This window comes from Luteibacter sp. (assembly GCF_009912395.1).
Lineage (GTDB): Bacteria > Pseudomonadota > Gammaproteobacteria > Xanthomonadales > Rhodanobacteraceae > Luteibacter.
In genome coordinates this window covers 57,672-142,476 of record NZ_WNDO01000014.1, presented here as the reverse complement: position 1 = coordinate 142,476, position 84,805 = coordinate 57,672, and the positions used below count along the sequence as shown (strand labels likewise).

Here is an 84,805-nt window from a genome sequence, read left to right as displayed (position 1 = left end):
GAGCACCGCGCCCTGTTGGAGCAATACGCTTTGATCGCCAGCATGAGTGCCAGAGGCAACTGCTACGACAACGCAGCAATGGAGAGTTGGAACCACAGTCTGAAGGTCGAGGCCATCCATGGTGAACACCTCGCCACACGGGAGCAGGCCAAGGCTCATGTGTTTGACTACATTGAGGTTGACTACAATCGGATCCGGCTGCACTCGACCCTGGGCTACCTCAGCCCAGAGCAGTACGAGCTGGCCAATGTCGCTTAGATAGGTGTCCGTAAATCAGGGGCAAGATCACCCACCATTGTTGCCGGAGGATATCTTCATTGAGGTCAGGCACCCGAAGGGGGCAGAAAAGGGAGCGGCAGTCGATGTAATTCAAGCCTATATGTTTGAGCTCCATTCGACGCTCGGCGTCGAGTACCTTGAAGCGCCCAGGTTCACGGGAGACATGGAAGATCCGGAAGCCGACGAAATCAGCGACTTGGTTCTGCGGGCTAAAAAACTCCGCCCTTTACTTCTGGGCCAGGGCCTTCCTGCTGTGCTTCAGGAGTTCAATAGCGGGTATGGTACGAACAATTCTGAAGCTTCGCTTCTCAGCTATGTGAAGTGCATTGAGTATGTCGCGGCAACGGTCGTTCGTGAACGGCAGTACGAGGATCTTCGCAAGCGATTGCTTTCTCGTGATGCACTCAATCCAAATGCAGATTACATGGACGGTTTGCTCAATCTCTTCGAAGAGAATCGCGTCCTAACACGGGATGCGGAAGCTCTTAAGTTGTCTGTCGAGCGATGTTGTGATCCCGTCCTGATGGCATCGCACGCGCCTAAGTGCCTCAAGCTTCTCACGAAGATTTCGCCTAAGAGCAGTACTGAGGAGCGAAAGGCTGCTCTTTCTGAGTTAGCTACAGCACTGACTTCATCGAGAAATCAGCTCGCTCACGCGAAGGCGAACTACAAACCCACAGGCAAAGAGTGCCCGCCGGACCAAATTGGTGGGCTCGTTGCTTGCGCGAAGATCGCCGCCGAACAATGTGTACGTTGGTACGCGGCAAGATCGCCTGAACTTAGGAAAGCTTGATCCGACTCCTGCATAGCCGTTGAATAGCAATGGACGCGAGTGCCTCAGCTCACTCCATATTCCATGGCGCTAGATGGCGTTGCGGACGTGAGTCTGTTTCAGCTGTAGGTCGAGCGAGATCTATGCCGATAAGGAAAAATATCCGTACTTCCGTTCGTACTGGGATTTTAGTGACGGAGGCGCTCATCTAACTCGCGCGATTGGCTCGTCGCGAGGGAAGACTACGGCTTTCGGTCCAAAGGTCTTCATGTTGGGATACAGAGCAGGATACGGTCTGCCTTGGCTCAAGAATATATATATGTAAATCAATGCCTAAGTTGCATGAAGTGGGGGTTGGTGGGCATTACGAGATCGGCTTCAAAGCGCTATCGTGGCTAGGATCAGCCGCGAACCACGGCTGGCGCCCCGCCCCATCTGCTTTCCGGCCAAGCTTCCAATGTCCCTGGGGGCGAATTCACCAGGAGTACTGGGGCCGACCCTATCCCTTGGAAGCGCCAAACTTGATAGCCCGTGCACTAGACATGCTCTTCTGAAGAGTAATTACATATAAATGCATAATTTATATAGCTAATATTGGGCTACAAACTATGCGCTTTTCTATGAACTAACTTTGCTGTTCTGTCCATGCACGATGACTAGTCGGCAACAACCTTGCGCACCAGGGCATCAAACGCCGCCGACGTCTGCTCATCGGTGAAGTTACAATGCCCCTCGCCCACCGGATCGAGCACCGTGAGCCATTTGCCGCCTCCTGCGGCCTTGACCTGCTCCGGGTACACCCCATGGAATCGGGAAGGGATGGTCTGATCAAACGCATTCCACTGCATCACGAGGGGAACGGCGATGTGTCCCGTCAAACTAAGGTTGCGCTTGGCATAAGCCATCGCCTGCGGTGAGCCGCTGTAACGATGCACGTTGCGATTGAACGTGGCGTCGTCACCAAAGCCCTCGTACACCTCCTTTCGATTATCGACCGGCATGCCGCCCGCGCGCTTTTCGATTTCACGCAGCGCCATGTAGTAAAGCGCCAACGTCGGCAGCGTCTCGGGCTTTTCCTCCAGGCGTTTTGCCAGTAGGGCAGCCTCCTTGGGGTGCGCCTCCAATGCGTGGGCGATGGCCTCGGGCGAGATCGCCGGTGGGGAATCGGGTGCCGCTAGATCGGGAATGACGCCCGGTATCAAGGCATCGAATGCTACCAGAGGCGTGATGACGCCCTTGGCCAGGAAATCTGGCGTGGACACCGTCAGGCCGCAGGTGATCATCGCGCCGGTGTAGGCGTGGGGGTAGCGTTCGATGCTGGCGGCAACAACCAGCCCACCCATCGAAAAGCCATAGATATAGGTATGCGATGGCTGACCGTAGGTGCGAACGAAATGCTGGCGAAGCCGCTCGTTGTCGGCCATGGCGTCGCCTACCGCCCAGCCCTGCGACGCATACTGGCTCTGCGCAACGGCAAATCCTTTCTTGAGGAACACGTCCGTCGAATCGGCAGCCGTCATCGGCGTCGAGATAGGTGCGCCCACGGGCTGATAGCCATGCAGGAGCATGACCAGATCGCCATTCCAGTGGTCGGGGACATCGATGCGATAGAGCGCACCTTGCAACGTGCCGGCATGGACGCCGGGGTCGAGCTTGGCGGCATGAGCAGGCCATGAAGCGGCCATGCTGCATCCCAACCCGAGCAGACAGATTCCAACAAGGTTACGCCATGCTTTGAAGGTCATTTCGTCACTCCGATGGTCGAAACAAGGCGCAGGGCTACCTTTGCGGCCACGACATGGCCGCCGGCAGGCATGGCGCGATGGGGGTAGGTTTCAGGTCTTGGGCGGAGAGGCCATGGGCGAATACCGAACGGCGTTGGCCAAGGTGCCGTCCTCGTCGACCACCAACATGATGGTTTCCTCGCCGTTCTTGCGCTTGACGAGGTAGGTATCCGCTCCGAACTCGTTCACCCCGGTGAATGCGTACGACTGAACCGCTCCGATGCGGGCGAGATAGGCTTCACGCATCGTTTTTTGTTGCTGACGCTCCCAGGCGAGCCCAGGGCTCATACCCGCGCCGCCGTCGGGATCGCTGAGAAGCAGGCGCAGCGCTTTTTCGCTGCCGGGAAAAGGTTTTTGCGCCTTGATGCGAGCGACAAGTGCCTCGTTGATCCGCTGTGCGTTCGCCTCGTCGGCGCGAGGCTGATCGAGCAGGACGCGTCCGGACTGCGTAGCGATCAAGCGTATGGCACGCCCGGAAGCATCCATGACAAACCGCACAGCAAGCGTATCGTTGCCTTGCACTTCGAACTGGTCAGGGCCGGTGTTCACTAGGTGAAAAGGTTCAGGCGCGGCCATCTGTCCACTGATGGCGACGGATAGCCCACCATCCGCCCGGGTCACGCTGATAAGTGACATAGGGCTGATCTGGTAGAAGCCGGCATAACGATCCAACGCGGCCGAGCCTGCGATCGGCAGAGCCCCCAGGTGGCTCGCGTCAGGCGGAATGACTTGCGTCGCAGCAGCCGCGACGCCCACCGACAAGCCGATGCATGCCGCGAAGCGCACCCTTACCCACTTGCCCGGCTTGCGCAGCATCCGGCGGATGCGAAGCTCGAGAAACGAGACGGAATCGCTCATCGCCGGGAGCAGGGGGATATGTCTCGATTTCTGCTGACCGACATGGAGCAGCGTTTCGCAGTAGGTGGAAACGTTGCAGCCACCCCGGAGGACCCGTGCATCGCAATCCATCTCCATGGCACGACGTAGCCGGGAGAATTGCCACCACAGCACCGCGTTCCAGGGCATCAACGTCAGCAGGCCCACGGCGATGGCGATGACGAAGGGATCGCGAGCGTCGAGGTGTGAACGCTCGTGGGCCAGTGCGCATTCCTGCTGCACGCGACTCATCTGGAGGAGCCATTCGGGTACGACGATTTGCGGGCGAATCAAGCCGATGACGACCGGACCGGTGTCAGGTGCAATGCGCACGCGCTCACCGTGCAACGTGCCGCCACGCCATCCTCGCTTTTGTCGTGATACCCATACCATGCCCAGCGATAGCGCCAGCACCATGAGTGCCGATGCCGACACCCACACGTCGGCAGCCAAGGCGTCGATGTTGATGGAGCGACCGTAGGCCGAGACGTTATCGAGGTGTATTTGCGTCAGGGGTGTTCGAATCGACGTGGCGTCGCTCAGCACCAGCGATGCGACCTTCTTTTCGCCGACAGCACTAGCGGAAAACCCCATCGATGCGCAGGCCATGATGACCGGCACCGCCAGCGATCCAGGCATGGACGCGACCCACGGCCATCGTGTCGACGCTCCGCGCCACTTGGCAGCCCGCTCGGCCATGAACCCAGCCACGGCCAACGCAAAAGCCACCAACACGGTATAGAGCATCCAGGCGACCATCAGGCCTCATCCTCGCCGGAACGTTCCGCCAGAAGTCGCCGCATGCGTTCGAGCTGTTCCGGACTGAGTTTCTGTTCCGACACCATGTGCGAAAAGAGTAGCTCCGCCGATCCCTTGAACAGCTTGTCCGTCAGGTGCTGGATCGCATTTCGTCGCGCCGCCTTCTGCTTCACGCAGGGGAAATAGCGATGCCCTCGGCCCTCTTCCTGGTGCCCGACGTAACCCTTGCTTTCGAGAACACGCAATACCGTTTGCACGGTGGTGTAGGCCAGGTCGTCGCTCAGGCGCTCACGAACGTCGGCGACCAGGCACGGCCCCTGGTCCCACAGCACCTGCATGATGTCCGCTTCGCGATCGGTCAGTGAGATAGCCACGCCTCGCCCCCTTCTACTATGGGCATAGTAATTACTCGTCATTGCAGCCCAAGTCAACTATGAATGTAGTAGATGGATCTCACCTGATTGGCGGTAGCTTTCAACTCGCCCCTCCCCCAACGCAGTCGCCTCGATGAACGCCCTGAAGTTCGGGCGCCTACCCGTGCCGTTAGTCCAGATAGGATGCCTACCTATCGAATGGTAGATTCAAATCCCCACCCTAGCGATGACCCCCGATGAAACCCGCCCGCCCCGTCGTTTATGGCCTCGCTGCCCTTTCGGCCTTGGCCTTCGCCTCACACGCACTTCCTGTTCCATCATCGGCACCGGCCATCGCCAAGCTGGATATCCGACTGACCCCCACTCGCTCGGGTGATGGCACGGCCGATGGCCTGGCCGTGAGCTACGTATACACGCCCGCCCCGGGACGCACTGCCCCGCTGGTCCTGGACCTCGACACGCTCGAACCGAGCCTGGAACGCGGCACCGACGTGGTCGCAGACCTGACGGTCAGCGACGAACATGGCCCCCTCCCCATGGGAGCCGCGGTACGCCGCGAAAGCAACGGTGCGACCTATGAGGAATGGAAAGCACCCCGCCCCACGGCAGGCACGGTCAAGGTGTCCTACCGGATGCATGTCGCCAAAAACGTCGCGGCCAAGCGAGGTCCCCAGTTCGATCTACAGGCAGCCGGGGGCGGTGTATCCGGCGGCTATATCGGCTTCCTGGTGCTACCCGACACCGCGGGCGGATCGTTCGATACGCATGTCACCTGGGGCCTGAAACCCGGCGAGATGGCGGTCTCTTCGTACGGCGAAGGTGATTGCCGTGGCACCTATACCCCCGAAAAGCTGCTGGGCACGCTTTTCCTTGCCGGACCGGTGACGACCCACCGAATGTCGGGTCAACCGAATGACGGAGGCGTCACCGTCTATGCGCTGGGCATGCCGAAGGAACAACTGAAAAGCATCGGCGACTGGACCGCGCGTGCGCACGCGGCGGAGGTCAAGGCGTTCCAGCTTCACGACAAACCCTACCGCTTCATGATCCGTTCGTTCGTGGGCAGCGCCAATCCGAGCGGTCGCGCGGCGGAGAACTCGTTCATGCTTTACCTCCCCCCAGGCAAGAACCCGGGAACCGCGAACCTGCGTTTCACGGTCGCGCACGAGATGGTGCACAGCCTTGCCGCGACCATGGACGCCGACCAGGACGGCGGCGACTGGTACACGGAAGGCCTCGCCAACTATCTCTCGATGAGGGTGCCCTACGCCGCCGGCCTGTATACCCCTCAGGAGTACGCCGACGAGGTCAACTCGGAAAGCGCCGCCTACTACACCAACGCGAAGCGCTCGATCCCCAACAGCGAGATCCCGACCACCATGTGGACCGGACGCAACGCATGGATGATTCCGTACAACCGCGGCACCCTGTATCTCGCCGACCTCGATGCCAAGCTCAAGGCCCATGGATCGAAGCACACCGTGCTAACGCTCGCCAACGCCATGACCCAGCGGATCAACCACGGTGCACCGTCCACGGGGCAGACATGGGTCAAGCTGCTGACAGAGCAGGTGGGCCCCTGGGCCATCGCCGACTGGAACGACATGATGCAGGGCAAGTTGATCTACCCCGCGGTGGGTGCGTTCGGCGACTGCATGCATGCGAAGAAGCAGGACGTGCGCATCTTCGACCTCGGATTCCCCAAGCCGCTTCGACTGAATGCGGGCCAGGCAATCGCTGGCGTGGTCCACGGCTCGCCGGCGGACGTCGCCGGGTTGCGCGATGGCGATGTCATCCAGGACAGCGTGGATATCAATCCCATCGCCTCCAGCCTCGACCTGCCTGTCGTGCTGCACGTTCTTCGCGACGGCAAGCCGCACACGATCACCTTCAATCCCAGCGCGGGCACGCAGCCCGGGCTGTCGTGGACCTCGTCGTGCGTTAAATAGCCCCGTGACGCATGGGGCGTCCGACCGGATGCCCCATGCGTTGGATGTCGCCCGCTTACTGCCCGTCGCGATTGACGAAATCCACCGGCACGAAGTCGTAACCCGCGCCCTGGCGACGGATATGACCGATGCCGGGGAACGGCAGGTGAGCCGCCGCCACGGCCTGGCCGGATGTCGCGAACTGCTTGAAGTCGGCCACGCGTTTGGCCTGTGCCTTGGACTGGTCCACGTCAAAGGCGATCGTCACCTTCGGGTTCGGGAGCTGCACGGCCTCGGCGTGCACGAGGTCGCCGATGAACAGCATCGACTGGCCCTTGCTCTCCACGCGATAGAAGCTATGGCCCGGCGTGTGGCCGGGGGCCGGCACCGAGACGATACCTGGCAGGATCTGGTCAGCGCCGGTGAAGGTGTCCAGTTTGCCGGCGGCCTTCACCGGCCCGAGGCTGGCGGTGGCACTGACGAAGTAACTCTTGTCGTAGCCCGGCACGCCGTTCTGGTGCGCCGGGTCCAGGAAGAAATCGACATCCGCCTTGGCGATATGCACGGTGGCCTTCGGGAAGACCAGCGCGCCGTCGTGCACGAGGCCACCCGCATGGTCGCCATGCGCATGGGTGAGCAGGATGTCGTCGATCTGCGAGGGCTCGTAACCCGCAGCCTTCAGGCTGTCGAGCAGACGGCCGCCAGCGCCGGTGTCGATAAGCACCCGGCGCGAGCCCGTATCGACAAGAAAGGCATTGATCGAGGTTTCCGCGGGATTGCGGCGGAAGCTGCCGGCAAGGGCCTTGTCGATATCGGCTGGGCTCACTCCCTTGAGCAGTTCATGCAAGTCCAGCGGCACGGTGCCGTCGCTGAGCGCGGTGACCTCGAAGTCGCCAAGACGATAGCGAAAGACACCGATCTGGGCGGGATGGGCCGCTGCCATGGCGGGCTCGGCGCCGACCGGGCCAGGCAGCGCGAAGGTAATGGCTGTCGCGAGGAACAGGCCCGCGGTGGCTTTCAGGACAAGGGATCGTGTGCGCATGGGGCTTTCCGGGATAATGAATGCTCAGCAATCTAAGCGATCGCATCCGCGATACGTATGTCGGACTTGCCGATACGAGGGATCAGGAATTTGGATATCAAGCGATCCGACATGCCGTTGCTTATCGCACTCGACGTGTTGCTGGAGGAACGCAACGTCACGCGGGCGGCACGCCGGCTGAGCCTCAGCCAGTCCGCGCTGTCCGGCCAGCTCGCCCGTCTTCGCGAGCTGTTCGACGACCCGTTGCTGGTGCCATCGGAGACCGGGCGCGGCATGGTCCCCACGCAGCGGGCGATCGACCTGCATCCCCGCCTGGTGGAGGCGCTGTCGAAACTGCACGACGCGGTCAGCGCGACCACGCCCTTCGATCCGGCCACGTCCAAGCGCAGCTTCACCATCGCCGCGAACGATAGTGTGTTCACCATCGTCGGCCTTAACGTGATGGCGGGCCTGCTGGCTTTCGGCAATCCCGCGCTCAAGCTCGCCGTGGTTCCCATCGGCGACCCAACGCTGGTCGAGCGCATGGCGCGCTCCGAGGTGGACCTGTTCCTGGGTGACGCCAGCAAGGTGCCGGGCGCGCTCAAGAGCCGGACCTTGCTGATGGATCGCTTTCAGATGGCCCAACGCAAGCATCATCCACGCGGCATGTCGCCCGCATCGCTCGACGAGTACTGCGCGCTGCCCCATGTGATCGTGTCGCAGCACGGGCATTTCCACAGCCCCATCGACACGGCGCTGACTCAGCTGTCGCGCTCGCGGAACGTGGTGGCCGCCGTGCCCAGCTACAACCAGGTCGCCCTGGTGCTCGCGAACACCGAGTGTATCTCCACGCTACCCAGTCGCCTGCTGAGCCACTATCGCGCGTTCGTCGACGTGTTTGACCTGCCGTACGATATACCTGCGTTCCATGTCGCGATGGCGTGGCATCCGCGCGCGCAAAACGATGAAGGCCTGGCGTGGCTTCGGACGCGCTTCATCGACGCCGCGACCCACGGGTGAATCGCTTCGAACCATGTTGTATGGATCATGCATGGATACGTCGAAGGCCATGGCGATTATAAAAAGTGGCGGCTAAAAATCTCCACGATAACGCCATGCAGATAAAACGATCGTATTAACGGCGCGAGTCAAATTCCCGGTGTTTCGCACGACCGCACGCATGGTGGATTAATCTCATGCGCTCATTCATCGATTCCATGCACCGCCTGCATCGGGATACCGGGCGGATCAGTGTTTAACCCGTCATGTTTATGATCAAGCGCCCTTTATCTCGCCCCTCTTCCCGTAATGAATTTACTCTGACATAAATCCTGGCGCACGTTCGCCCGCTGCGTGGTCCATACGATCCCGAACCGATGGAAAGCCGGCCTTTCCTTCGCCTTCGCCAGCGCGCCTACCCAAGCAGCATCGCGAGCACCCCCTTCGCGGTGTCCCGTGCGCCCCTGTTCCGTAACGTACCCGCGTGCGGCGGGTTGGCGTGCTCAACCAATGCGCCAGCCGGATAAGCCGCATGCCACCACGACGCACCTATCGCAGTCACAGCGATGCCTTCAAGCGAAAAATCTGTACCGATGTACGCAACGGCAGTATCGGGCGTCGCGAGACCCTGCGTACCTATGGGTTATCGGCCAACCTGCTTCACCTGTGGTTGAAGGAATTCGACCAGGGACACTTCAGCGACAACGTATCGATCGAAAGCCAGGTCGAGGGCCAGCAACTGCGTATCGAAGAGCTGGAACGCAAGGTCCAGTGCCTGATCGCGATACTTGAACATCGAAAGACCCGCCCCTCATGACGGGCGGGTCCCGGCTGGCGCACAACTGAACGCAAAGGCCTATGCATCGCCATGGAGTTCATTTTCCAGCAAGAATTTCCAAGGCAGGCTCCGGTGGGCAGTGATCCCGGCCTCGTGCCTTGTACGGAGAGATAGACCATGCGCAACTCCACCCTGCTGCTGGCGGCGTCCCTGGGCCTCGTCCTCGCCTCTCACGCCGTCGCATCCGATCGTCCCGATCCAGGCAAGCTGACCACCCGCTGCCTGGACGCCGCGGCCAAGAAGTTCGACGTGAAGAACGACTACATCCAGTTGCAACCCATCCAGTCCGTCGATGCGGGCTATGCGATCGCCGGTACCGCGGATGCAGGCATGGACGGAAAGAAAAATTTCAGCTGCCAGTTCGACAAGAAGGGCAAGCTGGCCAATCTCGTACCCGAGAACAAGTAAGAACGGGAACGGTGGCCGCGGGCTGCGCGGCCACCGTCGTCGTTACGGGTTAGATGTCAGCGCATTGCTGGCATCGATAAACCCCGGCGTATTGGCGATAAAGGTCTTCACCGCCTCGATGTCGAAGCTTCCCCAACCGGTCGCGCTGTCCCAGCCCGCCGTCGCGTCGTACTTGCCGTTGTTGCCCGTCGTGATGTCCTGCAACGGAAGACGCTCATCCTGCGAGGAGGCGTAGGCATAGATCGCAGGGGCGGCGAATCCCAGGCGATTGCCATTGGCCGTCTGCAGGCGAGCCCAGATGCCCGCGAACAAGGGGGCCGCCAGACTCGTGCCGCCGTTGTAGTAATACCCTGAGTTATTGACTCCCGACGTCGTGCTGCTGGTCAGGTAGTAGCGCACCGGGCTCTTGTCCCAATCCGCATCGAAGGCGACATCGGGCACCTGGCGATAGGCCCCGCTACCGGTCTGCCAGGACGGCCGCGACTCGGCGCCGCTGGTGCCGCCGCCGCTGTATGGCCAGCTCGATTCTGAGGTGTAGACATTGGCGACGGAGGTATTCAGCGTCGTGCCACCGACACCCACCACATAAGGAGAGCTGGCCGGATAGCCCACCGACGGGCGGGTACGATCGCCGTAGGCGCCGTTGGCGAGCCCCTGCCCCTTTATCACGCACGGATAGGCGCCGTTGTCGCCGCTCGACGCGACGAACGTCTGGCCTTGCGCCACACCCAGCTGGAACGCCGAGTTGGCAAAGCCCGGACTGGTCGTGCCGCATTCTGACGCGCCCCAGGACATGTCGATGACCTTGGCCTCATTGTCGCTGACTGCGCGGTTGATCGCTTTGAGCAGTGCCGCGTTGGAATTGCCCGTCGGATTGTAGCGACCCGTCAGGAAGTTGTACGACGCGTTGCCGCCGCTGGTGTAGAAAATCAGCTTCTTCGGGCCACCGCTGACACCCGCGATAGCCTGGGCATCCATCGACCATTCCCCCTGGCCTGTATCGTCATTCGTGGTGCGACCGCTCGTGTTGACGACGGAGGTGGGTGTGACGGTGAAGCCCTCGTCTTGCTGGTAGCGCTTGAGATCATTGGCCGAGTTAGCCATGTCGCCCCAGCCGATGACGGCGACCGTGGTATCCGTAGCGGCCGGCGTCGATCCTGCGTGGTACACCGTCGCGAACTCATGTGGCCGGTAGCCGTGCCCGCCATTCGTCAACACCGTGTAGGCAGGCTTCAACGATCCACCATCAAGGGAATGGGTATGGATGGGGTTGACCGTATCCAGGCCCAGCACCTGATCCACCTGTGGCAGCGATTCGGGCACCTGCACATCGGAATCGTTGGCGATGCCCGCGACGCCGTTGCGGCTGAAGCGCGCGATGGTGGTACGGAACGCCTTGCGTGCCACACCCACGTTGCCATCCGCCGTCACCAGCAATCGGTTTTCGGAGATATGCACATTGGTGAAGCCTTGCTTGGCGAGGTAGTCCGCCACTTCCTGGGCCTGCTCCTGGGTAGGTGCGAACGTCGCTGCGCTCTGCTTCTTGTCGAGGAAGCGATGGAAGACGAGACTGCGTGGCCGGAACAGGTCACGGGTGTAGTTGTCCAGCGCTTCCTTGTTTCGAAGCTTCAGCGACACCACCACCGAGACGTTTTCCTTGTCCTCGGCATAGCCGTCGAAGCGCGCGTCCGCCGACGTATAGGCCTGGGTTCGCGTCGCCTTCCACGCTTGCGCGCCGCCATCCGACGCCATGGATTCCGAGGCGGCGCCCATCGTCATGGCGGCCACGAGGGTTGCGACAAGGTAGCGGCGCCTGGGCCGTCCGTTGGCAATAGAGATACGTTGCATCGCACTGTCTCCCAAAGAGGAATAGGGTGGCTCGTTCTTTTTCGAGGGACGACGTCGCCCACGGATCGCCCTATCGATGGCGATCGCGCATAACGGTTTTTATGAGTCCCATCATTCAGAACGCGACGCGGATGAAATCCCCCCACCATCGCCCCAGCGATTCGACGCGACGCATCCTCAGCGGAACGCGAGCACCTTCGACATACGATAGTTATGGATCGGCACGCCACGCAGCACGAAGTCGTTGCGCCCATCAACCCTGAAGCCATGTCCAAGGAATAGTCGGCGGGCCGCTTCGCTCGCTTCGACACGAAGCGTTCCGATGTTCGCGCTCATGGCCTGGGCTTCGAGCGCCCGATAGATGGCCGAACCGATACCCGTGCCGACATGATCGGGATGGCGATACAGATGATCGATATGGCCGTCCATACCGAGATCACCGTAGCCCACCACCTCGCCACCCTCCGTTTCCGCCACAAGGACGACGCGGTCCCTTGCCCTGGCCAGATAGACGGCAGGATCGGGGCTTCCGGGACTCCAGGCCTCGACCTGCGCCGAGGTGTAGTCACGATGCCCAGCGTCACGCACCGAGGCGTGAAACAGCGCCGCAAGCGCCCCGGCATCGCTCTCGCGAAAGGGACGGACGATCACCACGGGAGCCCAAGGCCCAGCGTCAAGCACATGTTTTAACTAACCTTTTTATCATTCATGGCATTTAAGCCGGCAACGGGGGGGCGGGAGCTGAACGCCTGCAAGGGTCTTAACGGACGGGCGGACCAAATGAGGTACAGTAAAGCCTCAAATGAGCACGAGGGCCGTCCATGACATCGTCCAGCCGCCACACCACGCTTCCGCCCAAGGACGGCCCCGCCCCCGCCGACGCGGGATCCATGACCGTCAAGGACGCCTCCGGCCGCTACACCACCCAGAAGGTGGCCGAGACCCGTCTCCTGCGCAAGAGCGACCATCGCATCGCTGAAAACAAACCCGGCATGGCGAAATTCCAGAAGCTCGTCATCGGGCCGGGCCTGGAGTTGTCCTACGTTGCGATCGCCACGCATTCGGCCAGCGAGAATTCCGACATCGTTCGTCGTGGCATCCGCGCCGATTTCGTGAAGCAGCTGGCGACCGACCTGGAAATCGATCAATCGATGCTGACCGATCACATGGGCATCGCGCGCAGCACGTTCAGCCGCAAATTGAAAAACGACGAACTGCTGTCCACCGGCGACGGCGCCATCGCGCTCGGTGTCGCGCGGATCGTCGGCGAGGTCGATCGCATCCTTCGTGAAAGCGGCGATCCCGAGCAGATGGGTGAAGATTTTCACGTCGCCGAATGGACGGGCCACTGGCTCAGGCAGCCGGTCAAGGCACTCGGCAACCGTCGTCCGCTGGATTACCTCGACAACGCCTTCGGTCAGGAAACCGTGCTGCAGTTCATCCGCCAGATGCAGTCCGGAGCCTATGCATGACGGTGCGGCTTTGGCGCATCGCGACCGAGGCCGCCGAATACAAGGCGCTCGATGCCAGCGGCACCGGCGCCAAGCTGACCGGAGGACGCTGGAACCATCGTGGCGTCGCCGTCGTCTACACCTCGCCGTCGATCGCCCTTGCCGCGCTGGAGACCATCGTCCATCTCAATGCCGGCGCACTGCCGCTCAATCGCTACCTCATCCGCATCGACGTGCCCGAGCACGTATGGGATAACCGCCTGGCGATCGACAAGGACAATGCCCCCGGCGGCTGGGATGCCGAGCCCGCCGGCCTGTCGTCGCTGGAATTCGGTGACGAATGGGTGCGTTCCGGCGTGAGTGCGCTGCTGTGCGTGCCGTCGGTGGTCATTCCGATGGAACAGAACGTGCTGATCAACCCTGCGCATCCGGACGCGTCCGACCTGTCGTTCACCAACACCGGCAAGTTCGTCTTCGACGAACGTATCCGCTAGACCAGCGCGCCTCGGATCAGCGCCACCAGCGCATCGACGGCGTCGGCCTCGCTACACCGACCGCGCACCATCGCCGCCGACAAGGCTTCCCCCGCGCCGATGATGCCCTCGCAACGACAGGCCAGTGCCGTCGCCGACACGCGGCTATGCGGTGCCAAGGCATTCGCGAACAACTGCACGTAACCGTCGAGCAGGTCGCGCAGCACGGCGTCCTTTTCCGCACTGCCGGCCAACGCGGCACCTACCGCGTGCCATTCGCCGTTCGTATCCGACGCGCACTGGAGATAGGTGGTCGCCAGCACGCCAGCCGTTTGCGCCGCGTCGCGCTCACCCGTGGCGAGCACCTGCCGCAACACGCTCACCTGCTGCTCGTCCATCGCACGGTACAGCTCGATCAGCAGGCCGGAGCGGGTGCCGAAATGCTCGTAGGTCACCGGCTTCGAGACGCCGGCGCGGATCGCCAGATGACCCAGGGTCAGCCGATCGGCGCCTTCCTCGCGAACGATGCGCAGCGCGGTGTCGAGCAACTGCTGTCGCCGCTCGGCCTTGGATAGCCGCCGTGAGGGGGCGTCCGCACCCGTATCGGTCCTGTCGTTGTTCACGTCGTCGCGCGCCATGGCCTATGCCTACCAAAGGTAGCCCAGTGTATCGCGCCCTTGTCCGGCACCGGTTGCGCATCAACCTACTTATGGTAACTTACCTTTGGTAGGTTAATCACAGGAGGTAAGCAGCATGACGACAGCACCCGTACTTTTCGTCGGCGGATCGGGCTTCGTAGGACGCGCCGCCGTGCGCTGGTTCCGCGCGCGCCACCCGGATCGCCCCATCCTCATTGGCGGCCGGAATCTTGAGGCCGCAAGCAATCTTGCCCGCGAGGTGGGCCACGCCGAAGCCATTGCCATCGATCTGGGTCGCCCCGGCCTAGGCCTTGACCGCGACATCCCCCTCGCCGCCATGCTGATGCTGGCACCCGACAACGGCCTGCACGGCATGCGCTACGCGCAGGACCACGGTGCGCCCTACCTCAACATCGGCAACGGCCTGGTGGAGATCGGACCGGAGACGATGCTGTACGCCCATCGCGCGAAGGCGGCGCCGATCGTCCTCGCCAGTCACTGGATGGCCGGTGCGGCGGTGTTCCTCGCACTGGAAGCCGCCAAGCGCTTCGATACAGTGCAGTCGGTGCGCATCGGCGTCGTGTTCGACGACCAGGATCCGGCGGGTCCGGCGGCGATGGAGGACATGCAGCGCCTGCACGAGGCGGCGCCCGCGACGCTGACATTCCAGGACGGCAAGCGCGCGTGGCTTTCTGGTGACGCCACGCAAGGCCAGGTCGAAGCCATCGATGGACGCGTGTTGGCAGCGAACGCGTTCGACCCGCTCGATGTCGCTAGCCTGTTCGCCGCCACCGGTGCACCGAACGTTCGCTTCGACCTGGCAACAGCCGAATCGTCCAGCCGTCGGCGCGGCGGCGAGGTGGCGGCCGAGTTCATTGCCGAGATCGAAGGCACCTCTGGTGGCAAGACAACGCGTGCGCGCTCGACGCTGGAATTCCTGCGCGGCCAGTCGTCGCTCACGGCGCTGGCCGTCGTGCTCGACCTCGAAGCCATCATGGGATGGAACGGTCGCGCGCCCATCGCGCCCGGGTTGTACTTGCCCGAGCTGCTCGGCGATGCTCGCTGGTTCCTCGATGAACTACGGACCTCCGGCGCGACCATCGTCGAGGGTTAACCGCGTCAATCCATCGACACGATCCTGGGGAAAGGAACGGAAACGTTTTCGCGAGTCGCCGTGACCATGAAAGCAAAACGAAAGGTAACCGTTTCTTTTTCGTTCGTGATTTCCGCACGCTTTTCCCCACTTATATTGCGAACAACGGATCGCGACAGGGCTACGGGCCACGTGTCGCGGACGTGTCCCCGCCATCAAGGAAAGTGCATCGATGAACCTATCTCGCAAGTCGCTCCTTATCGGAGCGGCCATGGTCGCGGCTTCCCTATCGCTCACCGGTTGCTATGACGCGGTATGGATGCGTACCGGCACGGACGACGCTACGCGCGACGCGGACCAGGCGCGTTGCAGGCGCCAAAGCGACGACCTTTTTCCACCCCGGATGAACCGTTACATGTCCAGGGAAGGGTATTACGAGAAAGGCGAGATAACTTGCACTGACAAAGGCAACGGCACCCAGGTCTGCAAGGAGCACGGTGGTCAATACCACGAACCCGAATTCAGCGAGCAGGACGAGAACTCGTACGCGCGTGCATCCAACTTCGTAGATTGCATGACGGATCAGGGCTACAACATGTACCGAGTGAAGCATCAGTAGGCAGGTATCGGCTCCGGGGTCGGTGGACGTTTCTGACGAATCGACGAACGCGTGAATTTACGTCCAATACATGCGCCTGCATCGGACTAGAATCGAATCGTCCGTCCTGCCCCGGAGTCGCCATGAACACGCTTACCCGTTCCCTGCTTCTACTGGCGATGGGGGCCGTCGTCGCCGGGCCCGCCTTGGCGGCCAAGGACGATCCGGCCACGCAACTGGCGGAACTGACCAAGGGTCGCGTGGCCGGCAAGCCGCAGCGCTGCATCGACCTGTCGCAGGCCTACGACAGCCAGGTGATCGACAAGACCACCATTGCCTATCGGATCGGCAGCACCTGGTACGTCAACCAGCTCAAATCCGGCGCCGACCTGCTGGATTCGCGCAACATCCTGGTCACCCACACCGTCGGCTCGCAGCTGTGCGAACTGGACAACATCCGTCTCGTGGAGCGCTACAGCGGCATCCCCAACGGTTTCGTGGTGCTAGGGCAGTTCGTGCCCTACAAGAAGCCGCCGACGCCTGATCACTGAGCTACCGTCAACGGGCGTCGATCTCGATAGCGCTCCAGCTGCGCCCATGACGCCGCGAGCACGATGAGGACGATGCCGCCGACGATCGGCAGGCGCGCATCGATGCCGATCAGGGTGCCAGCCACCGCCGTACCCGCGGAGCCGGCGGTGATCTTCAGCGCCGCCACCCAAAGGAAAACCTGACCACGGCTGCCCGGCGGCGCGTACTCCGTGCGCGCCGCGAGCGTGGCGGCGAAGAAGAAGGCGTTGACGCACCCCACCATGAAATACGCCATCGTAGAGAGCGCGAACGCACCGCTGGCGAGGATGACCAGCAGGGCGGCGACGATGCCGAAGGCGAGCCGGGGCATCAGTACATCCGGGCTTCCCGTGAGCGGACGAGTCATGACCACCGCCGAACCCGCAAGGTTGCCGATACCGTAGGCGGCGGTCAGCACCGCGGCACTGGCGGGTGGGATGTGCAGCGCGTGAGCCATCTGCACGGCAACGATGGGAAGCGCGGCCATGGCGAAGGCGACGATCACCGTCATGTAGAGCGTGCGCCGCAGACGTCCTTCCCCGCACATCAGACGGATGGTCGCCCATGCCGACGGTACCCGGGCGGGATGGCCACCGTGTTCCGGTGCGCCGTACGGCAGGCGCATCACCAGCCATGCCGACACGAAGACCGAACCGGCCAACCAAAGCGCGGCTTCGGTCGCCGAACGCCACGTCGCGATGGCCGCGACCATCGATGGACCGACCGTGCCGCCAATGCCGTACGTCGCCACGTCCCAACCTTGCGCCCTTCGTTGTCGTCGCAGGTCCGGGCCCGCGATGGTCGCCAGTCGCGTGCTGATACCGCCCGTCAGCAGGGGACCGCAACACCCGGCGACGATGAAGGTTGCCGCGATCACGCCGACAGGCACGCGGCCGTAGGCGATGACGCCGATCGACAGCGCGATGGCGTAAAGCACACAGGCGAACGCGATCACTCGGCGACCGTCATCCGCCAGATCGATGCGCCGGGCCACGAACGGGCCGAGCATATGCGGTGCCGTGAGGCACGCACCGAGGAAGCCTGCCGTCGCGCCGTCGCCGCCATGGCTGTTCACTAGCAGGACGATGGCGACGATCGCCCCGCCATCGGCCATGCGCGCCAGCGCCGCCGCGATGACATAGCGCGCCAGCCCGTAGCGCGGATCATCCGACGGCGACATCGTCAGTCCAGTTCAAGCGTATCGAGAACGGTCGCCAACTCGTCGCGCAGGTCGCCCTGGATCGCACGCAGAGGTGCCGGCAGACAGGGAGCACGCACCAGACCCAACGTTTCCGCTGCCGCGGCAACCACGCGCAGGCTGCCGCCCGCCTTGTCGAAGAGCGACCAGAGCGGCGCAAGGCGGTCGCTAAGGCGCATCGCTTCGGCGGCGTCGCCAGATTGCGCCGCCCGCGTGATGGCGAGCGCTATGCGAGGAAACAAACCACCGATCACCGAGTACCAGGCCCGACAACCGGCCAGCATGCCCCGCGCCGCGCACGCATCGCCGCTGATGCCGAGCGTAACCTCCGCGGGTATACGGCGTCGGAGATCCTCCACGCGCTGATTCGCGGCGACGGGATCGGACGGTACACCGGGAATCTTGATCGACCTCACATGGGGAAGCCGCGCGATGCGCGCGTGCAACTCGTCGCTGAAGACGAATCGCGTGGTGCCGGGGTTGTCGTAGACGCACAAGGGAACCGAGAGGTGACGCGTCACCGTCTCGAACAATCCGAACACTTCTTCGTCCGTGAGGTTCTGGTACGACACCGGGGCAAGGAGCACCGCCGAGGCACCCACCGTCTGCGCGTCCTCCGCATGGACCAGCACGTCCCGCGTGCGCGTGGCCCCGATGCCCACCATCACCGGGATGCCATCCGCATGCCCGACGGCCAGGGCCGCGACACGACGACGCTCCTCGCGAGTCAGGTAGGCGTAGCTGCCGGTCGAGCCCAACGCACCGATCGAATCCACCCGCGCGGCTACCAACCGCGCCATCAGCCGTGCGTAGGCGGCCTCGTCGACGCCGTCCGCGTCCAGGGGGCTGAGAGGGAAGGCACTGAGTCCGTCGAACATGGCGCGCTCCGAGGCCGGAAAAGGTCGCTGGTATGATTGTCTACGTCAGAATCTATATTGGCATAGGACAATGCTGGAATTCGAGGGTAGCACGGCGCAGGAGATCGCGGATAACATTCGACGGCTTATCGCCGGCGGACGGTTGCACCCCGGCGACAGCCTGCCACCGGTCCGCGACCTCGCGGCGACCCTGGGCGTGAACCGGAACACCGTCGCCGCGGCGTACCAGCGGCTGGTGAAGGCGGGCCTCGCCGAAACCCGTGGCCGCCACGGCACCGTCATCGCCACGCCGCCGCGCGCGGGCGAAGCCGAAGGGCGCTCAGGGGACACCACGCTGCACGACCTCGCGGACGGCAATCCGAATTCACGCTGGCTCCCCGACCTCCACGCGATACCGCTAAAACGCCGCAAGCCGATGGTGTACGGCGATCCCACGATGCTGCCGGAACTACGCCGCCACGCGCAGACGTGGCTCGGTCCCGACGTGCCGGCTGCCTGCGAGGTCGAGGCGACGAGCGGCGCCGTGGATGCCATCGAGCGACTGTCCGCAGCGCGTCTTGCGCCCGGCGACCGCGTCGCAGTGGAAGACCCGTGCTATCTCGGCACGATCAACGCGCTGCGGCTGGCCGGCATGCGTTCCGTCGGCATCGCGATGGACGGTGAAGGCATGCTGCCCGACGCCCTGGAAGGGGCGTTGGCATCGGGTGTGCGGGCCGTACTGCTGACGCCTCGCTCGCAGAACCCGACAGGCGCCAGCCTGACGCGTCGTCGCGCACAGGCCTTGCAGAAGACGCTTGCCCGTTATCCGGATGTCTTCGTGATGATCGACGACCACTTCGCGCTACTGTGCGAGGTGCCTTACTACTCCGTGATTCCCAAGGGCGGCAGCCACTGGGCATTGATCCGCTCGGTGTCCAAGGCGCTAGGGCCTGACTTGCGCGTTGCGATGCTGGCGTGCGATGCGGACACGGCCTCACGACTTCGCGCGCGCCTGGCGCCCGGCATCGGCTGGGTCAGTCATATCCTGCAATCCATTGCGCTGCACTGCCTGGAAAATCCACGGATACGGCAACAGGTGAGCGATGCCGGAGCCGACTACCGCAAGCGCCACGCTGCGCTACGCGATGCTTTGGAAGCCCGCGGTATCGATGCCCGCCCGGCCTGCGAAGGACTCAACCTGTGGATCCCCGTGGATCGCGACGGCAAGGACGTCGCGTTCGACCTGGCGAAGCGGGGATGGCTGGTGCGATCCAGCGAAGTCTTCGACGTGCAGGCCACGTCGCAGGCGATCCGCATCACCACCGCGGTACTCGACACCGATCTGGTAGAGCGACTCGCTGACGATATCGCACGCGTGCTGGGCGCCTGACCCTGTAGGAGCGCGCTAGCGCGCGATGGACCTTGTCGCGAGCACCCATCGCGCGCAAGCGCGCTCCTACGGGTTTTGTCAGCCTAGCGTCGGGTAATCGGTGTAGCCGTGCTCGTCGCCGCCGTAGAAGGTCTTCGGATCGCTCTCGGCGAGCGGCGCGCCAGTCTTGAGGCGTTCAACCAGATCCGGATTGCCGATGAACGGACGGCCCATGGCGATGACGTCCGCGCGACCCGCGCGCAGCGCTTCGTCCGCCATCGCGAAGTCATAGCCGTTATTGGCCATGAACGCACCCTGGAACGCGCGCTTCAACGCACCGAAATCGTAACCGGGGACGATATCGCGCGGACCGCCGGTCGCGCCTTCCACGATGTGCAGGTAAGCCGGCTTGAAGCGATTGAGCCCTTCGACGGCGTGCAGGTAGAGCGGAGCCGGATCGCTGTCCTTCGAATCGTTGACCGGTGACACGGGCGAAAGGCGCACGCCGGTACGGCTTCCGCCAATCGCATCGGATACCGCGCCCATCACCTCGAAGAGGAAGCGCGTGCGGTTTTCGATGCTGCCACCGTACTGGTCGCCGCGTTTGTTGGAACCATCGCGCAGGAACTGGTCGATGAGATAACCATGGGCGGCATGCACTTCCACGCCATCGAAGCCCGCCTTGCGCGCCATCGTCGCGGCATGGGCGAAGTCGGCGACGATCTGGCGGATCTCGTCGAGTTCGAGCGCGCGCGGCTCGACATGCGGCTGGAAGCCGCTTTCGGTGAAGGCATTGCCTTCCGGCAACACCGCCGACGGTGCTACCGGCACCACGCCGTTCGGCTGCAGCGACGGGTGCGAGATACGGCCCACATGCCAAATCTGCACCACGATGGACCCACCCTTCGCATGCACGGCATTCGTCACCTGTTTCCAGGACTCAACCTGCGCGTCGGTATAGATACCCGGCGTCCATGCGTAGCCCTTGGCGCTATCGTCAACCTGGGTCGCCTCGGTGATGATCAGTCCGGCGGACGCACGCTGTCCGTAGTAGTCGGCGGCGGAGGGACGCGGCACATCGCCCTTCAACGCGCGGCTACGCGTGAGCGGGGCCATCGCAAGACGATTTTTCAGTTCGAGGTCGCCGAGGCGGATCGGCTGGAATAGCGGGCTGGATCTACGATCTTCAGACATGAGGGGTTCCGGAAGCAGGTGATATGACGACGTGGATCACGCACATGGATGCTTTCCTGCGGGCAGGCGGCCCGACATTCAATCCCCCTGCGATGGAACCATCATCCCCTTGCGGAACTGATCCGGCGTGCAGCCAGCCTGCCGCTTGAACATCTCGATGAACGACGATGCGTTGGCATAACCCAGGTCGCGCGCGATCGCCTCGATACGCCGGCCCTTGCCAAGCAGCTCGACGCCAAGCGTGAAGCGCAGGCGCTGGCGCCATTCGCCAAAACCGATACCCAGCTCGCTCTGCGCGAGCCGCTCCAGCGTGCGGACGCTCATATGCCGGGCGTCGGCGATGTCGCGGACCGAATCCCCACGAGCGATATGCTTGCGCGCGTAGGCCATCGCGCCCGCCAGATGAGGCTCGTCGCTCGACGGTAGAAAACTGGCGACGGGCTCGCAGTTCAGTATCTGGTCGATCACCACGCGCGCCATGCGGCGATGTGCAGGTTCGTGCGGCACCGTCACGTCGAGGCGCGCGAATTCATCGAGCAGCACCTTGAGTACCTCACTGATCGACACCGCGCACGTCTGCGCAGGAAGTCGCGCGGCGATGTCGGGCGCTACGTAGGCGGAACGGTATTCAAGCGCCGTGCGATTGACGGATGCGTGCTCGACGCCCGGCGGAATCCATATGCCGTACTGAGGGGGCGAGACCATGCGCTTGCCGCCGATGGCCAGTTCCATCAGGCCCTGCGACACGTAGTTGAGCAGGCCCCACGGGTGGGTGTGAGGCTCGAAGATGCTCGGCGGCATCGTGCCGAAGCGAAAATAGATCGGACCAGGCAGCTGCCTGAACGTGGGCATCGGGCGCATGACGGCCTCGCTGTCGCAGAACCGGGAGCCATTGTCGCATTTTGTGGATGTAAGCCAAATACGTCACCACTAGACTTTGCCGGCCCTATCCCCGCCGCCGTACCCATGAGTTACATCTTCCCTCTTCTCGCAGCGCTCCTGTGGGGCGTGAACACCCTTGTGACCAAGCTGGCCTCGGGCGCCGTCGGTGCGGTCGACATCAGCCTGTTGCGCTGGTTTCTGGCCGCCGTGATCGTGGCGCCGTGGGCGCTACCCCGGCTGCGCAGGAACATCGCGGTCGTCCTGCCGAACCTCCATCGCTTCTTCACGCTGGGCCTGCTCGGTAGCGTGGTCTACCAGTGCGCCGCCTATTACGCCGCACATTTCACGTCGGCGACCAACATGGGCGTGATCCAGTCACTCATTCCGTTGATCACGTTGATGCTCTCCGCCATCCTCCTGCGCCATCGCGTCACGGGCACGGTCGTCGTCGGCGCGATCATCTCGGCGACGGGCGTCGTGCTGGTGATCTCGCATGGCGACGTCGCACGACTGACCACGCAAGGCCTGAATCGTGGCGACGCGTTGATGGTGCTGGGTGCTGCGGCGTTCGCGCTCTACAACCTGCTCATGCACAAGTGGAAGCTGAAGGTGTCGCTGGTCGAGTCGCTGTTCATGCAGGCCTCGACCGCCAGCGTGATCCTGGTGCCGTTGTGGCTGGCGTTCGGCGAGGGCGTGCATGGCACGGCCGCCTGGGGCTGCATCGCCTTCGCGGGCATCGGCGCGTCGGTGCTCGCACCCTTGTGCTGGATGGCCGGCATCTCGCGCCTTGGTGCAGCGCGCGTGGCGGGGTTCTTCAATCTCGTACCGATCGTGACGGCCGTGCTGGCAGTGTTCGCCCTGTCCGAGTCGATGTCCGCATGGACGGCCGCCGGCGGCACGCTGACCATTCTCGGCGTGATCGTCGCCGAGTACGCCGCCCGCATCACCGCGAACACGCGTACCGCCGCCGAAGCGGCGTGATGGATCAGTTGCGCCGCGAACCCGGTGCGCGGCGCAGGCGGCGAAGCAGCAGACCGGTGGCCGCGACCGGGCCGGACAACGCGTAGACGATCAGGAACGCGTACACGGAGTACGGCGAGAACCATACGGAAAGCACGACGATCAGCGCACCGACGATCACCGTCCAGAGATTCATCCGCAGCTTGAGCGACTTGCTGCTTAGATAGCGGAACGGGCTGATCATCGACGCCGCGACCACGATCAGCAGGCCGTTGAGCACGTAGTACATCGTGCGTGCGTCCCAGTCCGGCTTGCCGGTGCCGGCGATGATGACGAAGCCGATCACCAAGGCGGCCGCAGATGGCGTGTTGAGGCCCAGGAAGATCGACTTGTCCTTCTGGACGTTGAAGATCGCCAGGCGGATCACCGAGCAAGCGCAGAAGGCAATCTCCGCCGGCAGGAAGGCATGTTCGCCGATGGAGCGCAGGAAGGTGTTCGCGACCACGACCGGGGTGACACCGAAGGCCAGCGCATCGGTCAGGCTGTCGAGCTGGGTGCCCAGGTCGCTGGCGGTGCCCGTCCTGCGGGCGACGAAACCGTCGGCGCCGTCGCAGACCAGGCACACGATGAACAAGGTGCCCAGGTACGCCAGGCCGCCCGCGAGAGCGTGGGTGATGATGGCCACCGCGCAGGCCAGCGACGTCAACGTGATGGCGTTGGCGAGCGTCAGCAGGTTTTCGTACGGTGCGCGAAGCTTCAGGTGCATGGAATGGCGTTCTTTCGTCAGGGCGGCCCCGGGGCCGAGCGCATAGCATAATTGCAAATCGCCGAATGGGTTTCCGGGGTGCCCGTTTACGCTCATTCCTTCTCGAAACGCGCGATCTCGTCCAGCATCGCCTCCATACGCGTGACCGACCTGCCCGCGAAACTGTCCTCCATCCAGCGTCGCCGACCGAACCGACGCAGAAGCACATAGGCGAGGCCGACCAGCGCCAGCGATACGCCAGCGGACAGCAAGATCCAGGCGAGCACTCCCTGCGCGCCCCCCCATGTCACGCCGGCCCGGTCCATGGCGTACTGGCCCAGCATCAGCATCACCGGAATCCAGATCACGCTGCCCAGGAGGGCGAACAACGGGGCCTCGACCTTCACCCGCCATGCGCGGAGCCGGGCGATGCGCCGCTGGATGTCCAGCACCGGTGCCGCGTAGTCGATGGCGTGGACCATGCCCAGCACGCGTGCCGTGAAGATCACCGTGAGCGTGCCGAACACCTGCATGGCGATGCCGCAGGCCATCGCCTGCCAGATGCCCAGGTGGCCATGCCAGAAACCGATGCCCCACACGGCTACCGCCACGCCCAGGACCATCTGCGCCAGTTGGCCCCACACCAGGGGGCGCAGGCCGCGCCGCAGACGATCGCCCTGACGCTCCCGGAGGATCTGCCAGTTCAGGGCTTCCTGACGTTCAAGGCGGCGGTCGAGCGATTGCCATGCCAGCTTCATCTCGTCGAGTTCCATGGTCATGCTCCGGTGGTCATCTGCTCGCGCAGCGTCTGCTTGATGCGACCGATCTTGGTCGCGACATTCGTTTCGCTGATACCGAGGATCTGGGCAATTTCCGCGTAGGGACGGTCTTCCAGGTAAAGCAGGATCAGCGCGCGGTTCAACGCGTCCAGTCGTCCGATGAAGTCGTACAGGGCCACCAGCCGCTCGTCGGGCTCGGGGGCCACCTCGCCGCCGATGCGGTCGAGGTGATGAGCCTCCAGTGGCTCCCAACGCGCCTCGCCGCCGCCCGATTTGCGCAGGGTCGATATCGCCACGTTGAGCGCCACGCGGTAGAGCCAGGTGGAGAACTTCGCCCGGGACGGGTCGAAGCGGGAAAACGAGCGCCATGCCTGGAGACCGATCTCCTGGGCCAGATCGCGGCGATCCTCGGCCTGCCGGGCGTACAGCGACGCCACCTTGAGCACGATCCGCTCGTGCTCGCGCAGCAGGCTTTGGAAGCGTTGAGGGTCGGTCTGGACGGGCATCGGCGCGAATCGTTCCCCTGGGTTCGGAACATGATTCGCACGGGCCGCGAAAAAATCACAGCCCGCTTTGTGTCAGGGAGTGTCGTCCGCCTTGCGCAGGGCAGGATCACCGAGGGCGGCCAGGCCCAGCGCGGAAAGCACGGTATCGGACTGGGGGCCATGCACCCGGCCGCAGAGCGCGTCGCGGAAATGGCGTTCCAGTGGGTTGCTTCGATCCAGCCCATGGTTTCCCGACACCGACAAGGCCAGGTCGAGGGCAGTCACGGCGTTTTCGGTGACAACCATCTTCACCAGGCGGGCGTGCTGCGGCGACAGGCCTCCATCGCTGTCGGCATGCCGGGAGGCATCGTCGATCATCACGCGATTGACCGTCAGCAGGCTTTCGATTTCGCCAACCACGGACTGGATGCGCGGCACGGTGGCCAACGACGCCCCCAGGCCCGACGGCACCCTGTCGTTGAGGAAACGCAGCAGCCAGTCCCTGCCGGCCCGGGCGACGCCGTCGTAGAGCGCGGCGAGCAGCACGCCGTTCCACACCTGGATGACGGACGATTGCCGGCGCGCATCCGCACTGCCCGGCTCATGCATGGCAAGGCAGGCATCGGCGGATACGCGGACGCCGTCGAGACGGAGGGTATGGCTGGCCGATGCGCGCAGGCCGATGTGGTTCCAGGACGGATCGATGTCGATACCCTCGCTGTCCGACGGCACCAACCACAATCCCACGCGCGATCGCTCCGCCTCGTCCGTGCGCGCCAGCACGAGCCAGGTATCGACCACGCCGCTGCCCGTCGCCCAGGCCTTGATGCCGTCGATGCGCCAGCCGCCATCGTCCGTGGCACGCGCGATGGTGGCGGGCAGGCCACCGCGTGCGGCGGAACCCATATCCGGTTCCGCCTGCAAGGCGTTCAGGACGGCACCATCGACGACCGCACGGCGGGCCAATTCGGCATAGGCCACGCTGTCGGTGGACTGCAGCACCGCCAGCATCACGTAGTGCATCGCCAGCAGCAGACCGGTGGCCGATTCGCCACCGCCCACCGCACCGACGACACGGGCGGCATCGGCCAGCCCTCGACCACTGCCGCCATGTCGTATCGGCACGGTGAGCCCCAGCACACCCCGTTCGTGCAGGCGCGCGATGTTGTCCTTGGGAAAGCCGCCCTGGACATCGTGGGTCGCAGCGGTCGCCGCCAGCGAACGGCGCAGAACGGCAAGGCTCGTTTCGTCGGGATCGAACACGGATCGAACTCCTTGGGGCGTCATGATCGAGGCGTCGACCGGACACGGTCGTCCACGAGGGGACGGCCGGTGGGATCGTCGAGGAAAGGCAAGGGCAGCAACGACAACAGGCCGCAGGCGACGAGGTACCACGCCGGCGCCAGGATGCTGCCGGTCCAGCGGATCAGGCCCAGGGCGAAGAACTGCGCGAAGCCGCCGAAGACGGACACCGCCAGGCAATAGACGATGGACATGCCCGAGGCACGTATCCGCACGGGAAACAGTTCCGCGAGCAGGACGATGCAGGGCGCCGTGGTGAAGGCGACCAGCATGGCGAGGAAAGCGGCGATCGCCAGTGACAGGGGCAGGTACGCTGCCGCGCGCATCAGCACCCACGACGGATAGATCGCCGCGACGAGCACGATGCGGGATACGCCGATGACGTAGGTCCGGCCAAGCCGGTCGGAAAGATGGCCGGCGATGGGCGAGAACACAGCGGCCGATGCGGAGGCCGCCACCGAAAGCCACAACGCGTCGCCTGCCGGCAGGTGCAGGTACTTCTCCGCGTAGCTGGAGAGGTAGAACAGCACGATGTACGTCACCGCCGACGCACCGATCATCAGCACCGTCCCTTGCACCACCACCAGCCCGTAGCGGCGCAAGGTGCGCCCGAAGACCATGGCCGACGGGTCACGGGACGACCACTCCTCCGAGAGCTGTCGCCGCAGATAGATCCCGAGCGGACCGATAGCCAAACCGAACACGAAGGGCAGGCGCCAGCCCCAGGAGGCGAGCGAGGCACTGTCGAGGCTCGTGGTCAGCACCACACCGACCACGGCGGCGACAAGCGTATTGAGTGCCTGGCTCATGAACTGCCAACTGCCACGATAGCCCCGCGTCGCCGGTGCGCCCTGCTCGACCAGCCATGCCGTGGAGGCGCCGATTTCCCCACCCAGGGCGAAGCCCTGCACGAGACGCGATGCAATGATGAGCAGCGGCGCGGCGACGCCGATGCTCGCATGGGTCGGCGAGAAGGCGATGAGCGCAGAGCCGGCCATCATCAGCCACATGGTGAGGCTCATGCCCGCGCGCCGGCCGTAGCGATCCGCGTAAGCGCCCATCACCACGGCGCCGACGGGTCGCATGAAGAAACCCACGCCGAACGTCCCGATCGCGAGCAGCATCGATGTCATGCTGTCCGACGCCGGAAAGTAGAGTTTCGCGATGATCGGGGCGAAGAAGCTGTAGATGGTGAAGTCGAAGAATTCGAGTCCGTTGGCGAAACTGATCGCGACCAGCGCCTTCCTTGACCATCGCGAGTGATCGGCCACCGTCGTCATGGCTCAGCGCCCGGGGTGCATGTGGGCATTCAGTACGCCCCAAGGGCGCGTCCGCTCGATGGCCTCGACACACCCCGTCGCGCTGTTGCGACGGAAGGTCAGGCCGGGTCGATCAGCCAGCTCGCGGGCCTTGACGAGGTGACCGTCACCCAACGTGACGGGCAAGCTCGCCGTGACGTAGCAACCGGCTTCGACCACGCAGTCGTCCCCCAGAGAGATGCCGACGCCTGCGTTCGCACCGACAAGGCAACGCGCACCAATGGTTACCACCTGGCTATTGCCGCCGGAGACGCGTCCCATGAGCGATGCGCCACCACCGATGTGGCTTCCGTCCCTCAGTACCACGCCCGCGCTGACACGGCCTTCGATCATGCAGGCTCCGAGCGATCCGGCGTTGAAGCCACAGAAACCCTCCGGCGTGACCGTGGTGCCCGGAGCCAGGTGGGCGCCCAGGAGCACGCGCGTCGCATCACCGATACGGACATCCGGGAGCGAGACGTAATCCAGCATCGCCGGCAGTGAAAAGATGCTTCTCACCAGGAGGTGGTGTCCCGCCCGGAGCGCACGCAGACGCACGGCATCGAGCGACGACGATGGGCACGGACCGAGCGAAGTCCACGCCACATCGTGATAAAGCAGGCCAAGCATACCGTCGAGGTTCGGCTCACGCGGCGCGAGCAACCGCCAGCTCAGCAGGTGGAGACGGAGATAGACATCATGGAGGTCGCGCGGCGGCGCATCGATATCGATGGTGACGCGAACCACCACGCGATGGACCGATCGGATGGGATCGAACACCGCCAGGGACCGAAGCGTAGCGACGCCCTCGTCGTCGGCATCGCCGTCGGTCACGACGACGCTGGCGCATGGATGCTCCGTCGATGCGTGGCCTGCAAAGGGAAACCACGTATCCATGGGGTTTCCCAGGGCGTCCAGCGATGCGAGGCCCATCCGGGTGAACTTACGCATGCGAGCGTGCTCCGACGACGTCGTGCCTGCGCACGAATGAGGCCACGTAGAGCGCCAGGAAGACAGCGGCGACGTATCCGAACACCGGACGGAACCCGGCGTCCGTGGCGAGTACGGCACACATCAAGACGAAGAACGCCAGCACCAGCAGGTTGCCCAGGGGAAACCAGGGTGCCGCGTACACCAGCTCGCGCGCGGATACTTGGCCGGTGCGAAAACGCAGATGGGCGATGACGAACAGGCTCCATATCGCCACCACGCCCATCGCCGTGCCATTCATCAGCCAACCGAAGACCTGGCCGGGAATCGCGTAATTCAGGGCGATGGCGAGTGAGACGAACACCATGCCAAGGGCGACCGCACGCGACGGCACGCCATGCCGGTTGAGTCGGGCCACGGTCGATGGTGCATATCCTTCGCCGCCCAGCGCGCGTAACACGCGCGCCATGCCGAACAGGAAGGCATTGCACGATGACAGCAACACGACCACCAGTACCGCACTCATGGCCTGCCGCGCACCGGGAAAGCCCACGCGCTCGAAGATGACGACGATGGGACTGTCCGCCATCGGCACCTCTGTCCACGGCAGGAGCATCACGATCATGAGCGTGGTGCCCACGTAGAAGAGCAGCAGGCGACCGAGCAGGCCGCGAATCGCACGAGGAATGGCCCATTCGGGGCGAATGGTTTCCGCCGAAGCGAGACAGATCATCTCCGTGCCACCGAACGCGAACGCCGCCACGGGCAGCACGGACAGGAAGCCGCGCCAGCCAGTGGGGAAAAAGCCGCCGTGGCGCCACAGATTGGTCGGGGATGCATCGGCCAGGTTCCCCGCAGCATGATTGAACAAAAGCAGCACACCCATGACGAGGAAGATCGACAGGGCGATGATCTTCACCAGCGCCATCACGAACTCGGTCTCACCGAAGACGCGTACACGCAGGCAGTTCAGCAGCGAGAGCATGACGAGCGCGCCCAGCGCCGCCGTCCACTGCGGAACCAGGGACATCGAGGCATGCACGATCATGCCGATGGCGGTGAGTTCCGCCATGCAGACCATCGCACCGCAGATCCAGTAGGCCCATCCATGCACGAACGCCAGCCGGGACCCCAGGTGGCGTCGCGTGTAGGCGATGAAGTTGCCTTTGCCTTCGTCATTGAGCGCCATTTCGCCCAGGCAGCGGGCCACGAAGTACATCACCGCGCCAGCGATGGCGTAGGCGAGCACGAGCGAGGGTCCGCCTTGGTGGATGCCCTGGCCCACGCCCATGAAGATGCCGGAACCCAGCGCGCCCCCCAGCGCGAAGAACTCGACCTGCCGGCTGTTCAGGCCTTCGATGTCGCTTGTCATCGTCACCTCGATCCATAGGTTCGCACTGCCCGCGAATGGAGGGAATTATCTTGGGATCGAATTCCTCAGGGCATGTAGCAACCGGAACATGGACTATGGAAACGGGGTAGAGAAACCGATATCAGGCGCAATAACGTGCAAGACGCGCCGCCATCGCATCGAGGAACACACGTATCTTGGGGGACATGTGCCTGCGGGTAGGAAGCAACGCGCAGATCGATGCCTCTTCGTACCAGTCCGGCAGCAGGTGGACCAGCCGCCCCGCGGCGAGATCCTCCACCAGATCCACGCAGGACTTGAACATGATGCCCCGCCCTTCCAGGCACCAACGGTGGATGACATCGCCGTGATTTGCACGCAAGCGCGATGGCGCCACCAGTTCCACGTACTGGCCGTCCGGCCCGGTGAGCTTCCAGGGCATGCGGCCATCGAACCAGCGCAGGCAAACATGCCCCGTCAGGTCCGCAGGGATCTCCGGACGACCTTGCCTGGCAAGGTAATCCGGCGAGGCCACCAGGATCCTGCGATTGTCGACCAGTTTTTTCGCGACGTACGTGTTGTCGGGGATGCGTCCGAGGTAAATGGCCACGTCGAGTTGGCCCGAGATGGGGTCCTGCGGCCAGTCCTCCATGACCAGCTCGATCTGCAACGCGGGATGGGACGCGACCAGTTCAGCGATGACCGGCGCCACATGCATGCCGCCGAACGTGGTCGTGCAGCCCACGCGCAGGATGCCCGTCGGTTCCTCGTTGCCGCTGGACAGATACCGCTCTGCCGCATCCAGTTCCGCGAGCATGCGCTCGACGTAGGCAACCAGCGCGAGCCCTTCGTCGGTGGGGACCAGGCGCCGCGTGGTGCGGTGGATAAGGCGCTGGCCGATCCGGCGTTCGAGGGTCGCCAGCCGCTTGCTCACGACGCCCAGGCCCACGCCCAGGGCGCGTGCCGCGCCGGAAAGGCTGCTGTGGGCCAGGATCAGCTGGAACGTGCGCAGTTCGTTCAGGTCGTCGAGCATGCCCGAGACCCGGTTCACCGGGGGCATGGCATGGCTGTCCGACGGATTCTCGGGCCGCTCGTCGCGATGGATCGTCCGGCGTGCCATCGGAATGGGTCGCTCCGTCAGAAACGGGGAATTGTCCGGCTATCGCGATCACAGGAATAGCACAGGTCCGGCCTGGCGAACGGCAAGGTCACCCATCCGTTGACAACCCGGTGCCGCGATACCGCAGAATGGGGACCCGCCGATCCCCGGGATCGGACTTCCCCCTGGCGTGATTCCCCCGATGAGCACTGTGGACATCGACACGACGAACTTCCCGACGCCCTTCACGGCCCTGCCGTGTCGCCTGGTCGGTCGTTCCTGTTGTCGTCGCCACGGCTGACGCTCCACGCACGCGGCCCTTCGCCGCCCTCTCCCCGAACACACGACGCTTCCCCCGGCATGATCCGCCGGCGGTCCACCGCGTCTTCACCCTCCGTCGCAGGATGTTCCGATGGCCTACACCACCCCTTCCCCCGCCACCGCCGATGCGCCCATGAGCGCCAGTCAATGGCGCGAGGCCACGCGCTTCGACAGCACCGACATCGGCTGGATCATGATGAGCATCGGCATGGCCATCGGCGCCGGCATCGTCTTCCTGCCGGTGCAGGTCGGCCTGATGGGGATCTGGGTGTTCCTGCTGTCGGCCGTGATCGGCTATCCCGGCATGTATCTGTTCCAGCGCCTGTTCATCAACACGCTTGCGGAGTCGAAGCAAAGCCAGGACTACCCGAGCATGATCGCCGGCTACCTGGGCCGCGGCTGGGGTGTCGCGCTGGGCCTGCTCTACTTCGTGATGCTCACGATATGGATGTTCGTCTACGCCACGGCGATCACCCGCGACAGCGCCTCGTACCTGCACAGTTTCGGCTTCACGAAGGGCCTGTGGTCCGACAGCCCCTGGTACGGGCTGGCCCTGATGGTCGTGCTCGTCAGCCTCGCCTCGCGCGGCGAAAAGGTGCTGTTCCGCCTGTCCTCGCTGCTGGTGCTGACCAAGCTGCTGATCGTTGCCGCGCTCGGCTTCCTGATGATCTCGCGCTGGAACGTCGGCAACCTGGGCACACCGCCATCGCCAGGGCATCTGGTGAAGGACGCGGTGATCACCCTGCCCTTCACGCTCACCTCGATCCTGTTCATCCAGACACTCAGCCCGATGGTGATCTCCTATCGCGCCCGCGAGACGTCGATCGCCGTGGCCCGGCACAAGGCGCTGCGGGCGATGAACATCGCCTTCGGCATCCTGTTCGTCACGGTGTTCTTCTACGCGGTGTCGTTCACCCTCGCGATGGGCCACGAGGATGCCGTGAAAGCCTACGAGCAGAACGTGTCGGCACTGGCGATCAGCGCGCAGATCTTCCCGGGTAGCTGGGCCAGCGTCGTCGGCGTGGTGCTGAACATCTTCGCGGTGATGACGGCGTTCTTCGGCGTCTACCTCGGTTTCCGCGAGGCCTGCCAGGGCATGGTGGTGAACCTGCTCGGCCGCTGGATCGCACCGGAGCGCCTGCCGCGCACCCTGATCGCCCGTGGCGTGATGATCTTCGCGGTACTGCTCGCGTGGACGGCCATCGTGGGCAACCTGCCGGTGCTCTCGTTCACCTCGCTCAGCAGCCCCATCTTCGGCCTGCTGGGCTGCCTGATTCCCGCGTGGCTGGTTTACCGGGTGCCGGCGCTGTCGCGCTACCGTGGCGCCGATCTCGTGTTCATCGTGGTAATCGGCGTGTTGCTGTGCATTTCGCCGCTGCTGGCCTGGCTCTGAGGATTTTGTAGCCCAAGGTATCCGGGTGAGCGCAGGCTACACAGGGTTACATTCGGCTACGTACGCGCATCCGTCGGGGCGGTAACGTCAACACGCCCCTCATCGGAGAACGTCCATGAACCTCGTCCGCCTTGCTATCCCCGCGCTGCTCGCCCTCGTCGGCGTGCAGGCAACCGCCACCGAAGCGCCCTCCTCCGGCGTGCATCGCACCGACCTTTCGCGCAACGACCTCAGCATCCCGGGCAAGGAAGAACTGCAGGTCCGCGTCGATATCGATCCAGGCAGGATCGCGCCGAACCACCGGCATCCGGGCGAAGAGATCATCTACGTCATCGAGGGTGACATCGAATATCAGCTGCAGGGCAAGCCACCCGTGACGCTCAAGGCCGGCGACGTGCTGTTCGTACCCGCGGGCGTCGTGCACAGCGCCAGGAACGTGGGCAGCACGAATGCCGCCGAACTGGGGACGTACATCGTCGACAAGGGCAAGCCGCTGGTCGCGTTGGTGAAATGACGCCGACCATCAGGCCGTAGCGCCGACCTCTTCCTCGACGTCCTTGCGGATGTCGTCCTTCTCGGGAAAGTGGTACCACGATTCGTGCGGTGACGACTTCTTGCACGCGTGGCATGCCGTCATCGTCCAGAAGTGCCCGCATCCGGGGCAGCAACCCGCCGTCCAGAAGGTGTGCCAACTCGTGCGGCATCCGGAGCCGGGTTCGCCCGGCGCACAGATCCAACGACTCTCGGCCTTGGGCTCCCAGAGGCACAGTGGGCAATGGATATGCGGCTGATCTGTCATGTCGGGATCTTCGTGGGACCTGCGCTTGGACAGCTCAGGCATGTTACCAGCCCTGACATGAAGTGAATGCACGGTGGCGGCGACGACAGTTCGCAGGCCATCCGATAACCTGTGCTGCCGTGCTGTCAGGAATCGAACCATGGAACTGGAAATCGTCCAGGAGCCCACCGCCGAGGACCGTGCCGCCATCCTCGCTCCCCTGGTCGCCTACAACAGGCAACACGCCCCATCGGCAGAGACGCAGATGGTGGCGATCCTCATCCGGAACGATGCCGGCGAGGCTATCGGTGGCCTGTGGGGCAAGATCCTGATGGACTGGCTGTTCATCGAACTGCTCGCGGTCCCCGATTCCCTTCGTGGCCAGGGCACGGGTTCGAAACTGGTCGCGGCCGCCGAAAAACTCGCGATCGAGCGGGGATGCGTCGGCTCATGGCTGGACACCTTCGCCTTCCAGGCGCGCCCCTTTTACGAAAGGCTCGGATACACGGTATTCGGCGACATCGCCGACCATCCGCGCGGCAGCGCGCGCTACTTCCTCAGCAAGCGCTTCGAGGCATCCTGAAGCGCGACAGCGCCGCTGCGTCACAGCATCCGACGCAGCGCCTGGTGCACCTCGGGCAGCGCAGTGAAACCTTCCGCCACCATGAAGTGACCACCGCCTTTCACGACCTGGACGTCGCTGCCCAGCGATTCGGCGAGATCGTGCGAGTGCTTCGGATCGACGATGTCATCGTTGTCCGAGACGATCGACAGGATGTGCGCGGCGCGACGACGGACCGTGTCGTGCGCGATGGTGTCGGGGTGAACTCGGCCAGTTCGGGAATGTTATCCAGCGTGCAGTCGAAGCCCGATACGAGCACCAGGCCGCCGATGCGGCTGCCTGCCGGAAGGGACTGGAGATGACGCAACGTGGTCACGCAACCGAGGCTGTGACCGATGATGAAGGTGTTTTCGTCCACATGCGGGACCACGTCCTGCAAGGTCGCCGCCCAGGCCTGCGCGCGCGGCGCGTTGGACTCCGGTAGCGATACCACATCGACGCGGGCGCCTTCGACTTCAAGCGACTGGGTCAGCGTGGGAAACCAGTGGTCCGTCGGCGAGGCCATGTAGCCGTGGACGATGACGACACGCTTGTTCTCGAAGGGGCGGCTCGGCGACATGGCGAATCCTTTGACCCATGTGGGAGAAGGCGATTCTAGGACAGAACCGGTGACGAGACACGAACACCCCCGATGAAGCGTCCTGTCGCATGCGGGGCACGGACCGTCGCACCGGGTTCGACTCCCGCGAAAGCGCCGGGCGACCGCCTTGCCGGCGGAGTAGGATGCCGTCGCACCCCCGCACATGCTGAGCCCATGCCTTGAAGATTCTCCCGTCGCGACGCCATGAGGTGCCGTTCCTGCTGCCGATCCTCGCAGGGTCGCCGATCATCGCGTGCATGGCCGTCGTGGGCCTGGCGGAGCTTGGCTACGAACATGCCATCGCGGTGCGCGCCTTCCTGGTCATCGCCTTCGTGCTGTGGAGCGTTCCGCTCACGGCATTGCAGCGCGGACTATGGCGTCGCATCCCCCTGTGGGCGCTGGTACTGGTGATGCTGGCGGCCGGCTACGTCTTCTCGGTGCTCAACAATGCGGTGATCCAGCTGCTGGCGATCCATTGGGGGCGCCTGCCGAGCTTCAGCTGGTTCCGTACGCTGGCCGGCCTCGACGGCTGCTGGCTCGCCTACATCGCCTTCTGCGCCATCCACGGCATCGTCTCCCATGCGTACGAGTTGCGCGGCGCAAGGGAGCGCCTGCACGAGGCCCAGGCCCTCGCCCGCGAAGCCGAGCTTCGCGCGCTGCGCTACCAGATTAACCCCCACTTCTTGTTCAACACCCTCAACGCGATCTCCGCGCTGGTGACCGAGCGGCGCAACGACGATGCCACGCGGATGCTCGCCACCCTGGGCGACCTGCTGCGAACCACCTTGGAGGACGACCACTCGCACGAGGTGTCGTTGGCGGAAGAGCTGGCCACCACCACGCTCTACCTGGATATCGAAAAAGCGCGCCTCGGTGAGCGGCTGATACTCGACGTGCGCGCGGGCCCTGACGTGCTTCGCGCCCGGGTTCCCAGCCTGCTGATCCAGCCCCTCGTGGAGAACGCGGTGCGGCACGGCATCGCCCGCCTGCGCGAGCCGGGTCATATCGAACTGCGCGTAGCGCGCGATGGAGAAACGCTGAACATCGTCATCCGCAACGACGGCCCACCGGCGGCGGGATGCGAAGCGGAACGACCGGGCGCAATCGGGCTGAACAACGTCCGGGAGCGGCTGCTGAGGCTGTATGGCGATGCGCAGCGTGTCGAGCTGGCAATCGCCGCCAACGGCGGATGCCGTGTCGATATCGCGCTACCGTTCCGAGTCGACCATTCACCGGAGGGCGCCTGATGCGCGTGCTCGTGGTCGATGATGAACCGCTTTCCCGACGCGGCGTCCGGCTCCGGCTGGAACGCCATGACGATGTCCTGGCCATCGCGGAATGTGGCGACGGCGAGCAGGCCGTCGAGCTACTGAAGGAACAGGCCTTCGATATCGCCTTTCTCGATGTACGCATGCCTGGGCTGAGCGGTTTCGACGTGCTCGACGCCTTGCCCGCCGAGCGGCGACCGCTGCCGATCATGCTTACCGCCTACGACCAGTACGCCCTGCGTGCGTTCGAAGCCGCCGCCGTCGACTACCTGCTCAAGCCCATCGACGACGCCCGTTTCGACGAAGCACTGGGTCGTGCACGAAAACACCTGCACCCCATCGCATCGACCAGCGTGCGCGAAGGTCCGTATGCCCGCTGCTTCACGGCACGCCTCGGCCATCGCGACGTCGTGGTGCGCACATCGGACGTCGAATGGATCGAAGCCAGCGGCGATTACGTCGGCCTGCATGTCGGCGATCGGGTCCACCTCGTGCGGGAAACCATGCAGCAGATCGAGCGCGTGCTGGATCCGGCGTGCTTCATCCGCATCCATCGCTCCACCATCGTGCGCGTGGATCGCGTCGCCGAACTGGAAGCCTTGTCGAATCGCGACTGCCTCGTACGCCTGATCGACGGCACCCTCGTTCGCGCCAGCCGCTCCTATGTGGACGGGCTACGGGGCGCGCTCGGACTGTGAGGGAGGCCACCCGGGCGCCGCCAAGCGGGGTCCGGGGGTCGGGGCGCACGGCACCGGGGTGGCCTTAACTGAGCATGGCCCCGTCGTGTCGCGATTCGTTGGAGCGGGGATGGAGATCGTGTTGAGACGACCGCCCCACGCGTCAGCGTGTCGTGGGCCCAAGCCGGCGCAGTTCCACCGGCGTGAGGCCGGTCAACTGACGCAACGTGCGGGTCAGGTGGCTATGGTCGGAGAAACCGCAGCGATGGGCGATGTCCGTCACCGAGTGACCGGTGCGCAGCAACTGGCATACCGCCTGTTCGGCCTTCAGCAGGCGCATGTAATCCAGTGGCGTATAGCCGAAATGGATGGGAAAGTACCGTGCGATCGTCACCGGATGACATTCGGCGACCTCGCCGAGCACAGTCAACGGGCAGCGTTCGTTCCAGTGTTCGGCAAGGTATGTGCGCAGGCGCGCCGCCCAGTGCGTCGGTGCGTGGGTCGCCACGCGCTGGGACGACGCCAGCCACTGCGCGAGCATGGCGCGGGCGTCCCAGGGCAGGTGGTGCGTCTGGGTGCGCGACTCGCGGAACAGACGCAACAGCACGAGGTTGGCGCCCGGCGAATTCGCCAACGCGAGCGCGATATCGTCCTCGCCAAGGCCCAGGTCGCGAAGATAGCCCGGCTGCACGTCGAGGTTGATCACATGGCCCGATAACGAATCGCCATGCACGCGATACGTCTCGCAGCGGCGAAACAGGATCACCTGCCCGGGCAACGCCTGCGGCTCGTCCGAGCGATGGCCGATGCGCAGCCGGCCCGAGGCCACCAGCGTGATGCGCGTGGTCGACAGGGCGATCTTGCCCGCATACCGGGGCACTTCGAGCCAGACACGCGTAGACAGCAGGCCATCCAGCGGATGCCCTACATCGTCGCCCGCCACCGTGTCGGTCCGCTCCGAACGCAGCGCGGCCCAGTCCGGCCCGGGTTCGCAGGCAGGGTCGAAGCGGGGCGGATGGATGGACGCGGGCATGGCGCCATGATCCCGGGCGCAACCTTTCACGACAATTACCTCGGCAGCCTTCGCAGACCGCCTCTTACTTTTGCCCTGAAAGCCGCGTATAAGCGATTCATCCTTGAGCCGAACGCAACGATGAACATCACCCTCGACGAGATCCAGAACTTCATCACCGTCGTCGATACGGGCTCGATCACCAGCGCCGCGCAGCAGCTCGACCAGACGATCTCGGCCGCCAGCCGCACGCTCGGCCGACTCGAACAGAAGCTCAAGACCACCCTGCTGCGACGGACCACCCGACGCATCGAACTCACGGACGAAGGCCAGGCCTTTCTGGAGCGCGCCCGCGAGATCGTCGCCGCCGTGGAGAATGCCGAGGAGCAGATGGCCGAGCGCCGCAGTCGCCCGGCCGGCCGCCTGCGCGTCGATGCCGCCTCGCCCTTCATCCTGCACGTGGTGGTGCCGCTGGTCGCCGGTTACCGCGAGCGCTATCCCGAAGTGGAACTCGAACTGCACAGCAGCGAAGGCTTCATCGACCTTCTCGAACGGCGCACCGATGTCGCGCTGCGCATCGGTCGCCTGCGCGACTCCACGTTGCATGCGCGCCCCATCGGCAGCAGCCGCCTGCGCTGCCTGGCCAGTCCGGCCTATCTTGAAAAACACGGCACGCCACGCAAGGTGGCCGACCTGTCGCGGCATTCACTGCTTGGATTCACCGAGCTGGACATGCTCAACCAGTGGCCGTTGCTCGATGCGAAGCGCCAGCCCCTGCACATCAAGCCAACCATAGGTTCGTCCAGCGGCGAAACGCTGCGCCACCTTGCGCTGGAAGGCAACGGCATCGTCTGCCTTTCCGACTTCATGACTCGCACGGATCGCGATGCGGGCACGCTCGTGGAGGTGTTGCCGACACTGCGGCAGGATGTCCGCCAGCCGATCAATGCCGTGTACTACCGCAACACGGCCATCTCCGCGCGCATCGCGTCGTTCGTGAACTACCTGGCCGAAACGATCGGCGACAACGCCTTCGAGCACTGACGAAAGCTCGAATTGCGAGCGACGTCGCATTTCGACGTTGCCCTTGTCCCGCATTCGTCATCGGATGCGGCAAGAATGTCGGCCTCGCGAACGGGGGATCCGTCGCTTTCATGGGGAACAACACATGCTCAATCGTCATGCGCGCGCGTTCTGCGTGGTTTTCGGATTGCTTATCGGTGGTGCGGTCCATGCGTCGGATACGCAATGCCCGCAACTGTTCCAGGGCGGCTCGGCGCCCGACCTCAACGATACCTCGCTCGCCGAGCGCACCACCCCGCTGTGCTTCGATGCCTATTCGCTGCTTGCCTCCGGCGTGACCAAGGGACCGCTGTGGTCGGCCGAGCACCTCACCGCCCAGCAGATCGCCGATGCGCAGAACACCCCGCGCAAGGATGCCTTCCACGCCGAGACCGCCATTCCCGTGGCGGACCGTGCCCAGCTGACGGACTACAAGGGCAGCGGCTACGATCGCGGCCACATGACCCCGTCGGGCGACGAGCCGAACGCCACTGCCCAGCGCCAGAGCTTCTCGCTCGCCAACATGGTGCCGCAGAGCCACACGCTGAACACCGGCAAGTGGGAACGCATCGAAACGACCGTGCGCACGATGGCCACCAACGACGGCGAAGTCTTCGTCGTGACGGGCCCGGCCTTCGACGGCCCGACGCCCGACACCATCGGTGCGGACTCGGTCATCGTGCCGAACTACACCTGGAAGGCGATCTACGATCCGTCCGTCGGTGCCGGCGCCTGGCGTTGCTCGAACGTCGACGCGCCCGTCTGCACCGTGGTGACGATCAACGCGATCATCACCGAAACGGGTATCGACCCGTTCCCGGCGCTTTCCGCGACGGTGAAGTCGCGCGCCATCTCGCTGCCGCTGCCGAAGTAATCCCGGATCGTCCGGCGCGTTTCGGAACGCGCCGGACGCTTCGTATCAGGCCACTCAGGGCTGGGGCGGATCCGAATCGATGACCTGGAGCTTCGGCCCGGTCGTCGATGGTTGCACGCTTTCGTCGGTGGCCAGCAGCACCGAGCCGGGGACGAGCAACGGCAGCAGCTTCTCCATGAACTCGCGCGGCACCGCCACGCGATCGACGAGCGCCTCGTCGACCACCTTGTTGGCCTCGTCGCCGTGGCCGGGAATGCCGATCGTGATCCAGTTCGGCATGCGCAGGCCGTCGCGTTTCGGCGAATCCGGCATGTAGCCCGCCGCCACGATGAAGGCATGCGTGCCCACCAGCGGGTCGGTGACCTCGATGCGACTGCGGCCAATCTCGATGCCGTTGCGGAACACGATCACGCGACCGTCGACCACGCTCAGCAACATGGAAATGGGACCGGTCGGCGACGCCTCGGGCTGCCAGCGGAACATCTCGCCATCACCCAACGGCGACGCTTTCAGATCGGCTCCGTTGCGCGGGTCGATGGGAATCACGGCACTGGGATGCACCACGGTCACCGGTGCCGCGCCTTCCTTCGCGACCACCACGGTCATGCCCATGTTGGTGGCATCGAACAGCAGGCGCGCGAACTCCGTGGGCATGTGCACGCAACCGTGCGACTCGGGAAAGCCCGGCAGGCCACCCGCGTGCAGCGCCACGCCATCCCAGGTCAGGCGTTGCTGGTACGGCATCGGTGCGTTGTCGTACTTCTTCGAATGGTGGTCCTTGTCCTTCTGCAGAATGGTGAACACACCCGTCGGCGTCTCGTAGCCCTTCTTGCCCGTGCTGACCGTGGTCACGCCGATGAGGATGCCGTTGCGGTAGGCGTAGGCACGCTGCTCGGTAAGGCTGACGATCACCGCCATCGGACCGGGCGAGGCACCACGACCGCCCCATATCCACTCACCGGGTTTCAGCGAGGTGGGCGGGGTTTCCGCCGGACTGGATTTCTTCGCTCCCCAGAACGGCACCGCCACCGATGCGGATGCGCACAGGGCCAGCGACAGGGTGAACGCGACGAACCGTCGAACCATGGATCACTTCCTCACAGATATCCGGATGAACCTGACCGTTCAGTGCTTCCGGCGCAGTCGCGCCTCGCCACTCAGGATGCCCAGCATCGTGCCACGCACGCCGGGAAGACGTCCCATCGGCCCGAACAAGGCATCGCGACCGGGGCCTAGCCAGGCATGGTCCGACTGGAACAAGGGGGTCAGCCAGCGGCTCATGAACTGGTAGGTGCGCACGTGCGCATGACGACCACGACGATACGCGCCAAGCGCCTTGTCGATGTCGTCGTGTGCCGCCAGCGCATCGGCAAGGGCCTCGGCGTCCAGCAGCGCCATGTTGACGCCCTGCCCCAACTGCGGGCTCATCGCGTGGGCAGCGTCGCCGATGACCACCAGGTGGCCGTGATGAGGGCGACGCAGCACCACGTCGCGATAGCGCGCCTTGTGCAGCTGATCGGCGCGCTCCAGCGACGCAAGATGGGGCGCCAGCTCGGGCCACAGCGCAACCGCCTCGCGCTTCATATCGTCCAGCGCCGCGTCGTCGAAACACTCGACACGATCGCCCGGCAGGCTGAAGAAGAAGGTGACCCAGCGTCCCTCGTGCCCCGGGCGCGTACCGACCGGCAGCATGCCGATCATCGTTCGCGTGCCCGCATAGCGTTGCAGGAGGTGCTCATGGGCATGCCAGTCGTCGACCCGCAGCAGGCACCAGACGGCGCCCCAGGGATACAGGGACTCGCGACGGACCTGTCCCTTGCAATGCGGGCGCAGCACGGAATGCGCACCATCCGCGACGACGACGAGGTCGAAGGGGCCATGGACGTGGCCTTCCTCGTCGTGGAGCGAGGACGTCGCCTCGTCGTGGGCCACGATGCGAATTCCCGTGCGAACCGTCGTCGCCCCGGCGTCCGCCGAGCGCAGCAATTCGAATAGCGCGCCCCGCGTCATGCCCAGGCCGAAGCAACCCGGACGCCGGTCCGCGTAACGCATGGCCATGACCGCCCGGCCGGACGGCGTGGTGCCATGCAGTTCGTCGATACGCTGGCCCAGGGCCAGTGCCTTTTCGGCAAGCGCCAGGCGATCGAGCACCGCCAGTCCGGTCGGCTGGAGCAGGAAACCCGCCCCCACCGGCCCCAGTACCGGACTTTTCTCGAATACCGTGACCTCGTGTCCCTGTCGCCCCAGCAGGATGGCGGCAGCCTGACCCGCCGTGCCGTAGCCTACGATCCCTACTCTCATCGATTCCTCCGTGTCGACGGGATGATAGCAACGCGGCGTTTGTCGAAAACGACACCGCCCGTTCGACGTCATCAGGTAACCGACACGCCACCGAGGCCACCGCGATGACCCTGAAGCTCTATGCCCATCCTTTCTCGTCGTACTGCCAGAAGGCGCTGACGGCGATCTACGAAAACGGCACGCCGTTCGAGTGGAAGATGCTTTCGCCGGAGCACCCCGACGTTTACGCCGAGTTCGCCGAACTTTGGCCCATCCGTCGATTCCCCGTGCTGGTCGACGGCCACCGCACGGTGACCGAGGCCAGCACGATCATCGAATACCTCCAGCTCTACCATCCCGGGCCGGCGCCGATGCTGCCGGAGGATCCCCGCGCCGCCCTGGAAGTGCGCGGCATGGACCGCTTCTTCGACAACTACATCTCCACGCCCCAGCAACGAATCGTCTTCGACGCGATACGCCCGGCGCACCAGCGCGATCCTCGCGGCGTCGAGGAATGCCGACAGATGCTGGATACCGCCTACGCGTGGCTCGACCGCCACATGGACGGACGCCAATGGGCCGCCGGCGACCGCTTCAGCCTTGCCGACTGCGGCGCCGCGCCGTTCCTGTTCTACGCGGACTGGACGCATGCCATCGACCCGCGCTTCGCGCAGGTGCATGCCTATCGCCGCCGCCTGCTCGCCCGCCCCTCGTTCGCCCGCGCCGTTGACGAGGCCCGGCCCTATCGCCCGCTGTTCCCGCTCGGCGCCCCCGACCGCGACTGACCCGAAGGAGACCGACATGAGCGCCCAATCCCTTGTTCCGGCCACGGAACTGGCCGCCCGCAACACCTATCGCATGCCCAACGAGAGCACTGCGTATCGCACCGCCCGCAACGCACTGCTCGCCGAGGAAATCGAACTGCGTCGCCACATCGAACGCGTGGCCGAACTGCGACGCGCGCTTCCGCCCGGCGGCGAGGCGCAGGGCGACTACCGTTTTACCGGCGCGCACGGTGCCACGGACCTTGCCGGCCTGTTCGGTGACAAGGACACCCTGGTGACCTACAGCTGGATGTACGGCCCGCAACGCGAACGCCCCTGCCCCATGTGCACCTCATTGCTGAGCGCCTGGGACGGTGAGGCGGCGGACATCGAACGCAATGTCGCGCTTGCCGTGATCTCGCGCTCGCCCTACGAGCGGATGCAGGCCTTCGCTCGCGAACGGGGCTGGCATCACCTGAAGCTCTACGGCGACACCCACGGAACCTTCAGCCGCGACTACCACGCCATCGCCAAGGACGGCAGCGACATCTCCGCGTTCAACGTCTTCACCCGGCGCGACGGCGTCATCCGCCTGTTCTGGGCCGGCGAGATGGGCGACGAGACCTCGGACCCGGGCCAGGATCCACGCGGCGCACCCGACCTGATGCCCCTGTGGACCGTGCTCGACTGCACGCCGGAAGGCCGCAAACCCACCTGGTATCCCAGCCTGGACTACAAGGACTGAGCAGAAGTCCAGCCTGGACAGAAAGTCTTGCGGCGACCATGATCGCCGGATGACCGATTTCCTCGCCGCCTTCGTTCCCGTCGCCGACGCCATCGCGGCGGTGCTCAAGCCACATGCCGAGGTTGTCATCCACGACCTCGGCACCGGCCGCATCCGGCATATCGCGAATCGGTTGTCGCGGCGCTCGCCCGGCGACGATTCGCTCAACGATATCGGCGACGTCACCGCACTGGACGACGCGGTGATCGGTCCGTACCCGAAGACCAACGCCGATGGACGCCCGATGAAATCGGTGACCGCCGTGCTACGCGACGGTCGCCGCAAGCCCGTGGGCATGCTCTGCATCAACATCGACGTGAGCATGTTCGAGGCGATGCATGCGTTATCGAAGGACTTCCTGCGATTCGCCGAGACCGCGCCGCGCCCCGCCGTACTGTTCCGCGAGGACTGGCGCGAGGAGATCAACGATCTCGTCGCGGCCTTCCTCGGCGAACAGGGCAGCAGCCTGGCCGCGCTGGACATCGCCCAGCGCGAATCGCTGGTGGCGCAGCTGGACGAACGCGGCCTGTTCGACATCCGGCACGCGGCGAACTACATCGCGCGCGTGCTTGGCGTATCGCGAGCGACGCTCTACAAGTCGCTGAAACGGGTGAGAGACCCCGCCCTGTAGGAGCGCGCTTGCGCGCGATCCTGCGAATGCGGGCCAGATTGCCGCTGCCGCGGATCGCGCGCAAGCGCGCTCCTACAAGGTTAGGCGGCGTCTTCCAGGACGAAATAGGCCATCTCGCGGCGCAGGATCTCCGCGCTCTCGCGCATTGCGCGGCTGGCAGCCGCCGCCTGCTCCACCATCGCCGCGTTTTCGCGCGTGGTCTCGTCGATACCGCGGATCGCCCCATTCACCCGAGCGATGCCGTCGTTCTGCCCACGCGTCGCCTCCATCACCGAGGAGACCAGCGTCGCGAGCGAGGTCACGCGCTCGCCGATACCCGTAAGCACCGCGCCGGCGCGATCCACCGAGGTCACGCCCGCCTGCACCGCCTCGTCGCTGGCGCCGATCAGGCCACGAATGTCACGCGCCGCCGTGGCGCTACGCTGCGACAGTTCGCGCACTTCCGATGCAACGACCGCGAAGCCACGCCCGTGTTCGCCCGCGCGCGCCGCTTCCACCGCGGCATTGAGCGCCAGCAGGTTGGTCTGGAAAGCGATCTGGTCGACCAGGTCGAGCACCTCGGTCATGCGCTCGGTACTACGCTGGATCTCCCGCATATTGCCGATCGCATCCATTGCCACGCGATGGCCTTCATCGGTCATCTCGCGCGCCTCGTGCACGGCGGAATGCGCGGCATTGGCGTGACCGAGGCCACCCGCGACCGCGCGGGCCATGTCTTCCATCGAGGCCGAGGTGTGCCGCAGGTGCTGGGCCTGGGTGCGCGTGCGGTCGTTCAGCGCATCGTTGCCGTGCGCGATGCCGCTGGCAGCATGGGCCACGTCGTCGGCACGATCGCGCACCTGGGTCACGACGTTGCCCAGCTGCGCGTCCATCTCGGCCAGCGACGCGAGCAGGCTGCCGATCTCATCCTCGCGGCCGATCTCGATGCGCGAACCGAGCGTGCCGCGCGCGATGGCCGCCGCCACCTCGGTGGCCTGGCGCAGGCGTTTGCCCAGCGAGCGGATGATGGCGATATCCATCGCGCTGGCGATGATGAGCGCGATGGCGAGCAGCACGGCGGATACCGCCGCGCCGCGCTGGATGTCGGCATGCTGTGCCTCGGCCTGCGCCTTGCCACCGGCGAGCGCCAGCGCGAACAGGTTGGAGAAGTCGGCCTTGAGCGGTATCACCGCCGACTGCACGTCGTTGGACAGTTGCAGCTGGGCGATGTCGAACTGCTCCGCCTTGAGCAAGGCCACTACGTCGTCGATGGCCTTGTCGGCGGCCTTGCGGTGTTCGACAGCGAGCGAGACGAGCTTCTGCTGCGTCTGTCCCAGGCCACTGGCTTCCAGCGACTTCCACTGCTTGTCGATATCGTGACGATCGGCGCCGATGGCGGTCACCGCATCATCGACGGCGGAAGGCAGGCGCATGAGGGTTGCATGCACCAACGCGTCGAGCAGGTCGTTGTAGTCGTTCTGGATATGGCCGACATCGGCCACGGGCGCCAGCGTGTCGCCGACGACGGATTGCAGGCGATCGTTCGCGGTGCGCAATTGCACGCCACCGACGATCCACAAGGCGAGGAGAAGAAGGATGGTACCGGCGAGGCGCAGGAGGAGGCGCGCGCGCAACGTCAACGTAGGCAACGGAAAGCGGGGAAGTCGCATGACGCACTCACGGGGGACGGGGATGCCTCCCTGTCGGCCGATGCCAAGGCAACTTTAGCGATTTTTGGCAAATTATACTTTTGTTTCAGTTACTTGAAATATCTATGACACGGCGTGGGACACCTGCCCGTCGTAATGCACTACGTGCAGGCCGATGCCGGAATGCTTGGCGACGCGCTTGGCCGACGCGGCGAGGCTCGCCACCGCTTCCGCATCGCGCGGGAACGCTTCGACGAAGCATGCGACACCCACCGCCACAGTGATAATGGGAAAGAAACGCTGGTGACCGTGACGATCTTCGCTGTCGATGCCACCACGCGCGCGGTCCGTATCGTCGAACAGGTTGCCGGCCATCGCGTTGAACCGCACGCGCATCTCGTCGCAGCGCGCAGTCCAGTCGCCGCCCTGAAACACCACCATGAAATCGTCACCACCGATATGGCCGACGAAGTCCGCGTCCTGGCGCAGGTCGCCGGTGAGTGTGCTGGCGAGCAGGCGGATCATCTCGTCGCCACGGAAGTAGCCGTACTGGTCATTGAAGGGCTTGAAGTTGTCGAGGTCGAAGTACGCCGCGGCGAACGGGCCGCCCGCCTGCAACAGGCGATCGATGTGCTCGGTGACCGGCAGGTTGCCGGGCAGGAAGGTCAGCGGGTTGGCATAGCGCGCGGCTTCGACGCGGATTTCGGTCACGCGGCGCACCAGTGCTTCGCCCGTGCCCAGGCCGAGGTAGCGGCCGGCGGAGGTGATGATGAAACCGTCGCTCAGGTAACGCTGGTCCTCGCCACGAAGAATGTCGGCCATGTTCTGCAAGGGCATCTGCTCGTCGCACAGCAGTGGGTCCGCATGCATGAAGGTGGTGCACGGCTTGCGGCCGAACAGCTCGCGCGCGAAGGGCTGCGCCATGCGTTCGGTGAACACGCGCCGGTTCACGATGCCCAGCGGCCGGCCGTCGTCGACGATCGCGACCGCGTGCAGGCGCGACTCGGTGGCAAACAGCTCGACGATGTCCTCGTTGAGTTGCGACGATGACAGGCAGGGCGCCTCGATCAGCATGTGACCCGCCGTGAAGCGGCTGCCCGAGACCGGTCCGCGCGGACGCGGCGGCACCGGCACGTGACCCAGCGACAGCGCCTCGACGACACGCGGCGAAGGCTTCAGCAAGGGCTCGGCACTCGGTCTGCCGATGAGGAAACCCTGTGCATAGGGAATGCCCAGCTCGCGAAGCATGAGCAGGTCCGCCTCTTCCTCCACGCCCTCGCCCACCAGTTCGGCGCCAAGGGTTTCGGCCACCGAACACAGCGCGCGCACGATGGCCAGGCGTTCCGCGCTCTGCGCGAGGCCGTTGATGAGGTAACGGTCGATCTTGACGATCTCCGGATGCACCTCGTTCCACATCTCGAAGTTCGAATGACCGTTACCGAAATCGTCGAGGGCGACGCGGATGCCCCGCGCACGCAGGAAACCCAGCGCATGGGCGAGTCGCGCCGGGTTATCGACGATGTCGCGCTCGGTGATCTCGATGGTGACGCGGCTGACATCGAGGCCGGGAACCGACAACGCCTCGATCACATCCTCGGGGCGCACGCTTTCCTGCACGAGGGCGTAGGCGCTGAGGTTCACCAGGAGGCGGCCCGCCAAAGCTCCCTCGACGAAGCGCTCGGCGATGCGACGCACCGCGGCAAGCTCGAAGACGCCAAGGCGCCCGCGGGCACGGGCCAGGTCCAAGAGGTCCGGCGGCGTGAGGTCGAACTGCGGCAGCGCCGAACGGATCAGGCCCTCATGGGCCACGACCTGTCCGGTGTCGATACGGATGACGGGCTGGAACACCGCGGTGAGCGATGTACCGGCCAGGGCCTGCTCGATCAACGACGGTTCTCGACCGCCGGTTGGGCTGTTCATGGGCATCGTCGTGGCACGGCCGGGGAACCGCCCCGTTAATCGGCCAATACGGCGAATGCTTTAGTAAAAACCCTTTGAAATCAATTATTTCTTATTTATTACACGCGCCGTGACGATCAGGCGTCAGCCAGCTCCAGCGCACTCAGGTTCCACCGCTCGAAGACGAAGCGACCCTCGCTCAGCGAAAGTGGCGTGTATGCGCAATTACCGTGGTGATAATTCGCCGTTACGCCATCACCGAGGGCGCCCAGCACCGCTCGCAGGCAATGGCCATGCGAGAGCGCCGCCACGCGGCGATAAGGCAGCGCCTTCGTGGCATCCAGCGCCGGCAACATGCGCGCCGCGACCTCGTGCAGGGTTTCGCCGCCGTTGGCGGCCATCGCCGGGTCGATGCCGCGCAGCACCGCGATCCAGCGGGGATCTTCGGCCATCGCATCGGCGACCGCGCGGCCTTCGAGGTCGCCGAAGGCGCGCTCCACGAGCCGGTCGTCCAGGCTGACCTCGCAGCCCACCACCGCCGCGGCGATTTCCGCCGTACGGCGGGCACGGGTCAGCGGCGAGCTGACGATGTGCTCCACGCCCAGGCTTGCCAGCCGACGCCCCAGGGCCTCTGCCTGCTCCAGCCCGGCGGCGGTCAGGGGGCTGTCCGCCCTGCCCTGGGCGCGGCCGGCGACGTTCCATTCCGTCTCGCCGTGGCGGGCGAGAATCAGCTGTTCGAGCATGGGGCGATCCTTGGGGGATATCCCCGCCATTGTAGCGGCGGGCGCTAACGGAGCTGGCTGTCCTTGCTGCCGCGGCGGTTGTAGCCGCTGAACGCGGCTTCCTCGCGATCCGCCGCCTCCTGGCAGGCCACGCACAGCCGCACGCCGGGAACGGCCTGGCGGCGCGCCTCGGGGATCGGCTTGTCGCATGCCTCGCAGTGCTCCAGGCCGGGACCCTGCGCCAGCCGGCTACGGACGCGCTTCACCGCGTCGTCCACGGTGGCGTCGATCTGGTCCTGTACGGCGGTGTCGCCCGCCCATCCGGTCGCCATGGGGCACCTCCCGGCTATCGTGGTCCCAAGCTACTGATTTATGGGCGGGCGCGCCGATTCAAAGGTCAGGTCGCGGCGGCCTTCAGTTTGGCGATATCGATCTTTTTCATGTGCATCAGCGCACCCATGGAGCCGGCGTTGCCGGCAAGCTTGGCGATATCGCCAGGTACAACCTGCCATGACAGGCCGTACTTGTCTTTCAGCCAGCCGCAAGCCTGCACGCTGGGATCGCCGCCTTGAGAGAGATGGTTCCAGTAATGGTCGATCTCGTTCTGGTCATGGCAATGCACCACCAGCGAGATGGCCTGGTTGAAGGTGAACACCGGGCCGCCGTTCAATGCGGTGACGGGTTGGCCGTCCAGTTCGAAGGACACCGTCATGGCCGAGCCTTCCGGACGCCCCGAGGCCTGAGCGGTCTCCTTCGTGTAGCGGGCTACCGCGAGGATGCGCGAGTTCGGAAAAATCGACGTGTAGAACGTGGCGGCCTCCTCGGCCTGCGTGTCGAACCAGAGGAACGGGGTGATACGCCGGAAAGCGGACATGCGGTTCTCCCAGGGCGAGCCACGGCGTGGCCCTTCATCTGACACGTCGAACGGCGACGGCCGATATCGACATCATGGCGCGACGGCCAGCTCCACGCAGAAATCGACGAAAGCCCGCACCTTGGGCGGTGCGTTGCGCCGCGACGGATAGAACGCGTACAGCGGGAACGTTTCCTCCGCCCAGTCCGGGAACAACTCGACCAGGCGCCCATCCGCCATGGCATCGCGCACGCTCAGCTCCAACACCTGCGCAATGCCCACGCCCGCCACGCACAACGCGTACATCGTGCCGGAATCGGTGGCCAGCACGGGGCCGGTAGTTTCCACCGGCACCACCTTGCCCTTGCGGTGGAATTCCCATTCGAACGGACGACGGGTCACCGGGTCGCGAAACTGGATGCAACTGTGATGGGCCAGCTCCTTGGGCGTGGCAGGCCTGCCGTGCGTCGCGAGATAGCCCGGCGTGGCCACAGTAAGCACGCGGGTCTCGACCAGCTTGCGACCGATCAGGGAGGACGATGGCGGCACACCGAAACGCACGGCCACGTCGATGCCATCGGAAATCAGGTCGCCCAGTTCGTCGCGGGTGACGATCTCCAGCTCAAGCTGGGGATACCGGTCGAGGAAGCCGCGCAGGCGCGGCGCCAGCACCTGGGCGGAGAACATCGGATCGACGCTGACCCGCAGACGCCCCCGCACGGCCTGCGCATCGCCGGCTGCCGAGAGCGCGGCGTCCTCGATACCGGACAGCAGCGGGCCCACCTGCGCATACAGCCGCTCGCCCTCGTCGGTGAGGGTCACGGAACGGGTGGTCCGGTGCAGCAGGCGCACACCAAGGCGGGCCTCCAACCGCCCTATGGCACGGCTGACGCCCGAAGGCGACAGACCCAGCGCATCGGCGGCACGGGCAAAGTTGCCCGTTTCGACCACGGAGACGAGGACGGTAAGGTTGCCGAGCAGTCGGCCGTCGGTGGGCATGATGGTGACTCGTGATCGTGAGTCACGAACGATCCGGACAAGCCGCCATGCCGTCAATAGACGAAATGGCGGCTCCGGTCTGGACCTGGCTCCAGCCGGGCCCCGGCTGCGCGGACCAAGTAGACTGACGGATCGTCATCCTCAGCCACGACCATGCTTGCCTCGCTACCCGCCGTCCTGCGCATTCCCCTCGTCTGCGTGCTGCTGCTCGCCAGCACCGTGCTGCACGTGGTGCCGCTGTTCGCCCTGACCGCCGTGCGCCTGCTGATCCCGCTGCCCTTCGTACGGCGCCTGTGCTCGGCCGCCCTGGTCGGCATCGCGGAAAGCTGGCTGGCCGTCAACAGCGGGATGTTCGGCGCCTTCACGCGGACGCACTGGACCGTGGAAGGTATCGAGGGCCTTCAACCGACTGAGAATTTTCTGGTGGTGTGCAACCACCAGAGCTGGGTGGACATCCCTACCCTGCAAAAGGTCTTCAACCGTCGCATCCCCTTCATGCGCTTCTTCCTGAAGAGCGAGCTGATCTGGGTGCCGCTGCTCGGACCGGCCTGGTGGGCGCTGGATTTCCCGTTCATGAAGCGCCATTCGCGCCAGCAGCTCGAAGCGCGTCCAGAGTTGCGCGGCAAGGATCGCGAAGCCACCCGCCGTGCCTGCGAGAAATTCCGCCAGGTGCCGGTGGCGATCATGAACTTCACCGAAGGTACCCGCTTCACCCAGGCCAAGCACGATGCGCAGAAGTCACCGTATCGCCACCTGCTTCGTCCCAAGGCCGGTGGCGTGGCCTTCGTGATCGACGCCATGGGTGACGCCATCCGCGACATCCTCGATGTGACCATCGTCTATCCCGATGGCCCCAGCACGACGATGGACATGATCGCCGGGCGCATCCGCGAAGTTCGCATCCACGCACGACGCCTGCCGATTCCCGCGCAGATGCGCGGCGATTATGACGCCGACCCGGCGTTCCGCGAACGCTTCCAGACCTGGATCAACCAGTTGTGGACCGAGAAGGACGCGCGGATCGCGGCGATGCTGGCGAAGTAGACGCCCCACCCGCTCCGAACACCTGCCCCGGCGTGACACCAAGCGCCTTGCGGAACATCGCGATGAAGTTGCTCGGCGACGCGTAACCCATCGCATCCGCCACGCGTGCCACCGGCTCGTCGTGCGCAAGCATGTCCATGGCGCGCAGCAGGCGGGCCTGCTCGCGCCATTGGGCGAAACCCAGGCCCGTCTCCTCCCGCATCGCCCGGCGTAACGAACGCGGCGACATCGCGGCGATAGCCGCCCACATGTCCAGCGTGCATGCCCTGCCCGGCTCGTCCAGGATCGCCTGCGCAACCCGCAGCAGGCGCGAGTCGCTGGGCATCGGCAAGTGCAGCGACTCCAGTGGCGCACGAACGATCTCGTCGAAGATGACCCTGGCGATACGTTCCTGCATCGACGACAACCCGTCGTCTTTCGACCAGGTGGCGGCTCGTTGTGCAAGCACGCGCAGGACATCGCCGACACCGATCACACACGGTTCGGCAGGCAGGTCTGCGCAGGCGTCGGGGGCCACCAGCGCGGTCCATCCGCTCAAGGCTCCCGAGACCTTCACGCGATGCGACTCTCCCGGTGGAATCCATCCTGCACGATGTGGCGGTAGCACCCAGGCGCCGCGTTCGGTCCACACATGGATCAGCCCTGTCTCGACGCACAGCAGCTGGCCACGGCGATGGCTGTGCCAGTCGTAGTCGCGCGTGCCCAGGCGATATTCGTTGGTCGGCGATGCGTCACCGGCCAGGACAATCAACGAGGGGCCATCGACTCGCTCACTGTGATCGGTCACCGACATACGGGCACCCTGGCCGTTATCCAATAGTTTTCGTCCGCACGCCAATACCGTCCCGCGATGTCGACATGTCACCGTGGACTGCCTTGTTTCAGGAGTCCTGACCATGGACGACACATTCCACATCACGATCATCGGTGCCGGCCTGGGTGGCCTGTGCCTCGCCCAGTCGTTACGACACGCGGGCATTCGCTTCGACGTCTTCGAGCGGGATGACGCACTCGACCAACGCGCGCAAGGATATCGCATCAGGATCGACGCGGCGGGACAGCATGCGCTGTCACGCGCGTGGACGCCTGAGATGGACAGCATCTTCCATCTGGCGGTATCCCAGGCGACGCCAAACGCACGCTTCCTGGATACGAACCTCGTGCCCGTCAACGCGCAGGCGCCGGACAGCTGGCAGGAGGATGGCGGTCCGCACGATGTCAGCATCCACAGGCAGACCCTGCGCGAACTGCTGATGACCGGCATCGAGGATCGCGTGCACTTCGGACAGGCGTTCGAACATTACGAGTCCATCGACGACGATCGGCTGCGCGTAGCATTGGGCAACGAAACGTCGATCGAGACGGATGTACTTGTCGGCGCGGATGGCGTGAACTCCCGCGTGCGCGCCCAGCTCGCGCCCATGGCGGCACCGACGACGACGGGCGCGGTCTGCATCTACGGCAAGACGACGCCTTCATCTCGGGCCGGGCTGCCCGAAGGCACGCACGTCATCCTCGCCGACGGCTGCGCGGCGATCCTGGAAGACATGCGCTTCAGAAGCGACCTGCCATCCATCGCGCAAGGGCACGGCTGCAGGCTCTCGCATGTGGACGACTACCTGTACTGGGCCCTCGTGGGCACGCGCTGGCGACTCGGCTTGCCGGATGACCTGTCCGTCGACGCACGACCGTTCCTGGCTCGGATCGCGATGACATGGCATCCGACGTTGCGAGACGCCCTGTGCGACGGTGATGGCACAGGGATCGCGATGCTACCCATCCGCTTGGGGCGACCGGACGTTGCGTGGCCACGCGGTCGCGTCACCTTGCTGGGCGATGCGATACACGCAATGAGCCCGGCAGGAGGACGCGGCGCGAATACAGCGCTGGAAGATGCCGCTTCGCTTGCGGCGGCGTTGGCACGCACGTCGGGATGCCGTGATCTATCCAGCGCGCTTGAAAGTTACGACACCGCGATGCGGGCAAGAGGCCACGAGGCCATCGCGGTGTCGCAGGCCGGCACGGAGCGACTGTCCGGCGTGTAGCAGGCGTCGATCAATGCGCCTTCTTTTCGCTAGCCAGTTTCTCGTCGAGTCGTTTCGCACCTGCGGCTGCATAGCTCTTGCAGGTTTCGCCTTCGCCCTGTTCCGGATGCGGGGTGATGAGCAGGTCGCAGGGAAGGGCGGCGACGCGCTCGAAGGTCTTGCGATAAGCCGACACAAACGCGGGATGCGCGCTGTAGCGATAGCTGTCCGACGAAAAGGCGAACAGGCTGTCGACAAAGGCGATGTCCTTGCAGCTGGCACCTTCGCAGGAGCGCCACGTCCACGCCGTGCCGCCCGGCGTATGTCCGGGCGTGATATGCGCGGTCAGGCGCAAGGGACCTACGCTGACGACGGTGCCGTCCACGATGTCGCCACGGGCTTTCAGCGCCGTATAGGCCGCCGCTTCGCCAAACTGCGGGTCGTCCGGATCACGGCCGCCCAGCAGCATGGCTTTCGCGGTAGCGGCCGTGGTGCGCACCGGCGCACCCGTGTCCTTCGCCAGCTTCGCGATGCCACCTGCATGATCGAAGTGAGGATGACTGTTGAGGATCAGCCGGATGTCTTCCGGCTTGAAGCCGAGTGTGCGGATGTTCGCCTCGACCTGCGCGGCGATCGCGTCATTCATCGGAACATCGATCAGCACATGGCCTTGCGGCGAGGTCACCAGGATCGATGAAAGACCCTTGGTGCCCACGTAGTACGTATTGGCGAAGATCGCATGCGGCGCGACCGGCTGCGTCCACTCCGGATGATCGTCGGCGAGGGCGGGCAGGGCGGCGCAAGCCGCGAGAGCGAGCAGGAGTCGACGCATTTCGATGGTTCCCATGAGCGATGGCGAACCGCAGGATAATGCGCCCAATGGGCGGCAACGAGCCTGACTTATGGCCTGCCGCGGGCAGGGCGACGTTGCCGCGCACGCCAGAACAGGAAGCCCGTCACCAGCAGGAAGCCGGGCAGCAGGCCGGTGATGCAGGCCACGATGCGCCAGGCGAGGCCGCCGACGGCGGCGGAATGGATCGGGAACAGCGTGTTGGCAAGTCGACCGCCCGGTCCCAGCTTTGTCGCATCCTCGCCACCGACCACCGTCGCAGTGGCCGGATCGATCCAGACCGAACTGCGGCCGATCGGGTTCCATTCGCCCACGCGGCGGATACGCATCACCAGCGTGCCGTTGTCCTTGCCGGGCAAGGTCAGGCGGGTGAGTGCGGCGTCGGGTGCCACGGCCTGCGCGGCGGCAAGGATCGCGGGCCAGTCGATGCCCTTGGCGACGGGCAGCTTCGGCGGCTTCGGACGTGCCGGTTCGTGGAAGGCCGCCGCGAGACCGTCGCGGACGGCGCCGCGATAGGCCATCGTGACGCCGGTACCCAGCGCGACGATCAACAGCGGCAGGGCGGCGACGCCCACGAAACGATGGAAGCTCGCCCAGCGCAGCACCGGCGGCTGCGTATGCGGCTTCAGGTGGCGCAGCGCGCGCTGGCGGCCGGGCCAATAGAGCCAGACACCCGAGAACAGCATGAACAGGCCGGTGATGGAGACGATGCCCAGCACGGTCTCGCCAATCTCACCGCTCAACAGCTTGGTGTGCCATTCCTTGAGCATCAGCAGGACATCGCCCGCCTGCACACGATGCAGCAGCAGGTCGCCCGTGCTCGCATCGAAGTAGAAATGATCGCCGTTACGCGCTTGGCCGTCCCATACAGGCAGCTCCGCCGACGGAGCGGCCACGGTGCGCAGGCCCTTGCCTTCCGGCGAGTGCAGCAGGGTCGCCAGGGCGTGGCCCTGGGTCGCGAGGTCGGGCAGGGGACGCGCCACGAGATCGTGGTGCGCGGCTTCGAACAGGGGATCTTCGAAGACCAGCACGCTACCCGAGAGCGTCACCAGCGCCAGCAACAAGCCGAGCGTGAGACCCAGCCACAGGTGCAGGGTCTTCAGCGCGGAACGGAAGCGGCGCGGTGACGGGGCCATCAGAAGTCCACCGACGCCTGCACGAAGTACGTGCGCGGCTGGCCGACGTAGATGCCGTCGTTGTTATCGGTCGATCGCGTGAAATAGCGCTTGTCGGTGAGGTTCTTCACGCCCACGCCCAGACGCAGGTTGGAGAACGACGGACCGAAGGCGTATTCGGCGCGCGCGTTCCAGGTGGTCCAGCCCGGGATGTCGCCGAGGTCGCCATCGGGCGTCGGTACGGTCTGGTACACGCTGGGGCGCGTCGGGTCGAAGCTGGGCGAACCCGGCGAATGCTGCTTCGACTGCGCGAACGCGTCGAGGTTGAAGGTCCACTGCGCGATGCCGTAGCGCAGGCCCAGGTTGGCCGTGCGACGCGAATAGAACGGCAGGTCGCGGCCGGTGAACGAGCCGTGCTTGTAGAAGGCGTGCGTATAGGTCGCGGTGCCCCACAGCGTCAGGCCGTCGAGGGCGTCGTTGAATGCGCCGAGGTCCACGTGTCCGGCCGTCTCCACGCCCTTGTGCGTGGTGGCGCCAAGCGAGGTCCAGCCATCGTGCGAGTCCGGCTGGTTGGGCAGCTTGCCCACGAGCTGGAGCTCATGGTCGAAGTTGATCCGGAACACCGACACCTCGCCGCCCCAGGCCTTGGTGTCGTAGCGCGAGCCGATCTCGTAGGTGCGCGCCGTCTCCGGCTTCAGGCCCGACGCGAACTGGTTGGTCGAATCCTTCTGGCCGATCTGGAAGTACTGCAGCGCGCCGAACGAGGTTTCCGCGTTGGCGTACAGCTTGAGCGCGTCGCTGACGTGGTAGATCACGTTGAGCGAGGGCAGGGGCTTGGAGTAGTCCTCGCGACGCTGAGTCGGGCCCTTCACCACCACCGTGCTGCTCGGATGCGCTTCCCACTGGCTGCGGATGCGCTCGTAGCGGATGCCCGGCGTGATCGTCCAGTTGCCGGCATTGATGGTGTCGTCGATGTACAGCGCGTGCGCCTCGTTGCTGCCGGTGTTGTTGCCGGAGAGCACGTAGGGGCCGTCGTACGGATTGCTGTCGTACGGCGTGTACCACAGGCGCGAGTTGTACTTGTTGTTGCGCAACGTCTGCTCGTGCATCGCTTCGTTCGTGTAGCGATAGCCGACACCGATCTCGTGCGTGACCTGGCCCCAGTCGAACAGCTGCGAATAGCGCGGCTCGATGGCGAAGGTGTGGTAGTTGCGCGGATAGGCGTTGAGCTGGTGCGTCCACGTGCCGTTGGGATTGGCCGTGATCGTCTCGATGTGGCTGCCGCGGAAGCTGTCGGTGTAATAGGTCTGCACCTCGAAGCTACGGCGATCGTCCACATGGCTGTACTTCAGCACGTAGTCGGTGCGACGGCCGTGGAAGTCGTCGAACGGACGGCGCGACTGGAACGGGTCGGCGTCGTAGTCGGCCTGCGTGAGGCCACCGGGCATGCCCGCCTGGCCGTCGTAATGGTGGATGCTCGCGCTGAGCGTGTCCTCGCTGCTGAAGGCGTACTTCGCCTTGAGCATCACGTCATCGATGCTTTCGTTGTCCTCGTGCTCGCGGAAGCCCGGGCCATGCACGCCGTTGTAGAGCAGGGCAACGCCGAGGCCGTTCTGCGTGGTGCCGCCGAGGAACAGGTTGCTGTTGGTGCGGATCCCGCCCTTTTCGCTGCCCTGGAACTGCACGCCCGTGCTGCCGCCGAAGGTCTCGGGGATGTCGCGGGTGACGAAGTTGATGATGCCGCCGACGTTCTGCGGCCCGTAACGCACGGAACCGCCGCCGCGCACCACGTCCACCGCCTGCAGGTTGCCCAGGCCGACCGGTGCCATCGACACCTGCGGCTGGCCGTACGGCACCACGGCGAGGGGCACGCCGTCGAGCAGGATGGTGGAGCGGGGCGACAGGCGCGAGGTGAGGCCGCGCACGCCGACATTCAGCGAGACATCGCTGCCGCCCGTGCCGTTGCTTTCCTGCACCTGCACGCCGGGAATGCGGCGCAGGGCGTCGCGCAGATTGATCGCACCGGCCTCGCGCAGTTCCTCGCGGCGCACGACCGTGCGTGCGCCCGGATGGTTCTGCACCGCGTTGGTCGCCGCCTCGCCCAGCCAGTTGCCCACCACCTTGACGCCTTCCAGCTCGGCCGGGGGAGGCGTGGGAACATCCTCGGCCAGGACCGGGTGCGCGGTGAGGGCGCCGACGATGGCGACGGCGAGAAGGGCTGGGCGGAACGACATCGAGGCGGCCTGGCACAAAGCGAAAGGCCGCCATCGTAAGTGCGAATGATTATCAGATCAAATCCGTCATCCTTGCGGACGCAACCAAATCAGGTCGGCCAGGCGTTATGGAGGATGCACTGGCAGAAATCCGTGCGATGGAAATGCGGCTCCTTGTACGCCATCACGTCGGCCTTGACGTTGCCGAACGTCGTTTCCGGCTTGCGGCGCACGCCCTCGTAGAAGGCGTCGATAATGCCTTGCTTGAAGGCCGGCCCACGCGGGTGGGCCTCGGCCACCGATTCCCGATCTGCCGTGGACACAGTACCGAAGCCTAGGCCCAGCACGTCCATTTCCACGCCCGCGGTCACCAGGGCGATCTCGGGCTTCATGTACTGAGGAATGCCGGGGGTGGTGTGCAAGGCGATCGAAGCCCAGACGATGTCGATCTGGGCTTCGTCGATACCGCGCGAACGCAGGAAGTCCCGTGCGGCGTTGGCGCCATCCACCTCGAAACGGTCGGAGGCGCTCGCATGGGCCGCCATCAGGCCCATGTCGTGGAACATGGCGCCGGCATAAAGCAGTTCGGCGTCGTAGGCGAGGCCCCGGGCGTTGCCACTGAGCGCCCCGAACAGGAACACCCGTCGGGAATGGTGGTAGAGAAGGTCGGTTTCGGTATCGCGCACGAGCTGGGTGATGTCGCGTGCGAGGGCGCTGTCGGGGATGGCGATGCCGGCGATGGCGGTCATGGCGAGGGTCCGGTGGAGGATGGACCACCATTGCAGCGCGGAAGGCGCACGTCATGATTTGACGCAATGCATCCATTCCTGCCATCTTGCGCGCCATGCAGACACCGCTACCCATCGTCATTCTTGCCCCGCCCGGCGTCCAGATGCTGGACGTGTCCGGGCCGGCGGACGTGTTCGCCGAGGCCAACCGGCAGACGGGGCGCGATGTCTATCGCGTGGTCACTGTGGGCACGGCGCCCCTGGCCGTCGCCGCCTCCTCGGGTATCCGCTTCCTGCCCGACCGCAGCGTGCTGGAAGAGATCGAGCGCTTGGATACTCTGCTGGTGGCCGGCTCCCCCGACCTGCCGGGAGCGTCCTCGGAGCCGCACGTGATCGACTGGATGCGCCGCCATGCCGGGCGTGCCCGTCGGCATGGCTCCATCTGCAGCGGCGCCTTACTGTTCGCCCGCACGGGCCTCCTCGACGGGCGCAGGGTAACCACCCACTGGAAGGTCGCCGAACTGCTCGCCCAGCGGCATCCCTCGCTACAGGTGGAGGCCGATGCCTTCGTAGTGCGCGATGGGGCGGTCTGCACGGCGGCCGGGGTCACGGCAGGCATGGACCTGGCCCTGGCGTTGGTCGAAGAGGATCTCGGACGCGAGGTCGCCATGGCGGTCGCCGCCGAACTGGTGGTCTTCTATCGGCGGCCGGGCGGGCAATTGCAGTTCAGTCGGCACGGCGACGCCGCGCCGGCCGGCCGTGGCGCCCTCCAGGAATTGCAGCGCTATGTGGCCGCCCATCCCGGCGAAGATCATTCGGTCGCCAACATGGCGGCCCGGGTCGGCATGAGTCCCCGGCATTTCGCCCGCGTGTTCGGCCACGAGACGGGCATGACGCCCGCCGAGTTCGTGGAGTCGATGCGGGTGGAGGCGGCGAGGCGCTGGCTGGAAGAGGGGCACGAGACGCCCAAGCGGGTCGCCGCGCGCTGCGGCTATGCCGATGCCAATGGCCTGCGCCGCGCCTTCGTACGCCGACTTGGCGTCACCCCGGCGGAGTACCGCAAGCGCCACGCCCACGCACGCTAGGGGCGTCAGAGGCCGATGATGCCCCGGCGCAGCGCGATGGCGACGGCATGCGTGCGATCGTTGGCCTGCAGCTTGGCGAGGATGCTCTTCATGTGCGCCTTCACCGTTTCCTCGGCGATTCCCAGCGCCACCGCGACGTCGCGATTGGCCTCGCCCATGGCGACGCGCGTGAGCACCTGGGTCTCGCGCGGGGTCAGCTCGTCGTCGGCCGCGTATTCCGCCATCTCGTTGGCGATTTCTTCCGGCACGCGGCGCTTGCCCTCCATGATCTGGTGGATCGTCGCCAGCATGTCCTTGCGCAGTTCGCTCTTGAGCAGATACCCCTGTGCGCCGGCACGAAACGCCTTCATCGCCTGCACGTCGCCGCGGTAGGTCGTGAGCACGAGGATGCGGGCATCGGGGAATTCGCCGCGGATCTTCTCGATGGCGGCGATGCCACCCATGCCGGGCATCTGCAGGTCCATCAGCGTGAGGTCGGGACGCACCTGCCGGTACCGCTCGATCGCCTCTTCGCCCGTGCTCGCCTCGGCGACCAGTTCCAGCCCGGGCTGTCCTTCGATCACCGCCGCGATGCCTTCGCGCAGCAGGGGATGATCGTCGACGGTCATGATGCGGATGGATGCCATGGCGCCTTGGCCGGGGGAGGGTGCGCGGAGTATCGCGCAAAGGGTGACCCGCAAATATATGTTGCCTCGTATCCCATGACACGCCATCCACCCGACAATTGCGACGATGCGCACAATGAACGCCTCCCGTAGCAAGAAAGCGCAAGGCAGGCCCGCAATGGGCAGGATATGTTGCGGCATCGGTGGCTGGATCCACGAACCGTGGCGCGGCACGTTCTATCCACCGGGCCTCGTGCAGCGACGGGAACTGGAATACGCGAGCAACGCGCTGCGAAGCCTTGAAATCAACGGTACCTACTACCGATCGCCTGCCGTGGACACCTGGCGCGACTGGGCGGCGCAGACGCCCGAAGGCTTCGTGTTCTCGGTGAAGGCACCCCGGACCATCGTCCAGGCTCGCGCACTCGCGGCCACGGGGGAGCGCGTCGAACGCTTCCTCCAGGGCGCTACCGCGCTGGGCGATCGCCTTGGCCCGATCCTCTGGCAGTTTCTGCCGACACGCCGCTTCGACCCCGACGACATCGCCGCTTTCCTCGACCTTTTGCCGGAAACGTTCGATGGGCTGGCCTTGCGCCATGCCGTGGAGGTCCGCCACGAGAGCTTCCTGGACCCGCGCTGGTGCGAACTGGCCCGGGCACGTGGCGTCGCCACGGTGTTCACCGACTCGCTGGAGCATCCCTCGCTCGCCGACCTGACCGGCCCCTTCGTCTACGCCCGGCTGATGCGCAGCCAGGCGGACGAGGCCCACGGCTACCCCGACGCGGCGCTGGATACCTGGGCCACACGAGTCCGTACATGGGCGGCGGGAGACGATCCCGCCGACCTGCCGCACGTGGGTGCGACGACGCCCGGCATGGTGCCGCGCGACGTCTTCGTGTATTTCATCTCCGCGGCCAAGGAACGCAATCCCGCGGCCGCTGTCGCATTGGACAGTCGCCTCCATCGCGACGCCTGACCTGTTCCTCCCTCACGGACACCCCATGGATCGACTTATCCAGAACGCCCTCATCGACCTGTTCGCCGACCACGCCATCGGCCTCGAGCCCGACGAAGACTGGCTGCTTACCGAAGGCGACGACTTCCCGGCCGTGCGCGGCATCTGGCACGAAGGCAAGGACGGTGGCATGGGCCGCCTCGACCTCGACATCGTGCTCGACGAGGAACGCACCATCGAGGAGAGCTTCGGCGGCGTCGGCGGCGGCAAGGCCGGCTGCCGCGATGCGCTGAACAATTTCGCGCGTAACGATTTCCACGTGGTGCTCGCCGCGTGCTGGCATGCGGTGAACAAGGAAAAACTCGCCGTGCGCGAGCTGACCGCCGGCGCGCATCGTTTCACCGTCTACGTGGGCGACTTCACGCTGCGTGGCGACGAAGGCACCGAGCTGGAAATCCCCGAAGACGCGTTATCCGCGCTGGAGGCGGCCATCGCCACCGCGCCGCTCACCGCGGACGTGCACTGGATCCGCGTGTTCTACGGCAATACGGGTGACGGCAAGAACCAGGTCGAGGTGTTGCTCGACAACGAACCCTGGGCCGCGGGACACAAGGCCATCGCCTCGGTCGAATGGCCGCAGCGCGAGCGCTATTACAGCCTGCGCAATTTCATCGCGCTGGTGCCGGTGGACTGACGCACGGTTGAATCGCGGATGCGATCCGCTCCCACCCCGTTGGTAGCAAGCTCTCTACGGAAGGGGTGGGAGCGGATCGCATCCGCGATAAGGCATGTCATTAAGCGATGGCGCCGCCGCCATCCACCAGGATCGTGGAGCCCGTGGTAAACGGCGTCGCCGCCGCGTAGAGAATCGCATTGGCGACATCCTCCGCCTCGCCCACGCGTTTGGCCGGCACCTTGTCGGCGACCGCCGCGAACATCGCGTCGCGCTTGCCTTCGTCCATGCCGTGCCACAACGGCGTGCGAATCATGCCGGGCGACACCGCGTTGACGCGCACCGGCGAGAACTCCAGCGCCATGCCGCGCACCAGGCTTTCCAGCGCGGCGTTGATCGCCCCCTGCAACACGGCGCCGCCACTGGGGCGCACCGACAGAAAGCCGCTCACCAGCGTGAGCGAACCGCCGTCGTGGATACGCGCCGCACGGGCCACGCGATAGGCGCCCCAGAACTTGCTCTCCATCGCAGCGTAGGCATCGTCGAGCGCCAGCTGCCGCACCGGACCCGACGGTGTCTGCGCCGCCGACACCACGACGTGGTGCCACGTATGCGCGGAAAACAGCGCTTCCACGGCGACCGGATCGGCCGTGTCCAGCACCACCGCGCGGGCGTCGTGGCCGATGTCCTTCACGGCGGCGTCGAGCTTGCCCGGGGAACGCGAGGCGATGGTCACGCGGGTGCCCGCCGCCGCGAAGGCGCGGGCCGTGGCCAGCCCGATGCCGGAACTGCCGCCGACGACGAGCACATCCTGGTCATGGAACGAAAACATGGGCGTATCTCCTGATGAATAAGGTCGGCCGGCACTATGATCCTTGCGTATTCGGGAACAAACTGCCTTCCAGCGGAAAGACTCTTGCCAGACATTTAAGAATGATCGACAACCTCCTCGAACTGACGGTCTTCGCCCGTATCGCCGCCACGGGCAGCCTATCCGCTGCGGCACGCGACCTCGACCTGTCGCTGGCCGTGGTCAGCAAGCGGCTTTCCGCGCTGGAAGGGCGCCTTGGCGTGCGGCTGATCCAGCGCACCACGCGACGACTGTCGTTGACCGACGAAGGCCATACCTTCCATGCGCGATGCGTTCGCATCCTCGCCGAGGTACAGGAAGCCGAGGCCGCCCTGTCGCGCAGCCGCGACGAGGTGACGGGCGTGCTGCGCGTGACGGCGACACGCGGCTTCGGACGCCGCTGGATCGCACCGCTGGCGGTGGCGTTCCGCGAGGTGCATCCCGAGGTGAGCGTGCACCTCAACCTCAACGACGCGCTGGTGGATATCGTGGACGAAGGCATGGACCTCGCGATCCGCTTCGGCATGTTGTCCGACTCCTCGCTCATCGCGCGACCGCTCGCACCGAACTTCCGCGTGCTGTGCGCCGCGCCGTCCTATCTCGCGCGCAAGGGCATGCCGAGGCATCCGGCCGACCTGGCCGCGCACGACTGCATCGTGTTCGGCCCGCATCCGGGTCGCGACTGGGAGTTCCAGCGCGATGGCGAATCGAGCGCGGTGCGCGTCAAGGCGGCTTACCAGACCAACGATGGCGAGGCCGCGCACACCTTCGCGGTGGCCGGCGGTGGCATCGTGCAGAAGTCGATCTGGGACATCGGCGACGACCTGGGCGCCGGACGGCTCGTGCGCATCCTGCCGGAGTTCACCGTACCGGCCGCACCCTTGCAGGCGGTGTACGCGAATGCGCAGCACCTCGCACCACGCGTGCGTCGCTTCGTCGACTTCTGTTCCGAGCGCCTGCGCGATGCGTGGCGCTGGGGCGAGTGAGCGAGGCGCTCAGTCGGAATCGCGATAGGCTGGCCAGTCTTCCGGCCGCATGATCTCGAACAAGCCATCGCGACGCGTACGGCGAGCCAGGCGAAGCACTTCGGCATCGCGCGAGAACAGGATCGTCGCACCCGAGGCCGCAGCGATCTCCAGGAACTTCTGGTCGTCCTTGTCGCGACACCGCGGCGGACGCCTCACCGATGACATGTCCGGCAACACACGGAGCAGGGCGTCGAAACGCGCGGCGGCGGCATCGCGTCGCGCGTCGTCCAGCTTCAACGTCGGATACCCCAGCACCGCGAGCCATTCCTCGCGACAGTCGGCATGGGTCACCGCCTCGATCTCGCCGCTCTCGATCGCCGCGACGAGGATCGCGGCGCGTGGATCGGCGAAGACGAAGGCGTCCAGGCAGACGTTGGTGTCGAGGACGACGCGCGGTGGCATCAGGCGGCGACGCCTGCCAGTCGTTCGCGCTGTTCGGCGACGATGGAATACGAACGCTTGCGCGCCTCGTGATCGAACACCTGCGCCGTGATGATCAGTTCGTCGGCCTGCGTGCGTTCGATGAACTGGGCGAGACCGTCGCGCACGCTGTCGCCCGAGCCGACGATCGCGCACGACAAGGCATGATCCACCTGCGCCTTTTCCATCGGCGTCCAGACGCCTTCCATGCTGTGCACGGGCGGCGGCAACTGGCCGGGTGCCCCGCGACGCAGGTTCCAGAACGCCTGTTGCTGCGAGGTAAACAGATGGCGCGCGTCCTCGTCGGTATCGGCGGCCACTACGTTGATGCCGAGCGCGGCATACGGTTTCTGCAACACGTCGGAAGGACGGAACATGGTGCGGTAGACATGCAGCGCCTGCATCATCAGGTCGGGCGCGAAGTGCGAGGCGAAGGCGAAGGGCAGGCCAAGGTGGGTGGCGAGTTGCGCACTGAACAGGCTCGACCCCAGTAGCCAGATCGGCACCTGGGTGTCCATGCCGGGCACGGCCCGCACGGTCTGTCCCGGCTGCAGTGGACCAAGGTAGCGCTGCAACTCCAACACATCATCGGGGAACCGATCGTCGCTCGGACCCATCGCGCGACGCAGCGCGCGTGCCGTGCCCTGGTCGGTGCCCGGCGCGCGGCCCAGGCCGAGGTCGATGCGTCCCGGATACAACGAGGCGAGGGTGCCGAACTGTTCGGCGATTACCAGCGGCGCATGGTTGGGCAGCATGATGCCGCCCGAACCGACACGGATCATCTTCGTCGCCTCGGCCACGTAGCCGATCACCACCGAGGTCGCCGCGCTGGCAATGCCCGTCATGTTGTGATGTTCGGCGAGCCAGTAGCGGTGGAAGCCCAGGGCTTCGGCGTGGATGGCGAGATCGCGCGTGTTGCGCAGGGCGTCGCCCGGCGTGGCGCCACGCACCACGGGGGACAGGTCGAGCACGGAGAACGGAATCATCCGGTAGTCACCTCGAAGGGGGAGGCGGCAGGCCGCCAATGCGTCCGACATGGGCACCCCCGGCGGCATTACAACCCTGACAAGGCACGATAAGGAAACAATCCGTTCGATGCAGCGATGCTCCGCGGCCGGGCGAGGGGAGGAAAATGTACCCATTCGTTCAACCAGTCCGGTTAAACCCGGGGGAGCACACCATGATCGACGTCCGTCCCTTCAGCAGCCTCGGCGGTGCCAACCACGGTTGGCTCGACGCCAAGCACCATTTCTCGTTCGCCTCGTACAACGATCAGAAGCGCATGGGCTGGGGCGCCCTGCGCGTGTGGAACGACGACACGATCGCTGCCGGCACCGGCTTCCCGCCGCACCCGCATTCGGACATGGAAATCATCACCTACGTCCGCGAAGGCGCGATCACCCATGAGGACAGCCTCGGCAACAAGGGCCGCACAGAGGCTGGCGACGTTCAGGTGATGAGCGCGGGCACGGGTATCCGCCATGCGGAATACAACGCCGAACCGGAAGCCACCCGGATCTTCCAGATCTGGATCATCCCGGACCGCGAGCGCAAGGCACCGTCGTGGGGCACCCGCCCATTCCCGAAGGGCGAGCGCTCGGGTCGCTTCGTGACCCTGGCCAGCGGCATGGAAGGCGACGACGACGCCCTGCCGATCCGAACCGACGCCCGTGTGCTGGGCGCCAGCCTGAAGGCCGGCGAGAGCATGGAATACACGCTGGGCCAGGGCCGCTATGCGTACATGGTGCCGGCGGTCGGCAAGGTGGAGATCAACGGCCATGCCCTGGACAAGGGCGACGGTGCCGCGATCCGCGACGAGACGGTGTTGCGCATCGTCGCCAAGGAAGATGCGGAGCTGGTGCTGGTCGATAGCGCGGCGTAATACGAATCGCCGATGCGATCGGCTCCCACCCCTTCGGTAGGCGATGTACCGCTACCGAAGGGGTGGGAGCGGACCGTGTCCGCGATGCGATCGTCTCAGGGCTTCCGCTTCATCAATCCATGCGTAAACAGATAAGCCGCGGTCTGGTAGTAGGTGATCGCATCCTTACTGTCGCGCGGATCCGGATGCTCGACGGGCGTCGCGTCGCCCGTGGTCCGTTGCGGCACCATCTCCTTCACCGGCATGCGTGGCACCAGCGAGGTGAGGCGGTCGCCGTGCATGTAGCCCAGTTCCTGGTAGGTGCTGACGAAGGCGCGCTCGCGACCGGGTTCAAGTCGGAACAGGTCGTAACCGTAGAAGCGCGAGTCATAGCTAAAACCCAGCATGCCCAGCAGGGTCGGCGGGATGTCGATCTGGCTCATCAGACGATCGACCACGCCCGGCTGCACGTGCTTGGGCGAATAGATGTACAGCGGGATGTGGTAGCGGTCGATTGGCAGGCTGGTCTTGCCCGCGCTGGTGGCGCAATGGTCGGCCGTGATGATGAAGATGGTGTCGTCGAACCACGGCTTGGTCGAAGCACGCTTCAGGAAATCGGCGATGGCCCAGTCGGTGTACTGCACCGCCGCGTTGCGCGTGCCCTGGCGCAGCGGCACACGCCCCGCCGGGAAGGTAAACGGACGGTGGTTCGACGTGGTCATGACATGGCCGAAGTACGGCTTGCCCTTCGCATATGACGCGTCCATGCGCTTCATGACCAGCGTGTACAGGTCTTCGTCGGCCACGCCCCAGACGTTCTCGGCGTGGATGTCCTTGCTGTCGATGACGTTGCGGTCCACCGCCTCGTAGCCGTTGCTGGCGAAGAAGTGATTCATGTTGTCGAAGTAGCCGTAACCGCCGTAGACGAACTCCGACGTATAGCCCTTCGCATTGAACACGTCGGCGAGCGACCAGAGGTTCTCGTTGTCGGGACGCTTCACGATGGATTCGCCCGGCGTGGGCGGCACCGAGAGCGCCAGCGCCTCCAGGCCGCGGACGGTGCGCGTGCCGTTGGCGTACAGCTCGGTGAAGAACAGGCTCTTGGAAGCCAGCGCGTCCAGGTTGGGCATGAGGCCGCGATGCTTGCTGGTGTCCAGCCCCTCGACGTAGTCACCGGAGAGGCTTTCCACGCTGATCAGGACGACATTGAGCTTCTTTTCCGGACGATCGGCGACGATATGCCGAGTCAGGTCCATCGGATCGTCGCTGGTGAAGGTCGCGTCGGGCGTCTTCAGCAGGGTGCGCAGGTTGGCGAAGGCGTCCTTGTCCGGGATGGTCGGGTAGTACTTCGTGTAGTCCAGTTCGTTGTCGAGGAAGGCCGCGAAGAACTGGTAGATGCCGTTGCCGGCCAGCTCGTTCACGTAGTTGTTGCTGGAACGCTCCTTCATGGCGTCGTCCACCGCGAAGCTGACGCCGACCGTCAGCAGCAGCCACACACCCACCACGGCGCTGCGGCCACCGAAGCGCGAACCGGTGTCTTCGGCGCGCAGGGGCCGACGGCTGAACCACATCACCAGCAGCGTGCCGGCCAGCAACAGCAGCGACCAGGTGACGATGGGATACGATTCGCGGATGTTGCCGACCACTTCGTGGGTGTACACGAGGTAATCGACGGCGATGAAGTTGAACCGGGCGCTGAATTCACCCCAGAACACCAGTTCCGCCGCGCCCAGGTAGAGCGTGAAGAACGTCAGGACGAAGCAAAAGCCCAGGAAGATCCCGTGGCCCCAGCGCGACAGGTAGGCCCGGCGCGGCAGCAGCCACAGCACCAACAGCAGGGGCCAGCCCATATAGATGAAGGTGACCAGGTCGTAGCCGAAACCGACCGCGAACAGGTAAAGCCACATGCCCGGATCGTGGGGAATCTCCTTTCCGGTGTGGATCAGGAGGACCAGGCGGACCAGGAAGGCCACGCCCACGAAAAGGACGCCGAACCACAGGAGCGGCCGAAAGCGCTGGCGCAGGGCGCCGGGGGCCGGATTGACAGGACGCATGGTGCCTCGCGATCTGAGCCGCCCGGGACGGCCGGCCATGTCGCGAAAGCGTAAGAATTCGGGCTTACGACCGGCTTTCCCCAACCTTATGGAAAGCTTTCTTTTCTGACCGGATCGCGCGGCCCCGCTGCCCTCTCAAGCCGCTATGTGGCACCCTACACGACCTTTCGGAAGATCATGTGGAGTCGCGGCGCGGTGGAGCACGAAACGAGGACGGAGCTCCCGACGACGACCGACCAGCCCATGGCGAAGCGCGCGCTCTACGTGACGCTGCTGCGTCGTGCGGGCGGCCCGTTGCTGTCCGTCGCGCTGCTGTGCCTGGCCCTGTGGGCCCTGCACGCCATGGCCAGCGAGGTCACGTACCGGCAGATCGCCCACTACGTCCACCGCCTGCCGAACTCCGATATCGCCCTGGCCGTGCTGCTGACCGCCGCCGGCTACTCGATCATGACCCTCTACGACTGGTTCGGCCTGATCAGCATCGGCAAGCGGCTGCCGCCGAAGCGGGTGGGATTTATCTCATTCATCAGTTACGGCTTCTCCAACGCGCTGGGCATGTCCCTGCTGGTGTCCGGCTCGATCCGCTACCGTTTCTACGTGCAGGCGGGCCTCACCACCGGCGAGGTGGCCCGGGTCGTCCTGTACACCACGCTGAGCTTCTGGCTGGGCCTGGCGGCGTTGACGGGCGTCACGCTGCTCATCGTGCCGATCCCGCCCGAAGTGCCGCTGTCCGGCATGCGCATCCCGCTGGCGGTCGTGCTGACCCTGGTACCACTGGCCTGGTTCACCCTCGCGCTGACGATGCGCCGGCCACTGCGCATCGGACGCTGGTCCGTAAACGCCCCGACGCCCATCGTCGCCGCCCGCCAGATCCTGATCGGCGCGCTTGACTGGGGCCTGGCCGCGGGCGTGCTCTACGTGCTGATGCCGCAGGAGATCGTCGGCGGCTTCGGACACTTCCTCGCTCTGTTCGTGCTGGGCCAGATGGCCGGCCTGATCAGCCATGTGCCGGGTGGCCTGGGCGTGTTCGAGGCGGTGATGCTGGCCGGCTTCGGCGCCACCGGCAATGAGGGGCTGGAGGCGCCGATCCTCGGTTCGCTGGCCGCCTATCGCGTCGTCTACTACCTGCTGCCACTGGCCGCGGCCACGCTCATGGTGATCTGGCGCGAGGTGCGCGCCCTGCGCCACACGGCCCTCATCACGCCGTGGTTCGCCAGCCTGCTACCCCCTTTCTTCGCCGGCCTGACCCTGGTCTGCGGTGCGGTGCTGCTGTTCTCCGGCGCGACGCTGGCGATCCCGGGGCGCATGGACATCCTGCGCGGCTTTGTTCCCCTGTCGCTGGTGGAGGTCTCGCACTTCATGTCCAGCGTCGTGGGCATGCTGCTGCTGATCCTCGCGCGCGGCCTGCAGCGCCGCCTCGACGCGGCCTACGTGCTCACCCTGGTCCTGCTGGTGCTGGGCGCGATCTTCTCGCTGCTCAAGGGCATCGATTACGAGGAAGCGACCCTGCTGTCGCTGCTGGCCCTCGCCCTGGCTCCCGCGCACAAGCATTTCTACCGGCGAGCCTCCCTGTTCTCGTTCTCCATCGCCTGGATCGTCACCATCCTGGCCGTGCTGGGCTGCGCGACCTGGCTGGTGTTTTTCAGCTACAAGCACGTCGAATACAACAACAACCTGTGGTGGGAGTTCAGCTTCCGCCATGGCGGCGCGCCGCGCGCGCTGCGCGCCCTGGTCGGCGCGACGGCGGTGGTGATGCTGTTCGGCCTGGCCAACCTGATCCGTCCGGCACGTCCCCGGCGGACGATGCCCGGCGAGGTCGAGTTCGGCCGCGCCATGCCGCTGATCAAGCAATTCGGCTCCGCGCAGGCGCATCTGGCGCTGGTCGGCGACAAGATGATGATGTTCGCGCCGGACGACCGCGCCTTCATCATGTACGATATCGAGGGTCGCAGCTGGATCTCGATGGGCGACCCGGTCGGCGACGACGAGGACGCGCGACGCGAACTGGTCTGGGCCTTCCGCGAGGAATGCGAACGCGCCGGTGGCTGGCCGCTGTTCTACCAGGTGCGCCCCGAGGACCTCGACCTCTACCTCGAGGTGGGCATGAACCTGCTGAAGATCGGCGAGGAAGCCCGTGTGCACCTGGAGACCTTCAACCTCGACGGCAAGTCGAAGAAGACCCTCCGTGGTACGGTGAACAAGCTCAGCCGCGACGGCCTACGCCTTGAGATCGTGCCCGTCGAGGACGTGCCGGCCCTGCTGCCGCGCCTGAAGAAGATCTCCGACGCCTGGATGCGCGACAAGAAGGTGCGCGAAAAGCGCTTCTCGCTCGGCCTGTTCGACGAGCGCTACCTCTCGCGCACGCCCATGGCGGTGGTCTGGCTGGGCGAGGAGCCCGTCGCCTTCGCCAACATGTTCCTCACCGAGTCGAAGGAAGAAGCCTCCGTCGATCTCATGCGCCACTTGCCAGAGGGCCCTTCCGGCATCATGGATTTTCTGTTCATCGAACTGATGGTCTGGGCGAAGGCCGAAGGCTATCGCTGGTTCAACCTCGGCATGGCGCCGCTGTCGGGCCTGACCAACCGCCGCACCGCGCCGCTGTGGAGTCGTTTCGGCGCCATGGTCTTCGGTCGTGGCGAACGCTTCTACAACTTCCGCGGCCTGCATCGCTACAAGGAAAAGTTCGACCCCGAATGGGAGCCGCGCTACATCGCGGTGGCCGGCGGCATCGCGTTGCCGCTGGCGCTGGCCAATGTCGCCAGCCTGATCTCGGGTGGCCTGGGTGGGGTGGTGCGCCGGTGAAGTCCCGCACGAAGAAAGTCGTCCGTTACGTCCTGCTCGCGATCCTGGCGCTCGTCGTGCTGGGCCTGCTCGCCTGGCATCCGTGGACCCATGCGTCCATGGAGAAATCCACGGTGGAACTGCCCGCGCTCACCACGCCTCCGGCCGGCGAGGAAGACCTCCTGGTGGTCATCTACTCCGGCGACGGCGGCTGGTGGGATCTCGACCAGCGCCTGGGCGCCGTGTTCGTGCAGCGCGGCATCCCCGTCGCGGGCGTCAGCACCTTCAAGTACTTCTGGCGCTACCGCACGCCGGAGGAATCCGCCCACGACCTCGACGGCCTGCTCGACAAGTACACGGCCCAGTGGAACAAGAAGCGCGTGCTGCTGATCGGCTATTCGTTCGGCGCGGACGTGCTGCCGACGCTCGTCGGCCTGCTTCGCCCCGACAACCGGGCCAAGCTCAGCCAGCTTGTGCTGCTTTCGGGCAGCCGCGACATCAACTTCGAGATCGAGCTCGAGGGCTACATGAAGCAGGGCTGGTGGACGACCCACACGCACAACTTCCTGCAATGGCTGAATCCGGTGGTGCATACGGATGCGATCCCGCCGATCGCCCAGCTGGGAGGCAAGCCACCCATGGCCTGCTACTACGGCGATGAGGACGCCGACGACAGCCTGTGTACCGACACCCGCCTGCCGGGTTTCGTCACGGTGTACAAGAAACCCGGCTCGCACCACTTCGACGAGAACTACGAGAAGCTGGCCACCGAGCTGATCCAGCGCATGCCAGCCGCGTCGACGACCGCGCCCTGACCTCCGGCGGGGCCGTCGCGGCGACCCCGCCCGTCACGAAACATTCACCGCAACGCCACCGGAAATTTCCCTTTCGGCGATCACGCTCGTAGCTCGGGCGGGAGCCCATGCGGAGAACGGTGATGCAACGCGAACCCGGCAAACGCGATTACGGAACATCGGACTGCGCACGCTTGCGCAGTCTCGCCAGTCGAGGTGCTCCCAAGCCCCCGGAACCCGCCAGGCCCCCACTGCGCGAGGTGAAACCCCATCGACCGAAGGCCAGGCCCGAGACGCACGCACCAGCCTGACGTCTAATCATGGCGCACAGCGCCCACGGTACAAAACCGTACGAAATTTAAGACTTCTCCTATATCCGGCCCGCGTCCCCGTAAGGAAGATGGCGTCGTCTCCCGCCTAGCCTGCCAGCGGCGGGAAACGACATCGCCGATGACCGATCCGACGGCAGGATGCCGTCCGTCCCTAGCGCCAGGATCGATCCCCCCTTCATCGGTGGTAGCGCCGCGTCGGCTTCGCCGGGCCGCGTTAGTGTGTGGCAATAGCCGCCAGACCCAGGGACGGTCACCATGGCCCTACGCGTGAGCGTCAGGGCCATGTTTTTTTGTGCCGCCTTTGCATCGTTGCGCTTCGCCGTCTAGGCTTTGCCGATGGGCTGCCTTCCTATTCCCTTATTCGCGCTGCTTGGCTGCGGCATCGGTTACCTGGTCGACTCACGCCCTGGCTCCCTGTGGGGTGCCGGCATCGGCCTGCTGGTGGGCCTCGTGCTTACGGTGATCGTCTTCCGCGCGATGCGTCGCGCCAACCGCTAGTTCGACCGGCCGAAGAACACCGACACGCCCAGGCCGGCGATCAGCGACGGCCCATGGCTGCCGATCCGGTGCAGCGCGTAAGCGTCCAGTTGCAGGTGCTCGCCGATGTCCCAGGCGACGCCACCGCCCGCCTGCACTTCGTTGCCTTCGTTCCCGTCGTGGATGAGGTCGGCTTCAAGATAGGCCGACCAGTGATCGCCAAAGCGACGCCCGAAGGTCGGCGCGACGGTCCAGGTGTTCTGGCGGCCCAGGCGATCCAGGTTCACATAGAGCGTGTTCTGGTGGATGTCGTCGGGCTTCCACTGCATGGTCGCGCCCAGGCTGTATTGGCGTGCGTCGTTGCTGAGGTCGCGATCGCCGTTGGCGTAGGTGATCTTCGCTAGTGCGGCCCAGCTGAAATCGCCCGCATCCGCCGAGCCGCCGGGCGCGAATTTGAGACCTACGCTGCTGTCGCCGTGTCCCAGGTGGTGCTGGCGCCTGCCGACGTCCTCCTGCTCGAAGCGGTTCCACGCCGAGCCGCCTAGTTGCAACTCCAGCGGCCCGCCCAGGCCCAGCCGGAACAGGCTGTCCGCCGTATACGTGCCGTGCAGCACGCCGCCCGGCCGCTCGCGCTGGTAGGTCGGCAAGCCCTGCTCCCAGGCAAGCGTCCACGCGGGCACGGTCGTCGTAGCGAAACCCGCGCCGGGACGATCGAAGTCGGGCGGATCGGCCATCGCCACCGCAGGGGTCATCAACGCGGGAAGTAACCACAGGGTGCGCAAGTTCATGCGCGCATTGTGGCGGGCCGCCGTCATGCCGGCGCGAAGGAAGCGGGAACGACCCCAGGCCGCTCCCGCGTTCGGTCAGGGAGCCTTCGCGGTCGGGAAGGCTTCCGTGAGGTCCACATGGGCGTCGGCCGCGAAGTCGTCCGCCGAATGCCCCAGCTTGAACGCGTACTGGCCGGCGGCGATGCGCCAGCGCTTGCCGGCGTCGTCCCAGCGGGCGAGGGTGAGCGGTTCGAGCGGGATGTCGACGCGACGGCTGGCGCCCGGACCGAGATCCACCTTGGACCAGCCAGCGAGGCGGCGCGTGCCGCCCGAGGGGCCGGTAACGTAGATCTGCGGCACGTCGGCGCCGGCGACCTTACCGGTGTTCTTCACCGTGACGTGGGCGACAGGGTGGCCCTTCGCGTCCTTGTCCACGCTGAAGTCGCTGTACGCGAAACTCGTGTAGGTCAGGCCGTAGCCGAAGGCGAACAGCGGCTTCAGGTGCTTCTTTTCGTACCAGCGGTAGCCGACGTCCGCGCCTTCGATGTTGTAGTCGACGTTGTCGGCCGGCTTTTCCTTCGAGTACAGGCCGGCACCCTGGATCGTGAGACGCGGCAGTTCGGATTCGTCGCGCGGCCAGCTGAGCGGCAGGCGGCCCGAGGGCGCTGTCTTGCCGTAGAGCAGGCGCGCGATGGCCTCACCGCCGCCGGAGCCCGGATACCAGGCCTGCATCACCGCGCCTACGCGGTCGAGCCAGGGCATCTTCACCGGGCCGTTGGTTTCCAGGACGACCACGGTGTGCGGGTTGGCCTTGACCACGGCCTCGACCAGCGCATCCTGGTTGTCGGGCAGGGCGAGGTCCGGCGTGTCGAACGATTCTGCCGCCCACTTGGTGACGAACACCACGGCCACATCGGCGGCCGCGGCCGCCTTCGCCGCAGCCGCGGGATCGGTGCCCGGATCGAAGCTGGCCTTGCTGGCGAACTTGCGGATGTAATCGAGCGGCGCCGACGGGTGGTAACGCATCGGACCCGGCCAACCGGTGGGCTCCAGGCCCGGCACCGGGTCGCCCGCCTCGTCGGTGACCAGCGACGAACCGCCGCCGGCAAGCACGCCCTTGTCGGCATGGGCACCGATGACGACAACGGACTGTCCTTTGCCGCCCAGCGGCAACAACGACTTCTCGTTGCGCAGGAGCACAGCGCCGGCTTCGAGCGTGTCGCGGGCGACAACGCGATCGGCCGCGTAAGGCGGCTTGCCACCCGTCACCGGATCGTCGATCACGCCATGCGCGAACAGGCTGCGCAGGATGCGCTTGACCATGTCGTCCAGGCGCGCCTTCGGGAATTCACCCTTGGCGTAGGCCTCGCGCAGCGGCTTGTCGAAGAAGACTTCCTTGTCGAACACCTCGCCTGCCGACTCCTGGTCGAGGCCGGCCATCGCGGCCTTCGCCGCGCTGTGCACGCCACCCCAGTCGGACATGACGAAGCCCTTGTAACCCCATTCGCCCTTGAGCACCTGGTTGAGCAACCAGTCGTGTTCGCCGGAGTAGATGCCGTTGACCTTGTTGTAGGCCGACATCACCGAGCCCGGATCGCCCTTGGCGATGGCCAGCTCGAAGGCGAGCAGGTCGGATTCGCGCAGCGCCACCGGATCGATGTCCGAGCTGAGCGTGTTGCGGCCGGATTCGAGGTCGTTGATGGCGAAGTGCTTCACCGTGGCGACCACGTGGCGTTCCTGCACGCCCTTCACGGCGGCGGCGGCCATGGTGCCGGCCAGCAGGGCGTCTTCGCCCGCGTACTCGAAGTTGCGGCCGTTGCGCGGATCGCGCGTCAGGTTCACGCCACCGACGAGCATCACGCCGTAGCCCTTGCCGCGTGCTTCGCCACCGATCATGCGGCCGCCCGCGTGGGCCACCGCCGGATCGAAGCTGGCCGCCGTGGCGAGGCCGGCCGGCAGCGAGATCGCGCCCTTGCCATCGGAACCCGTGCGGGTCACGCCCAGGCTCGCGTCGGTCTCCTGGATGGCCGGCAGGCCAAGGCGAGGCATCGCCGGCACATAGCCGGCACCGCCCAGCGCGCCCTCGGGCTGTGGCAGCTTTTCGCTCTTCTGGCCGAAGTCGGCGCGGATGAGGCGGAACTTCTCGTCGTCGGTCATCGCCGCCACGACGAGTTCGGCGCGACGATCGGCCGAAAGCGTGCGATCCATCCAGGGATGCGCGGGCGGCGTGGCCGCGCTGGCGGAGGCGGCGAGGCCGGCGGTAATGGCGAAGGCGAGGGCAGTGCGGCGCGCGTCGGCGGTCATGGGTACGGATCCGTTCCGAATGAAAACGCCCAACGATGTTCCAGTAACGTTTTCATCGCAACCCGCGAGACCGGATCGCGCTAGGCTGGGACCTTGCCGCATGGGTCGACCGACCCCACTTAAGTGGTTCAATGAATTCACAAAAGTCGATGCCGCTCGCCGAATTTCATCCTGCCGTCCAGGCCTGGTTCCAGGCCACGTTCCCCGCGCCGACCGATGCGCAGGTGGCGGCGTGGCCGCTGATCCACTCGGGGCGGCATACGCTCGTGGCCGCGCCGACCGGCTCGGGCAAGACACTCACCGCGTTCCTTTCCGCCATCGACGGTCTCGTCCGCGAAGGCGTGCGCGACGGTGGACTGCGCGATCGCACCACCATCCTCTACGTGTCGCCGCTGAAGGCGCTGTCCAACGACATCCGCATCAATCTGGAAGCACCGCTGGCGGGCATCCGCGAGGAACTGCGTCGGCAAGGACTGCCCGATGTCGACATCCGCACCGCGGTGCGCACGGGCGACACGCCGTCACCCGACCGTGAACGCATGCGCAAGCGGCCGCCGCACATCCTCGTCACCACGCCGGAATCGCTCTACGTCCTGCTCGGTTCGGCATCGGGCAGGGAGATGCTGCGCCACGTGCGCGAAGTGATCGTCGACGAAATCCACGCCGTGGCGGCCAGCAAGCGCGGCAGCCATCTCGCGCTGTCGCTGGAACGACTGGAGTCGCTGGCCCAGCGACGCATCGTGCGCATCGGCCTGTCGGCGACGCAGAAACCCATCGACAAGGTGGCCGCGTTCCTGATCGGCGACGAAGCGGGCGACTGCGCCATCGTGGACATCGGCCATACCCGCGCGCGCGACCTGGCCATCGAGGTGCCGCCGGTGCCGCTCGAAGCGGTGATGTCCAACGACATGTGGGAGCTGGTCTACAACCGGCTCGCCAACCTTGTCGAACAGCATCGCACCACGCTGGTCTTCGTGAACACGCGGCGCATGGCCGAGCGATTGGCGAGACATCTCTCCGAACGACTCGGCAAGGAAATCGTCGCCGCGCACCACGGCAGTCTTTCGCGCGAGCAACGCCTCGACGCCGAGCAACGCCTGAAGCAGGGCAAGCTGCGCGTGCTCGTCGCCACCGCCTCGCTGGAACTGGGCATCGACATCGGCGATGTCGAGCTGGTCTGCCAGATCGCCTCGCCGCGCTCCATCGCCGCCTTCCTGCAACGTGCCGGGCGCTCCGGCCATGCCGTGGGCGGCACGCCCAAAGCCCGCCTGTTCCCGACCTCGCGCGACGATCTCGTGGAATGCGCCGCGCTGCTCGACTGCGTGCGTCGTGGCGAACTCGACGCCCTGATCCTTCCGCATGAACCCGTGGACGTGCTGGCCCAGCAGATCGTCGCGGAGGTGGCTTGCCAGGAATGGGACGAGGATGCGCTGTTCGACCTGGTAAAGCGTGCCTACCCCTATCGCGCATTGCGACGGGAGACCTTCGACGGCATCGTGCGCATGCTTGCCGAAGGCTTCACGACACGCGTCGGCCCGCGCGGTGCCTATATCCATCGCGATGCCGTGAACCGTCGCCTGCGCGAACGGCGCGGCGCACGCCTGGCCGCCGTCACCTCCGGCGGCACGATCCCGGAAACAGGCGACTACAACGTCGTGCTCGAACCGCAGGCCACGATGATCGGCACGGTGAACGAGGACTTCGCGGTGGAAAGCCTCGCCGGCGACGTGTTCCAGCTCGGTAACCGTTCCTACCGGATCATCCGCGTGGAGATGGGCCGCCTGCGTGTCGAGGACGCGCAGGGCCAACCACCGAACATCCCCTTCTGGCTGGGCGAGGCACCGGGACGCACGGCAGAGCTGTCCAGCGGCGTATCGCGCCTGCGCGGCGAACTCTCCGCATGCTTCGACGAAGGCGGCCGTGAATGCGCGCTTGCCTGGTTGATGCAGACCCTGTCGCTGTCGAAGGCGGCCGCCGAACAGATCGTGGAGTACCTGTTCCGTGCCCGTGCCGCACTGGGCGCGCTACCGACGCACGATACGCTCGTGATGGAACGCTTCTTCGACGAGTCAGGCGGTACGCAGCTGATCATCCATACGCCGTTCGGCAGTCGCATCAACAAGGCGTGGGGTCTCGCGTTGCGCAAGCGCTTCTGCCGCAAGTTCAATTTCGAACTGCAGGCGGCGGCGACGGAAGACGCGATCATCCTGTCGCTGTCCACCAGCCACAGCTTCCCGCTGGACGACGTGTCACGTTACCTGCATTCCAACAGCGCCGAACACGTGCTCGTGCAAGCCCTGCTCGACGCGCCGCTGTTCGGCGTACGCTGGCGCTGGAACGCCACCACCTCGCTGGCGTTGCCGCGCTTCAATGGTGGCAAGAAGGTCGCACCGCAGTTGCAGCGCATGAAGAGCGAAGACCTGCTCGCCACCGTGTTCCCCGACCAGGTCGCCTGCCTGGAAAACATCGTGGGCGAGCGCGAGGTGCCCGATCATCCGCTGGTCAACCAGACCCTGCACGACTGCCTGCACGAGGCGATGGACAGCGAGGGATGGCTCGACGTGTTACGCGGCCTGGAATCCGGCCGTATCCGCGTGCTGGCGCGCGACCTCGCCACGCCGTCGCCGCTGGCGGCGGAAGTGCTCAGCGCCGCGCCGTATGCCTTCCTCGACGACGCACCGCTGGAGGAGCGCCGCACCCAGGCAGTGCAGTCGCGACGCTGGAACGAAGCGCAGAGCGCGGACGATCTCGGCCGCCTGGATGCCGAGGCGATTGCCGCCGTGCGCGAGGAGGCATGGCCGGAGGCACGTAGCGCCGACGAGATGCACGAGGCGCTGATGCTGCTGGGCGCGGTCACGCAGGACGAAGCTCGTGACAACGGCGGTTGGAATCGTTGGCTGGCGGCACTGGGCAAGGATTCGCGCGCGACGCTGCTCGGCACCGGCGACACCGCGCTATGGGTCGCGGCGGAACGGCTCCCCGCATGGGGAGCCGTGCATCCCGACGCGCCCATGCACCCGGCCATCGACGCGCCCGCCGAATTCGCCACGCAGGCCTGGACGCGCGAGGACGCGCTGGTCGACATCGTGCGCGGGCGACTCGGCGGCCTGGGGCCTGTACCTGCCGTCGACATAGCAACATCGCTCGACGTGCCACTGGCCGACGTGGAGCTGGCCCTCACTTCGCTGGAAAGCGAGGGCTACGTCATGCGCGGCCCGTTCTCGCCGGGTGTCACGGACCTGGAGTGGTGCGAACGCCATCTTCTCGCGCGTATCCACCGCTACACCATCGGCCGCCTGCGTCGCGAGATCGAACCGGTGGCACCACGCGACTTCTATCGCTTCCTGCTCGACTGGCAACACGTCACGCGACAGGGCCAGGTCGCCGGTCCCGATGCACTCGCAGGCGTCATCGCCCAGCTCGAAGGCTTCGAGGCCGCGGCGGGAGCCTGGGAATCCGAGCTGCTGCCTTCCCGCGTGAGCGACTACGGCATCGGCTGGCTCGACGATCTCTGCCGCGCGGGTCGCGTGGTGTGGAGCCGCCTGCGTCCCGGCACGGGAACCGGTGGCCCCGTACGCGCCACGCCGATCGTGTTGCTGCCGCGTCGACAGCTCGGCATCTGGTCCGCCGCCGCACCGGCTGCCAGCGACGACGTGAAGCTTTCCTCGCGCGCCCAGGCCGTGGCCGACGCGCTTCGTGACGAAGGCGCGCTGTTCTTCGATGAACTCGCGTCGACTACCCGTCTGCTTCGTACCGAACTGGAAGATGCCCTGGGCGAACTGGTCGCCGCCGGACGCATCACCGCCGACAGTTTCGCCGGCCTGCGCGCCTTGTTGCTGCCTGCGTCCAAGCGCGACAACCATCGCCATCGGCGTACGCGGCGGCACATGCTGAGCGGCATCGAGGACGCCGGGCGCTGGTCCCTGGCGCGTCGGCCTCGCGAAGAACGCAATGACACCGACGGACTGGAACACATCGCGCGCACGCTGCTGCGTCGCTACGGCGTGGTGAGCTGGCGCATCCTGGAACGCGAGGCCGCTTGGCTGCCACCGTGGAGGGACCTGCGGCGCGTCTATCACCGGCTGGAAGCCCGGGGTGAAATCCGCGGTGGTCGTTTCGTGGATGGCCTGGTCGGCGAGCAGTTCGCGCTGCCGGATGCGTTGGTGGCGCTGCGGCAAATTCGTCATCGCCCGCACGACGGCGAGATCGTCTGCATCGCGGGCACCGATCCATTGAACATCGTCGGGGGTATTGTCGCCGGCACGAAGCTACCAGCCGTGATCGGCACACGCATCGCGATCCGCGACGGTGTGCCGATGGGTGCCATGGTGGCGGGGAAGTTCGTGGCGCTCGTCGAACTGATCGGCGACGAGGAGCGTGAGGTGCTCGGGGCCTTGCAGCGGCGGGCGGATAGGTGGGTGTTGGTGGGCTAGGCCTTCACCGCTTCATCGCTTCGTTGGTTTATCGCGCGCGAGCGCGCTCCTACAACAAGTCATCACATGTAGGAGCGCGCTTGCGCGCGATGGCTGTGCCTCAACGCAACTGGATATCCCCGATCACCCACAGCTTCGGACCCGGCTTGCCGGTGATCACGAAGCACAGGTCGTGCACGCCTTCGCGCTTGGGCAAGGTGCCCTGCAGGGTCGCACGACCGTCGTTGGCCGCGGCCAGCGAGATGGAGCTGATCTTCGGACCGTCGCAGCTGTCCAGGTGAACCTCGATCTCACCGGCACGCGTGCGCGACTTGCGCGAAACGATGCCCTTGGTGTCCTTCCACAGCTGGTAGTTGTAGGGCAGGCGATCGACATTCACTTCGATGCGGTAAAGGCCATCGAGCGGCACCTTCTTCCACATCCAGCAGGTGTCCATGATGTCCACCTTGTAGAGCGGGCGCACGCCGTTGATCGACTCGGGCGCCTCCAGGCGCAGCACGAGCTTGTCGCTGCAGGTGTTCAGCTGGTCGCTCGTGCGGTTGAGCAGCGACTTCGCGTCGATGGCCTCGGAGCGCGGACCCGCCAGCCCGAAGCCGCCAGCGAAGGCGTTGGCCTGCAAGGTGGTCGGCAGCGTCACGTCGAACGGGCCTTCATAGGCCTTGGACTGCGGCGTCGGCGCCGAACCGTCGACGGTATAGCGGATGGTGCCGTAGCCGGTCTGGTTGGACAGCGTGACACGTGCCTTGTCGCCATCCGCCCGCTCGGCGGAGATCGCCACGGCGTAGGCGCTGTCGGCCGGCACGATGCCGGCGGCGCGGTAGCGGGCCATCTGCGCGGGCAAGCGTGCAATGAAACCGTTCCAGTCGGCCTTCGGCGACCAGGTGCGCTCGGCGAGCGCGGCGATGCGCGGGAAGATGGCGTGCTGGATGCGATACCAGTTGGGCTGGTACTCGGCGAACAGGTTGACCTGCGCGCCCAGCACATGGGTGGCCTTGGCGGCGTCGATCTCCGGCGGCAACAGGTCGAAGTCGTAGACCGTCTTCAGCGACTGGCCGGACGGCCGACCCGCCGGCTCGTCGGGCAAGGTCGACTGCAACTGGTCGAGGTAGAGCGTGGGCGAGGGCGCCAGCACGACATCGTGACCGGCATTGGCCGCCTTGATCGCACCCTTCGTGCCACGCCAGGACATGACCGTGGCGCTGGCCGGCACCTTGCCGTCGAGGATCTCGTCCCAGCCGATCAGGCGACGACCGTGCTTGTCGAGGTAGTCGCCGATGCGGGCGACGAACCAGCCCTGCATCTTCTCCTCGTCGGTGATGCCGAGCTTCTTCATCTGCGCCTGGATCGTCTTCGAGTGCTCCCACTCGTCCTTGGCCGCTTCGTCGCCACCCACGTGGATGTACGTGGAGGGGAAGATCTCCATCACCTCGTCGAGCACGTTCTCCAGGAAGGTGAACGTGGCATCGTCGGTGTTGAACAGGGCGGTGTTCACGCCCCAGTCCGTGGAGACCTCACGCTTGCCCTTGCCCGCGCCGAACTGCGGATACGCCGCTACGGCGGCCTGAGCGTGCCCCGGCATCTCGATCTCGGGAATCACCGTGATGTGGCGCTCGGCGGCATAGGCCACGACCTGTTTGGCTTCTTCCTTCGTGTAGAAGCCGCAGTAGGGTTTGTTCGCACCGCCGGTCAGCGCGGTGTCCGGACCGACGGCCTTGCGGCAGGCGCCTTGCTCGGTCAGCTTCGGATACTTCTCAATCTGGAGGCGCCAGCCCTGGTCGTCCGTGAGGTGCCAGTGGAAGGTGTTGAGCTTGTGCATCGCCATCTGGTCGATCAGGTGCTCGATCTCGCTCACCGACTGGAAATGACGGCTGGAGTCGAGCATGAGGCCACGCCAGGGGAACCGCGGGCTATCGACGATGTGCACGCCCGGCACGCCGTTCTGCGAGGCGGGATCGGTCAGCAGCTGCCAATACGTCACCGCGCCGTAGAACAGGCCGGTCTCGTCATTGGCCGCGATGTGCACGCCCTTGCCGTCCACGTCGAGCGCGTAGGACTCGTATCCCTTCACGGTGGACTGCGTCGCCAGGTTGATGGCGCCATCCTTCGGCTGGCCCTCGACGATGGCCGGGGCGAAGCCGCGCGCCTGGCGCACCCAGCCCTGCAACTGCGTCGCCACGCGCTTCGCCGCGGCGTTGCCGACGGGCACGACGATCGTCGTGGTGGCATCGATCCGGTAGTGACCGGGTGCGCGCGTAAGCTGCGCAGGCATGGGAATCAGGGAGAGCGGCGTCGCGTCGACCGGCCCCTTGTCTTGTCTGGGCTGCTGGCTGGCGCAAGCGGTCAGCCCGAGAGCCAGGGCGAGCATGAGAGTGCGACGCATAGGGACCCCTGTAGAACGTTGAGAGAAAGTGGAATGCCGAGTGTAAGCGCCTGAACCCTACGCACGGGTTGGATATTCGTAAAGTGCCAAGGAAATCGACCAGGTCACATCGCCTGCATCGTAGGAGCGCGCTTGCGCGCGATTCGGGTATGCCGCCCGCAGCCATCGCGCGCAAGCGCGCTCCTACAGGAGAGGGGCGGGTCATCCGAGGCAAAAAAAGCGGGCCCGAAAAGTAGGGTTTGTCGGGCCCGTGGGGAATGAAGCTTCGAGGGGTGGTGCGGCCATCCGTGGCCGCCTAGCCAATCACATCGATCAGAGGTCGAAATGCACCGAGGCCATGTAGCGGCGGCCCGTGGTGTAGTGCGCGACCGGCATGTCCTTGATGCCGATGTACTGCTTGTACGCTTCGTTGGTCAGGTTCATGCCCGCGAGGGTGAACGAGACGTTCTTGTTGAGCTTGTAGCCCAACGTGGCGCCCAGGTCGCCGTAGTCTTCGGTGGTCGCCGGCGGCGCACCCGCCACGTAGCCACCCGCCAGGTACTTGCTGCGCCAGTTGTACGTGATGCGGGCGCTGAAGGGGCCCTTCTCGTAGTACGGGCTGAGCGAGTAGGCGCTCTTCGAGTTGTAGGGCAGGCTGCCACCACGATCGAGCGTTCCCTTGGCGTAGGTGTAGTTCGCGGTGATGCCGAAACCGGTTTCACCGAACGCCTGCTGGTAGCTCAGGCTGGCACCCTTGATCTTGCCCGAGCCGACATTCGTCGGACGGGTGATGTCATACAGGCAGTATCCATCGGTCTGGCACAGGCCCGCGGCCACCTGGGCGTTGAACGTGGTCTTGTCCGTGATGCTGCCCGAGCTGAAGTGCTGTTCCTTGAAGATGTCCTGGAACACGTAATCGTCGATCTTCTTGTAGAAGCCGGTAATCGCCAGATAGGACTGCGGAGCGAAATACCATTCGGCCGAAAGCGAGAAGTTCTTCGACTTGTACGGCTTCAGGTCGGAGTTGCCGCCCGAACCGGTCAGCACGCCATCGTTGAGGAATAGCGCATTGGTCTGCATGTTGTACGGAACGCGGGCCATCACCTTGGCGGCGGCGAAGCGCAACACGACATCTTCGGCCACGTCGTAGGCGACGTTCAACGACGGCAGCCATTCCTTGGTGGTCTGCGACGACTTGACGAACGAACCCGGGGGCGGCGGCAGCGTCGGAGCACCGAGGTAGTTGTACGCGTAGCCGTCCGTCTTCGTGTCGACGTAACGGACGCCGAAGTTACCGTGGAAATCGCCACCGGCGAAGTTGGCCTGGGCATAGGCCGCGTTGGTCTTCTCGCGGACCTTGTACGTACCGTTGAGGTTCGAACCCGGGTCGTCGATACCGCCGTTGGTCTGGCGCACCCAGCGATACACCGCATCCGGATCGGGGATGATGTGGTGGGCCATATCGTCCGAAAGACCGACGCCACCGAGGTTGGTGTACCCGATCGTGCCAAGATCCGACAGCGAGATCGGCCCGTTCGGCACGTAGACATGCGCATTCATGCCTTCGGCGTGACGGTTCCAGCGATAGCCCACGAGCAGCTGGTTCACGAAGGAATCGAAATCCTTGCTGAAGTCCAACTGTGCGTACGTGTCGCGGGAATTGGCGTTGTAGTCGCCAAAGTTACCCGGCCAACCACCCAGTCCCGGCGTATCACCGATGTGCCAGTTGGCCGGATCGCGCGCAGCGGACGGATTGTCGAACGTGGCGCCGCGACGGATGTCCCACGTATAGCCGCCGGCGTAGACCGGCTCGACCACCGCCTGGGATATCTCGTTATTGATGGCCTTGCTGTAGCCGGCCGCGCCACCCAGGCTCCAACCCTCGCCATGATAGGTCGACTTGAGGTCGAATGCGGAGGTGCGAACGGTCGACTTGCGGATCGCGTTGTCGAACGTGGTCTGGCCGATGGCCGGGCAGCCAGGATTGTCGTTACCGCACACGTGGCCGCCGGTGACGACGTTGTTAGCGCCCTGGGTAAAGCTGGTGGTATTGCCGAGCGCACCGGGATTACCGGTGAACGGATACATCGACTGGTTCCAGTTATCGAAGTTCTCGCGGATGAACAGCGAGTTGATATCGATGTCCCAGTTCGACGTCGGACGGATCTGGAAACCTAAGGTGGCGGTATCGCGCTTGCGCTTCTGCTGGAACCAGGCGGCGTTGACTTCGTCCGGCACCATCGCGTTCGGGTTGAGCGAGCCGTTGGCCACCGAAGCGGCGACGCCGGGATTTTTGGCAGCCCACTTGGATACCGGGCTGTAGGTGAAGATCTCCATGCCCTTGCGGTCGATCTTCTCTTCGAAGTGCTGCGCGGATGCGATGACGCCAAAGGTCTGGGCGTCGTTCTTCCAGCTGTACAGCACCGAAGCCGACGGGCGGGTGCCCGGCTTGGCCTGGTCGTTGTAGTTCAGGCCGAAGCTGCCGCGCACCGTATTGGCCGGCAGGTCGAGCGGCTGCAGGGTATGCAGCAGCACGGTACCACCCAGGCTACCTTCCGTCAGGCGGGCTTCCGGCGACTTGTAGACTTCGAGACGACCGATCACTTCCGGCGCCAGCATGGTGAAGTCGAAGCCGCGGTTCGGCTGTGCGCCATACTGCCACGGCGTCTGCGCGATCGGCTGGCCGTTGAGGAACGTGAGGTTCAGGCTGGGATCGGTGCCGTCGATGGACACGCGGTCGCCCTGGCC

General features: G+C 65.3%; 78 protein-coding genes (1 of these 78 running past the window's edge). 34 read left to right on the top strand and 44 right to left on the bottom strand.

What is annotated here, in order from left to right; translation table 11 throughout:
- Both GAK28_RS14050 and GAK28_RS14045 read left to right on the top strand, forming a co-directional pair.
- On the top strand, positions 1–258 hold a 258-nt coding region (locus GAK28_RS14050; RefSeq protein WP_291776025.1), incomplete at its 5' end, for an IS3 family transposase.
- Positions 259–442: 184 nt separating this feature from the next.
- Positions 443–1,072, top strand: coding sequence for a hypothetical protein (locus tag GAK28_RS14045; protein ID WP_291780229.1), 630 nt, complete (start codon positions 443–445; stop codon positions 1,070–1,072).
- 635 nt (positions 1,073–1,707) lie between these two features.
- On the opposite strand, the gene GAK28_RS14040 is transcribed toward GAK28_RS14045, so the two are convergent.
- The 3 genes from GAK28_RS14040 to GAK28_RS14030 form a co-directional block, all read right to left on the bottom strand.
- Complete coding sequence (locus GAK28_RS14040) at positions 1,708–2,796, bottom strand: DUF6351 family protein (protein ID WP_291780227.1); 1,089 nt, start codon at positions 2,794–2,796, stop codon at positions 1,708–1,710.
- Between the two features lie 90 nt (positions 2,797–2,886).
- Positions 2,887–4,470, bottom strand: a complete 1,584-nt coding sequence (locus GAK28_RS14035; protein WP_291780225.1) for a M56 family metallopeptidase — start codon at positions 4,468–4,470, stop codon at positions 2,887–2,889.
- Positions 4,470–4,844 (bottom strand): BlaI/MecI/CopY family transcriptional regulator, encoded by a 375-nt coding sequence (locus tag GAK28_RS14030; RefSeq protein ID WP_291780222.1) that lies wholly within the window; start codon positions 4,842–4,844, stop codon positions 4,470–4,472. Before GAK28_RS14030 ends, GAK28_RS14035 begins: the two co-directional genes overlap by 1 nt.
- A 236-nt stretch (positions 4,845–5,080) precedes the next feature.
- On the opposite strand from GAK28_RS14030, the gene GAK28_RS14025 reads away from it, so the two are divergent.
- A complete protein-coding gene (locus GAK28_RS14025; RefSeq protein ID WP_291780219.1) occupies positions 5,081–6,793 on the top strand; it encodes a hypothetical protein in 1,713 nt (570 codons plus the stop codon).
- Positions 6,794–6,848: 55 nt separating this feature from the next.
- Here the strand turns inward: GAK28_RS14025 and GAK28_RS14020 are convergent, their stop codons facing one another.
- Complete coding sequence (locus GAK28_RS14020; RefSeq protein WP_291780216.1) at positions 6,849–7,814, bottom strand: MBL fold metallo-hydrolase; 966 nt, start codon at positions 7,812–7,814, stop codon at positions 6,849–6,851.
- 111 nt (positions 7,815–7,925) lie between these two features.
- On the opposite strand from GAK28_RS14020, the gene GAK28_RS14015 reads away from it, so the two are divergent.
- The 3 genes from GAK28_RS14015 (at position 7,926) to GAK28_RS14005 (ending at position 10,038) form a co-directional block, all read left to right on the top strand.
- Positions 7,926–8,813, top strand: coding sequence for a LysR family transcriptional regulator (locus GAK28_RS14015; RefSeq protein ID WP_291780213.1), 888 nt, complete (start codon positions 7,926–7,928; stop codon positions 8,811–8,813).
- A 511-nt stretch (positions 8,814–9,324) separates the two neighbouring features.
- A complete protein-coding gene (locus tag GAK28_RS14010; protein ID WP_291780210.1) occupies positions 9,325–9,609 on the top strand; it encodes a transposase in 285 nt (94 codons plus the stop codon).
- A 138-nt stretch (positions 9,610–9,747) separates the two neighbouring features.
- Positions 9,748–10,038, top strand: a complete 291-nt coding sequence (locus GAK28_RS14005) for a hypothetical protein (protein ID WP_291780207.1) — start codon at positions 9,748–9,750, stop codon at positions 10,036–10,038.
- Positions 10,039–10,080: 42 nt separating this feature from the next.
- Here the strand turns inward: GAK28_RS14005 and GAK28_RS14000 are convergent, their stop codons facing one another.
- Positions 10,081–11,886 (bottom strand): S53 family peptidase, encoded by a 1,806-nt coding sequence (locus GAK28_RS14000; RefSeq protein WP_291780204.1) that lies wholly within the window; start codon positions 11,884–11,886, stop codon positions 10,081–10,083.
- A gap of 177 nt (positions 11,887–12,063) precedes the next feature.
- On the bottom strand, positions 12,064–12,537 hold the full coding sequence (locus tag GAK28_RS13995; protein ID WP_291780201.1) for a GNAT family N-acetyltransferase: 474 nt from the start codon (positions 12,535–12,537) through the stop codon (positions 12,064–12,066).
- A gap of 170 nt (positions 12,538–12,707) precedes the next feature.
- On the opposite strand from GAK28_RS13995, the gene GAK28_RS13990 reads away from it, so the two are divergent.
- Both GAK28_RS13990 and GAK28_RS13985 read left to right on the top strand, forming a co-directional pair.
- Positions 12,708–13,358: an antitoxin Xre/MbcA/ParS toxin-binding domain-containing protein gene (locus GAK28_RS13990; protein WP_291780198.1), complete on the top strand. Its 651-nt coding sequence runs from the start codon at positions 12,708–12,710 to the stop codon at positions 13,356–13,358.
- Positions 13,355–13,831: an RES family NAD+ phosphorylase gene (locus GAK28_RS13985; RefSeq protein ID WP_291780195.1), complete on the top strand. Its 477-nt coding sequence runs from the start codon at positions 13,355–13,357 to the stop codon at positions 13,829–13,831. The genes GAK28_RS13990 and GAK28_RS13985 overlap by 4 nt, the downstream gene beginning before the upstream one ends.
- Here the strand turns inward: GAK28_RS13985 and GAK28_RS13980 are convergent.
- Positions 13,828–14,448, bottom strand: coding sequence for a TetR/AcrR family transcriptional regulator (locus GAK28_RS13980; protein ID WP_291780191.1), 621 nt, complete (start codon positions 14,446–14,448; stop codon positions 13,828–13,830). The two genes, GAK28_RS13985 and GAK28_RS13980, sit on opposite strands and share 4 nt — an antisense overlap.
- A gap of 115 nt (positions 14,449–14,563) precedes the next feature.
- Between GAK28_RS13980 and GAK28_RS13975 the strand changes: the two genes are divergently transcribed.
- The 3 genes from GAK28_RS13975 (at position 14,564) to GAK28_RS13965 (ending at position 16,690) form a co-directional block, all read left to right on the top strand.
- Positions 14,564–15,562, top strand: coding sequence for a hypothetical protein (locus GAK28_RS13975; RefSeq protein WP_291780188.1), 999 nt, complete (start codon positions 14,564–14,566; stop codon positions 15,560–15,562).
- A gap of 394 nt (positions 15,563–15,956) precedes the next feature.
- The gene (locus tag GAK28_RS13970; protein ID WP_291780185.1) at positions 15,957–16,160 is read left to right on the top strand and encodes a hypothetical protein; all 204 of its coding nucleotides are present in this window, start codon (positions 15,957–15,959) and stop codon (positions 16,158–16,160) included.
- Between the two features lie 122 nt (positions 16,161–16,282).
- Positions 16,283–16,690 carry a hypothetical protein gene (locus tag GAK28_RS13965; RefSeq protein ID WP_291780182.1) on the top strand — a complete coding sequence of 136 codons (408 nt, stop codon included), beginning with the start codon at positions 16,283–16,285 and terminating at the stop codon, positions 16,688–16,690.
- Here GAK28_RS13965 and GAK28_RS13960 read toward each other — a convergent pair.
- Both GAK28_RS13960 and GAK28_RS13955 read right to left on the bottom strand, forming a co-directional pair.
- Positions 16,684–17,889 carry an MFS transporter gene (locus GAK28_RS13960; protein ID WP_291780179.1) on the bottom strand — a complete coding sequence of 402 codons (1,206 nt, stop codon included), beginning with the start codon at positions 17,887–17,889 and terminating at the stop codon, positions 16,684–16,686. The two genes, GAK28_RS13965 and GAK28_RS13960, sit on opposite strands and share 7 nt — an antisense overlap.
- Before the next feature lie 2 nt (positions 17,890–17,891).
- Positions 17,892–18,785 (bottom strand): dihydrodipicolinate synthase family protein, encoded by an 894-nt coding sequence (locus tag GAK28_RS13955; protein ID WP_291780176.1) that lies wholly within the window; start codon positions 18,783–18,785, stop codon positions 17,892–17,894.
- Positions 18,786–18,855: 70 nt separating this feature from the next.
- Here GAK28_RS13955 and ptsJ point away from each other — a divergent pair, with 70 nt between their 5' ends.
- Positions 18,856–20,154 (top strand): transcriptional regulator PtsJ, encoded by a 1,299-nt coding sequence (ptsJ, locus tag GAK28_RS13950; protein ID WP_291780173.1) that lies wholly within the window; start codon positions 18,856–18,858, stop codon positions 20,152–20,154.
- 78 nt (positions 20,155–20,232) lie between these two features.
- Here ptsJ and GAK28_RS13945 read toward each other — a convergent pair whose 3' ends face one another.
- Both GAK28_RS13945 and GAK28_RS13940 read right to left on the bottom strand, forming a co-directional pair.
- A complete protein-coding gene (locus GAK28_RS13945) occupies positions 20,233–21,327 on the bottom strand; it encodes an alkene reductase (protein WP_291780171.1) in 1,095 nt (364 codons plus the stop codon).
- A gap of 78 nt (positions 21,328–21,405) precedes the next feature.
- Positions 21,406–22,188: a helix-turn-helix transcriptional regulator gene (locus GAK28_RS13940; protein ID WP_291780168.1), complete on the bottom strand. Its 783-nt coding sequence runs from the start codon at positions 22,186–22,188 to the stop codon at positions 21,406–21,408.
- Positions 22,189–22,293: 105 nt separating this feature from the next.
- On the opposite strand from GAK28_RS13940, the gene GAK28_RS13935 reads away from it, so the two are divergent.
- Positions 22,294–23,190, top strand: a complete 897-nt coding sequence (locus GAK28_RS13935; protein ID WP_291780165.1) for a DMT family transporter — start codon at positions 22,294–22,296, stop codon at positions 23,188–23,190.
- A 4-nt stretch (positions 23,191–23,194) separates the two neighbouring features.
- Here GAK28_RS13935 and GAK28_RS13930 read toward each other — a convergent pair whose 3' ends face one another.
- The 8 genes from GAK28_RS13930 to GAK28_RS13895 form a co-directional block, all read right to left on the bottom strand.
- On the bottom strand, positions 23,195–23,935 hold the full coding sequence (locus tag GAK28_RS13930; protein WP_291780161.1) for a CDP-alcohol phosphatidyltransferase family protein: 741 nt from the start codon (positions 23,933–23,935) through the stop codon (positions 23,195–23,197).
- Between the two features lie 92 nt (positions 23,936–24,027).
- Positions 24,028–24,687, bottom strand: a complete 660-nt coding sequence (locus tag GAK28_RS13925; protein WP_291780159.1) for a hypothetical protein — start codon at positions 24,685–24,687, stop codon at positions 24,028–24,030.
- Positions 24,688–24,689: 2 nt separating this feature from the next.
- Positions 24,690–25,199 (bottom strand): sigma-70 family RNA polymerase sigma factor, encoded by a 510-nt coding sequence (locus tag GAK28_RS13920; protein WP_291780157.1) that lies wholly within the window; start codon positions 25,197–25,199, stop codon positions 24,690–24,692.
- A 72-nt stretch (positions 25,200–25,271) separates the two neighbouring features.
- Complete coding sequence (locus GAK28_RS13915; protein ID WP_291780155.1) at positions 25,272–26,441, bottom strand: acyl-CoA dehydrogenase family protein; 1,170 nt, start codon at positions 26,439–26,441, stop codon at positions 25,272–25,274.
- Positions 26,442–26,461: 20 nt separating this feature from the next.
- Complete coding sequence (locus GAK28_RS13910) at positions 26,462–27,760, bottom strand: MFS transporter (RefSeq protein ID WP_291780153.1); 1,299 nt, start codon at positions 27,758–27,760, stop codon at positions 26,462–26,464.
- 3 nt (positions 27,761–27,763) lie between these two features.
- Positions 27,764–28,729, bottom strand: a complete 966-nt coding sequence (locus GAK28_RS13905; protein ID WP_291780151.1) for a DapH/DapD/GlmU-related protein — start codon at positions 28,727–28,729, stop codon at positions 27,764–27,766.
- Entirely contained in the window at positions 28,722–30,080 is a 1,359-nt protein-coding gene (locus GAK28_RS13900) for an amino acid permease (protein ID WP_291780148.1), read from the bottom strand. Before GAK28_RS13900 ends, GAK28_RS13905 begins: the two co-directional genes overlap by 8 nt.
- Before the next feature lie 121 nt (positions 30,081–30,201).
- The gene (locus tag GAK28_RS13895; RefSeq protein ID WP_291780145.1) at positions 30,202–31,179 is read right to left on the bottom strand and encodes a LysR family transcriptional regulator; all 978 of its coding nucleotides are present in this window, start codon (positions 31,177–31,179) and stop codon (positions 30,202–30,204) included.
- A gap of 391 nt (positions 31,180–31,570) precedes the next feature.
- Here GAK28_RS13895 and GAK28_RS13890 point away from each other — a divergent pair, with 391 nt between their 5' ends.
- Positions 31,571–32,872, top strand: coding sequence for an aromatic amino acid transport family protein (locus GAK28_RS13890; RefSeq protein WP_291780142.1), 1,302 nt, complete (start codon positions 31,571–31,573; stop codon positions 32,870–32,872).
- A 115-nt stretch (positions 32,873–32,987) separates the two neighbouring features.
- On the top strand, positions 32,988–33,386 hold the full coding sequence (locus GAK28_RS13885) for a cupin domain-containing protein (protein WP_291780137.1): 399 nt from the start codon (positions 32,988–32,990) through the stop codon (positions 33,384–33,386).
- A gap of 9 nt (positions 33,387–33,395) precedes the next feature.
- Here the strand turns inward: GAK28_RS13885 and GAK28_RS13880 are convergent, their stop codons facing one another.
- Positions 33,396–33,671, bottom strand: coding sequence for a hypothetical protein (locus tag GAK28_RS13880; RefSeq protein WP_291780134.1), 276 nt, complete (start codon positions 33,669–33,671; stop codon positions 33,396–33,398).
- A 139-nt stretch (positions 33,672–33,810) separates the two neighbouring features.
- On the opposite strand from GAK28_RS13880, the gene GAK28_RS13875 reads away from it, so the two are divergent.
- Positions 33,811–34,233, top strand: coding sequence for a GNAT family N-acetyltransferase (locus GAK28_RS13875; RefSeq protein ID WP_291780132.1), 423 nt, complete (start codon positions 33,811–33,813; stop codon positions 34,231–34,233).
- 100 nt (positions 34,234–34,333) lie between these two features.
- On the opposite strand, the gene GAK28_RS13870 is transcribed toward GAK28_RS13875, so the two are convergent.
- On the bottom strand, positions 34,334–34,831 hold the full coding sequence (locus GAK28_RS13870; protein WP_291780129.1) for an alpha/beta fold hydrolase: 498 nt from the start codon (positions 34,829–34,831) through the stop codon (positions 34,334–34,336).
- A 200-nt stretch (positions 34,832–35,031) separates the two neighbouring features.
- Between GAK28_RS13870 and GAK28_RS13865 the strand changes: the two genes are divergently transcribed.
- Entirely contained in the window at positions 35,032–36,099 is a 1,068-nt protein-coding gene (locus tag GAK28_RS13865; RefSeq protein WP_291780126.1) for a histidine kinase, read from the top strand.
- Positions 36,099–36,818, top strand: coding sequence for a LytTR family DNA-binding domain-containing protein (locus GAK28_RS13860; RefSeq protein ID WP_291780123.1), 720 nt, complete (start codon positions 36,099–36,101; stop codon positions 36,816–36,818). Before GAK28_RS13865 ends, GAK28_RS13860 begins: the two co-directional genes overlap by 1 nt.
- 142 nt (positions 36,819–36,960) lie before the next feature.
- Here the strand turns inward: GAK28_RS13860 and GAK28_RS13855 are convergent, their stop codons facing one another.
- Entirely contained in the window at positions 36,961–37,830 is an 870-nt protein-coding gene (locus GAK28_RS13855; protein WP_291780120.1) for an AraC family transcriptional regulator, read from the bottom strand.
- Positions 37,831–37,950: 120 nt separating this feature from the next.
- Here GAK28_RS13855 and GAK28_RS13850 point away from each other — a divergent pair, with 120 nt between their 5' ends.
- Both GAK28_RS13850 and GAK28_RS13845 read left to right on the top strand, forming a co-directional pair.
- Positions 37,951–38,853, top strand: a complete 903-nt coding sequence (locus GAK28_RS13850) for a LysR substrate-binding domain-containing protein (protein WP_291780117.1) — start codon at positions 37,951–37,953, stop codon at positions 38,851–38,853.
- Positions 38,854–38,977: 124 nt separating this feature from the next.
- Positions 38,978–39,745, top strand: a complete 768-nt coding sequence (locus GAK28_RS13845) for a DNA/RNA non-specific endonuclease (protein WP_291780114.1) — start codon at positions 38,978–38,980, stop codon at positions 39,743–39,745.
- A gap of 54 nt (positions 39,746–39,799) precedes the next feature.
- Here the strand turns inward: GAK28_RS13845 and GAK28_RS13840 are convergent, their stop codons facing one another.
- On the bottom strand, positions 39,800–40,831 hold the full coding sequence (locus GAK28_RS13840; protein ID WP_291780111.1) for a L,D-transpeptidase: 1,032 nt from the start codon (positions 40,829–40,831) through the stop codon (positions 39,800–39,802).
- A gap of 39 nt (positions 40,832–40,870) precedes the next feature.
- A complete protein-coding gene (locus GAK28_RS13835; protein ID WP_291780108.1) occupies positions 40,871–42,046 on the bottom strand; it encodes an NAD(P)/FAD-dependent oxidoreductase in 1,176 nt (391 codons plus the stop codon).
- Between the two features lie 104 nt (positions 42,047–42,150).
- Between GAK28_RS13835 and GAK28_RS13830 the strand changes: the two genes are divergently transcribed.
- From GAK28_RS13830 to GAK28_RS13820, 3 genes are read left to right on the top strand one after another with little or no spacing between them, the layout of a single operon-like run.
- The gene (locus tag GAK28_RS13830) at positions 42,151–42,810 is read left to right on the top strand and encodes a glutathione S-transferase family protein (RefSeq protein ID WP_291780105.1); all 660 of its coding nucleotides are present in this window, start codon (positions 42,151–42,153) and stop codon (positions 42,808–42,810) included.
- Positions 42,811–42,826: 16 nt separating this feature from the next.
- Entirely contained in the window at positions 42,827–43,534 is a 708-nt protein-coding gene (locus GAK28_RS13825; RefSeq protein WP_291780102.1) for a DUF899 family protein, read from the top strand.
- A gap of 49 nt (positions 43,535–43,583) precedes the next feature.
- Complete coding sequence (locus GAK28_RS13820) at positions 43,584–44,204, top strand: PAS domain-containing protein (protein ID WP_291780099.1); 621 nt, start codon at positions 43,584–43,586, stop codon at positions 44,202–44,204.
- An 80-nt stretch (positions 44,205–44,284) separates the two neighbouring features.
- Here GAK28_RS13820 and GAK28_RS13815 read toward each other — a convergent pair whose 3' ends face one another.
- From GAK28_RS13815 to GAK28_RS13790, 6 genes are all read right to left on the bottom strand, one after another.
- Entirely contained in the window at positions 44,285–45,853 is a 1,569-nt protein-coding gene (locus GAK28_RS13815) for a methyl-accepting chemotaxis protein (protein WP_291780096.1), read from the bottom strand.
- Positions 45,854–45,955: 102 nt separating this feature from the next.
- On the bottom strand, positions 45,956–47,752 hold the full coding sequence (locus tag GAK28_RS13810) for a GGDEF domain-containing protein (protein WP_291780093.1): 1,797 nt from the start codon (positions 47,750–47,752) through the stop codon (positions 45,956–45,958).
- Positions 47,753–47,868: 116 nt separating this feature from the next.
- The gene (locus GAK28_RS13805; protein ID WP_291780091.1) at positions 47,869–48,474 is read right to left on the bottom strand and encodes a histidine phosphatase family protein; all 606 of its coding nucleotides are present in this window, start codon (positions 48,472–48,474) and stop codon (positions 47,869–47,871) included.
- 44 nt (positions 48,475–48,518) lie between these two features.
- Positions 48,519–48,785 (bottom strand): DksA/TraR family C4-type zinc finger protein, encoded by a 267-nt coding sequence (locus GAK28_RS13800; RefSeq protein WP_291780088.1) that lies wholly within the window; start codon positions 48,783–48,785, stop codon positions 48,519–48,521.
- A gap of 65 nt (positions 48,786–48,850) precedes the next feature.
- Positions 48,851–49,327, bottom strand: coding sequence for a VOC family protein (locus GAK28_RS13795; RefSeq protein ID WP_291780086.1), 477 nt, complete (start codon positions 49,325–49,327; stop codon positions 48,851–48,853).
- A gap of 72 nt (positions 49,328–49,399) precedes the next feature.
- Positions 49,400–50,305 carry a LysR family transcriptional regulator gene (locus GAK28_RS13790; protein ID WP_291780084.1) on the bottom strand — a complete coding sequence of 302 codons (906 nt, stop codon included), beginning with the start codon at positions 50,303–50,305 and terminating at the stop codon, positions 49,400–49,402.
- A gap of 153 nt (positions 50,306–50,458) precedes the next feature.
- Here GAK28_RS13790 and GAK28_RS13785 point away from each other — a divergent pair, with 153 nt between their 5' ends.
- Positions 50,459–51,349 (top strand): acyltransferase, encoded by an 891-nt coding sequence (locus tag GAK28_RS13785; protein ID WP_291780082.1) that lies wholly within the window; start codon positions 50,459–50,461, stop codon positions 51,347–51,349.
- Here the strand turns inward: GAK28_RS13785 and GAK28_RS13780 are convergent.
- Positions 51,294–52,142, bottom strand: coding sequence for a helix-turn-helix transcriptional regulator (locus GAK28_RS13780; protein ID WP_291780080.1), 849 nt, complete (start codon positions 52,140–52,142; stop codon positions 51,294–51,296). The genes GAK28_RS13785 and GAK28_RS13780 overlap by 56 nt on opposite strands.
- 103 nt (positions 52,143–52,245) lie before the next feature.
- On the opposite strand from GAK28_RS13780, the gene GAK28_RS13775 reads away from it, so the two are divergent.
- Positions 52,246–53,394 carry an NAD(P)/FAD-dependent oxidoreductase gene (locus tag GAK28_RS13775; protein WP_291780077.1) on the top strand — a complete coding sequence of 383 codons (1,149 nt, stop codon included), beginning with the start codon at positions 52,246–52,248 and terminating at the stop codon, positions 53,392–53,394.
- 10 nt (positions 53,395–53,404) lie between these two features.
- On the opposite strand, the gene bla is transcribed toward GAK28_RS13775, so the two are convergent.
- The 4 genes from bla to GAK28_RS13755 all read right to left on the bottom strand — a co-directional run bounded on the left by bla (position 53,405) and on the right by GAK28_RS13755 (position 58,300).
- Positions 53,405–54,205 carry a subclass B3 metallo-beta-lactamase gene (gene bla, locus GAK28_RS13770; RefSeq protein ID WP_291780074.1) on the bottom strand — a complete coding sequence of 267 codons (801 nt, stop codon included), beginning with the start codon at positions 54,203–54,205 and terminating at the stop codon, positions 53,405–53,407.
- Positions 54,206–54,273: 68 nt separating this feature from the next.
- On the bottom strand, positions 54,274–55,359 hold the full coding sequence (locus GAK28_RS13765) for a PepSY-associated TM helix domain-containing protein (protein WP_291780071.1): 1,086 nt from the start codon (positions 55,357–55,359) through the stop codon (positions 54,274–54,276).
- Entirely contained in the window at positions 55,359–57,572 is a 2,214-nt protein-coding gene (locus GAK28_RS13760; protein ID WP_291780068.1) for a TonB-dependent siderophore receptor, read from the bottom strand. Before GAK28_RS13760 ends, GAK28_RS13765 begins: the two co-directional genes overlap by 1 nt.
- Positions 57,573–57,661: 89 nt before the next feature.
- Positions 57,662–58,300 (bottom strand): HD domain-containing protein, encoded by a 639-nt coding sequence (locus GAK28_RS13755; RefSeq protein ID WP_291780066.1) that lies wholly within the window; start codon positions 58,298–58,300, stop codon positions 57,662–57,664.
- 95 nt (positions 58,301–58,395) lie between these two features.
- On the opposite strand from GAK28_RS13755, the gene GAK28_RS13750 reads away from it, so the two are divergent.
- On the top strand, positions 58,396–59,364 hold the full coding sequence (locus GAK28_RS13750) for a helix-turn-helix domain-containing protein (protein ID WP_291780063.1): 969 nt from the start codon (positions 58,396–58,398) through the stop codon (positions 59,362–59,364).
- Positions 59,365–59,369: 5 nt separating this feature from the next.
- Here GAK28_RS13750 and GAK28_RS13745 read toward each other — a convergent pair whose 3' ends face one another.
- Positions 59,370–59,990: a response regulator transcription factor gene (locus GAK28_RS13745; RefSeq protein ID WP_291780059.1), complete on the bottom strand. Its 621-nt coding sequence runs from the start codon at positions 59,988–59,990 to the stop codon at positions 59,370–59,372.
- 157 nt (positions 59,991–60,147) lie between these two features.
- Between GAK28_RS13745 and GAK28_RS13740 the strand changes: the two genes are divergently transcribed.
- Together GAK28_RS13740 and GAK28_RS13735 are read left to right on the top strand one after the other, a co-directional pair.
- Complete coding sequence (locus GAK28_RS13740; RefSeq protein ID WP_291780056.1) at positions 60,148–60,945, top strand: DUF72 domain-containing protein; 798 nt, start codon at positions 60,148–60,150, stop codon at positions 60,943–60,945.
- 25 nt (positions 60,946–60,970) lie between these two features.
- Entirely contained in the window at positions 60,971–61,618 is a 648-nt protein-coding gene (locus GAK28_RS13735; RefSeq protein ID WP_291780052.1) for a DUF6348 family protein, read from the top strand.
- A gap of 100 nt (positions 61,619–61,718) precedes the next feature.
- On the opposite strand, the gene GAK28_RS13730 is transcribed toward GAK28_RS13735, so the two are convergent.
- On the bottom strand, positions 61,719–62,429 hold the full coding sequence (locus tag GAK28_RS13730; protein WP_291780049.1) for an SDR family oxidoreductase: 711 nt from the start codon (positions 62,427–62,429) through the stop codon (positions 61,719–61,721).
- A gap of 101 nt (positions 62,430–62,530) precedes the next feature.
- Here GAK28_RS13730 and GAK28_RS13725 point away from each other — a divergent pair, with 101 nt between their 5' ends.
- Complete coding sequence (locus GAK28_RS13725; protein WP_291780046.1) at positions 62,531–63,433, top strand: LysR family transcriptional regulator; 903 nt, start codon at positions 62,531–62,533, stop codon at positions 63,431–63,433.
- A 9-nt stretch (positions 63,434–63,442) separates the two neighbouring features.
- Here the strand turns inward: GAK28_RS13725 and GAK28_RS13720 are convergent, their stop codons facing one another.
- Positions 63,443–63,877 (bottom strand): putative toxin-antitoxin system toxin component, PIN family, encoded by a 435-nt coding sequence (locus GAK28_RS13720; RefSeq protein WP_291780043.1) that lies wholly within the window; start codon positions 63,875–63,877, stop codon positions 63,443–63,445.
- Positions 63,877–64,881, bottom strand: coding sequence for an LLM class flavin-dependent oxidoreductase (locus tag GAK28_RS13715; RefSeq protein WP_291780041.1), 1,005 nt, complete (start codon positions 64,879–64,881; stop codon positions 63,877–63,879). Before GAK28_RS13715 ends, GAK28_RS13720 begins: the two co-directional genes overlap by 1 nt.
- A 194-nt stretch (positions 64,882–65,075) precedes the next feature.
- Between GAK28_RS13715 and GAK28_RS13710 the strand changes: the two genes are divergently transcribed.
- Complete coding sequence (locus GAK28_RS13710; RefSeq protein ID WP_291780038.1) at positions 65,076–65,777, top strand: pirin family protein; 702 nt, start codon at positions 65,076–65,078, stop codon at positions 65,775–65,777.
- Positions 65,778–65,872: 95 nt separating this feature from the next.
- Here GAK28_RS13710 and GAK28_RS13705 read toward each other — a convergent pair whose 3' ends face one another.
- Positions 65,873–67,810, bottom strand: coding sequence for an LTA synthase family protein (locus GAK28_RS13705; RefSeq protein ID WP_291780035.1), 1,938 nt, complete (start codon positions 67,808–67,810; stop codon positions 65,873–65,875).
- Positions 67,811–68,053: 243 nt separating this feature from the next.
- Here GAK28_RS13705 and mprF point away from each other — a divergent pair, with 243 nt between their 5' ends.
- The 3 genes from mprF to GAK28_RS13690 all read left to right on the top strand — a co-directional run bounded on the left by mprF (position 68,054) and on the right by GAK28_RS13690 (position 72,215).
- Positions 68,054–70,612, top strand: a complete 2,559-nt coding sequence (gene mprF / locus GAK28_RS13700; RefSeq protein WP_291780033.1) for a bifunctional lysylphosphatidylglycerol flippase/synthetase MprF — start codon at positions 68,054–68,056, stop codon at positions 70,610–70,612.
- Positions 70,609–71,406, top strand: a complete 798-nt coding sequence (locus GAK28_RS13695) for an AcvB/VirJ family lysyl-phosphatidylglycerol hydrolase (protein ID WP_291780030.1) — start codon at positions 70,609–70,611, stop codon at positions 71,404–71,406. The genes mprF and GAK28_RS13695 overlap by 4 nt, the downstream gene beginning before the upstream one ends.
- A 647-nt stretch (positions 71,407–72,053) precedes the next feature.
- Complete coding sequence (locus GAK28_RS13690; RefSeq protein WP_166945904.1) at positions 72,054–72,215, top strand: hypothetical protein; 162 nt, start codon at positions 72,054–72,056, stop codon at positions 72,213–72,215.
- Here GAK28_RS13690 and GAK28_RS13685 read toward each other — a convergent pair.
- Together GAK28_RS13685 and GAK28_RS13680 are read right to left on the bottom strand one after the other, a co-directional pair.
- On the bottom strand, positions 72,212–72,982 hold the full coding sequence (locus tag GAK28_RS13685; protein ID WP_291780023.1) for a transporter: 771 nt from the start codon (positions 72,980–72,982) through the stop codon (positions 72,212–72,214). The two genes, GAK28_RS13690 and GAK28_RS13685, sit on opposite strands and share 4 nt — an antisense overlap.
- A 75-nt stretch (positions 72,983–73,057) precedes the next feature.
- The gene (locus tag GAK28_RS13680; protein WP_291780020.1) at positions 73,058–75,265 is read right to left on the bottom strand and encodes a glycoside hydrolase family 3 protein; all 2,208 of its coding nucleotides are present in this window, start codon (positions 75,263–75,265) and stop codon (positions 73,058–73,060) included.
- Positions 75,266–75,414: 149 nt separating this feature from the next.
- Between GAK28_RS13680 and GAK28_RS13675 the strand changes: the two genes are divergently transcribed.
- Positions 75,415–79,698, top strand: a complete 4,284-nt coding sequence (locus GAK28_RS13675; RefSeq protein WP_291780233.1) for a DEAD/DEAH box helicase — start codon at positions 75,415–75,417, stop codon at positions 79,696–79,698.
- A 100-nt stretch (positions 79,699–79,798) separates the two neighbouring features.
- Here the strand turns inward: GAK28_RS13675 and GAK28_RS13670 are convergent, their stop codons facing one another.
- Positions 79,799–82,078 carry a family 20 glycosylhydrolase gene (locus tag GAK28_RS13670; RefSeq protein ID WP_291780018.1) on the bottom strand — a complete coding sequence of 760 codons (2,280 nt, stop codon included), beginning with the start codon at positions 82,076–82,078 and terminating at the stop codon, positions 79,799–79,801.
- A gap of 312 nt (positions 82,079–82,390) precedes the next feature.
- Positions 82,391–84,805: the 3' portion of a TonB-dependent receptor gene (locus tag GAK28_RS13665; protein WP_291780014.1), read on the bottom strand. Its footprint extends 321 nt past the window's final position; 2,415 of the gene's 2,736 nt are visible here — the last part of the coding sequence; its start codon lies off the right edge, out of view; it ends in the stop codon at positions 82,391–82,393.

What these genes read in the sequence shown, in the direction of transcription:
- GAK28_RS13835 (WP_291780108.1), bottom strand. Translation starts at nt 42,046, where the DNA reads ATGAGAGTAGGGATCGTAGGCTACGGCACGGCGGGTCAGGCTGCCGCC.
- GAK28_RS13840 (WP_291780111.1), bottom strand. Translation starts at nt 40,831, where the DNA reads ATGGTTCGACGGTTCGTCGCGTTCACCCTGTCGCTGGCCCTGTGCGCA.
- GAK28_RS13795 (WP_291780086.1), bottom strand. Translation starts at nt 49,327, where the DNA reads ATGTCCGCTTTCCGGCGTATCACCCCGTTCCTCTGGTTCGACACGCAG.
- GAK28_RS13715 (WP_291780041.1), bottom strand. Translation starts at nt 64,881, where the DNA reads ATGATTCCGTTCTCCGTGCTCGACCTGTCCCCCGTGGTGCGTGGCGCC.
- GAK28_RS13980 (WP_291780191.1), bottom strand. Translation starts at nt 14,448, where the DNA reads ATGGCGCGCGACGACGTGAACAACGACAGGACCGATACGGGTGCGGAC.
- GAK28_RS13705 (WP_291780035.1), bottom strand. Translation starts at nt 67,810, where the DNA reads ATGCGTCCTGTCAATCCGGCCCCCGGCGCCCTGCGCCAGCGCTTTCGG.
- GAK28_RS14000 (WP_291780204.1), bottom strand. Translation starts at nt 11,886, where the DNA reads ATGCAACGTATCTCTATTGCCAACGGACGGCCCAGGCGCCGCTACCTT.
- GAK28_RS14010 (WP_291780210.1), top strand. Translation starts at nt 9,325, where the DNA reads ATGCCACCACGACGCACCTATCGCAGTCACAGCGATGCCTTCAAGCGA.
- GAK28_RS13900 (WP_291780148.1), bottom strand. Translation starts at nt 30,080, where the DNA reads ATGACAAGCGACATCGAAGGCCTGAACAGCCGGCAGGTCGAGTTCTTC.
- GAK28_RS14035 (WP_291780225.1), bottom strand. Translation starts at nt 4,470, where the DNA reads ATGGTCGCCTGGATGCTCTATACCGTGTTGGTGGCTTTTGCGTTGGCC.
- GAK28_RS13800 (WP_291780088.1), bottom strand. Translation starts at nt 48,785, where the DNA reads ATGGCGACCGGATGGGCGGGCGACACCGCCGTACAGGACCAGATCGAC.
- GAK28_RS13785 (WP_291780082.1), top strand. Translation starts at nt 50,459, where the DNA reads ATGCTTGCCTCGCTACCCGCCGTCCTGCGCATTCCCCTCGTCTGCGTG.
- GAK28_RS13935 (WP_291780165.1), top strand. Translation starts at nt 22,294, where the DNA reads ATGAGTTACATCTTCCCTCTTCTCGCAGCGCTCCTGTGGGGCGTGAAC.
- GAK28_RS13880 (WP_291780134.1), bottom strand. Translation starts at nt 33,671, where the DNA reads ATGACAGATCAGCCGCATATCCATTGCCCACTGTGCCTCTGGGAGCCC.
- GAK28_RS13940 (WP_291780168.1), bottom strand. Translation starts at nt 22,188, where the DNA reads ATGCGCCCGATGCCCACGTTCAGGCAGCTGCCTGGTCCGATCTATTTT.
- GAK28_RS13855 (WP_291780120.1), bottom strand. Translation starts at nt 37,830, where the DNA reads ATGCCCGCGTCCATCCATCCGCCCCGCTTCGACCCTGCCTGCGAACCC.
- GAK28_RS13690 (WP_166945904.1), top strand. Translation starts at nt 72,054, where the DNA reads ATGGGCTGCCTTCCTATTCCCTTATTCGCGCTGCTTGGCTGCGGCATC.
- GAK28_RS13820 (WP_291780099.1), top strand. Translation starts at nt 43,584, where the DNA reads ATGACCGATTTCCTCGCCGCCTTCGTTCCCGTCGCCGACGCCATCGCG.
- GAK28_RS14025 (WP_291780219.1), top strand. Translation starts at nt 5,081, where the DNA reads ATGAAACCCGCCCGCCCCGTCGTTTATGGCCTCGCTGCCCTTTCGGCC.
- GAK28_RS13965 (WP_291780182.1), top strand. Translation starts at nt 16,283, where the DNA reads ATGAACACGCTTACCCGTTCCCTGCTTCTACTGGCGATGGGGGCCGTC.
- GAK28_RS13890 (WP_291780142.1), top strand. Translation starts at nt 31,571, where the DNA reads ATGGCCTACACCACCCCTTCCCCCGCCACCGCCGATGCGCCCATGAGC.
- GAK28_RS14040 (WP_291780227.1), bottom strand. Translation starts at nt 2,796, where the DNA reads ATGACCTTCAAAGCATGGCGTAACCTTGTTGGAATCTGTCTGCTCGGG.
- GAK28_RS14005 (WP_291780207.1), top strand. Translation starts at nt 9,748, where the DNA reads ATGCGCAACTCCACCCTGCTGCTGGCGGCGTCCCTGGGCCTCGTCCTC.
- GAK28_RS13765 (WP_291780071.1), bottom strand. Translation starts at nt 55,359, where the DNA reads ATGGCCCCGTCACCGCGCCGCTTCCGTTCCGCGCTGAAGACCCTGCAC.
- GAK28_RS13825 (WP_291780102.1), top strand. Translation starts at nt 42,827, where the DNA reads ATGAGCGCCCAATCCCTTGTTCCGGCCACGGAACTGGCCGCCCGCAAC.
- GAK28_RS13710 (WP_291780038.1), top strand. Translation starts at nt 65,076, where the DNA reads ATGATCGACGTCCGTCCCTTCAGCAGCCTCGGCGGTGCCAACCACGGT.
- GAK28_RS13960 (WP_291780179.1), bottom strand. Translation starts at nt 17,889, where the DNA reads ATGTCGCCGTCGGATGATCCGCGCTACGGGCTGGCGCGCTATGTCATC.
- GAK28_RS13775 (WP_291780077.1), top strand. Translation starts at nt 52,246, where the DNA reads ATGGACGACACATTCCACATCACGATCATCGGTGCCGGCCTGGGTGGC.
- GAK28_RS13830 (WP_291780105.1), top strand. Translation starts at nt 42,151, where the DNA reads ATGACCCTGAAGCTCTATGCCCATCCTTTCTCGTCGTACTGCCAGAAG.
- GAK28_RS13870 (WP_291780129.1), bottom strand. Translation starts at nt 34,831, where the DNA reads ATGTCGCCGAGCCGCCCCTTCGAGAACAAGCGTGTCGTCATCGTCCAC.
- GAK28_RS13860 (WP_291780123.1), top strand. Translation starts at nt 36,099, where the DNA reads ATGCGCGTGCTCGTGGTCGATGATGAACCGCTTTCCCGACGCGGCGTC.
- GAK28_RS13990 (WP_291780198.1), top strand. Translation starts at nt 12,708, where the DNA reads ATGACATCGTCCAGCCGCCACACCACGCTTCCGCCCAAGGACGGCCCC.
- mprF (WP_291780033.1), top strand. Translation starts at nt 68,054, where the DNA reads ATGGCGAAGCGCGCGCTCTACGTGACGCTGCTGCGTCGTGCGGGCGGC.
- GAK28_RS13670 (WP_291780018.1), bottom strand. Translation starts at nt 82,078, where the DNA reads ATGCGTCGCACTCTCATGCTCGCCCTGGCTCTCGGGCTGACCGCTTGC.
- GAK28_RS13720 (WP_291780043.1), bottom strand. Translation starts at nt 63,877, where the DNA reads ATGCCACCGCGCGTCGTCCTCGACACCAACGTCTGCCTGGACGCCTTC.
- GAK28_RS13745 (WP_291780059.1), bottom strand. Translation starts at nt 59,990, where the DNA reads ATGGCATCCATCCGCATCATGACCGTCGACGATCATCCCCTGCTGCGC.
- GAK28_RS13905 (WP_291780151.1), bottom strand. Translation starts at nt 28,729, where the DNA reads ATGCGTAAGTTCACCCGGATGGGCCTCGCATCGCTGGACGCCCTGGGA.
- GAK28_RS13780 (WP_291780080.1), bottom strand. Translation starts at nt 52,142, where the DNA reads ATGTCGGTGACCGATCACAGTGAGCGAGTCGATGGCCCCTCGTTGATT.
- GAK28_RS13790 (WP_291780084.1), bottom strand. Translation starts at nt 50,305, where the DNA reads ATGCCCACCGACGGCCGACTGCTCGGCAACCTTACCGTCCTCGTCTCC.
- GAK28_RS13735 (WP_291780052.1), top strand. Translation starts at nt 60,971, where the DNA reads ATGGATCGACTTATCCAGAACGCCCTCATCGACCTGTTCGCCGACCAC.
- GAK28_RS13885 (WP_291780137.1), top strand. Translation starts at nt 32,988, where the DNA reads ATGAACCTCGTCCGCCTTGCTATCCCCGCGCTGCTCGCCCTCGTCGGC.
- GAK28_RS13955 (WP_291780176.1), bottom strand. Translation starts at nt 18,785, where the DNA reads ATGTTCGACGGACTCAGTGCCTTCCCTCTCAGCCCCCTGGACGCGGAC.
- GAK28_RS14020 (WP_291780216.1), bottom strand. Translation starts at nt 7,814, where the DNA reads ATGCGCACACGATCCCTTGTCCTGAAAGCCACCGCGGGCCTGTTCCTC.
- GAK28_RS14015 (WP_291780213.1), top strand. Translation starts at nt 7,926, where the DNA reads ATGCCGTTGCTTATCGCACTCGACGTGTTGCTGGAGGAACGCAACGTC.
- GAK28_RS13850 (WP_291780117.1), top strand. Translation starts at nt 37,951, where the DNA reads ATGAACATCACCCTCGACGAGATCCAGAACTTCATCACCGTCGTCGAT.
- GAK28_RS13895 (WP_291780145.1), bottom strand. Translation starts at nt 31,179, where the DNA reads ATGGCACGCCGGACGATCCATCGCGACGAGCGGCCCGAGAATCCGTCG.
- GAK28_RS13730 (WP_291780049.1), bottom strand. Translation starts at nt 62,429, where the DNA reads ATGTTTTCGTTCCATGACCAGGATGTGCTCGTCGTCGGCGGCAGTTCC.
- GAK28_RS13685 (WP_291780023.1), bottom strand. Translation starts at nt 72,982, where the DNA reads ATGAACTTGCGCACCCTGTGGTTACTTCCCGCGTTGATGACCCCTGCG.
- GAK28_RS13755 (WP_291780066.1), bottom strand. Translation starts at nt 58,300, where the DNA reads ATGACCGCCATCGCCGGCATCGCCATCCCCGACAGCGCCCTCGCACGC.
- GAK28_RS13920 (WP_291780157.1), bottom strand. Translation starts at nt 25,199, where the DNA reads ATGCCCGTCCAGACCGACCCTCAACGCTTCCAAAGCCTGCTGCGCGAG.
- GAK28_RS13805 (WP_291780091.1), bottom strand. Translation starts at nt 48,474, where the DNA reads ATGCTCGAACAGCTGATTCTCGCCCGCCACGGCGAGACGGAATGGAAC.
- GAK28_RS13930 (WP_291780161.1), bottom strand. Translation starts at nt 23,935, where the DNA reads ATGCACCTGAAGCTTCGCGCACCGTACGAAAACCTGCTGACGCTCGCC.
- GAK28_RS13760 (WP_291780068.1), bottom strand. Translation starts at nt 57,572, where the DNA reads ATGTCGTTCCGCCCAGCCCTTCTCGCCGTCGCCATCGTCGGCGCCCTC.
- GAK28_RS13680 (WP_291780020.1), bottom strand. Translation starts at nt 75,265, where the DNA reads ATGACCGCCGACGCGCGCCGCACTGCCCTCGCCTTCGCCATTACCGCC.
- GAK28_RS13740 (WP_291780056.1), top strand. Translation starts at nt 60,148, where the DNA reads ATGGGCAGGATATGTTGCGGCATCGGTGGCTGGATCCACGAACCGTGG.
- bla (WP_291780074.1), bottom strand. Translation starts at nt 54,205, where the DNA reads ATGCGTCGACTCCTGCTCGCTCTCGCGGCTTGCGCCGCCCTGCCCGCC.
- GAK28_RS13925 (WP_291780159.1), bottom strand. Translation starts at nt 24,687, where the DNA reads ATGGAACTCGACGAGATGAAGCTGGCATGGCAATCGCTCGACCGCCGC.
- GAK28_RS13810 (WP_291780093.1), bottom strand. Translation starts at nt 47,752, where the DNA reads ATGAACAGCCCAACCGGCGGTCGAGAACCGTCGTTGATCGAGCAGGCC.
- GAK28_RS13750 (WP_291780063.1), top strand. Translation starts at nt 58,396, where the DNA reads ATGCAGACACCGCTACCCATCGTCATTCTTGCCCCGCCCGGCGTCCAG.
- GAK28_RS13945 (WP_291780171.1), bottom strand. Translation starts at nt 21,327, where the DNA reads ATGTCTGAAGATCGTAGATCCAGCCCGCTATTCCAGCCGATCCGCCTC.
- GAK28_RS13675 (WP_291780233.1), top strand. Translation starts at nt 75,415, where the DNA reads ATGCCGCTCGCCGAATTTCATCCTGCCGTCCAGGCCTGGTTCCAGGCC.
- GAK28_RS13975 (WP_291780188.1), top strand. Translation starts at nt 14,564, where the DNA reads ATGACGACAGCACCCGTACTTTTCGTCGGCGGATCGGGCTTCGTAGGA.
- ptsJ (WP_291780173.1), top strand. Translation starts at nt 18,856, where the DNA reads ATGCTGGAATTCGAGGGTAGCACGGCGCAGGAGATCGCGGATAACATT.
- GAK28_RS14045 (WP_291780229.1), top strand. Translation starts at nt 443, where the DNA reads ATGGAAGATCCGGAAGCCGACGAAATCAGCGACTTGGTTCTGCGGGCT.
- GAK28_RS13985 (WP_291780195.1), top strand. Translation starts at nt 13,355, where the DNA reads ATGACGGTGCGGCTTTGGCGCATCGCGACCGAGGCCGCCGAATACAAG.
- GAK28_RS13875 (WP_291780132.1), top strand. Translation starts at nt 33,811, where the DNA reads ATGGAACTGGAAATCGTCCAGGAGCCCACCGCCGAGGACCGTGCCGCC.
- GAK28_RS13815 (WP_291780096.1), bottom strand. Translation starts at nt 45,853, where the DNA reads ATGCGACTTCCCCGCTTTCCGTTGCCTACGTTGACGTTGCGCGCGCGC.
- GAK28_RS13725 (WP_291780046.1), top strand. Translation starts at nt 62,531, where the DNA reads ATGATCGACAACCTCCTCGAACTGACGGTCTTCGCCCGTATCGCCGCC.
- GAK28_RS13970 (WP_291780185.1), top strand. Translation starts at nt 15,957, where the DNA reads ATGTCCAGGGAAGGGTATTACGAGAAAGGCGAGATAACTTGCACTGAC.
- GAK28_RS13845 (WP_291780114.1), top strand. Translation starts at nt 38,978, where the DNA reads ATGCTCAATCGTCATGCGCGCGCGTTCTGCGTGGTTTTCGGATTGCTT.
- GAK28_RS13910 (WP_291780153.1), bottom strand. Translation starts at nt 27,760, where the DNA reads ATGACGACGGTGGCCGATCACTCGCGATGGTCAAGGAAGGCGCTGGTC.